This window comes from Hymenobacter gummosus, assembly GCF_003970915.1.
Classification (GTDB): domain Bacteria; phylum Bacteroidota; class Bacteroidia; order Cytophagales; family Hymenobacteraceae; genus Solirubrum; species Solirubrum gummosum.
In genome coordinates this window covers 57,672-168,240 of record NZ_RXOF01000008.1, presented here as the reverse complement: position 1 = coordinate 168,240, position 110,569 = coordinate 57,672, and the positions used below count along the sequence as shown (strand labels likewise).

The 110,569-nt window shown below is 67.3% G+C and carries 104 protein-coding genes (2 of these 104 only partly in view); 45 read left to right on the top strand and 59 right to left on the bottom strand.

Annotation, left to right across the window (positions count from 1 at the left end):
* The 6 genes from EJV47_RS15205 to EJV47_RS15180 all read left to right on the top strand — a co-directional run.
* On the top strand, window positions 1-2,402 hold the 3' portion of the coding sequence (locus EJV47_RS15205; protein ID WP_126694014.1) for a type IA DNA topoisomerase. The gene continues 163 nt to the left of window position 1, outside the view; 2,402 of the gene's 2,565 nt are visible here — the last part of the coding sequence; its start codon lies off the left edge, out of view; its stop codon occupies window positions 2,400-2,402.
* Between the two features lie 17 nt (window positions 2,403-2,419).
* Window positions 2,420-3,307: a hypothetical protein gene (locus EJV47_RS15200; RefSeq protein ID WP_126694013.1), complete on the top strand. Its 888-nt coding sequence runs from the start codon at window positions 2,420-2,422 to the stop codon at window positions 3,305-3,307.
* Between the two features lie 30 nt (window positions 3,308-3,337).
* Window positions 3,338-4,171, top strand: a complete 834-nt coding sequence (locus EJV47_RS15195; RefSeq protein ID WP_126694012.1) for a hypothetical protein — start codon at window positions 3,338-3,340, stop codon at window positions 4,169-4,171.
* A 175-nt stretch (window positions 4,172-4,346) separates the two neighbouring features.
* Entirely contained in the window at window positions 4,347-4,685 is a 339-nt protein-coding gene (locus EJV47_RS15190; protein ID WP_126694011.1) for a hypothetical protein, read from the top strand.
* Between the two features lie 128 nt (window positions 4,686-4,813).
* A complete protein-coding gene (locus tag EJV47_RS15185; RefSeq protein ID WP_126694010.1) occupies window positions 4,814-5,923 on the top strand; it encodes a transglutaminase-like domain-containing protein in 1,110 nt (369 codons plus the stop codon).
* Between the two features lie 85 nt (window positions 5,924-6,008).
* The gene (locus EJV47_RS15180; RefSeq protein WP_126694009.1) at window positions 6,009-6,239 is read left to right on the top strand and encodes a DUF2905 domain-containing protein; all 231 of its coding nucleotides are present in this window, start codon (window positions 6,009-6,011) and stop codon (window positions 6,237-6,239) included.
* On the opposite strand, the gene EJV47_RS15175 is transcribed toward EJV47_RS15180, so the two are convergent.
* Together EJV47_RS15175 and EJV47_RS15170 are read right to left on the bottom strand one after the other, a co-directional pair.
* The gene (locus tag EJV47_RS15175) at window positions 6,236-8,086 is read right to left on the bottom strand and encodes a prolipoprotein diacylglyceryl transferase family protein (protein WP_126694008.1); all 1,851 of its coding nucleotides are present in this window, start codon (window positions 8,084-8,086) and stop codon (window positions 6,236-6,238) included. The genes EJV47_RS15180 and EJV47_RS15175 overlap by 4 nt on opposite strands.
* A 322-nt stretch (window positions 8,087-8,408) precedes the next feature.
* A complete protein-coding gene (locus EJV47_RS15170) occupies window positions 8,409-9,902 on the bottom strand; it encodes an SDR family oxidoreductase (protein WP_126694007.1) in 1,494 nt (497 codons plus the stop codon).
* Window positions 9,903-10,082: 180 nt separating this feature from the next.
* On the opposite strand from EJV47_RS15170, the gene EJV47_RS15165 reads away from it, so the two are divergent.
* The 3 genes from EJV47_RS15165 to EJV47_RS15155 all read left to right on the top strand — a co-directional run bounded on the left by EJV47_RS15165 (window position 10,083) and on the right by EJV47_RS15155 (window position 13,532).
* Window positions 10,083-10,805 (top strand): hypothetical protein, encoded by a 723-nt coding sequence (locus EJV47_RS15165; RefSeq protein ID WP_126694006.1) that lies wholly within the window; start codon window positions 10,083-10,085, stop codon window positions 10,803-10,805.
* Between the two features lie 85 nt (window positions 10,806-10,890).
* Window positions 10,891-12,543 (top strand): ArnT family glycosyltransferase, encoded by a 1,653-nt coding sequence (locus EJV47_RS15160; protein WP_165903778.1) that lies wholly within the window; start codon window positions 10,891-10,893, stop codon window positions 12,541-12,543.
* Between the two features lie 71 nt (window positions 12,544-12,614).
* Complete coding sequence (locus EJV47_RS15155; protein WP_126694004.1) at window positions 12,615-13,532, top strand: T9SS type A sorting domain-containing protein; 918 nt, start codon at window positions 12,615-12,617, stop codon at window positions 13,530-13,532.
* A 96-nt stretch (window positions 13,533-13,628) separates the two neighbouring features.
* Here the strand turns inward: EJV47_RS15155 and lysA are convergent, their stop codons facing one another.
* Window positions 13,629-14,774 (bottom strand): diaminopimelate decarboxylase, encoded by a 1,146-nt coding sequence (gene lysA / locus EJV47_RS15150; RefSeq protein WP_126694003.1) that lies wholly within the window; start codon window positions 14,772-14,774, stop codon window positions 13,629-13,631.
* Between the two features lie 150 nt (window positions 14,775-14,924).
* Complete coding sequence (locus EJV47_RS15145; protein WP_126694002.1) at window positions 14,925-16,265, bottom strand: aspartate kinase; 1,341 nt, start codon at window positions 16,263-16,265, stop codon at window positions 14,925-14,927.
* Between the two features lie 455 nt (window positions 16,266-16,720).
* On the opposite strand from EJV47_RS15145, the gene EJV47_RS15140 reads away from it, so the two are divergent.
* Window positions 16,721-17,674 (top strand): T9SS type A sorting domain-containing protein, encoded by a 954-nt coding sequence (locus EJV47_RS15140; protein WP_165903777.1) that lies wholly within the window; start codon window positions 16,721-16,723, stop codon window positions 17,672-17,674.
* Between the two features lie 109 nt (window positions 17,675-17,783).
* Here the strand turns inward: EJV47_RS15140 and EJV47_RS15135 are convergent, their stop codons facing one another.
* A complete protein-coding gene (locus tag EJV47_RS15135) occupies window positions 17,784-18,584 on the bottom strand; it encodes a TraB/GumN family protein (RefSeq protein WP_126694000.1) in 801 nt (266 codons plus the stop codon).
* A gap of 376 nt (window positions 18,585-18,960) precedes the next feature.
* Here EJV47_RS15135 and EJV47_RS15130 point away from each other — a divergent pair, with 376 nt between their 5' ends.
* Complete coding sequence (locus EJV47_RS15130; protein ID WP_165903776.1) at window positions 18,961-19,827, top strand: DUF2911 domain-containing protein; 867 nt, start codon at window positions 18,961-18,963, stop codon at window positions 19,825-19,827.
* 84 nt (window positions 19,828-19,911) lie between these two features.
* Here EJV47_RS15130 and EJV47_RS15125 read toward each other — a convergent pair whose 3' ends face one another.
* From EJV47_RS15125 to EJV47_RS14980, 29 genes are all read right to left on the bottom strand, one after another.
* Window positions 19,912-21,420: a 2OG-Fe(II) oxygenase gene (locus EJV47_RS15125; RefSeq protein WP_126693998.1), complete on the bottom strand. Its 1,509-nt coding sequence runs from the start codon at window positions 21,418-21,420 to the stop codon at window positions 19,912-19,914.
* Between the two features lie 45 nt (window positions 21,421-21,465).
* A complete protein-coding gene (locus EJV47_RS15120) occupies window positions 21,466-23,007 on the bottom strand; it encodes a hypothetical protein (protein WP_126693997.1) in 1,542 nt (513 codons plus the stop codon).
* Between the two features lie 257 nt (window positions 23,008-23,264).
* Window positions 23,265-23,780, bottom strand: a complete 516-nt coding sequence (locus EJV47_RS15115) for a hypothetical protein (protein WP_126693996.1) — start codon at window positions 23,778-23,780, stop codon at window positions 23,265-23,267.
* Between the two features lie 146 nt (window positions 23,781-23,926).
* Window positions 23,927-26,035: a glycoside hydrolase family 97 protein gene (locus tag EJV47_RS15110; protein ID WP_126693995.1), complete on the bottom strand. Its 2,109-nt coding sequence runs from the start codon at window positions 26,033-26,035 to the stop codon at window positions 23,927-23,929.
* Window positions 26,036-26,132: 97 nt separating this feature from the next.
* On the bottom strand, window positions 26,133-27,200 hold the full coding sequence (locus EJV47_RS15105; RefSeq protein ID WP_126693994.1) for a GNAT family N-acetyltransferase: 1,068 nt from the start codon (window positions 27,198-27,200) through the stop codon (window positions 26,133-26,135).
* 9 nt (window positions 27,201-27,209) lie between these two features.
* Window positions 27,210-28,907: a T9SS type A sorting domain-containing protein gene (locus EJV47_RS28085; RefSeq protein WP_165903775.1), complete on the bottom strand. Its 1,698-nt coding sequence runs from the start codon at window positions 28,905-28,907 to the stop codon at window positions 27,210-27,212.
* A 76-nt stretch (window positions 28,908-28,983) separates the two neighbouring features.
* Window positions 28,984-29,520: a hypothetical protein gene (locus EJV47_RS15090; RefSeq protein ID WP_126693993.1), complete on the bottom strand. Its 537-nt coding sequence runs from the start codon at window positions 29,518-29,520 to the stop codon at window positions 28,984-28,986.
* Window positions 29,521-29,646: 126 nt separating this feature from the next.
* Window positions 29,647-29,835 (bottom strand): hypothetical protein, encoded by a 189-nt coding sequence (locus EJV47_RS15085; protein WP_126693992.1) that lies wholly within the window; start codon window positions 29,833-29,835, stop codon window positions 29,647-29,649.
* 54 nt (window positions 29,836-29,889) lie between these two features.
* On the bottom strand, window positions 29,890-30,660 hold the full coding sequence (locus EJV47_RS15080; RefSeq protein ID WP_126693991.1) for a slipin family protein: 771 nt from the start codon (window positions 30,658-30,660) through the stop codon (window positions 29,890-29,892).
* A 197-nt stretch (window positions 30,661-30,857) separates the two neighbouring features.
* Window positions 30,858-31,394, bottom strand: a complete 537-nt coding sequence (locus EJV47_RS15075; RefSeq protein ID WP_126693990.1) for an HD domain-containing protein — start codon at window positions 31,392-31,394, stop codon at window positions 30,858-30,860.
* A 44-nt stretch (window positions 31,395-31,438) separates the two neighbouring features.
* Window positions 31,439-31,972 (bottom strand): DUF4365 domain-containing protein, encoded by a 534-nt coding sequence (locus EJV47_RS15070; protein WP_126693989.1) that lies wholly within the window; start codon window positions 31,970-31,972, stop codon window positions 31,439-31,441.
* A 52-nt stretch (window positions 31,973-32,024) separates the two neighbouring features.
* Entirely contained in the window at window positions 32,025-33,383 is a 1,359-nt protein-coding gene (locus EJV47_RS15065; protein ID WP_126693988.1) for a M28 family metallopeptidase, read from the bottom strand.
* A 68-nt stretch (window positions 33,384-33,451) separates the two neighbouring features.
* Window positions 33,452-34,651 carry a beta-ketoacyl synthase N-terminal-like domain-containing protein gene (locus EJV47_RS15060; protein WP_126693987.1) on the bottom strand — a complete coding sequence of 400 codons (1,200 nt, stop codon included), beginning with the start codon at window positions 34,649-34,651 and terminating at the stop codon, window positions 33,452-33,454.
* Complete coding sequence (bioA, locus tag EJV47_RS15055; RefSeq protein WP_126693986.1) at window positions 34,644-35,978, bottom strand: adenosylmethionine--8-amino-7-oxononanoate transaminase; 1,335 nt, start codon at window positions 35,976-35,978, stop codon at window positions 34,644-34,646. Before bioA ends, EJV47_RS15060 begins: the two co-directional genes overlap by 8 nt.
* 181 nt (window positions 35,979-36,159) lie before the next feature.
* The gene (gene bioD / locus EJV47_RS15050; protein ID WP_126693985.1) at window positions 36,160-36,810 is read right to left on the bottom strand and encodes a dethiobiotin synthase; all 651 of its coding nucleotides are present in this window, start codon (window positions 36,808-36,810) and stop codon (window positions 36,160-36,162) included.
* Window positions 36,773-37,930, bottom strand: coding sequence for an aminotransferase class I/II-fold pyridoxal phosphate-dependent enzyme (locus tag EJV47_RS15045; RefSeq protein WP_126693984.1), 1,158 nt, complete (start codon window positions 37,928-37,930; stop codon window positions 36,773-36,775). Before EJV47_RS15045 ends, bioD begins: the two co-directional genes overlap by 38 nt.
* Window positions 37,930-38,457 carry a hypothetical protein gene (locus EJV47_RS15040; RefSeq protein WP_126693983.1) on the bottom strand — a complete coding sequence of 176 codons (528 nt, stop codon included), beginning with the start codon at window positions 38,455-38,457 and terminating at the stop codon, window positions 37,930-37,932. The genes EJV47_RS15045 and EJV47_RS15040 overlap by 1 nt, the downstream gene beginning before the upstream one ends.
* A 98-nt stretch (window positions 38,458-38,555) precedes the next feature.
* Window positions 38,556-38,822, bottom strand: a complete 267-nt coding sequence (locus EJV47_RS15035; RefSeq protein WP_126693982.1) for a hypothetical protein — start codon at window positions 38,820-38,822, stop codon at window positions 38,556-38,558.
* A gap of 173 nt (window positions 38,823-38,995) precedes the next feature.
* Window positions 38,996-39,988 carry a biotin synthase BioB gene (gene bioB / locus EJV47_RS15030; RefSeq protein ID WP_126693981.1) on the bottom strand — a complete coding sequence of 331 codons (993 nt, stop codon included), beginning with the start codon at window positions 39,986-39,988 and terminating at the stop codon, window positions 38,996-38,998.
* Between the two features lie 214 nt (window positions 39,989-40,202).
* The gene (locus EJV47_RS15025; protein WP_126693980.1) at window positions 40,203-40,889 is read right to left on the bottom strand and encodes a hypothetical protein; all 687 of its coding nucleotides are present in this window, start codon (window positions 40,887-40,889) and stop codon (window positions 40,203-40,205) included.
* Between the two features lie 26 nt (window positions 40,890-40,915).
* Complete coding sequence (rluF, locus tag EJV47_RS15020) at window positions 40,916-41,905, bottom strand: 23S rRNA pseudouridine(2604) synthase RluF (protein WP_207895905.1); 990 nt, start codon at window positions 41,903-41,905, stop codon at window positions 40,916-40,918.
* 88 nt (window positions 41,906-41,993) lie between these two features.
* Window positions 41,994-42,683, bottom strand: coding sequence for a hypothetical protein (locus EJV47_RS15015; RefSeq protein WP_126693979.1), 690 nt, complete (start codon window positions 42,681-42,683; stop codon window positions 41,994-41,996).
* A 12-nt stretch (window positions 42,684-42,695) separates the two neighbouring features.
* Window positions 42,696-43,718, bottom strand: coding sequence for a proline iminopeptidase-family hydrolase (locus tag EJV47_RS15010; RefSeq protein WP_126693978.1), 1,023 nt, complete (start codon window positions 43,716-43,718; stop codon window positions 42,696-42,698).
* A gap of 166 nt (window positions 43,719-43,884) precedes the next feature.
* Complete coding sequence (locus tag EJV47_RS15005; RefSeq protein ID WP_126693977.1) at window positions 43,885-44,949, bottom strand: serine hydrolase domain-containing protein; 1,065 nt, start codon at window positions 44,947-44,949, stop codon at window positions 43,885-43,887.
* A 240-nt stretch (window positions 44,950-45,189) separates the two neighbouring features.
* Window positions 45,190-46,287, bottom strand: a complete 1,098-nt coding sequence (locus EJV47_RS15000; RefSeq protein WP_165903774.1) for a serine hydrolase domain-containing protein — start codon at window positions 46,285-46,287, stop codon at window positions 45,190-45,192.
* Between the two features lie 73 nt (window positions 46,288-46,360).
* Entirely contained in the window at window positions 46,361-47,095 is a 735-nt protein-coding gene (locus EJV47_RS14995) for a YebC/PmpR family DNA-binding transcriptional regulator (RefSeq protein WP_126693975.1), read from the bottom strand.
* A gap of 172 nt (window positions 47,096-47,267) precedes the next feature.
* Window positions 47,268-48,134 (bottom strand): SDR family NAD(P)-dependent oxidoreductase, encoded by an 867-nt coding sequence (locus EJV47_RS14990; RefSeq protein ID WP_126693974.1) that lies wholly within the window; start codon window positions 48,132-48,134, stop codon window positions 47,268-47,270.
* Window positions 48,135-48,148: 14 nt separating this feature from the next.
* Entirely contained in the window at window positions 48,149-48,943 is a 795-nt protein-coding gene (locus EJV47_RS14985; RefSeq protein ID WP_126693973.1) for a hypothetical protein, read from the bottom strand.
* Between the two features lie 15 nt (window positions 48,944-48,958).
* Entirely contained in the window at window positions 48,959-49,453 is a 495-nt protein-coding gene (locus tag EJV47_RS14980) for a hypothetical protein (RefSeq protein ID WP_126693972.1), read from the bottom strand.
* 180 nt (window positions 49,454-49,633) lie between these two features.
* Between EJV47_RS14980 and EJV47_RS14975 the strand changes: the two genes are divergently transcribed.
* The 3 genes from EJV47_RS14975 to EJV47_RS14965 all read left to right on the top strand — a co-directional run bounded on the left by EJV47_RS14975 (window position 49,634) and on the right by EJV47_RS14965 (window position 53,071).
* Window positions 49,634-50,446: an N-formylglutamate amidohydrolase gene (locus EJV47_RS14975; RefSeq protein ID WP_126693971.1), complete on the top strand. Its 813-nt coding sequence runs from the start codon at window positions 49,634-49,636 to the stop codon at window positions 50,444-50,446.
* Between the two features lie 128 nt (window positions 50,447-50,574).
* Window positions 50,575-51,879, top strand: a complete 1,305-nt coding sequence (gene hutF / locus EJV47_RS14970) for a formimidoylglutamate deiminase (protein ID WP_126693970.1) — start codon at window positions 50,575-50,577, stop codon at window positions 51,877-51,879.
* Between the two features lie 352 nt (window positions 51,880-52,231).
* The gene (locus EJV47_RS14965; protein WP_126693969.1) at window positions 52,232-53,071 is read left to right on the top strand and encodes a DUF4097 family beta strand repeat-containing protein; all 840 of its coding nucleotides are present in this window, start codon (window positions 52,232-52,234) and stop codon (window positions 53,069-53,071) included.
* A 305-nt stretch (window positions 53,072-53,376) separates the two neighbouring features.
* Here EJV47_RS14965 and EJV47_RS14960 read toward each other — a convergent pair whose 3' ends face one another.
* The gene (locus tag EJV47_RS14960) at window positions 53,377-54,435 is read right to left on the bottom strand and encodes an MBL fold metallo-hydrolase (protein WP_126693968.1); all 1,059 of its coding nucleotides are present in this window, start codon (window positions 54,433-54,435) and stop codon (window positions 53,377-53,379) included.
* A 245-nt stretch (window positions 54,436-54,680) separates the two neighbouring features.
* Window positions 54,681-55,085, bottom strand: coding sequence for a hypothetical protein (locus tag EJV47_RS14955; RefSeq protein WP_126693967.1), 405 nt, complete (start codon window positions 55,083-55,085; stop codon window positions 54,681-54,683).
* A gap of 369 nt (window positions 55,086-55,454) precedes the next feature.
* Between EJV47_RS14955 and hutU the strand changes: the two genes are divergently transcribed.
* From hutU to EJV47_RS14910, 10 genes are all read left to right on the top strand, one after another.
* Window positions 55,455-57,218 carry a urocanate hydratase gene (gene hutU, locus EJV47_RS14950; RefSeq protein ID WP_207895903.1) on the top strand — a complete coding sequence of 588 codons (1,764 nt, stop codon included), beginning with the start codon at window positions 55,455-55,457 and terminating at the stop codon, window positions 57,216-57,218.
* A gap of 111 nt (window positions 57,219-57,329) precedes the next feature.
* Complete coding sequence (locus EJV47_RS14945; protein ID WP_126693966.1) at window positions 57,330-57,587, top strand: hypothetical protein; 258 nt, start codon at window positions 57,330-57,332, stop codon at window positions 57,585-57,587.
* Window positions 57,584-57,934: a type II toxin-antitoxin system PemK/MazF family toxin gene (locus EJV47_RS14940; protein ID WP_126693965.1), complete on the top strand. Its 351-nt coding sequence runs from the start codon at window positions 57,584-57,586 to the stop codon at window positions 57,932-57,934. Before EJV47_RS14945 ends, EJV47_RS14940 begins: the two co-directional genes overlap by 4 nt.
* Window positions 57,931-58,113, top strand: coding sequence for a hypothetical protein (locus tag EJV47_RS14935; RefSeq protein ID WP_126693964.1), 183 nt, complete (start codon window positions 57,931-57,933; stop codon window positions 58,111-58,113). Before EJV47_RS14940 ends, EJV47_RS14935 begins: the two co-directional genes overlap by 4 nt.
* A gap of 261 nt (window positions 58,114-58,374) precedes the next feature.
* A complete protein-coding gene (locus tag EJV47_RS14930; RefSeq protein WP_126693963.1) occupies window positions 58,375-58,917 on the top strand; it encodes a hypothetical protein in 543 nt (180 codons plus the stop codon).
* Window positions 58,918-58,925: 8 nt separating this feature from the next.
* On the top strand, window positions 58,926-59,096 hold the full coding sequence (locus tag EJV47_RS28080; RefSeq protein ID WP_165903773.1) for a hypothetical protein: 171 nt from the start codon (window positions 58,926-58,928) through the stop codon (window positions 59,094-59,096).
* A 214-nt stretch (window positions 59,097-59,310) separates the two neighbouring features.
* A complete protein-coding gene (locus tag EJV47_RS14925) occupies window positions 59,311-59,805 on the top strand; it encodes an exodeoxyribonuclease X C-terminal domain-containing protein (RefSeq protein ID WP_126693962.1) in 495 nt (164 codons plus the stop codon).
* 210 nt (window positions 59,806-60,015) lie between these two features.
* Window positions 60,016-60,753: an NADPH-dependent F420 reductase gene (locus tag EJV47_RS14920; RefSeq protein WP_126693961.1), complete on the top strand. Its 738-nt coding sequence runs from the start codon at window positions 60,016-60,018 to the stop codon at window positions 60,751-60,753.
* A gap of 480 nt (window positions 60,754-61,233) precedes the next feature.
* The gene (locus EJV47_RS14915) at window positions 61,234-61,944 is read left to right on the top strand and encodes a hypothetical protein (protein ID WP_126693960.1); all 711 of its coding nucleotides are present in this window, start codon (window positions 61,234-61,236) and stop codon (window positions 61,942-61,944) included.
* A gap of 277 nt (window positions 61,945-62,221) precedes the next feature.
* Window positions 62,222-63,598 carry a S41 family peptidase gene (locus EJV47_RS14910; RefSeq protein WP_165903772.1) on the top strand — a complete coding sequence of 459 codons (1,377 nt, stop codon included), beginning with the start codon at window positions 62,222-62,224 and terminating at the stop codon, window positions 63,596-63,598.
* A gap of 30 nt (window positions 63,599-63,628) precedes the next feature.
* Here EJV47_RS14910 and EJV47_RS14905 read toward each other — a convergent pair whose 3' ends face one another.
* Window positions 63,629-64,459 (bottom strand): ion transporter, encoded by an 831-nt coding sequence (locus tag EJV47_RS14905; protein ID WP_126693958.1) that lies wholly within the window; start codon window positions 64,457-64,459, stop codon window positions 63,629-63,631.
* Window positions 64,460-64,588: 129 nt separating this feature from the next.
* On the opposite strand from EJV47_RS14905, the gene EJV47_RS14900 reads away from it, so the two are divergent.
* Window positions 64,589-65,002 (top strand): hypothetical protein, encoded by a 414-nt coding sequence (locus EJV47_RS14900; RefSeq protein WP_126693957.1) that lies wholly within the window; start codon window positions 64,589-64,591, stop codon window positions 65,000-65,002.
* Between the two features lie 46 nt (window positions 65,003-65,048).
* On the opposite strand, the gene EJV47_RS14895 is transcribed toward EJV47_RS14900, so the two are convergent.
* Window positions 65,049-65,618, bottom strand: a complete 570-nt coding sequence (locus EJV47_RS14895) for a cupin domain-containing protein (protein WP_126693956.1) — start codon at window positions 65,616-65,618, stop codon at window positions 65,049-65,051.
* Between the two features lie 226 nt (window positions 65,619-65,844).
* On the opposite strand from EJV47_RS14895, the gene EJV47_RS14890 reads away from it, so the two are divergent.
* From EJV47_RS14890 to EJV47_RS14875, 4 genes are all read left to right on the top strand, one after another.
* Window positions 65,845-66,174: a GNAT family N-acetyltransferase gene (locus EJV47_RS14890; protein ID WP_126693955.1), complete on the top strand. Its 330-nt coding sequence runs from the start codon at window positions 65,845-65,847 to the stop codon at window positions 66,172-66,174.
* Window positions 66,175-66,358: 184 nt separating this feature from the next.
* On the top strand, window positions 66,359-68,782 hold the full coding sequence (locus EJV47_RS14885) for an RCC1 domain-containing protein (protein WP_126693954.1): 2,424 nt from the start codon (window positions 66,359-66,361) through the stop codon (window positions 68,780-68,782).
* Between the two features lie 337 nt (window positions 68,783-69,119).
* Entirely contained in the window at window positions 69,120-69,311 is a 192-nt protein-coding gene (locus tag EJV47_RS14880; RefSeq protein ID WP_078014057.1) for a cold-shock protein, read from the top strand.
* A 101-nt stretch (window positions 69,312-69,412) separates the two neighbouring features.
* A complete protein-coding gene (locus tag EJV47_RS14875; protein WP_126693953.1) occupies window positions 69,413-70,018 on the top strand; it encodes a GrpB family protein in 606 nt (201 codons plus the stop codon).
* A gap of 38 nt (window positions 70,019-70,056) precedes the next feature.
* On the opposite strand, the gene EJV47_RS14870 is transcribed toward EJV47_RS14875, so the two are convergent.
* Window positions 70,057-70,935 carry an NmrA family NAD(P)-binding protein gene (locus tag EJV47_RS14870; protein WP_341539263.1) on the bottom strand — a complete coding sequence of 293 codons (879 nt, stop codon included), beginning with the start codon at window positions 70,933-70,935 and terminating at the stop codon, window positions 70,057-70,059.
* Window positions 70,936-71,112: 177 nt separating this feature from the next.
* Window positions 71,113-71,649: a pyridoxamine 5'-phosphate oxidase family protein gene (locus EJV47_RS14865; RefSeq protein WP_126693952.1), complete on the bottom strand. Its 537-nt coding sequence runs from the start codon at window positions 71,647-71,649 to the stop codon at window positions 71,113-71,115.
* A gap of 149 nt (window positions 71,650-71,798) precedes the next feature.
* Between EJV47_RS14865 and EJV47_RS14860 the strand changes: the two genes are divergently transcribed.
* Window positions 71,799-72,245, top strand: coding sequence for a hypothetical protein (locus EJV47_RS14860; RefSeq protein WP_126693951.1), 447 nt, complete (start codon window positions 71,799-71,801; stop codon window positions 72,243-72,245).
* Window positions 72,246-72,343: 98 nt separating this feature from the next.
* Here EJV47_RS14860 and EJV47_RS14855 read toward each other — a convergent pair whose 3' ends face one another.
* Window positions 72,344-73,111: a hypothetical protein gene (locus EJV47_RS14855; protein ID WP_126693950.1), complete on the bottom strand. Its 768-nt coding sequence runs from the start codon at window positions 73,109-73,111 to the stop codon at window positions 72,344-72,346.
* Window positions 73,112-73,529: 418 nt separating this feature from the next.
* Here EJV47_RS14855 and EJV47_RS14850 point away from each other — a divergent pair, with 418 nt between their 5' ends.
* Window positions 73,530-76,481 carry an endo-beta-N-acetylglucosaminidase gene (locus tag EJV47_RS14850; RefSeq protein WP_126693949.1) on the top strand — a complete coding sequence of 984 codons (2,952 nt, stop codon included), beginning with the start codon at window positions 73,530-73,532 and terminating at the stop codon, window positions 76,479-76,481.
* 129 nt (window positions 76,482-76,610) lie between these two features.
* Here the strand turns inward: EJV47_RS14850 and EJV47_RS14845 are convergent, their stop codons facing one another.
* Both EJV47_RS14845 and EJV47_RS14840 read right to left on the bottom strand, forming a co-directional pair.
* Window positions 76,611-77,456, bottom strand: coding sequence for a hypothetical protein (locus EJV47_RS14845; protein ID WP_126693948.1), 846 nt, complete (start codon window positions 77,454-77,456; stop codon window positions 76,611-76,613).
* A gap of 112 nt (window positions 77,457-77,568) precedes the next feature.
* A complete protein-coding gene (locus EJV47_RS14840; RefSeq protein WP_126693947.1) occupies window positions 77,569-79,131 on the bottom strand; it encodes a flavin-containing monooxygenase in 1,563 nt (520 codons plus the stop codon).
* A gap of 311 nt (window positions 79,132-79,442) precedes the next feature.
* Here EJV47_RS14840 and EJV47_RS14835 point away from each other — a divergent pair, with 311 nt between their 5' ends.
* From EJV47_RS14835 to EJV47_RS14825, 3 genes are all read left to right on the top strand, one after another.
* Window positions 79,443-80,798, top strand: a complete 1,356-nt coding sequence (locus tag EJV47_RS14835) for a hypothetical protein (protein WP_126693946.1) — start codon at window positions 79,443-79,445, stop codon at window positions 80,796-80,798.
* Window positions 80,799-81,038: 240 nt separating this feature from the next.
* On the top strand, window positions 81,039-81,791 hold the full coding sequence (locus tag EJV47_RS14830) for a hypothetical protein (protein ID WP_126693945.1): 753 nt from the start codon (window positions 81,039-81,041) through the stop codon (window positions 81,789-81,791).
* Between the two features lie 256 nt (window positions 81,792-82,047).
* Window positions 82,048-83,109, top strand: a complete 1,062-nt coding sequence (locus EJV47_RS14825) for a LamG-like jellyroll fold domain-containing protein (RefSeq protein WP_165903771.1) — start codon at window positions 82,048-82,050, stop codon at window positions 83,107-83,109.
* A 314-nt stretch (window positions 83,110-83,423) separates the two neighbouring features.
* Here EJV47_RS14825 and EJV47_RS14820 read toward each other — a convergent pair whose 3' ends face one another.
* The gene (locus EJV47_RS14820) at window positions 83,424-84,002 is read right to left on the bottom strand and encodes a GNAT family N-acetyltransferase (RefSeq protein ID WP_126693943.1); all 579 of its coding nucleotides are present in this window, start codon (window positions 84,000-84,002) and stop codon (window positions 83,424-83,426) included.
* 234 nt (window positions 84,003-84,236) lie between these two features.
* Here EJV47_RS14820 and ctlX point away from each other — a divergent pair, with 234 nt between their 5' ends.
* Window positions 84,237-85,154, top strand: coding sequence for a citrulline utilization hydrolase CtlX (gene ctlX, locus EJV47_RS14815; RefSeq protein ID WP_126693942.1), 918 nt, complete (start codon window positions 84,237-84,239; stop codon window positions 85,152-85,154).
* A 431-nt stretch (window positions 85,155-85,585) separates the two neighbouring features.
* Here ctlX and EJV47_RS14810 read toward each other — a convergent pair whose 3' ends face one another.
* The 3 genes from EJV47_RS14810 to EJV47_RS14800 all read right to left on the bottom strand — a co-directional run bounded on the left by EJV47_RS14810 (window position 85,586) and on the right by EJV47_RS14800 (window position 89,002).
* Complete coding sequence (locus EJV47_RS14810) at window positions 85,586-85,945, bottom strand: CZB domain-containing protein (protein WP_126693941.1); 360 nt, start codon at window positions 85,943-85,945, stop codon at window positions 85,586-85,588.
* A gap of 59 nt (window positions 85,946-86,004) precedes the next feature.
* Window positions 86,005-87,285: a PAS domain-containing protein gene (locus EJV47_RS14805; protein ID WP_126693940.1), complete on the bottom strand. Its 1,281-nt coding sequence runs from the start codon at window positions 87,283-87,285 to the stop codon at window positions 86,005-86,007.
* A gap of 190 nt (window positions 87,286-87,475) precedes the next feature.
* The gene (locus EJV47_RS14800) at window positions 87,476-89,002 is read right to left on the bottom strand and encodes a malate:quinone oxidoreductase (RefSeq protein WP_126693939.1); all 1,527 of its coding nucleotides are present in this window, start codon (window positions 89,000-89,002) and stop codon (window positions 87,476-87,478) included.
* Between the two features lie 318 nt (window positions 89,003-89,320).
* Here EJV47_RS14800 and EJV47_RS14795 point away from each other — a divergent pair, with 318 nt between their 5' ends.
* On the top strand, window positions 89,321-89,821 hold the full coding sequence (locus tag EJV47_RS14795; protein WP_126693938.1) for a DUF1440 domain-containing protein: 501 nt from the start codon (window positions 89,321-89,323) through the stop codon (window positions 89,819-89,821).
* Between the two features lie 131 nt (window positions 89,822-89,952).
* Here EJV47_RS14795 and EJV47_RS14790 read toward each other — a convergent pair whose 3' ends face one another.
* Window positions 89,953-90,519, bottom strand: coding sequence for a hypothetical protein (locus EJV47_RS14790; protein WP_126693937.1), 567 nt, complete (start codon window positions 90,517-90,519; stop codon window positions 89,953-89,955).
* Window positions 90,520-90,731: 212 nt separating this feature from the next.
* Here EJV47_RS14790 and EJV47_RS14785 point away from each other — a divergent pair, with 212 nt between their 5' ends.
* On the top strand, window positions 90,732-91,475 hold the full coding sequence (locus EJV47_RS14785) for an SDR family oxidoreductase (protein ID WP_126693936.1): 744 nt from the start codon (window positions 90,732-90,734) through the stop codon (window positions 91,473-91,475).
* Between the two features lie 233 nt (window positions 91,476-91,708).
* Here the strand turns inward: EJV47_RS14785 and EJV47_RS14780 are convergent, their stop codons facing one another.
* The gene (locus EJV47_RS14780; protein ID WP_126693935.1) at window positions 91,709-92,821 is read right to left on the bottom strand and encodes a mechanosensitive ion channel family protein; all 1,113 of its coding nucleotides are present in this window, start codon (window positions 92,819-92,821) and stop codon (window positions 91,709-91,711) included.
* A 283-nt stretch (window positions 92,822-93,104) separates the two neighbouring features.
* Between EJV47_RS14780 and EJV47_RS14775 the strand changes: the two genes are divergently transcribed.
* Complete coding sequence (locus tag EJV47_RS14775; protein WP_165903770.1) at window positions 93,105-93,674, top strand: cupin domain-containing protein; 570 nt, start codon at window positions 93,105-93,107, stop codon at window positions 93,672-93,674.
* A gap of 208 nt (window positions 93,675-93,882) precedes the next feature.
* Here the strand turns inward: EJV47_RS14775 and pncA are convergent, their stop codons facing one another.
* The 3 genes from pncA to EJV47_RS14760 form a co-directional block, all read right to left on the bottom strand.
* Complete coding sequence (gene pncA, locus EJV47_RS14770) at window positions 93,883-94,494, bottom strand: bifunctional nicotinamidase/pyrazinamidase (RefSeq protein ID WP_126693933.1); 612 nt, start codon at window positions 94,492-94,494, stop codon at window positions 93,883-93,885.
* A 100-nt stretch (window positions 94,495-94,594) separates the two neighbouring features.
* Window positions 94,595-95,125, bottom strand: a complete 531-nt coding sequence (locus EJV47_RS14765; RefSeq protein ID WP_126693932.1) for a 2'-5' RNA ligase family protein — start codon at window positions 95,123-95,125, stop codon at window positions 94,595-94,597.
* Window positions 95,126-95,206: 81 nt separating this feature from the next.
* Window positions 95,207-96,094 (bottom strand): DUF4440 domain-containing protein, encoded by an 888-nt coding sequence (locus tag EJV47_RS14760; RefSeq protein WP_126693931.1) that lies wholly within the window; start codon window positions 96,092-96,094, stop codon window positions 95,207-95,209.
* A 271-nt stretch (window positions 96,095-96,365) separates the two neighbouring features.
* Here EJV47_RS14760 and EJV47_RS14755 point away from each other — a divergent pair, with 271 nt between their 5' ends.
* The 7 genes from EJV47_RS14755 (at window position 96,366) to hutI (ending at window position 102,016) form a co-directional block, all read left to right on the top strand.
* Window positions 96,366-97,388, top strand: coding sequence for a spore photoproduct lyase family protein (locus EJV47_RS14755; RefSeq protein WP_126694088.1), 1,023 nt, complete (start codon window positions 96,366-96,368; stop codon window positions 97,386-97,388).
* A gap of 70 nt (window positions 97,389-97,458) precedes the next feature.
* Window positions 97,459-98,277, top strand: coding sequence for a hypothetical protein (locus EJV47_RS14750; RefSeq protein WP_126693930.1), 819 nt, complete (start codon window positions 97,459-97,461; stop codon window positions 98,275-98,277).
* A 5-nt stretch (window positions 98,278-98,282) separates the two neighbouring features.
* Window positions 98,283-98,750, top strand: coding sequence for an ATP-binding protein (locus EJV47_RS14745; RefSeq protein ID WP_126693929.1), 468 nt, complete (start codon window positions 98,283-98,285; stop codon window positions 98,748-98,750).
* A 97-nt stretch (window positions 98,751-98,847) separates the two neighbouring features.
* Window positions 98,848-99,618 (top strand): tRNA(His) guanylyltransferase Thg1 family protein, encoded by a 771-nt coding sequence (locus tag EJV47_RS14740; RefSeq protein ID WP_126693928.1) that lies wholly within the window; start codon window positions 98,848-98,850, stop codon window positions 99,616-99,618.
* A gap of 27 nt (window positions 99,619-99,645) precedes the next feature.
* Complete coding sequence (locus EJV47_RS28445) at window positions 99,646-100,101, top strand: hypothetical protein (RefSeq protein ID WP_207895901.1); 456 nt, start codon at window positions 99,646-99,648, stop codon at window positions 100,099-100,101.
* Window positions 100,102-100,272: 171 nt separating this feature from the next.
* Window positions 100,273-100,689: a hypothetical protein gene (locus EJV47_RS14730; RefSeq protein ID WP_126693927.1), complete on the top strand. Its 417-nt coding sequence runs from the start codon at window positions 100,273-100,275 to the stop codon at window positions 100,687-100,689.
* A gap of 58 nt (window positions 100,690-100,747) precedes the next feature.
* Window positions 100,748-102,016: an imidazolonepropionase gene (gene hutI, locus EJV47_RS14725; RefSeq protein ID WP_126693926.1), complete on the top strand. Its 1,269-nt coding sequence runs from the start codon at window positions 100,748-100,750 to the stop codon at window positions 102,014-102,016.
* 186 nt (window positions 102,017-102,202) lie between these two features.
* Here the strand turns inward: hutI and EJV47_RS14720 are convergent, their stop codons facing one another.
* From EJV47_RS14720 to EJV47_RS14690, 7 genes are all read right to left on the bottom strand, one after another.
* Window positions 102,203-103,171 carry a hypothetical protein gene (locus EJV47_RS14720; protein WP_126693925.1) on the bottom strand — a complete coding sequence of 323 codons (969 nt, stop codon included), beginning with the start codon at window positions 103,169-103,171 and terminating at the stop codon, window positions 102,203-102,205.
* 30 nt (window positions 103,172-103,201) lie between these two features.
* Window positions 103,202-105,004 carry a hypothetical protein gene (locus tag EJV47_RS14715; protein ID WP_126693924.1) on the bottom strand — a complete coding sequence of 601 codons (1,803 nt, stop codon included), beginning with the start codon at window positions 105,002-105,004 and terminating at the stop codon, window positions 103,202-103,204.
* Window positions 105,001-105,555 (bottom strand): RNA polymerase sigma factor, encoded by a 555-nt coding sequence (locus EJV47_RS14710; RefSeq protein WP_126693923.1) that lies wholly within the window; start codon window positions 105,553-105,555, stop codon window positions 105,001-105,003. The genes EJV47_RS14715 and EJV47_RS14710 overlap by 4 nt, the downstream gene beginning before the upstream one ends.
* A gap of 322 nt (window positions 105,556-105,877) precedes the next feature.
* Window positions 105,878-106,804 (bottom strand): hypothetical protein, encoded by a 927-nt coding sequence (locus tag EJV47_RS14705; protein ID WP_126693922.1) that lies wholly within the window; start codon window positions 106,802-106,804, stop codon window positions 105,878-105,880.
* A gap of 28 nt (window positions 106,805-106,832) precedes the next feature.
* A complete protein-coding gene (locus EJV47_RS14700; RefSeq protein WP_126693921.1) occupies window positions 106,833-108,485 on the bottom strand; it encodes a hypothetical protein in 1,653 nt (550 codons plus the stop codon).
* Complete coding sequence (locus tag EJV47_RS14695) at window positions 108,482-109,171, bottom strand: RNA polymerase sigma factor (RefSeq protein ID WP_207895899.1); 690 nt, start codon at window positions 109,169-109,171, stop codon at window positions 108,482-108,484. Before EJV47_RS14695 ends, EJV47_RS14700 begins: the two co-directional genes overlap by 4 nt.
* A gap of 85 nt (window positions 109,172-109,256) precedes the next feature.
* Window positions 109,257-110,569 carry the 3' portion of a flagellar hook assembly protein FlgD gene (locus tag EJV47_RS14690; RefSeq protein WP_126693919.1) on the bottom strand. Its footprint extends 304 nt past the window's final position, so the window shows 1,313 of its 1,617 coding nt (coding positions 305-1,617); its start codon lies beyond the right edge, outside the window; the stop codon is at window positions 109,257-109,259.

The following is a 110,569-nucleotide window of genomic DNA, read 5'->3' as shown; positions in this document are numbered from 1 at the left end:
AATGGAAGCGCTGGAGCATCCACGACCTGCCCATGCTGCCCGACTCGTTCGGCATCAAGCTGATGGAGGACGACGGAGTGCGCCGGCAGTTCGCCGTCATCAAAAAGCTGCTGGCCGACGCGGAGGAAGTCATCAACTGCGGCGACGCCGGGCAGGAAGGGGAGGTGATTCAGCGCTGGGTGCTGACGGAGGCCAAGTACCGCAAGCCCTTCAAGCGCCTCTGGATTTCGTCCCTGACGGAGGAAGCCATCCGCCAGGGCTTCGCCAACCTGCGCGACGGCAAGGAATTCGACCGGCTCTACATGGCCGGCAAGAGCCGCGCCATCGGCGACTGGCTGCTGGGCCTGAACGCCACGCGCCTGTTCACCCTAAAATACGCCCAGGGCCGGGGGCAGGTGCTCAGCCTCGGCCGGGTGCAGACGCCCACGCTGGCTTTGCTGGTGGACCGCTACCACGAAATCCAGAACTTCCGGCCCGAGCCCTACTGGGTTTTGCGGACGGAATACCGCGGTACCATGTTCAGCCACGTCGCGCCCCCAAAAAAGGGCAAGGCCGAAGACGACGAGCCCGACGAAAAGGCCCGCCTGAAGGCTCGTGGTTATTTCGTGAGCCAGGAAGAGGCCGACAAGGCCATGGCGGCGGTAAAGGATGTGCCGCTGGTCATTACCGGCGTCGAAATCAAAAAGGCGCTGGAGTCGCCGCCCGCCTTGTTCGACCTGACCTCCTTGCAGGTGCAGTGCAACAACCAGCTGGGCCTCTCGGCCGAGGACACGCTCAAAACCGTGCAGGCGCTGTACGAGAAGAAGGTCGTCAGCTACCCGCGCGTCGACACCACCTTCCTGCCCGACGACCAGTACCTCAAAATCAAGGGCATCCTGCAGGGCATCAGCGGGCCCTACCACAGCCTGGTGCAGCCCCTGCTGGGGGCGCCGATTCGCAAGTCCGGCAAGGTCTTCAACAACAACAAAGTCACCGACCACCACGCCATCATCCCCACCGGCAACGCGCCCGGCGGGCTGAGCACCTGGGAATCGAACGTGTACGATATCATCGTGCGCCGCTTCCTGGCCGCGTTTTACCCCGACTGCGAGGTGTCGAATACGACCGTGACGGCCGCGGCGGCCGGCTACCCTTTCCGCGTGCGCGGCCGGCAAATCCTGAACCCCGGCTGGCGCATCGTCTACGGCGACCCGACCCAGCAGCAGGCCCCGAGCACCGCCAAAGCCGGCGAGGGCGACGACGACGTGGTGAATACCGTGCTGCCCTCGTTCGTGAAGGATGAATCGGGGCCGCACAAGCCCAAGCTGGACCAGAAAATGACCCAGCCCCCGCGCGAGTACACCGAGGCCATGCTGCTGCGCGGCATGGAAACCGCCGGCCGCAACGTGGACGACGAGGAGCTGCGCCAGGCCATGAAGGAAAACGGCATTGGCCGGCCTTCGACGCGGGCCGCCATCATTGAGACCTTGTTTAAGCGCGGCTACATTCAGCGCGAGAAAAAGCGCATCGTGCCCACGCCCACCGGCGTCGAGCTGATCGGGCTGATTCGCAACCCCACCTTGAAATCGGCCGAGCTGACCGGGCAGTGGGAGCGGAAGCTGCGTCAGATTGAGGCCGGCAACCTGGAATCCGACCAGTTTCTGGCCGAGCTAAGGGCCCTGGTGCAGGAAATGGTGCAGGAGGTGAAGCAGGACCGCGCCCGCATGACGGCCCTGCCGCCCACCGCCACCGACGCGGCCGCCGCCGCGGCCAAAAACGGCGGCAGCAAGGCCCCGGCCAAAGCGGCCGCCAAGCCCGCCGCGGCCGGCAACGCCGCGCCCGCGCCCGACGGCGCCTTCGGTACCTGTCCGGCCTGCGGCAAAGGCCACATCCTGAAGGGCAAGACGGCCTACGGCTGCTCGGGCTGGAAGGACGGCTGCAAGTTCCGCCTGCCGCTGGTGTTCGAGGGCAAGAAGTTTACCGACAAGCAGCTGCAGGCCCTGCTTAGCAAGGGCCGCACGCCGGTTATCAAGGGCTTCGTCGACGACGTGGGCCAGAAGTTCGACGCGGCCATCAGCCTGAACGCCCGGCACGAGCCGGAGCTGCTGCGCGCCGCCGAAAGCAAGCCCGCCGCCGAGGATAAGCCCCAGCAGATTCCCTGCCCGGTGTGCCGGCTGGGCACCATGCTCAAGGGCAAAACCGCCTGGGGCTGCTCCCGCTTCCGCGAAGACTGCCAGTTCCGGGTGCCGCTGGAGCTGTGCGGCCGCCTCCTCACCGACGCTCAGGTGGCCAAGCTGCTGCGCCGCGGCAAGTCCGACGTCATCCGCGGCTTCACTTCCCAGCGAACGGGCCAGAAGTTCGAGGCCGCGCTGGAAGTCTCGGCCGAGGGCGAGGTGAAGTTTGTGTTCGAGAAGAAGGCGTGAGGCGGCTGAGCTGCCTGTTGCTGGCGCTGGGAGCGGTGGCCCGGAGCGGCTACGCGCAGCAGCCGGCGGGCAACCGCATTGACGGTATTCGCACCGCCTCGGAAGTAGAAGCGCTAATGCACGCCGCCGACACGGCCGGGCATTTTTCCCGCGTGACGATTTCCGATACCCTGTCCATCCGAAATCGAACCTGCAAGTGTCAGGCGCGCAAACGGGGTGTGCAGCCGTGGATAAAGGCCGACATCGACGGCAACGGCTATACCGATATTTTGGCCGTTGGCGACGCCAACCGGCAGGAGGTGCTATTGGTCATGGCACTCGGCAATGACAGGTACGACGTGCAAAGAGTCAACTACGGCAGCAAGTACTGCTTCCTGCCAACGCTGACCATGAAAGGCGGGCAGGCCGTAATAGAAGCCAAATCCTATCAGCGCAAATTCGGCGGCCTGCTCGGGCGGAGCAGGCAGTACCGATTGGTCTACAAATACGCGGGGCTCGTGGAATACAACGCCCGGCCGGATTCCCGGCGGGTCGAAAGCGTGGCTTTGTCTTACTTCATGTCATACTACGGCACCACGAAAGTGGACCTGACCATTACTGAGTCCGGGTTTGCCGTGTGCCGGGAAGAAACGGATGGCGTGGTAAAGAGCAGCGTAGCCCTGCTGGCGAAGCAGGAGTTTGAAGCATTGGCCGGACTGGTCAACTACGCGGGAGTCGCCCGCCGTCGGTCGGAGTACACCCGCAGCGGCAACCACCACCCGCACTATTACCTGACGGTAGTGTACGAAGGCGGCTACAAGCAGATTGATGACGATGGCGGCGAAGGCTCAATGGGGCTGGAGCTGCTTTATCACCGCATATTGGGGCTGCGAAAATCCCTGCGCTGGCAGGAAGTGAAGCAATAAATGGTGCGAGCCAGTGAAATGGACCCACTTATGCGCGTGAGTAAATGGAGCTTCTTGCTGCTGGCGCTGCTGCTCGGCGGCCAGGCGCAGGGCCAGCGCATCACCGATTGGGGCCGGCAAATCGAGGCGGTGCATTCGGTGGCCGGGGCGCAGACGTTGCTGGATAGCGTATACCGAATTAATAAGGACCATAGAGGAAGTACTGAGCTGGATAGCCTACAGCTGGACTTGCGCGAGCGGTGCGCGGGCTGCGGGGTGACGATTCCACCAACCTGGCAGAAGGCTGATATAGACGGTGACGGCAAAACGGACCTGTTGATCTGTACCGGCGACCAAAACGTGGTCATTTTTAATCGGGAAGCCGCCCCGCCACTCGTGCGACAGGTCCCGCTGTCGCGAAGCAGCCGCGGCCTGTGCCGCACGGTAACGCTGGCCCGCCGCCACGGTAAACCAGTGCTGGAAGGCTGGGAAATAGACGAAGTGGATAATCGGGACCCGGAATACGGCCCGCCGATGTACCGCCATTACGTGCTGACTTATCAGTTGGGCTTCCTGATTGATTATGTAGCCCAGCCGCGTTGGTGGCTGCCTCGCGCAATAGAGCTAAGCAGCTACAACGGTTACCCCGGGCACAATTACCGCTCCTATTACAGGATCAAGCTGAAATCGGGGGAGGTAGAGGCCCGGGACGGTTTGCTGGAGGATTCGACGGATGACGAAACGGTGCACTACCAGCTGCGCGCCGGGCAGCTCGACACCCTACGACAGCGGCTGCGGTACCTGCGCGTCAGTGGGTTGCTCCGTCGATACAGTAACGATGGGGTATTCGATGCGAGCAAGCAAAGTATGAAGTTCTGTTACTAATGGCGCCCTCCTAAAAAGATAAGTATGTACGCGGCTCCCTTGCCCCACACGGCGAAGCTTATCCGGCAGGACCTGCTGGCAGCGTATGAACAGGAAAAAAAGCGGCGCCAGAAACAAAAACCGTAACCAGTAGCGCGGACCGCTCCTCATTTTTGTCACCTGATTAGTGCGCATCATGCCCGCCAAGAAACCCCCCAAGCGCCCCGCCACCAAACCCACGCCCGCCCCGCCTCCCTCGATTCAGCCCGCCGCCCTGTTCCGTGCCCGGCTGCTGGGCTACTTGGTGGGCTTGGTGCCGCTGCTGGCGTTGCTGCTGATGTTCCGGCAGCTGCTGCCCAGCCCGGTGGCATTGGGTTTGGTGCTGGTCGGCTTCATGGCTTCGGTGTGGGTGCAGCAGCGCATCCGGCAGCGCTACCCGCACGACTTCAAGCAGCGGGCCGAGTGGCTGGCTCTGGGCGCATACACGCTTCTCGTGGTGCTGGTGGCGGTGGTGTTTCTGTCGCTGGTGAGCTAAAAGCGCGAACGGATGGGCGGCTGCCGGCAGTGGGCGCCGGGGAAGCCAACAATAGCTCGGCTGCTCAGGCAACTACAGCGGCGGTGGCGGCATCTGGCGTTCTAAACGCACTCCTTGCCCGACCCGCTATGAAAACCCTTTTGCTGCCCGCCCTGCTGCTCGTCGGCGCCGGTGTCCGGGCCCAATCCGCCACCTACCAGGGCCTGCCCGTCATCAAAGCCCACGAGCTGCGGGCCGATTACCGCCTCGGCCGCGACTGGATTCGCGGCAGCTGGCGGGTGGCCCCCGAAGCCAGCCCCGACGTGCTGCCCCTGCCCCTGCACGCGGCCCGGGAAACCGTGGTGTTCTGCACCGACCGCGACTCCGTGCGCTACAGCCTGCGCCCCGGCGACGTGCAGCAGTTCTACGTGCTGCTCGACGACGGCCGCTACGCCCTCACCGAGCTGCGCGCCACCGCCTTCAGCACCGCGCCCCTGCGCTTCGACGGCCCGCGTCCGGTCGCGCCCTACACCTTCCGCTACGAAACCGGCCCCGGCAACGCCTACCTCGCCCAGCTGCGCCGGCAGTACCACCTGGATGCCGTGGTGCAGGGCGCCGCCAACGACACCGAGCGGGCCCAGCGCCTGCTGCACTGGGTGCACCAGCAGTGGCGCCACGACGGCAGCAACGAGCCCACCCGGAAGGACGCTATTTCCATCCTGGAAGAAGCCCAACAAGGCAAGCAGTTTCGCTGCGTGGAGTACGGCATCGTGGCCACGGCCTGCCTGAACGCCTACGGGCTGCCGGCGCGGGTGCTAGGCCTGAAAACCAAGGACGTGGAAACCACCGAGAGCGGGGCCGGGCACGTGCTGCTCGAAACCTGGCTGCCCGACCGCCAGAAGTGGGTGCTGCTCGACGGGCAGTGGGACGTAATGCCCGTGCTGCGCGGCCAGCCGCTCAACGCCGTGGAGCTGCAGCGGGCCATTGCCACTGACTACCAGGCGCTGGAAATCCGCAGCCTCTCGGGCGCCAGTAAGCGCGGCTACGTCGACTGGATTTACCCCTATCTGTACTACCTCGACGTGAAGTTCGACAACCGCGAGGGGCTGGGCCTGGAACGCGCCAGGGTAAGCGGCAAGAGCAGCCTGATGCTGGTGCCCGCCGGCGCCAAGGAGCCCCGGGTGTTCCAAATCAAGAACCCCATCGAATACTGCCTCTACACCCGCTCGGTAGAAGCCTTTTACGCCAAGCCGCAGTAAGCGGCAGGCGCCGGTTGGGGCCCGCGTCCGCATGGGCACCCAAACCGGCCGCCGTTGCGTTTACGACGGGTATATCTCACCGCCCATGCCACCTCAAGTCGGTAAGCTGCTCGTTGTCCTCGGCCTGGGCCTGGCCCTGCTCGGGGCCATAATCTGGCTGGGCGGCGGCTCCCTGCTCGGCTGGTTTGGCCGCCTGCCCGGCGACATTCGCATCGAGCGGCCGGGCTTCCGTTTCTACGCCCCGCTGGCCTCCATGCTGCTGGTAAGCCTACTGCTCAGCGCCCTGCTGTGGCTGATTCGGCGGCTGGGCAGCTAGCGGCGCGCGGGCAGCGGAATGCGGTAGCGCAGCTGCCCCTGCAGCTGGAAGTGGCGGCCGAAGTCGGTGGCGGCGTAGGGCTCCAGCAGCAAGCCGCTGCGGCCCACGTGAATCTGTCCGCTCAGAAAGCCCATGACCGGCCCCGGGTAGTGGCTGGACAGCGCCAGGCCGGCCAGCAGGTGGCCCCCGTCGCGGGCGCCCAGGCCCGAGCCCAGCCCCACGCGGGTCACGTAGTTGCCCAGCGCCAGGGGGCCCGTGCCCATGTCAAACTGCGCGTAGAGGGAGCGGCGCACCCCGGTCCAGACCATTACTTCGGGCAGAAACTGAATCGGGCGGGCCAGGCCTCTTTCCTCTTCCCGGCGCAGGGCCCGGGCCGTATAGCTGATTTGGCCCACGTGCACCCCCAGCCGCACGCCGGTTTCCCAGTTGCCGCCCTCACGGGTGCGGAATTCGGCGTAGGGATTCACGTCCCAGATGGTACGGCGGGTGTAGCCGTCTTCGCCCACCGTCACGAAGGGGCCGTTCGGGTCGAGCTGCTGAATGCCGATGCGCTCATAGCCCCGCCACACGCCCAGGCCAATAGCCTGGAAGTTGCGGCTGGGGTTGCGCACGCCGTATTCGGCCGTGCCGCCCACGGCAGCATAGCGGTGGTAATAGGCCGTGCGTGAAGTCGTGCCGCCGCAGCCGTCGGAGTCCACGACGTCCTGGTCGTAAGCGCCGCGCACGCCGCCCACGCCCAGCGTAAGGTAGCGGCGTACTGCGGCCGTATCGGTGGGAGCGGGGGCCTGGTTGGTAAAAAGCAGGACCGCCGAGGCCAGGCCCAGCGGCAAACCCAGGCGGCGCGGGGCGGCGGCGCTGCGTTGCAGCAGGGCCGCCACTTCGGCCAGGAGCACCACCGTCAGGCCGGCTTTTACCACCAGTACCTCGGGCAGGGTAAAGGCCGCCGGCCCCAGCACAGCCGTAAGGGCCAGCATGACGGCCACGCCCGCCAAGTTGCGCACCGAATAATTAGCGGGCACTACCTCGGCCGGCAGGGTGGCCCGGGGGCGGCTGCGGCGCCACCAGCCCCAGCCAAACAGCAGCAGCAGCGGCAGCAGGGCCCATTGCACTTGTTTTAGCGTGAGGCCGGCTACCGAGGTCAGCTCAGCGCCCACCTGCTCGCCGGCCGGGTCGCGCCAGAACTCGATAAGGAAGCGGCCCAGCAGCAGCAGGGCCACCTGCAGCAGGCGCCAGCTGCCGCCCGCCCAGGGCCGGTGGCGCAGCGCCCACAGCAGCCCGCCCACCGCCAGCACCAGCAGCCCCGACAAGGCCTGCGTGGGCACCACCGGCAACGAGTGCGCGGCCGTGGCCGGAATCAGTCCGCGCTGCACCTGCACCAGGAAAGGCAGCGTGTCGGGGGCGTACTGCACGCCCCAGTCGGCCACGTGGCCGAAGCAGCAGCCAGTGAGCAGGCAGCCAACGCACTGCACGGCGTAGGCAGCGGCCATGGGCAGGCAGAACACGTCCAGCGCGTGCCAGCTGTAGCCCAGCCAGCGGCGCAGCGCCAACCCCGCCAGCGCCCCGCCAATGGCCCCGCCCAGCACCGAGCGGGCCGTGCCGGCGGGCCATTGCCCGTGCTGCCACAGCGCCGACCAGTCGGTGCCCGGGGCGGCAATGAGCTTGGTACCCACGATGAAAGCCAGGGTGACGCCGGTGGTCAGCAGCAACCAGGAGCGCAGCGGGTAGCCGCGGCGGTGTCCCAGCCACAGCAGCAGGGCCTGGTTTAGCAGAAAGGCCAACACGTAAAACGTGGTGTAGTAGTGGTGGCCAACCGAGGAAGGAAGAAGAACAGCGGAGAGGTGGGACATAGCGGCGGGAATAGGCGTAGGGCGGCCGACACCCAAGGCGCGGCCGAGCAGGAAAAGGTAGGCGGTCCGGCCCGCGGGCAGGTGCCTAAAAGGTCGGGAAATCAGACGTTAGCAGGGTGGTTGCCCAAAAGGTAATGTGCTAACTATGAGCAGGTAGCGTATAAATCAATCTGACATTTGTACAGTAGGGCAGATGGCTGGAATAAGGACACTGATTGGATAAACGGTTGACGGCCCGCGGCTATTGACTCGCAGTGCCGCCGCTCCAGAGCCTGTGGCCCGGGCCCCGAAGCTAAGCAATACGGCCGCGAAAACCAGCGGCTTAGCGCGGCTGCGGGTGCGCGGCGGCCGTCGGGCGGGCGTGGCCCGGGGCGAAGTGGCCGATGTTGTCGAGCATGCCCTTGAAGATAACGAAGTGGAAGGGCACCAGCGCGTACCAGTACAGGCGCCCGGCCAGCCCGCGGGGCCGGAAGGCGGCCAGCTGCTCCAGCGTGTGCGAGCCGTCGGCGTTCGGGCAGATGCGGAACTGCAGCCAGGCCTCGCCGGGCAGCTTCATTTCGGCGTAGAGCAGCAGGCGGCGCCCGGGACGGTCAGCCACCAGCACCCGCCAGAAGTCCAGCGGGTCGCCGGGGCGCAGGTCGGTGGGGGAGCGGCGGCCGCGGCGCAGCCCCACGCCGCCCACCAGCTTATCGAGCACGCCGCGGACGCGCCAGAGCCAGTCCACCTTGTACCAGCCGCGCTTGCCGCCGATACGCCAGATGTTGTCGAGCACCTCCGCGGGCGGGCGGGTAAAGCGCAGCTGCTGTCGGTCGAAAAACATGCCCTGCTGCGGAATCTGCACGTAATCCATGTAGTTCTGCCGGGCCACGCCGCTGCTGGCCGCGTCCATCCAGCTGCTCACCACCTCGTTCTGCTCAATGCGCTGGAAGGCCAGCTGCAGCGCCTCCTGGTACGTCATGCAGCGGTGGGGCAGCACCCGCGCAATGCTGCGCGCCGGGGCCACCACCGTGTCGTTGCGCAGCGAGTCGACCAGGCTGCGGGCCAGCGAAAACGAGGTACGCGTGACCAGAAACAGCCACCACGACGACAGCCGCGGCGTGAGCACCGGCACCGGGATGATGCGGCGCCGCAGCCCCCGCGCCCGCGCAAAGCCCTCCAGCATCTGCCGGTAGGTCAGCACGTCGGGCCCGCCCACGTCGAAGGTCTGGCCCAGGCAGTCGGCATTGCCCAGCACGTGGGTGAGGTAGTGCATGATGTCGCGCACGCCGATGGGCTGGCAACGCGAGTTCAGCCAGCGCGGCCCAATCATGACAGGCAGTTTCTCCGTCAGGTCGCGGATGATTTCAAACGAGGCTGAGCCCGAGCCGATGATGATGCTGGCCCGCAGCACCGTAAGCCGGGCCCGGGCGGCCCGGCCCAGCTCATCCTCCACGCCGCGGCGGGAACTGAGGTGCTCCGAGAGGTGGGCGTCGTTGGCAATGCCCGAGAGGTAAATCACCTGCTGCACCGCGGTGCCGTCGAGGTACTGGCGGAAGTGGCGGGCCGACTGCTGCTCCACCTGCGCGAAATCCCGGCCGTTGGTGCTCATGGAGTGCACCAGGTAGTAGGCCGCCTCGAAGTCGGTGGGCAGCTCGCGCAGCGTATCGGGCCGGCGCAGATCGGCCTGCGCCACCTGCACCCGCTCGCGCAGTGGGGCCGGCAGCTCGAAGCGGCGCGGGTCGCGCACCAGGCAGGTCACGTCGTGGCCGGCTTCCACCAGCAGGGGCAGCAGGCGCTGGCCGATGTAGCCGTTGGCGCCGGTGAGCAGGATTCGCATGGTCAAGGTAGGTTTGGTGGTATGAATACCGACAGAATTGGGGTTGATTCCGGCGGTTTTAATACTAACTCAGTACGCAGCTGCTCAGGTTTAGGGTTAAATCTGAGCCGGATACAACCATCGTTGCACTTGCCAGCTCATGTATCAGGCTCCCTTCAGCTCATCGATTCTGCCCTGCCTATGCGCCTCACCGCTATTCCGCTTTATTGCTTCGTGGTCCTGGCTGGCCTGCTGCTGACCGGCTGCCGCAAACACGCGCCCGAGCCGCCTTATTTCCGGTTCAGCGCCGAGGACCGCCGCTGGATGCAGCACCGCGAAGGCGACGAATGGCGCTTCAGCAACGGGCAGGGCCAGCAGCGGGTGTACCGGGTGAGCCGGATATATGAGAAGCTGAAACAGGAATATGACTGCTGCCCCGTGTTCGGGCCGACGCTGCCGCTGCCGGGTAGCGGTAGTGGGGTGCGCTATTATTACGATACCTGGGCTTTTCGCTTTGAGCGGACTGACTCGGCGAACGTGGGCAACGGTTCCATCCAGTTTCAGCGGCCTGTGTCGCTGAATACTCCGCTGCCGGAAAAGGCCCCGGCCACCGGCGGCCTGCTAGGCGTATCGGGCTACTTGCTGGAGTACATCGGCAGCCCCGACCAATTCGGCCGGCCCGGCTGCTCCGACCTGGAATGGCAGTCGGATACCACCGATGTGAATCTGCGGCCTCACGCGCCGCTCGTCGTGGGCGGGCAGCGCTACGACTACGTGCTGACGTTTACCGCCGGCGGCAATCCGAGCGCTTGTGCGGCTACCGGCTTGCCCCGTCCGCGCATCCGGCGCGTCTACTACGACCGGCAGTACGGCATCGTGCGCATGGAATCGGTGACGGGCGAAGTCTGGGACCGGGTGCGCTAGGCGGCCCCTGCGCCGGAACGGCCGGTTTTGGGCTATTTTTGCCCTTCGTACCAGCTTTCCGCCTATGCCTGCTGCTTTGCCCCCGATGTCTTCGCGCCTGTGGCTGTGGCTGCTGCTGGCGGTGCTGTTCGGCGCTTTCCTGCTGAATCTGAACGCCTGGGGCGTGCTCGAAAGCAGCGAGGCCCGCTACGCCGAAATCGGGCGCGAAATGCTCACGGGCGGCGACTGGCTGCACCCGCGGCTGCTGGGCATTCAGCACTTCCACAAGCCCCCGCTCACCTACTGGCTCACGGCGGCGGGGCTGGGCTTGTTTGGCGGCACGGCCGGGGCGGTGCGCCTGCTGCCGGTGCTGGCCGTGCTGGCGCAGGTGGGGCTGGTGTACGCCGTGGGCCTGCTCGTCTTCGCCCGCGACCGGCGCCGCGCCCTGGCCGCCGCCGTGGTTTACGGCACGCTGCCGGTGGTGCTGATTTCGGCCCTGAACGTGACCACCGACGCCTACCTGGCCACCCTGGAGCTGCTGGCGGCCTACGCGTTTCTGCGCTACCACTGCACGCCCGCCGGGCGCCCGGCGCTGCGCTGGCTGTACCTGGGCTGGGTGGCGCTGGGCCTGGGCTTCCTCACCAAGGGGCCGGTGGCGGTGGTGCTGCCCGTGATGGTGCTCATCAGCCTGCACCTGACCAAGGACGCCCCGCGCCGCCCCTGGAGCGGGCACCACCTGCTGGCCGGCCTGCTGTTCGCGCTGGTGGGCTTGAGCTGGTACTTGGCGCTGGTGGCCGAAAACCGGGAGTTTATCGACTATTTCTTGTTCAAGCACACGGTGGAGCGCTTCGCCAACGCGGCCACCTTCAACCGCGCGAAGCCCTGGTGGTTTTACCTGGTGCTGGCCCCGCTGGGCGCCCTGCCGTGGTCGGCCGCACTGCTCACCGAGCTGGCACGTACGGGCTGGCGCCGCCTGGGCCGGCGCTGGCAGCAGGTGCTGCTGTGGTGGGTGCTGGTACCGCTGCTGTTCTTCTCGCTCTCCAAATCCAAGCTGCTGCTCTACGTGCTGCCCATCTTCCCCGGCGTAGCCCTGCTCACCGTGGAGCTGCTCGGCCGCCGCACCGACGCGGTGCTGCTGCGCTGGTACGTGGGCTTCATGGCCCTGTTTGGGCTGGTGCTGGGCGGCCTGTGCCTGATGCCGCTGCTGGGCCCCGGCTTCGGGCTGAACGTACGGCCGGCCACGGCCCTGTGGCCGGCGGCGGGCATTCTGCTGCTGCTGTTCACGCACATGTTCTGGGAAGAAGTGCGCATTGCCCCGCGGCTGCTGGTGCTGGCCGTGCTATTCACGGTGGGGCTGCTGGCCGCCGCCAAGCCCCTGTTGGGCCAGATTGAGGTCCAGGCCAACGGCAGCCGCCCGGTGGCCGAGCGACTCAAGGAGCTGGGCCTGCAGCAGCGCCCGGTGCTGGTTTACAACGAGCTGCTGCCCTCCCTGGCCTTTGCCCAGCGCCGCCTGCCCGTCTCGCTCTACGACGGCAACCAGGCCCTGCAGCGCGAAACCCAGTTTGAGCACGACGGCCGCTGGCATGAGCACCTGATCAACCTGCAGGATGCGGCCGACACCACCGCGCTGGGCCCGCTGCTGCGCCGGCAGCCGGTGGTGCTCAGCAAGGGCGAGCTGCCGCAGAGCCGCCGCTACCTGCTGCGGGGGCTGAACCAGCACGAGCACCTCGGTCCCTGGTGGATTTACTACGCCCGCTGATTGCACTACCAGGGTAAGGGCATGGTATTTGAGCCGGAGGGGAGCGTATCAACCTTCTCGTTCAAATACCTATGAAGAAACTCTTACTCGGGCTGTTGGTAGTGGGGCTGGGCGCGGCGCCGGCGTGGGCGCAATCAGGCGGCCGGGGGCTGTGGTGCCCGCCGGGGGCCGTGTGGCAATACATGCACATGTTTGCCGACCTGAGTACCCCCGGGCCGGTATTTACGCCGGTGCGCGTCAGCTATGCGGGCGACACCATCATCGGCGGGCAAAGCTGCCAGGTGCTGCAGATGGTGTACGCCAGCTCCACGCGCATTTGGCGCCTGTACACCCGCGCCGACGCCGACCGGGTGTGGCTCTACGCGGGCGGGCAGTTCTACAAGATGTACGACTTCAGCGCCCGGCCCGGCGACACCTGGCTGTACCAGGGCGGGATGGCCGCGGGCTACTTCTGCCCCGCGCCTACGCGGCTGACCGTCGACAGCGTGGGCCAGCAGCTGATCGGCGGGCAGCAGCGGCGCTGGTTTACGCTGGCCAACCAACCCCGCCTGGGGCGCATCTACGAAGGTGTGGGTTCGTTGCGCCAGGATTTCACGCCGATGCGCGGCGCCTGCGCCCCCGCCGACCCGGTCACGGCCCTGCTGGCGCAGTGCTACGGCACGGCCGCCCAGCCCGGCCTCATCGTGATGGGCACGATGCTCAGCTGCCAGGCCCAGCCCACCGCCACCCACGAGGCCCGGGCCGAAGCCGCCGGCTTTGCGGTGTACCCCACCGTGGGTAGCGGCACGGTGACGGTGAAGCTTCCCGCCGGTTATGCCCGCGCCACGGTGAGCGTGTTCAGCCCGGCCGGGCAGCTGGTGGAACAGGTAGCTGCGGCCGCAGCTACCGAAACGCGGCTGCAGCTGCGTCATCTGCCGCGGGGCCTGTATTTGCTGCGCGTGCAGCAGCCCGGGCAGCCCCCGCTCACGCAGCGCCTCGTGCTGCAGTAACTTCTAGCAAGCCCGCTTTTCCGCCGCCAAAACGCCGAACGGCCCGTGACTCCAGGGGAGGCACGGGCCGTTTTCATATCTGGGCAGAAGCCAAACCTACCCCAGGTACACCGCCGGGGCTTTGTCGCGCAGGTTATAGCCCGAGGACATGACCTCGCCGTAGGCCCCGGCCGTGCGCAGCACCACCACGTCGCCGCGGCGGGTTTCGGGCAGGGCCACGCGCTTGCCGAAAGTGTCCGACGACTCGCAGATGGGCCCTACCACGTCGTAGAGCCGCTCCGGGCCCTGGCCGCTGAGGTTTTCGATGCGGTGGTAGCTTTGGTACAGGGCCGGCCGGATCAGCTCGGTCATGCCCGCGTCGAGGATGGCGAAGCTGGTCTGCTGGCTTTCCTTCACGTACAGCACCCGGCTCACCAGGGTGCCGCACTGGGCCACCAGACTGCGGCCCAGCTCCACGTGCACCTGCTGGCCCGGCCGCCGCTGCAAAAGCCGCCCGAAGATGCCGAAGTAGGCGTCAAAATCGGGCACCAGGTGGGCGTCGGGCTCGTGGTAGTCCACGCCCAGGCCGCCGCCCACGTTCAGGTGCCCGAGCCGGATGCCGCGGTGCTCAAACCACTGCTGCAGCTCGTTCACGCGCCCGGCCAGCGTCTCGTACACCGCCAAGTCGGTAATCTGGGAGCCGATGTGCACGTGCAGGCCCACCAGCTCCACGTTCGGCAGCCGCGCCAGTAGCTCCAGCACCTGCGGCAAATCGGCCAGGTTGATGCCGAACTTATTGGCTTCCAGGCCGGTGGTGATGTAGTGGTGGGTGCGCGCGTCCACGTTTGGGTTCAGGCGCAGGGCCACCCGGGCCCGGCGCCCCTGCGCCCCGGCCAGCTCGTCGATAACGGCCAGCTCGGGCGCCGATTCCACGTTGAAGCACCAGATGTCGGCGGCCAGGGCGCGGTTGATTTCCGCATCGGACTTGCCCACGCCGGCAAACACCACGTGCCCGGGCGCGAAGCCGTTGTCGAGGGCGCACTGCACCTCGTTGCCGCTCACGCAGTCGGCCCCAAAGCCGCGGCGTTGCACCCGCTCCAGAATGGGCGCGTTGGAGTTGGCTTTCAGAGCGTAGTGCACCTGAATGTCGTGCTGCCGGGCCGCGTCGGCGGCGGCCGCTAAGGTCTGCTCGAGCAGGCCGAGGTCGTAGAGGTAAAAAGGAGTAGGCCGGGTCGAAAGGTCGGCCGGAAGTTGCAGGGGCATGGGAGGCAAGTAAGCAAAGAGAGGCGTAGGCGCTGTAGCGCGAAGGTGTACTTCGCGTATCGTTGAACGACAGGCGTCGGGGCGTCCAACGCAGCAACATCAGCAACGATGGGCGAAGTACAACTTCGCGCTACGGCGCACGCGACGCGGTTACGGAGTCACGACGGCGCGGCGGAACAGGCCTTCGTTCAGGGCCAGCAGGGCGCGCTTCTTGTCGTGGGTGTTGATGAGGATGCTGATGTTGTTCGAGGAGCCGCCGTAGCTGATCATGCGCAGCGGCACGTCGCGCAGCGTATCGAACACCTGCCCGGCGGCGCCGTGCTGCTCCTGCACCAGGTTGCCCACCAGGCAGATAATAGTCAGGTCTTCATCTACTTCCACCGCGGCGAAGCGGCGCAGCTCGTCCAGGATTTCGGGCAGGCGGCCGGCGTCGTCGATGGTCAAAGACACGGCCACCTCGGAGGTGGTAATCATGTCGATGGGCGTGCGGTACCGCTCGAACACGTCGAAGACGCTGCGCAAAAAGCCGTAGGCCAGCAGCATGCGGCTGCTCTTGATGCGAATGGCCGTCAGCCCGTCCTTGGCGGCCACGGCCTTGATGGCCTCTGCGCCGGTGCGGGCCGAAATCAGCGTGCCGGGCGCCTCGGGCTGCATGGTGTTCAGCAGGCGTACCGGAATGCCGTGCTCCCGCGCCGGCAGCACCGAGCTGGGGTGCAGAATCTTGGCCCCGAAGTACGCCAGCTCGGCCGCCTCGTCGAACGACAGCTCGCGGATGGGGTAGGTGCCCTCCACCACGCGCGGGTCGTTGTTGTGCAGCCCGTCGATGTCGGTCCAGATCTGAATTTCCGTGGCCCCGGCGGCCGCCCCGATCAGCGAAGCGGAGTAGTCGGAGCCGCCGCGCTTGAGGTTGTCGATGCTGCCGTGGGCATTGCGGCAGATGTAGCCCTGGGTGATAAACAGCTCCGTATCCGGGTACTGGGCCAGCTGCTGGGCCAGGTGCTCCCGGATGTAGGCCGCGTCGGGTTCCTCATCCTGGTCGATGCGCATAAACTCCAGCGCCGGCAGCAGCACGGCCCGCTCGCCGCGGATGCGCGTCAGGTAAAGGTGAAACAGCCGGGTGCTCAGCAGCTCGCCCTGGGCCAGAATCACCTTTTCGCCGGCTGCGGCCAGGGGCTGCTGGCGGGTGAGGCTGAAGATGCTCTTGAACGACTCGTCGACCAGCTTCAGGCCTTCGGCGGCTACCTCGTCCTCGGGCAGCAGCTCCTTGGCCACGATGTGGTAGTGCTGGCGCAGCACCTCGATTTGCAGGGAGCCGGCCGTCAGGTCGCCCTCGACCAGCAGCTTGGCAATGTTGACCAGCGCGTTGGTGGTGCCCGACATGGCCGACAGCACCACGATGCGCGGTCCGGTGAGGGCCTGAATCAGCCCGGCTACGGCCCGCATCCGCTCGGCCGTCCCGACGGACGTACCGCCGAACTTGAGAACTTTCATGGAATCAGCGAAAGTGAGAGGTCAGAAAGCGCAGCCGCGGCAAGGCGGGCTGCTTGGTGAAACGCAACAAAAAAGCGCCGGTTCTGTGCAGGACCGGCGCGGGGGAGGTTGAAGTCGGGGTAGGACGGGCAACGAGGCGGCGACGGTCAGCAGCGGGCGTGTTTCACCCGTTTCATGCCCTTGCATTTCTTGCCCATCGTGCACACGCCCGCCTTGGCCGCGGAGGCGGCCAGCAGAGCAGCGGTGAACGGGGAAAAACGCGGAGCCTGAAGCATCGTAGCAGTTGGCAACACCCGGCATGGATTAAAAAGCCGCCTGGGTTTGCGGCCGCAAGTACGGACATATTTCGGCAAATGCCAGTCAGGGCGGGCGGCTTTTTTGGGAGTGAGTGGCTTTGGTTGCCCCATTCGGTTAGATTAGCCGCCACTAATAGTTCTTTACTCCAATTCCGCAACATGATGAAATGCTTACTGTTACTGCTGGCCGGCGCCGCGCTGGCCACCTCCGCTTCCGCCCAGAGCCTGTGGGCCGCGCCCGGCGCCACCTGGACCTACTCCTACGCCCTGTTCTGGGAGTACGGCGACCTGACCATGAGCTACGCCGGCCCCACCACCGTGGCGGGCCAGCCGGCCATGCGCTACGACCGGACGCTGCTGACCAAGATGCGCATGTCGAGCCAGCCCGCGCAGCAGACTACCTTGCCCGGCCTGGTGCTGCGCGCCGACGCCGACCGCCTCTACGTGCTGGCCAACGACCAGCAGTTTTACACCTTGTTCAACTTCGCCGCCCAGGTGGGCGACTCCTGGCTGACGCCCGCCTCGCAGCCCCAGGCCGTGTGCGCCAGCACCCTGGTACGCCTGCGCGTCGACAGCGTGGGCACCGCCGTGGTGGGTGGCGTGAGCCGGCGCTGGCTACGGCTGCGCCTGCAAACCCAGGCCGGCCAGCAGCCCACCTTCGACCGGCCCTGGGGCGGCCGCATCTACGAAGGCCTCGGCCCCACGCAGGCGTACCTGTTGCCCCAGGGAGTGGTTGATTGCGGCGGCACCGACCCCGGCTACCTGGGCGGCATGATGTGCTTCCGGGCCACCGGCCAGCCCACGGTGTACGGCGGCAGCGCCCAGCAGTGCAGCAGCATCGTCACGGCCGCCACCGAGCAGCAGGCCCAGCGCCTGGGCTTCGAAGTGTACCCCAACCCCAGCCAGGGCGAGCTGACTTTGCGCCTGCCCGTGGCCGTGGGCCCGCAGGCCACCGTGGAGCTGCGCGACCTGACCGGCCGCTGCCTGCTGCGCGCGGCCCTGCCCGCTACCGGCAAGCTCGACGTGCGCCAGCTGCCCAAGGGCCTGTACGCCCTGAGCCTGCACCTGCCCGACCAGGCTACCCCGGCCACCCGGCGCGTGGTGCTGGAGTAGATTGTGGATGAGTGGATTGTGGATGAGTAGATGGGGGAGGCCGGCGTGTGGCGCCGCATCCAGGGAGAAAGAGTCCGGCCCGGTTGCGCTCTGCGGCCGGGCCGGGCTGTTATTGGGCCGGCGGGGGGCTGAGGTGGTAGTACTCGCGCAGGCGGAAGCCCTCGGCGGCGGCGTGCGGAGCCAACTCGCGCAGCAGGTAGTACTTGTGCGCGTGGCCCACCAGCACCACGATGCGGCGCGCCTGGCCCAGCCCGGCAAACTGCCGGATGTGGCGGGCCATGGTGCGGTTGCGCTGGTCCCAGAAATCGGCGTAGAGGCGGCAGAAGGCGCGGTACTCGGTTAGCTCGGGGCGCTGCTCCACCACCCGGCGTAGCTCCTGAAAGTGGTAGTGCTGCCGCCGCGCCGCCAGCGCGTACACCCCGGGCCGGTTGATAATGCCCGGCCGCTGCCGGTTGTAGCGGTTGAGCGAGTCGGTAAGGGCGTAGTACCGGTCGAGGACGCTGCCCTGCGCGGGCGTGAGCTGCCGGGCCTGGTAGAGCGCGTCGAGCTGGGCCAGCACTTCGCCGGGGCGGGTGAGCAGCTCGTGGCGGCGGTGAAACTCGTTGCGGCCCTCGATGTCGAACGGGCGCAGGGGCACCCGCGGGTGCAGGCGGCGGTAGCGGGCCACGCCCAGGTCCTCGTTTTCGCGGGCGGGCTGCTTCAGCTCGAAGGCCGGGGTGAAAAAGCTGCTGTCCAGCTCCACCAGAATGAGGTCGGGGCGCACCCGCTCCAGAATGCCGGCCACCGAGTCGGGGTTGAACAGGCGGGTAGGCCGATGCACCGTGCCCACAATAACCAGCTCGACGGGCGCCGGGGCCGGGACGCTGCCGCCCGTGAGCAGCGCGGCGGCCGTTAGCAGGCAAGTAACCAAAAATTTGCGGCGGAAAATCAAGCGAGCGGCAGGTAGCAAATGATAGGGAAATATAGCGCATACGATCCGGGCGGCGCAGGGGAGAAAGGTGCCCGATTATTGCCGCCGGCAAACCCGGCGCGGCCGGCTGCCAAAGCGGCTGATTATAAGCCTGATTCGGTGAATAATGCAACCTAACGAGTGTAAGCCGCGACTCTGGATGCAATACGGAATCAGGCTCGGCGTTAGCAGTAACGGCCAACCCTGTCCGCTCGTCAAGCCCCGGCCCCGACCGGGCTGCCGCCGTAGTGCAATTTGCCCGTAGCCGCCGCTTTTGGCCCCAACTGGGCCGATGTTTGCGGTAAGCCTCCCGACTTCTCTCTACTCTCCCTCCCTTATGAAACCACTCCTGACTCTTTGCCTGGCCGGCAGCCTTTGTTGGCTGGGCGCAGCCGAGCTGCAGGCCCAGCAACTGCGCCTGCCCGCCATGAGCCCCACCGTGCGCACGCGGCAGGATTTTTCCACCTCCTTTATCGAGCTGACCTACGCCCGGCCCTCCAAGCGCGGGCGGGAGGTATTCGGCAAGCTGGTGCCCAACGGCGAGGTGTGGCGCACCGGGGCCAACTCCTCCACCCGCATCCGCTTCGGCGAGGAAGTGAAATTCGGCGGGCAGGTGGTGCCGGCCGGTACCTATGCCCTGTTCACCATTCCGGACCCCAAGGAGTGGACCTTCATCCTAAACAAGGATACCTCGCAGTGGGGCGCCTACGACTACCGCCCCGAGCTGGATTTGCTGCGCGTGAAGGCCAAGCCGCGCGCCTCCAACACGGCCATGGAGTCGTTTAGCCTCGGGCTGGAAAACCTGCAGCCCGAAGCCGCCGAGCTGACCCTGCGCTGGGACAAAGTGCGGGTGAGCGTGCCCATCGTGGCCGACCCCGACGCGCGCATCATGGCCCAGATTCAGGAGGCCATGCAGGGCGACAAAAAGCCGTATTTCGCCGCCGCGCAGTATTACTACAGCACCGGCAAGGACATTAACCAGGCCATCAGCTGGCTCGACGAGTCCATTAAGAAGCAGCCGAGCTACTACGCTTACTACTGGAAGGGCAAGATGCTGCAGAAGGCCGAGCGCAAAACCGAAGCCGCCGAAGCCGCCCGGCAGTCCTTGGCCCTGGTGAAAAACGAGAAAAACGCCCCGACCCGCGAGGAGTACACCCGCCTCAACGAGCAGCTGCTCAAGGAAGTGGGCGGGAAAAAGAAATAACAACGGCCCGTCGTTGTACCCGCGCCCCGGTTGCTCCCAGCAGCCGGGGCGCTGTGCTTGTGGCCAGGCGAGTAACAGCGGAAATCAGCAGCCGGGCGGCGGGGCGGCGGGGGCCGCTTCGGGTAGAGGCCAGCGGCGGATGCTGCCGTCGTACGAGGCGCTGAGCAGCTGGCCGGCGGCGTCCAGGGCCAGGGCTTGCACGAAGTTCTGGTGCGGATGCTCGGCCGGGGCGCGGCCCGTTGCCGGGTCCCACACGCGGACGCAGCTGTCCTCGCCGCCGCTGGCCAACCGGCCGCCCGGCAGGGGAAGCAGGGTGCGGACGAGGCCCCGGTGCGCCGCCCAGCAGGCCCGCAAGGTGGCGGTGGTAAAGTCCGCGCCCAGCTCGTACACGCGTATTTCTCCGTGCAGATTGCCACTGACCAGCTGCCGCCGGGGCGCATCGTACGCCAGGCTGAGCACGGATACCAACCCGGGCAGCCGCAGCAGCTCCCGGCCGCTGGGCCAGTGCCAGCAGCGGATGCTGCCGTCTTCGGAGCTGGTGGCCAGCACGTCCGCGCTCAGCACCACGACTTGCCAAACCCAATCGGTGTGGCCGCGCAGGGTGCGGCGCACCTGCCCCTGAGTATCGACGATGTGCACCAGGGCATCGGCGCCGGCGCTGGCGAAGGTGTCGTCGGCAAGGCGGGCCAGGGCCAGCACGGCGCCCTGGTGCAGGGGCAGCGGGGCCGACCTGCCAAAAGCGCCGGCGGCCCCGCGCTGCCAGATGCGTACCTGCTGGTCGCGGCTGCCGGAGACGAAGGTGTCGGCAGTGAGGCGGGCCAGGGCCAGCACGGAGCCCTGGTGGCCGCGCAGCTCCTGCCGGCAGCACCCGGCAGCATCCCAGACCCGGATGACCTGGTCGCGGCCGGCGCTGAGCAGCAGCGGGCCGAGCGGGCACAGCTGCCAGATGTAGCCCAGGTGCACGGCAGCAAAGCCGGGCGCGGCGGCGGGCGCCGGCTGCTGGTACAGCAAGTCGCTGCGCAGCACAAATTTCTCGCCCGCGCTCAACTCCTCGCCTTCGTGCCAGATTTGGTGGTCGAACACAATCAGGTCGCCCTGCTGCGGGTGGTACGCGGCCCAGATTTCGGGCGTGTACTGGTCGCGGAAAAACAAGGTGCGGCCGCCGCCGAAGGTGCGGGCATCGTTCAGGTACACCATAAACGTGAGCCGGGACTGCACCGTGGGCGACACGTGGTGGACGCCGTCGAGGTGGCGGTGAAAGTACTGGCCCGCGGCGTAGCGGCAGAACCGGATGCGGCTGTTGACGCCGAGCAGCTCCCAATCGGCGGTGGCCGGCGCATCGGTGGCGGGCAGCGTAGCGGGCAAGTACGGTGCGGCCCGGGCCAGCAGGCGGGCCGCCAGGGCCGCGTCGTCCACCACGCACCGCTCGTTGTTGCGGTAGTAGGTGGGGTAGTTGGCCGCCGACGAGGCGAAGGCGCGGCGCTGGGGCTCGGCCAGCAGGGCGGCGCACTCAGCCGGGGAAAACAGGCGCGGAATCACGCGGCACAGCAGCGCGCTATCGGGCAGTAAGTCGTAGGCAGATTCGGTGGACATGGCGGGCGAAATGGCCGCTAAAGCTACTGCCAGCGGCGCAGCTGCCTACTCGTCCAGCCGGATGCGGCGGGCCAGGTAGGGCGGCAGCGTCTGGGCGGCGGCCAGCAGCTGGGGCCGGGCCTGCTGCTGCCGGGCCGAATCGGCGAGGCTGCCCACGTAGTTGCGGTAGAGGTAGAACAGCAGCAGGCGGTTGTAGTCGTCGAGCTGGGCGTCGGCCACCATGGTGCGCAGCTTGGCTTCGAGGGCCGGGGCGTGCTCGGTTTCGGCCAGGGCGCGGCCCAGCCGCCCGATGCTGCCGTAGTAGTGGTTGGGGCTCGGGTTCTGCACGCGCAGGCTGATGCCCAGCAGCAAGTCCAGCACGTTGATGTCGAGCACCTCCAGCTCGCGGATGTAGGTCTGGCGCCGCCGCCAGGCGTAGCTGCCGTCCGACACGCGCTCAAACCGGTCGTTCATGATGTCGAGGTGGGCGCGCAGAAACACCTCCCAGCTCACCGACTCAGCAGCCAGCTTGGCAATGCTCAGCGCGTGCAGGCGCGGGCTGTTGTCCATGCTGCAGTCGCCCACCACGATGCGGTTGCGCTTGAGCTGCAGGGCCGTGCGCGGCGAGTCGTAGCGGCTCACGTACTCCTCGAACTCGTCGTCGGCGCCCTGGCCGGCCTGGGCTTCGGCCAGCGCGGCCCGAAACAGCTGCCGGAACTGCGGCGTGGCCGCCAGCGGGTCGAGGACGGCGAAGCGGCGGGTTTCCCAGGCTTGCAGGGCCTGGCTGTGGGCCTCGTAATCTTCGCCCTGCAGCTCGGGTTTCTGCGTCTCGGCCGCCGTGTAGGCCAGAAACTTCGCTATGTCCTTGCCCGCGTCGTCACCGTAGAAGCGGCCGGCGCGACGGGCTTCGGCGGTAAAAACCTGGGCGGTGGTGTCCACCATGCAGTCGGTGTATTGCACCAGCCGGGCGTAGGCCTCGGGCAGCACCGGCTGCCGGAATTCCTCCACGAAGTAAAAGGCCTCGATGGATTCGTCGGAATATTCGGTTTTTTCCTGGTAATCAATAACCCAGCGCTGCCGCAGCGAACCGGAATAAGCGGCAATATTTTCCTTTAGATTAATGTAATGCCCGTCGTGGTAATTCAGCGGCACGCTACTGAATTCCAATTGCGCTTTTTCCTCGCCTTCAGCCGGGCTGAAATGCCGGGTAACCAGCAATTCTTTTTCCGTGGTAGCCCGCGGATATTTGCGCAGAAATTCCTCGTAGCTGATGCCGCTTGCCAGCTCTTTTCGGGCCTGCCGGATGTTGCCTTTCGCCAGCTGTACGTAGTGGGCGCGGGCCTGGGACTGGGCCCGGTAGCGGCGCGTCAGGTCGCAGGTGGTGAAGCGGTAATTAAGCGAGTCGACGATGCGGCGCAGCTGCCGGATGGTGGCAGGCGGGTAAATCAGGCCGTTGTCGGTGGGGCCAAACTCGCCGCCGGGCGTGGCGGCTACGGCCTTTTCTTCGGCGGCGGCCGTGGCTAGTTCGGGGCTGGCCTGCTGGGCAGCGCGCGGGGCGCAGGCCGCGACAAGCAGGGCCGCCAGCGGGACCAATAGCAGCATTTTCATCACGGTAACTATGGTAAGGTGAGCAACGAAACCTGACCGGAAATAGCCGCCGATAAACTAGCGTAGTGGCGGGCCGGCAATTCGCCACCGGCCCGCCTCATTAGCAATACAAACGCGAAAAATAAAAACAATGAACCGGCGGGCTCAATGCAAAAAAAGCAACCGGAGCGCCGTAATTGCTCCGGTTGCTTTCTTGAACGTGACCAGCCGCGCCAGTATTGCGCCGGCTGGATATATTATTTCTGCGTTTGGCCTTTTTAGCTGCGCTTGATTTGCTTGGCTACCCAGGCTTCGAGCTGCCCTTTGTTTTGCAGGGCCAGCAGGTTATCGAGGTTTTTGTCCTTCTCCCAGCCGCCTTTCTGGTAGGCGTTCAGCATGGTTTGCACAGCGGCCAGGTTGGGGGCCAGCTGGGTCTTGTCCTCCGGGTGCTGCAGCGAATAGCGCGCCCAGCCGCCCAGAAACAGGCCCAGCAGCGTAGGATTGGACTTGCAAAGCTCCGTCACGTACTGCTGCAGCCCCACCGACACGTTCGGGGCGCCCTGAATCCACATCAGCAGGAACTGGTTGGTCTGCTGGCGCTTTACGGCTTCGGCATTGCCCGGGACGGTTTCCAGCCAGTTGACGGCCGCAATGACCTGCGGCTCCAGCGGCTTGTAGTCGGCCTCCGTTTTGTACTCGACGTTGGTGGGCACCTCAAAGGTTTGGGCGCGGGCGGCCAGCGGGGCCATCAGCAGCAGGCCCAGGCCCAGCAGCAGGGTAGAAGTAAGCTTCATTGGTGGAAAGGAGAATAAGTGGAGGCAGTAAGATAAGGATTCGTTCCGGTGCGCGTCGGCGGCGCCCGAATTGGCCTTGGTTGCCTTTTCAGCGGGCTGGCGGCCACCGTCGTGCGAAGCCCCGCGCAAGCCTTGGCCGCTTATGCCTACTTCCCGATAGGCTTCAAACTCACCGCCGCCCCGCCGCCGGGCGCCAGTTGCAGCTTCAGGGTGGTATTACGGTCCACCGTCTGCTGCCGAATCTGGTAGGCTTCCGGGTTTTTGTCCCAGGAAGCGTCCTTGGCGTCGGCGTAGATGAGGGCCTGGTACTTGCGGCCGGCGGGCAGAAAATCCAGCTTCACGGTCTGCTGGCGGGCGTTTTCATCGGTAATGGCGCCTAGGTACCACTCCTGGGTGCCCTTGGCCTGGCGGGCAATGGTGAGGTAGTCGCCGGGCTCGGCCTGCAGAATGCGGGTGTCGTCCCAGTCCACGGCCACGTCCTTGATGAACTGAAAGGCGTCGGGGTGCTGCTCGTAGGCTTCGGGCAAATCGGCGGCCATCTGCAGGGGCGAATACATGGTCACGTACAGGGCCAGCTGCTTGGCCAGCGTGGTGTGCACCTGCCGGCCCTGGTTGCGCTGCGGGTTCCAGCTTTCCAGCTTGATGCGGAAGATGCCGGGGGTGTAGTCCATGGGGCCGCCCATAAGGCGGGTGAAGGGCAGGATGGTTTCGTGCTCGGGCGGGTTGCCTTCGCTCCAGGCGTTGAACTCGTTGCCGCGGGACGCTTCCGAGGCCAGCCAGTTGGGGTAGGTGCGGTGCAGCCCCGTCGGCCGCACCGACTCGTGCATGTCGACCATGATGCCGCGCCGGGCCATCTGCTCGGCCGTGCGCACGTAGTGGTTGACCATCCACTGCCCGTCGTGGTGCTCCCCGCGCGGAATGATGCGGCCCACGTAGCCGGTTTTTACCGCCGCGTAGCCGTGCTGCTGCATGAAGGTGAGGGCGCGGTCCTGGCGCCGCTCGTAGTTGGTGACGGAGCCCGAAGTTTCGTGGTGCATGATGAGCTTGACGCCCTTGGCGGCGGCGTACTGTTGCAGCTCGGCCACGCTGAAGTCGGGGTAGGGCGTCACGAAGTCAAACACGTCCTCCTTCCAGTTGCCGTGCCAGTCTTCCCAACCCACGTTCCAGCCCTCCACCAGCACGCCCGGCAGGCCGTGCTGGGCCGCGAAGTCGATGTAGCGCTTCACGTTCTGGGTGTTGGCCCCGTGGCGGCCGTTGGGTTTAAGCCTGCTCCAGTCGGTGCCGGCCAGCTTGAGGTTGCTCGTGTCGGCGTAGTTCCAGCTGCTGCGGTTCACGTGCATTTCCCACCACACGCCCACGTATTTCTGCGGCCGAATCCAGCCCGTGTCCTGAAGCTTGCTCGGCTCGTTCAGGTTCAGAATCAGCTTCGAAGCCAGCACGTGGGGAGCTTGGTCGCTGACCACCACGGTGCGCCAGGGCGTGTGCTCGGGCGCCTGCAGGTAAGCCGCCGCGCCGGTGGCCGCGGGCACCAGGTGGGCCGCCAGGCTATAGCTCTGCGGGTCCACGTCCAGCATCATGGCCGGGTAGTTCACCAGCGCCGCCTCGTGGATATTCACGTACAGCCCGTCAGCCGATTTGAGCATCAAGGGCGTCTGCACCCGCCGCGGGTCTGATTTCAGCTGAATCGGGGTGATGTTCGAGCTGTTGACCTGGCTCAGGCGCGAGGTAGTGTAGGCGTACTCGTTGGAGTCGTAGTCGCCCGGTATCCAGAAGGCTTTGTGGTCGGCGGGCAGGTTGAACTCGGTCTGCTCGCCCAGCACGGTGAAGTACTGCAGCTGGGGTTGCCGCGGCCACTCGTAGCGAAAACCGAGGCCGTCGTCGAACAGGCGGAAGCGCACTTGCATTTGCCGCCGCTCGGGGCCGGGCTGCTGCAGCGTCACCAGCAGCTCCTGGTAGTGGTTGCGGATGTGCTTGACTTCGCCCCATACCGGCGTCCAGGTGTCGTCGTGCCGCGCCGAGTCGATGCGCACCACCGTCAGGCCGCGCTCGAAGCCGGGCTGGTTCTGCAGCCGCACGCCCAGGCGGCTGGGCTGCAGCACGGTTTTGGCCCCGAAGCGGAGCTGGTAGGTCGGCTCCCCGGCCGAATTCAGGCCGAAGCGTAGGCTCAGCTTGCGGGAGGGCGAATGCAGCGTTTGGGCCGGGGCGGCGGCCACCGTCAGCAGAGTAGCGGCCAGGGCCAGGATAAGGCGGGTCATAGCCCCGAAAATACGCCGCGCCGAACGGACTTGCCGCTGTCAGATATGCTTGTAACTCAGATGACGCTGATAATTAATGGCTGAAATAATAGCGCAACTAAAACTCCTCCAGGATTTGCCAGCTGTCCAGCGGCACGCCGAGTACCTGCTGGGCCCGTTCCTGCGCCTGGTCCACGGTGTCACCGGACCAAGCAGCCAGAATTACCTCGCCGCGCCGGGCGTAAAACTGCACGTAGCTGCGGGTCGGCAGCACTTCTTCGATGGTTAGCGTGGTAGGCAGGGGCTTGCGCCGCTTGTTCCGGTGCCTGTAGAAGTGGTAGTAAGGGGCAGAGGCAGCCCAAGCAGGATCATATGCAACTTGGGCCAGCGTGCGGGGCCGGAGTCCCCGAAACTCATCGAGCAGCTGATAAAAGAGCAGCAATGCTTCTTCGGGGTCTTTGCGCTGCTCTTCAATCATGTATACCCAACCGCTGACCGAATCCCCGAAGCCCAGACGCCACGCTGTCCAATCCCAAAAGGTATTAAAATCAGGCTCGTTGGGAGCCGCAGAGTAGATATCGACCGGGCCAGGTCTACTGAGCCGCACCCCGTGGATGCAGGCATTCAAATGGGAGCAGGAAGCCCGCCCTGTGTACATAGCCGGGCGTCTGCGCACGAAATCCAGCAACTCGTAGATGCTATTGGTGGGGAGAGGCCACGTATGTGTTTTTATAACCTCTAGGTAATGGTGTTGCCACTGCTCCGCCGTCATTTCAAACCGTACCTCCCCGCTGCTGGTGCGCCCCGCGTCCTGCCAGCCCTGCCGGCGGTAAAACTCCTCGGCCCGGGTGCCCGGCGCCGTGCTGAGCCACACGGTTTCTGTGGTCTGGCCGAAGTACCAGTCCAGCATCCGCCGGTGCAGCTGCTTGCCGATGCCCTGCCGGTCGTAGGCCGGGTCGACGAACAGGGCCCAGATGCTGTGGCCCTGCAGGTCGGCAATGGCGAAGCCGGTGACGGTGTGCCCATCGGGCAGCGTGGCCACCCAGCCCCGCCCGCGGCGCGTGAGGTAGTCCTCGTAGTGGGCGGGCGTGACCAGGTCGGGCGTACGCAGCACGTTTTCGCGCACGGCAAAGCGCACCCGTTCCAGCTCGGGAAGGTCGCTCAGTTGGGCTTCGCGGTAGAGCATAACAGTGGCTTACTGCTTGGCCCAAGTAGCGCGCAGCGGCTGCCCGGCCACTTCGGTCTGCACCAGGTACAGGCCGGGGGCCAGCTCATCGGCCCGCAGTGGTACTTCCTGCACGCCGGCCGGCAGCGGCACGCTGCGCAGCTGCACCAGGCGGCCGGTCATATCGGTCAGGCGCAGCGTAACTTGCTGGGGCAGGGGTAGCTGCAGGCGCAGGGTGGCGGCGGGGCCGGGGTTGGGGTAGAGGGCCAGCGGTAGCGCCGCCCGCGGCCCGCGGGTAGCCGTGACCGGGCCCAGCAGGCCGGCGGCGCTCAGGTTCTGGGCGTAGATGCCGCGGTCCTGGCGGGCGTCTTCCCACACCGTCACCAACTGGCCCGCGGCGAAGGCGCCGGTGCTGTAGTTGAGCTTTTCGCTGGTCGTGCCCGCCAGCGTTACGGCGCCGGCGGTCCAGGCGGGCTGCTGGGTGGCGTAGGCCAGCTTGGTGGCCTTGAGGATGCGGTTGAGGGCGGAGGTATTTTCGGTGTACACCAGCACCAGCCCGTCGCCCACGTCGCGCAGGCCGGTGGCGCTGTAGTAGGTGCTGCTCACGGGCTGCACGGTGGCGCCGGTAGCGCCCAACTGGGCCGTGCCGGTGCTCAGGTCGAAGCGCTGCAGGGCCATGCCGGAGCTGCCCTGGCTCAGGTCGCGCACGTTGATGGCCGCCCACAGCTCGTTGCGGGCCGCCACCAGCTCCAGCTTGCCGGCGAAGCGCGTGGTGGCGGTGCCCGTCAGCGCCTCGGTGCCGGTGGCGTTCCACAGGGCGCCGCTGCTGCTCACGCGCTGCACGTAGGCGTCGCCGAGGTTGGCGTTGGCGGGGTTGCCGGAGTTGAACAGCGAGTAAAAGCCGCCGCTGCCGTCGGCCAGGATTTCGGGGAAGAAGGCGAAGCCGATGGTTTTGTCGCTGACGCGCACCGGGCTAGTCCACACGGCGTCGCCGTTGGCGGCCAGGCGCTGGGCAAACATGGTCGACACGCCTAGGCCCGAGCCGGTTTCCTCCACGTAGCTCATCAGCACGTCGTCGGTGCCCGTGGCCACGAAGCCGGGGCGGCTGTAGCGCTTCACCGCGTCTTCCACGCGCCGCACCGCCGTCCACGCCGCCACCCCGGCCGGGGTGAATTTCTGGCAGGCTACCCACTTCGGAATGCCCGTGCCGCTGGCGTTCCAGCCCACCACCACGTTGCCGGCCGCCGTCACGCCGATAACCGGCGAGAGGCCGCTGGTGGCCCGGGCATCGGTCAGCGCAATGCCGTTGGCCCCCCACAGCTGCTGGCCCGTGGGGCTGATTTTGTAGATGACCGGCTGCATGGCGCCGCTGCGCATGTCCTGAAAAGCCAGTAAAGCGTTGCCCTGCGGGTCGGCCTTCAGATCGTAGCGGTACAGGGAGCTGGCCTGGGGCTGGTTGCTGACCAGCAGCCCGGCCGCCCCAAACTGCGCATTGCCCGCGGCGTCGAGCAGCTGCAGGCGCATGTCGTAGCCCGCGCCGCGCTGCTCAAACCACGAGACGTAGGTGCCGCCCGCCGGGGCTGGGGCCGTCAGCGGGGTTACTTCGCTGGCCCCCGCCGCGTCGCGCACGGCCAGGTTCTGCTGGGCATTGGCCGACCACTGGGCGGTGGCGGGCTGGGCCAGGAACAATGCGGCGGCCAAGCCGCTCAGGAGTAGAGTTGTTTTCATGCAGCGACCAATGAGGTGCCGCAAGGTAATTGTTCTCAACTAAGAGCAAATTGTTTATATGTGACTCAGCGGGCGGCTACAGCAGCACTTCCAGCGTGAGGGCGGGCAGTACCAGCAGGCGGCGGCCGGTTTTGCGCATGGTGCCGGCTGCTTCGTCGTACCCGGCCCGGAAGCCGTTGGCCCCGAACACCAGCAGGCCGGTGCGCAGGCGGCGGTGAAAGCGCACGTTGGCCCCGAAGGAGCCGCCCACGTTCAAATCCTGCAGGGTGCCGTGGCCGCCGCGCTGCTGCCAGTGGTAGGCCGAGTAGATGCCGCCCAGGCCCACCGTGGGCTCCAGCCAGGGCAGGCGGGAGGGCAGAAAGTAGGTCAGCTGCCCGATGCCGGCCGCGCTGTACTCGCCCGCTACAGTGCCATCGGACTGGCGCACGGCGGCCAGCTTCAGCCCCAGACGACGGGTGGCCCGCACTTCGCCCAGCAGCCCCGCGGTGCGGTACGAGCCAAGCACGCCCACGGCGGCGCGGTATGAATCAGGGGCTGGCGCGGTAGTCGTGGGCGCCTGGGCGTGAGTCAGATAAGGCAACAGGGCCAGGGCCGGCAGCAAATAGGGTTTCATGGGAATAAGCAGGGCATGAATAAGACAAGGCGAAGATAACAGCGCCCGGCAGGCAACCTAGCGGGGCGGCCTGCCGGGCAAATGAATAAACCGGCTAACGGAATCGGGAACGGGCAATAAGCGGGGTTAGAACGACCGGTCGTAGCGCGTGGGGCGGCGCGAGGCTAGCAGGAGCAGCAGCGTGGCCAGCGGGCCCAGCAGCAGGCTCAGCAGAAACCAGCCGAAGGCGCTGCGGCCTTTGCTCTGGGCCAGCAGGGCGGTCAGCAGGGCCAGCGTGCCCCAGCCCAGGGAGTGTTCGTGGTGAAAGCAGTGCATGGGGTGAGTGGTTGATGAGCGTTGGAAAAGCGGTTTTGGAGCAGGGGCCGGCGCTTAAGCGCCGGCCGCCGGCTGGCCGGCCATCTGCGAGAAGGCGCGGGCGGCGTTGGTGAAGTCGGAGGGCACCAGCACCACGGTGGTGGTATTGTTGTCGATGCCGATTTCGGAGAGCATCTGCATGCGGCGCAGCTCCAGGGCCATGGGGCTGGTTTCCATCTGCCGGGCACCCTGGGTGAGCTTTTCGGAAGCTTCCAGCTCGGCTTCGGCCTTGATGAGGCGGGCGCGCTTCTCGCGGATGGCCTCGGCCTCCCGGGCCATGGCGCGCTGCATGGAGCCGGGTATCTCCACATCCTTGATTTCCACCATCTCAATCTTCACGCCCCAGGGCTCGGTGGCCTGGTCCACAATCTGCTGCAGCGTCCGGTTGATCTGCTCCCGCGACTTGAGCACCTCATCCAGCTGGTGCTGGCCGATGATGTTGCGCAGGGCCGTGACGGACAGCTTGTACACCGCCTGGTGAAAGTTGGCCACCTTGATAACTGCGTTGGCGGGCTGCACCACCCGAAACCACAGCACCGCGTTGACCTTGATGGTGACCGAGTCCTTGGTAATGGTTTCCTGCTGCTCCAGATCCACCGTTTTGGTACGGATGTCGATGGTCTGCTGCCGCTCGATGATGGGGATAATCCAGTACAGTCCCGGGCCGCGCACGCCGGCAAAGCGGCCGAGGCGGAAGACAATGGCCCGCTCGTGCTCCTGCGCAATGCGCAGGCCGGCGAGCAGGAAGACGACAATAATGAGGACGATGATAAGGGTAGTGCTCATGGCTGAGGCAGAAAAGGCACGAACAACGCTGTTCGTGCTTCATGCTGCTCATGCCGCGTGCCAACTGATGCTGCTATTTGCTAAGTGCTTATTAGAGGCGTGGTTAATCGTAGAATGCCGGTTCGGAGCCGGTGCACCCCTTTCATTTTGGTAGGGTTTGTTTTCCCAATGCGAAATGCTGGACCGGAAAAGAGGCGCTACTCCGGCAGGTAAGCTCCGTAATCCGCAATCTTGCCCCTCAGCCGCGCTTCGAGGTACGCGTGCCCCCCGGCCAGCGCCGCCCGAATAGCCTCCGCTTCCTGCTGATAAGCTCTGATCTTGGCCGCATCCCAGTGCGCGGGCGGCTCCTGCAGGTTGGTAATGCGGTCGGCCAGCTTCACGGCCCACACTTCCCGGGGCTGCTGCCGGATGCGCGTGAGGCTATCGGCCATTTTCTCGGCCTTGGGCAGGGCGTCGTTCTTGGTCAGGGCTTGCACGCCGGCGGCCACGGCCGGGCCGAATTCGGTGGCCAGCTGCTCCGGGGTGGCCGCGGTGTCTTCCAGCGTGTCGTGCAGCAGGGCCAACTGCACGGCCAGGGCCACGTCGAAGCCAGCCGGGTGCTCAGCGGCCAGGATTTCCATGGCTACGTTGCTCAGGTGCACCACGTAGGGCAGCGCGGAGCTCGGAATCAGCTGGCCCTGGTGCTGGCGGGCGGCAAAGCGGATGGCGCGTTGGTAGGCGGTCTGGAAGATCATCGACGGAGTCTTGGCGGCATGGGCTTCTTTTGTACGAAGTGCGGTTAGCTGCCTTTCATGCTTTGGATAAAATGCTCTACGCTGTACGCTTCGAGCAAGGGCATATTGCGCTGCGAAACGTTGACGCCCCATTCCGGCTTGCTGGTCTGGCCGAGTTCTTTGCGGTATTCCCGGTCACGCAGTAACTCGTTGGGCGCAAGCCAGGCAGTTGATGGAATCAGATACAGCGACGGAGATTGGTTGTTTCGCAGAATAACCAGAGCCAAATAGAGGTTTGCGCGTAGCGTATTACCCCAAGTATGTTTCGATACGAAAACATAGCCGGTTCCTGCGCGAATAGTCTTGACTTGCACATCAATGTGCTTGGAATCATCAAGTCGCACTACAAAGTCGATTCCCCGGTCATCTACATCATTGTAATAGGTTTCAAGGCCAGCTAGTGTAAGCCAGAGCTTGGTCCAATATTCACCGATTCTCCCAACTGAGAGGTGCGAAAGATGCTCATATGAGAAGTTAGCGAAATCAGAGGCCATACCCTTCAGTTCGTTGAACGAGAAAATGCTATCTGGAGTCAGCACGCGAGATTCCTCGACAAGCTCGGAATGACGTTCTGAAATCCTGGCTAAAGCACTACCGCACCGGCTTGGGAATCACCGGCAGGCTCTCGTGGCCCTGGGCATCCACGGCGGCCACGCCGAAGATGTAGTTGTCTTTGCTGTGGGGTAAGTCGGCAGTGAGGCCCTGGGCCGGGAAGCGCTGCTGCCACACCGGGGAGGACGTTTCGCGCATGAGCACCACGTAGCCGGCGGGCTGGCGGCCGGTGGCGGGGGCTTCCCACTTCAGCTGGGTGCGGTTGGTGAGGACGGCGGTGAGCACGCCCACGTTTTGCGGGGCGGCCGGGGCCAGGGCTAGGCCGGCCAGGGTGGCCAGGTTCACGCCGGTGTTCTTGCGCAGGTACTCGTAGTCCACAAATTCGGGCAAGTCGCCGTACTGCCGGCCGTTTTCGGTGCGCAAATCCTGGTGCTGGTGGGTGAAGTCCTCGTTCATCTCCGAGAAGCGCACCGCCGCGTAGCCCTGCTGGTTGAAGGGCGTATGGTCGCCGCCGCGCAGAAACCGGTCGGGGCGGTATTCCAGCTCCACTTTGTGGCCGGCCACGTACTGCTCGCCGGCCTGCTTGGCGTAGCGGGCCAGCTGGCGGGAGGGCGAGTCGTTTTCCGACGAGAGCTGCCGGCGCAGCTGGGCCTGCTCGGGCGTCTCGCCGGCCGGCACGCCTTCGCTGAACACCCGCACCCGGCCCGCGTCCTTGATTTCGGGGTCGTGGCCGGTGGAGTTGCCCACGATGTCGTTGTTGAGCATGCCCACCACGTTCCAGTTCAGCTGCTTGGCCTTGCGCGCCAGGTAGCCCGAGCCAATGAGGCTCTGCTCTTCGCCCTGCACGGCCACGAACACGATGGTGCAGGGAAACCGGCGCGTCGACATCACCCGGGCCAGCTCCATGACGATAGCCACGCCCGAGCCGTCGTCGTTGGCGCCGGGCGCGTCGGCCGTGCGGTTCATCACGTCCGTCACCCGCGAGTCGAGGTGGCCGCTGACGATGAACACGCGGTTGTCGGCCGGGTCGGTGCCGGGCAGCGTGGCCATGACGTTGGCCATAACGGTTTTCACGTCGACGCGGCGGCCGTCGGGCTTCACCGTGAAGGTGTCCTGCACCACCTGCAGCCGCCCGCCGCTGGCCTTGGCGTACCGGCGAAACTCGTCCTCCACCCAGCGCCGGGCCGCCCCGATGCCGCGCTTCTTGTCTTTGGTGTCGGAAAGCGTGTGGCGGGTGCCGAACGACACCATTTTGTAGATGTCATCCTTGAGCCGCTGGCTGGAAATTTCGCCCACCATCTTCTGAATTTCCGCGTCGGCGGGCGGTGGGGGTAGGGTTTGGGCCGCGGCGGCCAGGGGCAGAGCAAGAACGGCGGTGAGAAGCGCGAATGGTTTCATGAAGGCAGCAAGTGGGAAAAGCGCGGCACGGCGAACATACGGCATTTTGCCCGGCCGGGTGCGTAGCGTTAGTCCACCCGCCGCACCACGGCACAGGCCGCGTTGCCCCCGAAACCGGCCGCGTTGACCAGCACCCGGCGCAGCGGGCGGCGTAGCGGGTGCTGGTGGAGCCAGCTGGCGAAGGGCAGCGGCGGCAGCGGCGCCCCGCGCAGCAGCGCCAGGGCCCAGGCCAGGCTCAGGGCCCCCGAGGCCCCCAGCGTGTGGCCCAGCAGCCACTTATTCGACGCGCAGGCCGGTAGCTCGGCCCCGAACACCGCTGCCAGGGCCGCCCGCTCGGCCGCATCGCCGGCGCGGGTGCCGGGGCTGTGCAGCACGGCCAGGTCGATATCGGCGGGGCCCAGGCCGGCCAGCTGCAGCGCCTGCCGCATGGCCTGCTGAAAGTGCTGCCCGTCGGGCGTGAGGCCGGTTTTGGTGCCGGTGGCCTCGAAGCCGAAGCCCACGCTTTCCAGCACCAGGTCCCCGGATTGCACTTGCCCGGCCGGCACGGCTTCGAGGGCAAATACGGCCGCGCCTTCGCCCAGCACGAAGGTGGAGGGGCCGCCCGCCCCGGGCCGGCAGGGCCAGTCGGCCGCCGGCAGCTCGGAATAAATGCCCACGGCCCGCATCTGGGCCAGCGTGAAGGGCGTGAGCGGGGCCTCGGTGCCGCCGGCCAGAAAGCGCCCGGCCAGGCCGGCGCGCAGCCAGGCCAGGGCGTTGCCCAGGGCTTGCAGGGCGGTGCTGCAGGTGCTGCTGTGGCTGATAGCCGCCCGCGCTCGGCCCAAGTCATCGGCCACCCAGCTGGCCACGTTGCCCAGGGTGGTCAGGGGCGAGGCGGCGGGGGCGGCGGCACCGGTGCGCAGGTACTCGGCGTGGAAGGCTTCGAGCCGCTCGGTGGCCCCGCGCGAGGAGCCGATGCTCAGGGCCAGCGCCGCCGGGGCGGCGTGCTCAGTGGTACCGGGGGACGACCAACCCGCGGCGGCCGTGGCCCGGCGGGCCGTCAGCAAGGCCAGCAGCACGCTGCGGTCGAGGGTGCGGTAGGCGGGGCGGCTGCGGCGCAGCGCGTCCAGGGCCGCTTCGGCCGCGGCGGGCAGGGCGGCTACGGGCAGCCCCGCGCCGTGGGCGTCGGGGCGGAAGGGGGATGCGGCCGGCGCGGCCCCGAAGCCTAGCCCCAGGGCCGAGGCGCTGCCCCAGCCGCGGATAACGACGGTCGGCAGGGCAGCGTTAGTCATTGAGCGGAAATTCGGGCAGGTGAGTGGCGGCGGGCGCGTCGGCGGGGCGCAGCACCAGCGCCCGCATGGCGCGCAGCACCTCGTACACCAGGGCCAGCTCGTCGTCCTGCATGCAGTAGGGCGGCAGCACGTACACGATGTTGCCCAGGGGGCGCAGCACCACGCCGCGCGCCAGGCCCAGGGCGTAAAACTCGTCGCGCAGGCGGCTGAAGTACGAGGACGTATCGGCCGCGCCAAACTCCACGGCCAGGATGGTGCCCCGCTGCCGCACGGCCCGGATGCCGGGCTGCCCGCGCAGCTCCCCGGCAAAGGCGGCGTGGCGGGCCTCGATGCGCGCCCGGTCGGCGGCCGACTCAGGGGTGAGCAGCAGCTCCAGGCTGGCCAGGCCGGCGGCGCAGGCCACGGGGTTGGCGGTGTAGGAATGGCCGTGGAAGAAGGTGCGGGCCCGGTCTTCGCTGAGGAAGGCTTCGTAAATGGCGGCCGTGCAGGTGGTGGCGCCCAGGGCCATGGTGCCGCCGGTCAGCCCCTTCGAGAGGCAGAACAAGTCGGGCTGCTCGGTGAGAAAATCGGCGGCAAACAGGCGGCCGGTGCGCCCGAAGCCGGTCATCACCTCGTCGGCAATGCAGAGGGCGCCCGCGGCGTGGCAGCGGCGGATGAGCGCGTCGAGGGCTGCGGGCTCGTACATGACCATGCCGGCCGTGCCCAGCACCAGCGGCTCGAAGATGAAGGCCGCCACGGCGTGCTGCTGCAAAATGGCGTCGAGCTGGGCCAGGGCGGCGGCTTCGCGGCCGGGCACCGGCACGTCGATGTACTGCACGTCGAAGAGCAGCTCGGCGAAGGGCGCGGTGAAGGCCGAACGGGCGCTGACCGCCATGGCCCCGAACGTGTCGCCGTGGTAGGAGTCGCGGAAGGCTACCAGGGTGCGCCGCTCGGGCTGACCCCGGTGGTAGAAGTACTGCACGGCCATTTTCAGGGCCACCTCGATGGCTGTGGCGCCGTTGTCGGAGTAGAACACGCGGCGCTGATTCGGGGGCAGCACCCCGAGCAGCCCTTCGGCCAGCTCCACGGCCGGGGCGTGGGTGAAGCCGGCAAACATCACGTGGGCCAGCTGCTGCAGCTGCTCGCCCACGCGGCGGGCAATGACGGGGTGGGCGTGTCCGTGCAGGTTGACCCACCACGAGGCCACGGCGTCGAGGTAGCGGCGGCCGTCGTCGGCAATCAGCCAGGCGCCTTCGCCGCCCACCACGGCAATGGGCAGCGGGGCGGTCTGCATCTGGGTGTAGGGGTGCCAGAGCACGGCGGCGTCGCGTTCGGCCAGGTTGGGCATAGATGGTTCGGCGTGTAGCGCTGACTGCGACTTCGTTGACCTTCGGTGGTAGTCGGCGCTGGCGGCGCAGCCGCCAATGCGGGGCCGCGCCGTTTGGGAAATATGACGATTGGGCTACCGCTGCCTCCGTAGACGTGGCCCATTGGGGCGGTTTCACCGAGCCGGCGGCGGCTACGCAGCGCTACAGCTGCACCTGCCGGGCGTAAGCTGCCACCACCGGCGGCGTCAGCTCCGCCTCGGGCCGCAGGCGCAGCAGCAAGGGGGCGGGCGTGTGCTGCAGAATAGCGGCTTCCGTCGGCTCGTCGGGCGGGCCGTTGAATACCAGGCCGCGCAGCGCGATGCCGCGCTGCCGCAGCACTTCCAGCGTAAGAAGGGTGTGGTTGATAGAGCCCAGGTAGTGCCGGCTCACCACCACCACTGCCAGGCCCAGCTGCTGCACCAGATCGGCCACCAGGAAGCCCGGGGCCAGGGGCACCAGCAGGCCGCCCGCGCCTTCTACCACCAGATGATTGGGCGTATCGGGCAGGCGGAAGTCGGCGGGCTGAATCTGCACCTGCTCGGCGGCGGCGGCGCGGTGCGGGGAGGCCGCCAGCTGCAGGCGGTGCCGCTCGGGGTGAAACGAGCTGCCGGGGTGCGTCACGAGGCGGCGCACTTCGTCGAGGTCGGTGTGCTCCAGGCCGCCGGCCTGCACGGGCTTCCAGTAGTCGGCGCCGAGGGCCTGGGTGAGGATGGCGGCGGCCACGGTCTTGCCCACGTCGGTGCCGATGCCGGTAACGAACAGGCGCTCGGGCTGCTCAGGCCAGCGCCGTACGGAGGGCGGAAACGAGGTCATGGATTTCGGATTCGGTGTTGAAGCTGTGCACGATAACGCGCAGGCACTGCTGGCCCGCCGGCACCGTGGGCGGCACGATGGCGCGCACGTCGAAGCCGGCCCGCTGCACGGCGGCCGCCGCGGCCCGGACCTGGGCCGCGGCGTAGCCCGGCAGCTGCACCGGCACGATAACGCGGCTACCAGCCGGCACCCGGGCGCCGGGCACTTCGGCCAGCTGCCGGTGCAGGTAGGCCGAAAGCTGCTGCAGCCGCTGCCGCTCGGCGTCGAGAGTTGGTAGCACCTCGTAGCCGGCGCGCAGGGCGGCCAGGGCGTAATCGGGGGCGGCGGTGGTGTAGATAAAGGGCCGGCTGAAGTTCAGCAGGTAGTCGCGCAGCAGCTGCGGCCCGATGACGGCCGCGCCCTGGCTGCCCAGCGCCTTGCCGAAGGTGACAACCCGCGCCAGCACCGCGGCTTCGAGGCCCAGCTCGGCCACCAGCCCGGCCCCGCCGGGGCCGTACACGCCCAGGCTGTGCGCCTCGTCCACGATGAGCTGCGCGCCCGATTCCCGGCACACGTCGGCCAGTTCCGGCAGTGGGGCCGCGTCGCCGCTCATGGAATACACCGCTTCCACGGCCACGAATACGGCCGCGCCTTCGGGCAAGGCCAGCCGCCCGAGCCGCTGGCGCAGGTGCCCGGCGTCGTTGTGGCGGAAGCTGTAGGCCGTGGCGAAGGAGCCGCGCAGGCCTTCCTTCACCGAGGCGTGGGAGGCTTCGTCGTAGAGAATTACGTCGCCGCGCTGGGGCAGGGCGCTGAGCAGGCCGTGGTTGGCGGCGTAGCCCGAGGTAAAGAGCAGGGCCGCTTCGGCCGCGTGGAAAGCGGCCAACTGGGCTTCCAGGGCCTCGGCGGCGGCCGAGTTGCCGGTGAGCAGGCGGGCGCCGGTGCTGCCCAGCGTGGCCGCTTGGGCGGCGGCCCGCTGCACGGCGGCGCGCAGGGCCGGGTGCCGGCTCAGGCCGAGGTAGTCGTTGGAGGCAAAATCGACCAGCGGGGCGGCCGGCGGCGCGGGCAGCCGGCGGCGGGTGCCGGCCTGCTCGCGCTGCTGCAGCTGCCGACTCAGGCGGTCGAGCAGGGGAGAAGCGGGCATTACTTTTTCTTATCCGCGGGAGAGTCGAACTGGCGCGGCATTCCTAGGGAGTCGGGCTGCCAGCCCAGCGCGGCGCGGGCCTCGCGGCGCACGGTGGTTTCGAAGACCTGCTCGTTGAGCATATCGAGGCTGGCCACGTGGACGATGGTGCCCGGACCGGAACTAGCGTCTTCGTACAGGATGTAGGTACTCCGGCCCAGCCAGTACCAGGTATTAGGCTCCTGCCCGGTACGCGGGGCGCCGTAGCGGCGCGTCAGCTGCTCGCGCACGGCACGGCTTTTCTGCTCCTTGGCCAGCATGTAGACGGCCCCGATGTAGCGCCCACCCCGAAACCAAAACGTCACGTCGCGCACCCGCTGCCGGGCCAGCGTGAGCGTGTCGGCCTGGGCGGTGTACAGATGCGTGGTGCGCCAGCGTTTGCCGATACCGTTGGTAGTGGGCCGCAGCCAGGGCACGCTACCCTCGGCCGCGCCCAGCCGGATGCCCTGTACCGCGTAGGCCGAGTCGAGCAGCTGCAGGCCGGGCATGGGGCCGGCCGTGGTCTGCGCCCGCGCGGTCAGGCCAAGCCCAGCGGCCGCGGTCAGCAGCCCCGCAGCCGCAGCACGACGCAGGCAGGCGCCCCGGCTCACAGCGCAAACTGTCCGGCCGACAGCCACACCGAGCCGTCCTGCCCGAAGGTACGGGCCGTAATGACCACCCAATCGGAGTCCACTTCCACCCGGTCGCCGACGGCGGGCAGCACGCCGTGCCGCTCGTGCACCAGGTTCACCGCCGCCCCGATTTTGTCTTCCAGCTCGGTAATCAGCTCCTGGGCCTGGAGGGCATCGGGGTGCTGGCGGCGCAGCTCTTCGGCGTAGGTATGGTCGAGGTTGAGGTCGAAGGAAATGGTCATCTAGTTTCAGGGTATGAGGGTAGGAGGGTATGAGGGCAGGAGTTGGCGGGGTACGCGTTCGGGCGGGTAGGAGTTCGAGTGAAAAGGGCCGGGCGTGTTTGGCCTCATGCCCTAAAACCCTCTCTCTCCCTCAAACTCCTGCCCTCACACACCCTTACCCTCATACCCTATAATTACAGCGCTGCCAGCACCGTGGCACCCTCGGGCACGTGGTTTTTAAACGACTGGCGCGGCTTCAGGCCGAGCAGGGCAAACATCTGCTGGTCGGCGTCGAAGTCGGGGTTGGGGGTGGTCAGCAGCTTTTCGCCCGAGAAGATGGAGTTGGCGCCGGCCAGGAAGCAGAGGGCCTGCTCCGTGACGGGCATTTCCTGGCGGCCGGCCGAGAGGCGCACCATCGTGCCGGGCATCAGAATGCGGGCCGTGGCAATCATGCGCAGCATTTCCCACACGCTCACGCGGGGCTGCTCGGCCAGCGGGGTGCCCTGCACCGGCACCAGCGCATTCACCGGCACCGACTCGGGGTGGGCCGGCAGCGTGGCCAGCGTGTGCAGCATCTTCACGCGGTCCTCGTCCGTCTCGCCCAGCCCGATGATGCCGCCCGAGCACACCGACAAACCCGCCTTGCGCACGTTTTCCAGCGTATCGAGCCGGTCGTTGTAGGTGCGGGTGGTGATGATGTTGGAGTAGTTTTCCTCGCTGGTGTCGAGGTTGTGGTTGTAGGCGTAGAGGCCGGCTTCCTTGAGGCGCTCGGCCTGGTACTCGTTCACCATGCCCAGGGTGGCGCACACCTCCAGGCCCAGGTCGTTTACCTGCGTCACCATGTTGAGCACGCGGTCGAAGTCGCGGTTGTCGCGCACCTCGCGCCAGGCGGCGCCCATGCAGAAGCGGGTGGAGCCGGCCTCCTTGGCGCGCTGGGCGGCGGCCAGCACCTCGGCGTCGGGCAGCAGCTTGTGGGCCTGCACGCCGGTGTGGTAGCGGGCGGCCTGGGGGCAGTAGGCGCAGTCCTCGGGGCAGCCGCCGGTCTTCACCGACAGCAGGGTGCACACCTGCACTTCGCCGGTGGCCTGGTGCTGGCGGTGCACCTCGGCGGCCTGGGCTACCAGTTCCAGCACGGGTTGATGATAGATGGCGTGTACTTCGTCGAGCGTCCAGTCGGTGCGGAGCATGGGAGACGGTGGGGAGTGGTTGTGGGAAATCCGGAGCCGTTTGCGGCGACGAAAACGGCCCGCCGCAGTCGTAGCAGGCGACTTTGGCGGGCCGAAGGTAGGCGGTCGGCGGGATTTGGCAGATGAAGCACCTGGCTGGTGCATATCAGGTTGGTTGTACTCCGCACAAAGTCAGAACCATACCCCAGCCCGATCTACTCTGAAAAGCATGCGGCTACTTGGGGTCCGGAAAGCACTGGGGGCCGATGGCCCCACCACCGTATTCCAGCACCACCGTCCGGTTTAGCGGTTCCAGGCTACAGTTGTTGCTCCAGCGGTTTTGCATCAGGCTATCCGAAGGCGGCTGGCTGAACAGGTTGTAACTGTACTTGCCCATGTCGCTGCGGGCAAAGCCAATCTGGGTGGGCTCACCGCTTTTAACCGAAATACAGTTGGCGGCGTCAAGCTGCTGCTGGATTTCCCGGAACGTCGCGTCGGTCCAGCCAAGCTGCTGCTTGACTTCTGCCAGATCGAGGGTTTCCAGCGGTGCGTCGGCTGGGTTGAAGCTCTTGGTGGCCGGACGTTCGTAATCATACGGATCGATGGCCCACTGCTGAAAAACCACAGTCCGGTCATGCTCGCCCGGACCTGTTTTCTTGTACACCCACAAGTCAATTTCCTCCTCCTCCCGGTACTCGATATACACTTGGAAGGAGCTCGGTACAACGCTATTGAAATAGGTTTTGACCTGCTGTAGCTGTGTCTCGTGGGTGCGGTAGTTTTGAATCAGTTCCGCCTTGCTGGAAGCTCCAGCGTCGCTGGTTAAGGCCCAAAGAAATGCCAGCCCCGGAGCAATCATTATGAAGCCGACGACAATGATTGTCACTGCTAAACCAAGAACGATTTTAATCCAGGTGCTCATCTGATATGTGGTTGATAAGTAGTTGATCAACGAGTGCGGCTGCCAGTGCTGCCGCGCCCGGTACGTCCGGCCGGCTTTCCGTTAGTGCTACGCGGAGGTTTGCCGGCCGCTTTACCTGTGCCGCCCGGCCCGGCCGCCTTCGGCTTGCCCGTGCCCGGCCGGTGCCGGCCCTTGGCCTGAGCCTCGGCGCCGTAGGTTTTGGGCCGGGGCTTGGCTTCTTTGGGGCGCGGGGCCTCGCTGAGCCACTCCTCGCTGGCTATCTGCTGGGGCGTCTTTTCGCCCCGGGCGCGGCGCTTGCTGCTGGTGCCCTTGGAGTGCTCGATCTTCTCAAACAGCACGGCCAGCTCCTTGTCGGTCAGCTCGCGCCAGTCGCCCACGCCCAGGCCTTTCAGGGTGATGTGCATGATGCGGATGCGCTCCAGCTGCACCACCTCGTAGCCGAAAAACTCGCACATGCGGCGAATCTGCCGGTTCAGGCCCTGCACCAGCGTGATGCGGAAGATGTAGTCGGTTTCGCGCTGCACCGGGCAGGGCTTGGTGATGGTGCCCAGCATGGGCACGCCCTGGCGCATGCTTTCCAGCACGGCGTCGGTGAGGGGCTTGTCTACCATCACGATGTACTCCTTCTCGTGCTCGTTGCCGGCCCGCAGGATCTTGTTGACGATGTCGCCGTTGGAAGTCAGCAGAATGAGCCCCTGCGACTCCTTATCGAGGCGGCCGATGGGGAAGATGCGCTCCGAGTGCTTGATGTAGCGGATGATGTTGTCCTTCACGCCCCGCTCGGTGGTGGTGGTGATGCCCGGGGGCTTGTTGAAGGCAATGTAGATGGCGTCCTCGGCCGCCCGCGGCTCGATACGGTTGCCGTTGACGACCACCTTATCGGTGGGTTCCACCTGGGTGCCCACTTCGGCGCGCTTGCCGTTCACGAACACCACGCCCTGCTCGATAAACCGGTCGGCTTCGCGGCGGGAGCAAAGGCCGCTTTCGCTGATGTACTTGTTGAGGCGGGTAGGCATGGGGGAGCGGGATAAGGGGCAAAAAATGATTGCAGTGCCGGGTGCGGATGCAGGCCCAAAGGTACGCCGCTGGAAAATGGCAGGGTGGCTAGCCGCCCGCTTGGGCCCGCGGCAGCGAGGTGAGGAAGTCGATGAATCTCCTCTCCAGTCCCCGCCGACGGAGAAAATTGGGGTGGTAGGTGCGAAATGCGTACGCGGGCAGCTGCGGGTGCACCAGTTCGCACAACTGACGCGTCGACCAGCCGGGAATGGGTGCGTAGGCAACGCCCGGAAAGGTGCGTCGCAGCCGCTGGTCGAATGCCGGCCCGGTGAAGAACAAGCACACGGCCGGGCGCAGGATGCTGATTTCCTCGACGAGCATTCCGTCCAGGGTTGATACGGCTTTTGCATATTGGCCGTAGGAGCGCCCGGACTTGAAATCGAATTTGCTCAGGTTGGTCCAGGCGCAGGAATAGGCGGCGTTGCCCAGTGCTTTTTCCGCTTTGCGGGTAATGTTCCAGAACGGGGAAGAACGGTAGGTTCGTCCCACGCCAAAGACCTCGTAGTGCTGCATCTGCGCCGCTACATCCAGCACATACTCCCAGCCGTTGGTTTCCTGCCCGATGATGAGCAGCGGCGCGGGTTGCCAGAAATAATCGTTGCTGGGCGACATCAACAACGGCCCCGCCATTTCCGACCCCTCGTGCCGGTCTTTTACCCAGCTAAACGCCTCCTGTTTGCTCTGGTAGAATCGTTGCAGTGCGGCCCGGGCCGCATAAGGCTCAGGGAGTTGATCCATAGATGCCAGCCGCTACAGCGCCACTTTCGTTTCGCCCCGGTCTACGGCCAGAATCCACTTCGTCAGGCCGCGCATGTAGGTCGGCTGGTCGTCGTAGAAGCTCATGTGGGAGCCGTTCGGGCAAATCAGGGCCGAGCCGTGCTGCACCTGGCGGGCCACCATGCGCATGTGCTCGGGGGCCATCGTGTCGTACTTGCCGCCGATGCTGAGCACGGGCACCGCGAGCTTGGGCAAATCGGCCGTCCGGTCCCAGTTCACGAGCTTGCCCGAGGCGCCAAACTCGCTGGGCCCCTGCATGGTCACGTACAGCGACTGGTTGGTTTTGCCCAGGGAGCGGGCCGCCGGCTCGGGCAGGGGCACGCGGCACAGGTGCTCGGCGTAGAAGTTGGGCTCCAGCAGCTCCATGTAGCGCGGGTTCTGGAAGTCCTTGCGGGCCTCCAACTGCCGGATTTCGCGCAGCACTTCGGGCTTCATCTGCGGGGCCAGCACCTCGGCGGCGTACTTGTTGTAGGCCGGGATGCTCATCATCATGTTCGAGATGATGAGGCCTTTCAGGTGCTGCTGGTACTTCAGTGCGTACTCGGCCGCCAGAATGCTGCCCCACGAGTGGCCCAGCAGGTAGAAGTTGTCCTTGTCGAGCTTCAGCGCCTGGCGTACCTGCTCCACTTCCTCCACGTAGCGCGGCAGGCTCCACATGCTGGTGTCCTTGGGGTTGTCGGAGTTGCCGCAGCCGAGCTGGCCGTAGTAGATAAATTCGATGCCCTCCCGCGGCAGGAAGCTTTCCATGCACTCGAAGTACTCGTGCGTGGCGCCGGGCCCGCCGTTGAGCAGCAGCAGCCTGATGCGCGGGTTATGGCCGAAGCGCTTGGTCCAGACGTTGAACTTGCCCTTGGGCGTCGTGATGGGAACGACCTGCACGCCCCCGGTCAGCACTTGCGCGGTATCAGGGGCGGGGAAGTAGCTGGTGAGCGGAGCAGCGGCCGGAGCGGCCGAGTCGGGGGGGCTGCGGCGAGGAGCAGGCCGCCACCAGGCCAATCAGCAGCAGGCTGGCCCGGTGCAGGGGCCGAAACGAGGACGGGGAGAGCAGGCGCGGGAGCATAAGGAACGAGGGCCAAGCGGAAACGGCTAAACCTACGCATTATCGGCCGGTGACTCAAGCGGGCAAGCGCAGCGGCCCAAATTCCGGAGTGGCGCCCGCTGCCTACTTCTCGGCGGCCAGCCATTGCGTGGTCCAGTACTCGCCCGGGCCGAAGAATAGCCGCAGCACTTCGTCGGTGAGCTGCAGGCCGCCGGCGCCGTTGGCCAGGAACACCAGGCTTTCCCGCCGCCCCGGAAATGCCAGGAAGAAGCCCTTGGCGTCGCCGTTGTCGCCCCAGTGCCACAGGGCCGGCCCCCGGCTGGTTTCGACGAGCCCCACCCCGCAGGCCCAGGCCACGCGGGCGTCGGCGGGGCTGGGCGGCACGCCGCAGCGGTTGGCGGCGTTGGCGGGCGTGCGCAGCAGCCGGGCCGTGGCGGGCCGCAGGCCCCGGCCCCGCAGCAGGGCCTGCACGAAGCGGCTGTAGTCGGCGGCGGTGGTGACGAGGCTGAAGCCCGCGTTGGGGGCCGCAAACTGCTTGACGTCGGTGGGCTGACCGGCCGCGTCGTGCCCGAAGCTGGCGTTGGCGGCAAAGGCGGGCTGCCACACGTAGCTGCTGCGCGTCAGGCCCAGCGGCCCAAGCACCTCCTGCTGGGCTAGCGCCTGCCACGACTGCCCGCTAATCTGCTCCAGCGTGTGCTGCAGCAGCACGAACCCCTCGCCGGAGTAGCTCCAGCAGCTGTCGGGCGCGTATTTCAGGCGCAGCTCGGAGGTGGCCCAGTCGGGCCCCAGCGGGTAAGCGGCCCAGTTGGGCAGGCCGGTGGTGTGCGTCAGCACCATGCGGGCGGTGAGGCGGGCGGCGCGGGGCTCGGCGGCAAGGCGGGGGTTGGGGGCGTAGGCCAGCAGCGGGCGGTCCAGGTCGAGCAGGCCCCGGTCGAGCAGGCGCAGGGCGGCGTAGGCCAGCACCACCTTGCTCAGCGAAGCGGCCTGAAACACGGTATTGGCGTCCACGGCCTGCCCGGTGCCGGCCTGGCGCAGGCCCAGGGCGTAGGTTTTGGTGCTGCGGCCCTTGCTGTACGTGACTTGCAGACCCGGCACTTTGTGCTGCTGCATCAGGGCCATTAGCTCGGGCTGTTGGGCCTGGGTGAGTAGGACTTGGAGCAGGAATAAGACGGTCAGGATTCGGCGCATTGGATAAGGGGTACTGGAAAAAGGAAGTGGCGTCAGCGTGTAGCGCGAACCGCAGGTCGACGCAGTCAAGCTCTGCTTCGCGTACTCCGGACGATTGTCGCAGAACGATATCGGTGCCGCTGTTCAACGACAGACGTGCTGGGTACGCGAAGTACAACTTGACTACGTCGACCTACGGTTCGCGCTACGACGCGGACGGCGCGGTTTGGCGGGCATTTTGCCGCTCAGGAAGCCCGGCGCCTACTGCTCCTGCAGCCAGTCCAGGGCCCAGTAATGCTCGTTGGGGTCCAGCAGCAGGGGCAGCAGCTGCCGGGCGGCGCGCAGGCCGTTGGCGCCGTTGCTGAGCAGCACCAGGCTTTCGCCCGTGTCGGGGAAGACCAGGAAGAAGTTCTGGAAGTCCACGTTGTCGCCCCAGTGCCAGAGGGCGGGGCCGCGGCGGCCCTGCTGCAGCCCCACGCCCAGGCCCCAGCTGATGTGCTGCTCGGCCGCCGAGCCGCGCCGGCCGCAGCGCACGGCCGGGCCGCTGGCGGTGAGCAGCAGCTGGTGGGTGGCGGGCAGCAGGCCGGTGCCCCGGGCCAGGGCCTGCACGAAGCGGCTGTAATCGGCGGCGGTACTGATGAGGCTGAAGGCGGCGCTGGGCTCCCGGAACTTGCGCCGCAGCGTGGGCGCGCCGGTGCTGTCGTGGCCCGAGCACAGGCGGCCGGCAAACCGCTCGTCCCAGCCGAAGGAGCTGTCCACCATGCCCAGCGGGCCGAACACCTCGGCCTCGGCCAGCTGCTGCAGGCCCCGGCCCGTGACGTGCTCCACCACCTGCTGCAGGTAGGCGTAGGCCTCGCCGGAGTAGTGCCAGAGGCTGTCGGGCGGGTACTTGAGCTGCAGCACGCCCTGGTTCCAGCGGGTAATCTTCGAGCCCCCGAACTCGGCCCAGTGCGCCAGGCCGCTGGTGTGGCGCAGCACCATGCGCGCCGTAATGCGGGCGGCCACCTGCTGGTTGCGCGGGTGGCGGTGGGGCAGCCCGTAGCGGCTCAGCGGCGCGTCCAGGTCCAGCACGCCCCGGTCGACGAGGCGCAGCACCAGGTAGGCAAACACCGGCTTGCTCAGGGAGGCAACCTGAAACACCGAGTGCTCGTCGACCAGGGCGGGTTCGTCGGCGGCCAAACGGCCCAGCTGCAGCAGGGTGGTGCGGCCCGCGCTATCGGTGCGGGCCAGCTGCAGGCCGGGCAGGTGGCAGCGGGCGGCCACGGCCGCGAGGTAGCGCTGCGGGGCGGATTCGGCCGGAATTAAACGCAACTGGGCTACCGCGGCCGGACCAGCCAGCCACAGTAGCCCCAGGAGCAAAGAAGCCCGGTGCAAGCGGACGCCAATCGTCCACGAAATCCGTGCAATCCGAAAAATCCGCAACAATCCGTGATTAGCCGAGCGTGTGGTAAACCGCCTGCACGTCGTCGTCCTCCTCGAATTTCTCAATCAGGTTCATCACCTCGTCCAGCTGCTCGCCTTCCAGGTGCACGGTGGCGTTCGGAATGCGCTGCAGCTGGGCGCTGATGACGTTCAGCCCCTTCTGCTCCAGCGCCTTTTGCATCTGCCCGAACTCGGTGAAGGGCGTTTCCACCACGATGTAGTGCTTTTCCTGGCCGTGCTCGTCCTCCTCGGAGTCGGCGTACACCTCGTCGGCGCCGAAGTCAATCAGCTCTAGCTCCAGCTCCTCGGCGTCGAGGCCCTCGGCGGCCAGCTTGAACACGCCCTTGCGGGTGAAGGTGAAGTCCGACGAGCCGGCGGTGCCCAGGGCGCCGTTGCCGCGGTTGAAGTACATGCGCACGTTGGCCACGGTGCGGGTGGGGTTGTCGGTGGCCGTTTCCACCACGATGGCCACCCCGTGCGGGGCGTAGCCTTCGTATACCACCTCGGTGTAGTTGCCTTCTTCCTTCGACGAAGCGCGCTTGATGGCGGCCTCCACGCGGTCCTTGGGCATGTTCACGCCCTTGGCGTTCTGCATGGCCGTGCGCAGGCGGGAGTTGGTATCCGGGTTGGAGCCGCCCTCTTTCACGGCAATGACGATTTCGCGGCCGATCCGGGTAAAGTCTTTCGACATCCGGTCCCAGCGCTTCATTTTGCGGCCTTTGCGGAATTCAAACGCGCGTCCCATCTATCAGTGAAATGGTGAAATGGTGATTTAGTGAGTTAACGTTCGGGCCGCCGAGGGGCCGGCGGGCCGAAGGGGCCGCAAGTTAGCCGAAACGGCGGCCAAGGGCAACCCCCGGTCCGGCTTCGGCTGTGAGGAGGACGGGCTGCGGCAGCCCGGCAGCCCCGCGGCGGTGCTAGGCGCCCGGGCGCGGCCGGGTCAGGCCCACGCCGCGGGCCAGCAGCCAGTCGAGCCAGCGGGCGGGCAGCAGGCCGGGCAGCACGGTGTCGAGCAGGCGGTTGGGCACGATGGTGTAGCGCAGCCGGGGCCGCCGGGCTTCCAGAATCTGCACCAGCCGTGCGGCCACGTACTCGGGGCTGAGGCCCTGGCGGCGCTTGGCGTCTACGAACTGCACGAAGCGCCGGGCCGGCTCGAAGTAGGGCGTGTCGTGGTAGGCGCTGATATCAATGCCTTTGTCCCAGATGGGCGTCTGCGTCACGCCCAGCCCGATGAGCACCACCGGCACGCCGAACAGCCGCAGCTCCCGCCGCCAGGAAGCCGACAGGCCTTCCAGCGCGTGCTTGGTGCCCACGTAGGCGCCCACAAACGGGGCCGCCACCCGCCCGCTCACCGAGCCGATATTGATGACGCGCCCCGGCTGGCCCTGGAAGCCGGGCCGGGCGCCCAGCAGGGGCAGAAAGGCCTGCGTGACCTGCACCAGCCCGAGCACGTTTACCTCGAAGTGCCGGCGCACCACCTCGATGGGCTGGTAGAGCAGCGGCCCGCCGAAGGCCACGCCGGCGTTGTTGATGAGCCCGGCCAGCGGCGCCCCGTCCAAGGCCGCCGCCACCTGGGCCGCGGCAGTGGCAATGGCTTCGGCATCGGTCACGTCGAAGAGCAGGGGCTGAAACTGCGGCCCCAGCGCCTGCTGCAGCGCCTGGGCGTCCTCGGGGCGGCGCAGGCTGCCGAAGACGCGGTAGCCGCGGCGCACGAAGGCTTCGGCGGCGGCCCGGCCCAGGCCGCTCGAAACGCCGGTAATGACGATGGTGGGGGAGGTACTCATTACGGAAATCAGGGCTAAGGCGCTTGGCGGGCCGGTTTGCTCAGGTACTGCACCCGGCGGCCGGGCACGTCTTTGGTCCACTGCTCGAGGCTGGCCGGCAGCCGTCTGGCCGCGGCCGGTACGGTGGTGTAGTAGCGCAGCAGCTGCGGATTCCGGGCATCCACCACGGCCGCCCACAGCTGCCCGCCGGGGCCGTAGGCCACAATGGCCGCCCGCCGCCGCTCCTGCCCGCGCACGAAGCCCGAGCTGACGCGGCTAATGCCCTTGTCGTAAGCATCTTCCACGAACACGCGCTCAAACGCCCGCTCGAAGGCCGCGTAATCCGGCCCGACCAGGGCCTTGAAGCGGGCCAGCACCGCCGCCGAGGGCAGCACCTCGAAGCGGAGCAGCGGGGGCAGCGCCCGGCGCAAGGAGTCGGCGCCCGGGCGGCGGTAGCGCCCACTCACCGACAGGCCCCCGGGCAGGCCGCAGGTGCCGTCGGACTGCCGCAGCTGCAGCAAATCGGGCCGCACCAGGCAGAAGTGCACCTGGCACTGCTTCACCGGGTCGATGTTGGTATAGCCCTGGTTGCAGCCCAGCGGGGCGTGCAGGGCACCCCGGAAACCGCCCCGGCTGCTGTCGGCGGCGGCTTCGATGGCAAACAAGTAAATGCCCGGCGCCGGCTCCCAGATGCGCACGTTGACTACCGCGGCGGTATCGGGCGAGTCGAGGCGCCACCGGCCCACGGGCGCGGCGGCCGGGCGCTGCTGGGCCCGCAGACCAGTTGCGAGCAGCAGTAGCAGCGCGGCTCCTGACAAACGACGTAGCATGGGGCGCACGGCGGCTTACCGGGGCGGCAGCGCCAGCTGGTACACGCCGCGGTTGCCGGCCGGAAAGCCCTTGATGGTCAGCTCCACGGTGCGCTTTTTGGCGTCGAGGCGGTAGCGGCCCCGGTCGGTTTTGGGCTGGCCCTGCCCGTTGGTGTACTCAAAGCGGATGCTGTCGGGGCCCGAGAGGGTGAAGCGGCCGCGCTGGTCGAACTGCATGGGCCCCTGGTTGTTGCGCAGCTGCAGGTGCTTTTCGTAGCTGCCGTCGGGGTGCAGGGTGAGGGTGCCGCCCACGCCCTGGGCCGGCACGGGCTTGGGGCCGGCGCTGATATCGTAGATGACGAAGCTGCGGTAGGTGTAGGTGGTCAGCGGCAGCTGGTCGGCGCCGGGGCGGGTGGGGCGGCTGGCCGGGGCGGTTTGGGCCGCGGCCGGCGGGGTAGTCTGGGCCGAAACCGCCGGGGCGGCCCCGGTCAGGCCCAGCAGCAGGGCAAATCGAAGCGAAGAACGCAGCATAAGCGGAAAAAGCGGGAAACCGGGCCCTGATACGCAGCGCCCACCCGAAAGTACGGCCCCGGCGCGGGATTTGGCCGCGCCGTGGACTGGGACATGCAGGGGAGGCGGCGCTGGAAAACCGCCTTATCTTGCCGGCTCTCCCACCTTACGGCCGCCCTCCGGCCCGCCCTAGCTTCCGGCATGCAGCTTTTCGACCTCACCCTTCCCGCCGGGCCGCCGCAGCTGCCCATCGTCATCAGCGTGCCCCACGCGGGCACCGAGTTTCCGGCCGATATCCAAGCCGAGCTGAAGCCCGCCCTGCTGCCGCCCGACGACACCGACTGGTTTGTGCACCAGCTCTACGACTTCGCCACCGCGCTGGGCCTGCCCATCCTGCGGGCCCGCTACAGCCGCTGGGTTATCGATTTGAACCGCAACCCCGACAGCGCCCCGCTCTACTCCGACGGCCGCGTCATCACGGGCCTGTGCACCGCCACCACCTTTCTGGGCGAGCCGATTTACCGGGATGAGCGCCCGGAAGTGGCCCTGGAAGAAGTAGCCCGCCGCCGCACCCTGTACTTCGAGCCCTACCACGCCCAGCTCCAGCAGCTGCTCGACGACACGCGGCAGCGCTTCGGCCGGGTGCTCCTCTGGGACTGCCACAGCATCCGCCGCCGCGTGCCCGCCATCCACCAGGGCCCCTTCCCCGACCTCATCCTGGGCTCGGCCGACGAAACCTCCGCCGCCCCGGAGCTGATCCGGCTGGCCCTGCAGCAGCTGGGCAGCGGCGGGTATTCGCTGCAGCACAATCACCCGTTCAAGGGCGGCTACATCACCCGCCACTTCGGCCGCCCCGCCGAGCAGCAGCACGCATTGCAGCTGGAAATGGCCAAAGACGTGTACATGGACGACGCCGAGCAGCACTACGCCCCGGAGCGCGCCGAGCAGATGCGGGCCGTGCTCCGCCAGACCCTGCAGACGCTGGGCCAGTCCTTGCTTTCGGCAAAGCAATAAGCCCAGCGCGATACAGTAGGAAGGGCAATCCAAACCAAGCTGAAACCTTCGTCAGGCTCCCCCTTTCCTTTTCGGAGAGGGGGCCGGGGGGTGAGGCGCAACGTCTGCACGATATCTCCCACCCCCAAATGCACTACTTCCACTTCTCCGCCCTGCTGCTCCAGTCCGGCTGGCTCCGCCCGGCCTACGTCGGCGTCGATGAGCAGGGGCTGATTCAATACCTGTCGGCGGAAGCACCGACCGAACCCGGCGCGATTATCGAAACCGTAGCCGGCGCGGCCCTGCCGGGCTTTCAGAACGCCCATTCGCACGCCTTTCAGTACGGCATGGCGGGCCACGCCGAGCAGCACGAGCCCGGCACCCGCGACGATTTCTGGAGCTGGCGCGAGGCCATGTACGCCTGCGCCGAAACCTTCTCGCCCGAGCAGAACGAGCAGGTCGCCACCACGCTCTACCGCCATTTGCTGCGCAACGGCTACACCTCGGTGGTGGAGTTCCACTACCTGCACCACGATGCCACCGGCCGGCCCTACGCCAACCTGGCCGAAATGGGCGAGCGGCTGGTGGCCGCCGCCCGCGCGGCCGGCATCAAAATCACCCTGGTGCCGGTGTTCTACCAGAAGGGCGACTTCGGCCGCGAGCCGGCGCCCCGGCAGCGCCGCTTCATCTCGCCCGATGCCGACGCCTATTTCCGGCTGCTCGACGCCAGCCGCCAAGCCGTAACTTACTACGAGCGGGCCCGCCTCGGCTTCGGGGTGCACAGCCTGCGGGCCGTAGAAGCCGCCGACGTGCTGGCCACCCACGCCCAGGGACCCAAAGACCTGCCCTTCCACCTGCACGCCGCCGAGCAGACCCTGGAAGTGGAGCGCAGCCTGGCCCACCTCGGCGCCCGCCCCGTGGAGTGGCTGCTCGATAATCTGCCCCTCGACGAGCGGTTTCACCTCGTGCACTGCACCCACATGACGCCAGAGGAAACCCGCCGCCTGGCCCAATCCGGCGCGCAGGTGGTGCTCTGCCCCGGCACCGAGGGCAACCTGGGCGACGGAATCTTCCCGCTGGTCGACTACGCCCAGGCCGGGGGGCGCTGGTCCATCGGCACCGACAGCCACATCAGCCTGAACCCGCTGGAAGACCTGCGCTGGCTCGACTACGGGCAGCGCCTCATCCACCGCCGCCGCAACACCTTCGCCGACGGGGCCACCACGCTGGTTGATACCACGTTCTTCGCCGGGCAACGCGCCGCCGGCCGCCACCTGTCCGACTACTTCGCCCCCGGCCAGCCCCTCGATGCGGCCGTGTACGACCTGCGGCAGCCCCTGCTGGCCCAGGCCGGCCCCCAGCACCTGCTGCCCGCCCTGGTGTACACCACCGACCCCACGGCCGTGCTCGGTACGCTGGTGGACGGCTGCTGGGCCTACCGGGCCGGGGAGTAGGAGGGAGGACAGCGCAACATCAGAACGTCATCCTGAGCAGAGCGAAGGACCTTCCTCTAACCCCGCACCGCCGCTGAAGTCCGAGCACAAACGCCCTCTATCGGAAAAACATAAAAGCGCAACCTCAACGCCTAGAAGTTGAGGCGGCACTTTTCTCATCCTGGTCGACTGGTATCTACACGTTGGTATCAGCGGCGGTGCAGGGTGGGAGGAAGGTCCTTCGCTCTGCTTAGGATGACGTTCTATTTTGTATTCAAAAAAATATCTACGAAAATATTCGTTGTATCTGCAACCGGGGATATTTACCTGCTGTCAGTAGGCAAGATTCCAAACCAACCGCCCTTCTGACGCTATGAAAACCCTGTTTACCGCCCTGCTGCTCAGCACCGCCACCTTCGCCGCCCAGGCCCAGTCGGCCCCGGCCTTTACCTCCAGCTGCGACGACAGCAAGTGGGGCAGCTCCGAGCAGAAGCGCTACTGCGAAACCCGCGACCTGACCCTGCCGGCCCTCAAAAGCGGCACGCTCACCGTCGACGGCAACCGCAACGGCGGCATCACCGTGAAGGGCTACAGCGGCTCCGACATCCGGGTGCGGGCCCGCGTGCAGGCCTGGGCCAAGGACGAAGCCACGGCCAAGGCCCTGGTCGACGGCGTCAAAGTCAGCACCGAGGGCAACACCCTGCGCGGCGCCGGCCCCGACGGCTCGGGCTCGAACAGCGGCTACGCCGTCAGCGGGGGCGGGGGCTACTCGGTGAGCTACGAAATCTTCGTGCCCGAGAAAACCGCCCTGGCCCTGAAAACCCACAACGGCGGCATTCACCTCGAAAACCTGCGCGGCCCGGTCAGCTTCGAAGCCCAGAACGGCGGCGTGAGCATCGTGGCGGCCGGCGGCGACGTGAAGGGCCGCACCCAGAACGGCGGCCTCAGCATCACCCTCACCGGCACGAAGTGGGACGGCCCCGGCCTCGACGTGGCCACCACCAACGGCGGCATCACCTGGAAAGTGCCGGCCGACTACTCGGCGCAGTTTACCACCAGCACCCAGCACGGCCCCGTGCGTACCGACTTCTCTTCCAGCGTGAAAGGCAACATCAGCCGCTCCGAGGTAGCCGTGGCCCTGGGCAAGGGCGGCGCCCCCGTCAAAGCTGTGACGGTCAACGGCGGCGTATCGGTCAGCCGGACGGGCAATTAAAAATTCGTATCTTCCAACGCTGCTCACATACACAAGCTCGGGCCGTCCTTGTACCAGCAGGGGCGGCCCGATGTGTAGCCTACGCTGAGTCAGCCATCGAAAAGCCCGGCCTCCTTCACCGAAGGGGCCGGGCTTTTCTACGTTTTCGGGACGCTGAGCAGGGCCAAGAAGAGCGTCATGCAGAGCGTAGCGAAGTATCTCGCGTGCTGACGCTCGATAGTAACCTAAAAGGGGAATTACTATCGAGCGAGATGCCTCTGCCCTTGCTTGATGCGCAACAGGCTCGACATGACGTTTGGGGTTATCTAAAACCGTACTTCCTTGTAGGGGTAGGCGTCCGAATTCAGCTCGGCGCCGGGGGCGCCCTGCTGGGCCTTGCGGGCACGGCGGGCGGCCAAATCGTACACCTTGCGGTTGACTTTGGCCTCCTTGCCGGGGCCGTTGGAGGAGCCGGATTTGCGAACCAGCAGGGCCACGCCCGCGGCGGCCAGGGCCAGGCCGGCGCCCACCAGGGCGGCCTTGGCCGGCAGCGTGTCCTTGGGCGCGGGCGGCAGGTACTGCACCCCGTCGGCGTCGATGCGGGCCGGCTCGGCGACGTAGCGGCCGTGGGCGGGCATGGGGAAGTTATCGGCCAGCTGCTGCAGGCCCGTGGCGGCTTCGGCGCCGTGAATCACCGGGCCGTGCCCGCAGCCGATGGCCTGGGGCTGCAGGGCCGCCAGCTGCTGCACCGATTCGCGCACCTGCTGCCAGTCGTAGTTGAAAGGCGCCCCGGCCACGCTGATTTTGGGCAGCTGCAGCAGCAGGGAAGGCACCGATTCGTGGTTGGCGGTGGCAAAGGCGTCGGCGCCGAGCAGGGTGCGGTCTTCCTCCCGGAACAAGGCAATCTGCCCGGGCGCGTGACCGGGCACGTGCAGCCAGCGCCAGCCGGGCAGGTAGGGCGTCTCGTCGTCGTCGGTGGCCAGGGGCTGCACCAGGTCGGAGAGCTGGAACGACTGCGGCGGGAAGAAGCGGGCCACGAAGGCCAGGGTGCCGCCCTGGTCCACGGTGGGGTCGGCGGCGGGGTACACGGCCTTGCCCTGCAGGAAGGGCAGCTCCAGCGGGTGGGCCAGCACCGGCACGTTCCAGTGCTCGGCCAGGGCCCGGGCCGAGCCGGAGTGGTCCATGTGCCCGTGGGTGAGGATGATGGCCGTGGGGTGGGTGCCGGGGTAGAAAATATGGTCAGCGGCTTCGATAATGGCCTTTTCGGAGCCGGGCAGGCCGGTGTCGACCAGCACCCACTCGCCGGGGTTGCTGCTCTCCACGAAGTACACGTTGACGAAGCGTTGAATCTGAAGCTGGGTTACGCCAGCGGCTACCTGGTTCATCGGGGTCGGGGTGTTTTGGTGTAGCTGGGCGTACGTACGTTGGCCGGGCAGGGGTGCGTTTGAGCCGCCGCATCAGCTGGTTATTGCGCCGCGGCCCCGTCGGCGGCCCCGGTCTTACGGCTTCGGTAGCCCGATGCGCCGCCGGCTCCAGCGCCGCAGCACCCAGGCCCAAGACCACAAAAAAAGCCCCCCGCTGCCGGGAGGCCTTTTGTTTGCACGTTGTCCGCGCGCAGTCGACGGCGAGCCTAGCGGCCGCCGGTGGTGCCGCCGCCCGTCGAGCCGGTGCCGCCGGCCGTGCTGCCGCCGGTGGTCGAGCCGCCGGCCGTGGAGCCACCCGTGGTGCTGCCGCCGGCCGTCGAGCCGCCGGTGCTGGCATCGGTGGTGCCGCCCATGGTGGTGCTGCCGGTGGTGCCGCTGCCGGTCATGGTGCCGCCGGTGGTGCTACCGCCCGTGCCGCTCGTGTCGGCGCCCATGCTGGCGTCGCCGCCGCCCGACTCCATACCGCCGCCGTCGGCCTCGCCGCTGCTGGCGTCGGTGCCCGAGCCGCTTTCAGTGCCAGTGCCGCCGGCGCCGCCTTCCTGCTGGTTGCCCCCGCAGGAGGCGAACGTGAACGAGGCGGCGGCCAGGGCCATAAACAGAATCTTTCTCATGTGGGGTAAGGTGTTTGGTGAAGATGGTTGAAACCCGACCCTGGCCGCATGACCAGCGCCGTGCCCCTTGATACAGTGCCCGGGGAGAGGTAACCCTGTTTTATGAAAAAAAAATGTTTTGGTTGCATTAAGCTCGTCTATAAGCAGGTTAGATTAGATTATTTTAATGTCGAGCTTAGCGGGTAATTGCCATCTGCCAAGCTCCCGGCTTCTTGAGGCTCCCCCGCAATCAAAGTCGGCCAACAACCCTGAAACGGGCTTTTGCTGGCCGCCCGGCCCAACCTCGGCCGGGCAAAAAGCGCCGGGGCCAGCCGCCGAAAACGCTATATTCGCCGCTCTACCCAATCCCCTGATTCTCCCCACCCCGCCATGTCGCACTCCGCCCTCGAAACGCCCGAGCTGAACCTCGAAGCCACCAGCAAATCCTCGGCTACCGGCCAGCAGGCCACCCGGCCCATGTACTACGAGTACAAGCCCGCCGAAACCGTGAAGGCCAAGCACGGCTCCGAGCTGCGCTGCAAAACCTGGGAAGCCGAAGCGGCCCTGCGCATGCTCGAAAACAACCTGGACCCGGCCGTGTCGCTGGTGTACGACGAGCTGATTGTGTACGGCGGCGCCGGCCGCGCGGCCCGCAACTGGAAGGAGTTTCAGACCATCGTGAGTACCCTCAAGAACCTGGAGGCCGACGAAACCATGCTGGTGCAGTCGGGCAAGGCCGTGGGCGTGATTCGCACCTGGGCCCACGCCCCGCGGGTGCTCATTGCCAACTCCAACATCGTGCCCGCCTGGAGCACCCAGGAGTACTTCGACGAGCTGGACAAGCTCGGCCTGATGATGTACGGGCAGATGACGGCCGGCTCCTGGATTTACATTGCCACCCAGGGCATCCTGCAGGGCACCTACGAAACCTTCGCCGCCGTGGCCGACAAGCACTTCGGCGGCACGCTGGCCGGCACCGTCACCATCACCGCCGGCCTGGGCGGCATGTCGGGCGCCCAGCCGCTGGCCGTGACCATGAACGACGGCGTGTGCCTGGTCATCGAGCCCATCGACGCCCGCGTGAAGCAGAAGGTGCGCGAAGGCTACGTGGACGAGCAGGCCCGCGACCTGGACCACGCCCTGGAGCTGATGCAGCAGTACAAGCAGGAGCGCAAAGGCTGGAGCATCGGCCTGACCGGCAACGCCGCCACCGTGCTGCCCGAGCTGCTGGCGCGCGGCTATAAGGCCGACATCGTAACCGACCAGACCTCGGCCCACGACCTGATGGACTACATTCCCGAGGGCGACATCGACCAAGTATTGCAGCTGCGCAAGGACAACCCCGAGGAGTTCAAGCGCCAGGCCCTGGCCTCCATCGTGAAGCACTGCCAGGCCATTATCGACATGCAGGCCGGCGGGGCCGTGGCCCTCGACTACGGCAACAACCTGCGCGGCCAAGCCGAAAAAGGCGGCCTGCGGGTGCGCGACGAAAACGGACAGTTCCTGTACCCCGGCTTCGTGCCCGGCTACATCCGCCCGCTGTTCTGCGAGGGCAAAGGCCCCTTCCGCTGGGCGGCCCTCAGCGGCGACCCGCAGGACATCCTGCGCATCGACCGCGCCCTGCTCGAAACCTTCCCCGACAACAAGATGCTGGCCCGCTGGATTGAGAAGGCCCAGGCCAAGGTGCCCTTCATCGGCCTGCCCGCCCGCGTGTGCTGGCTGGGCTACGGCGAGCGGGAAAAGTTCGGCCTGGTCATCAACGACCTGGTGGCCCGCGGTGAAGTCTCGGCCCCCATCGTCATCGGCCGGGACCACCTCGACTGCGGCTCCGTGGCCTCGCCCAACCGCGAAACCGAGGGCATGAAGGACGGCTCTGACGCCGTGGCCGACTGGCCCCTGCTCAACGCCCTGGCCAACACCGCCTCCGGCGCCGATTGGGTGAGCCTGCACAACGGCGGCGGCGTGGGCATCGGCAACAGCACGCACTCCGGCATGGTGATAGTGGCCACCGGCACCCCCGAAAAAGCCGAGCGCCTGCGCCGCGTACTCACCACCGACCCCGGCATGGGCGTCTTCCGCCACGCCGACGCCGGCTACGAACTGGCCCAGCAGGTAGCCCAAGAGCGCGGGGCGAAGATTCCGGGGCTAGCATAATAAACTACCGCCGCGCCGGTGTTAGGCAATGGTCCGTAACACCGGCGTCGTGGTAGCACCGCGTTGCCCGTCGTTTGCGTAACTTCTGGCGTACTGTTGTTTCACGTTTTTATGAGCACCCGCACCTCCTCCTACGACTCCCTGGTGAATGCCCTGGCCGCTTTGGCTGGGGTAGCCGCCGCCGCCGTGGTCAAATGGGCCTTGTCGGACCATGAGGCGCTGACGCCCGAGGCCCGCCCCGCGCCGGTAGTTGCGCGCAGGGATGAGCAGCTGGCCCTGATGCGGCAGGCCGCGCACGACCCGCAGTATCTGGCGGATATGCGCGAGGTCAACGACGATTTTGCGTTTGCCGACGCCGAGCAGCTATGAGCATCCGGCGCTGGGAAATCTACCGGGCCGATCTGGACCCGGTGCTAGGCTCGGAGCAGGGCAAAACCCGCCCGGTACTCGTCATCAGCGACGACGCGCTGAATGACTTGCTGCGCGTGGTGAACGTGCTGCCCTTGACCTCGCGCAAACCCGGCCGGCGCGTTTACCCGAATGAAGCATTGCTGCCCGCTGGCAGCGGCGGGCTCCCGAACGAGTCGATAGCCCTGGCCTACCAGATTCGCACCTTGGACAAGCAACGGCTCACGCTACGCTACGGCGCCGTTCGGACGGCCGACGTGCGGGAAGCGGTGGAAGCTGCCCTGAAGTTTCAGCTGAATTTATCATGAGCAAGAAACTAGGCATCGAACCCCGCGAGGTAGATTTAAGCGTGGGGCCTGCCGAGCCGCTGACGCCGCAGGCCGCTCAGGAAATAGCCCGCTTCATGGCGGCCAGCAAACAGAAGCAGAAACGCCGCGCATTAGAAGCAGCTTCTACTCAACAACCAGTGCCAGCCACCACCAAATAATAGCCCACGCCCTGTCGCTGCTCATCAGCGACTTTGGAGCCGTGCCCGGTCTGCCCGTGCTGAACCCGCACGACGCGGGGCAACTGGGGCCGCGGTGAGGTAAAATGAAGCTTGCAGCTATAGCGGGAATCTGCTTAGCTTCACTACCGACCCCGGTATGGGCGTCTTCCGCCACGCCGGCACCGGCTATGAGCTGGCCCGGCAGGTAGCCCAGGAGCGCGGGGCGAAGATTCCGGGCCGGGCGTAAGTAGCTTCGTCTGTATGAAAAACCCAGGTAGCCAGGCTTCCAAAGGCATTGCAGTCCGCATCGACAAGCTGACCAATTCGATTGAAAATGTCATTTCCAAGGAAGTATTTGCTACCGTCGTTACCCCAGTCACCAGCAAAAGCCTAATCCGCAAACCGGATTGGGCTTTTGACTGGCAAAAGGAGCTGCGCACGGCTGGCCGGCAGGTGTTTCAGTTGACCACGGAGGATAACCCGACCATCATTCAAGGCCTGATTAGCCTGGAGGAAATGCAGGGCTTTCTGTATATGCACTTGCTGGAAAGCGCCACATTCAACAAGGGCAAACAAAAGCTTTACCTCGGCGTGCCCGGCAACTTGGTGGCGTTTGCCTGCAAACTGGCGTTCGAGCGTGGGCACGATGGGTACGTAGCCTTTGTTTCCAAAACAGCGTTGCTACACCATTACGCCGACACCCTGGGCGCGACGCCCATCGGCGGCCAACGCATGGCCATTGAGTACCCGGCGGCTCGTAAATTGGCAGCACGCTATTTCAACGATTTCCCTTTTCCCAGCTGACCCGACCAATGACCAAGAAACTAGGTATCGAGCCCCGCGAGGTGGATTTGGTTATAGCGCCGGCTGAGCCGCTGACGCCGCAGGACGCCCAGGAAATAGCCCGCTTCGTGGCGGCTAGCAAACAGAAGCAGAAACGCCGCGCTACTGGGAACGGGCCTGCGCCGGCCGCCCGAAAATGATACGGAGTGCAGACCGCCCTGGCCCACGGTCTGCCGCTGCGGTGGGGCTGAAGAAGCTTGGGCTGGTACAGGAATCTGATTAGCTTCGCTATAGCCCCCGGCATGAGCGTCTTTTGCCACCCTGACTCGGGCTACGAGTTAAACTAACAGGTGGCCCAAGAGTCCATAGCAAAAACCTTAGAGCAGTGAAACGATTGTTTAAAACCCAGAACACATGGAATATATAATCAAAGCGTACGGTGATTTGAGTCAAATGGAGTTTGGCAAGTACTCTGATTTAATGATATTTGAGGTAGCTGAAAAAGATCCAACTTACTTAGAATGGTGTATTGTTAATCTTGACCATTTCTACATAAATACGGATTATCATCTAAGAGGCGTAAGCTTAAGCGATAAAGCAAAGGAGGTTCTTCGACTTAAGGCGAAAAAATATGATGAGCAAATTGCTGTTGAACATAACTTGACATGCGCAGATGGCTATGGTAAGCACGATATTGATGAAGATGGGATTTGCATCGTCTGCGGACGTGACACTTGTGTTCCTGATTCCTATTATGATGATAAGAATGCAAATGATTATGAGAATGAATCTGATGAGATAGATAAATGGAATTTTGAGGTTTTGTCTGGCGGTCAATTTGGAGATTATGATTCATTTAAAGAGAATGGTGGGGATACAGATGACTTATTAGAATATCTTGGTCGTTAGAGAGATTTGCTTTCTCATGGCTGCGACGACTAGACCATCGAAAAAACCTCGTCTCACAAAAGAACGCCGCCCGAGCCCCCGCTCCGGCGGCGTTGCGCATTCCAGCGGTTTCCAACGCCCCACCGCCCCCCACCAAACAAACGCCCGGCTCCGCTGTCTACCTGCCTGAACCTGCGCCGGCCCCGGCCGGCGCCCAACCTCAGACACCCCATGAACATCGGAATCATCGGCGCGGGCCACATCGGCAGCGCGTTGGCCGTGCGGCTGACGGGCCTCGGCCACCAGGTATACATTGCCAACTCCCGCGGGCCCGAAACGCTCCGGGACGTGGAGCAGAAAACGGGCGCCCAGGCCGTGACGGCCGAGGAAGCCGCCCGGCGCGGCACCGACCTCCTCGTGGTGACCATCCCGCTCAAGAACATTCCCGACCTGCCCCAGGACCTGCTCAAAGACGTGCCGGCCAACGTGCCCATCATCGATACCAGCAACTACTACCCGGTGCTGCGCGACGGCCGCATTGAGGAGCTGGAGCACGGGCCGCTGACCGAGAGCGAGTGGGTGCAGCAGCAGCTGGGCCGCCCGGTGGTGAAGGTCTTCAACAACATCTACGCCCACCACATCGTGGAGAAAGGGCAGCCCCAGGGCACGCCGGGGCGCATTGCGCTGCCGGTGGCCTCGGATGAGGCCGCCGCCAAGCAGCAGGTAATGGCCGTGGTGGACGAGCTGGGCTTCGACGCGGTGGACGCGGGCAAGCTGCACGAGTCGTGGCGGCAGCAGCCGGGCACGCCCTCCTACGGGCAGGACTGGCCGGCCGACAAGCTGCGCGCGCATCTGCAGGGCCTGGGCTCCGGGCGTAGCGAGCAGCAGCACGCCGAGTACCGGGCCAACCACACCCGCGCCGAGCAGCAGATTCTGAAGCAGTTTCAGCAGGGGCAGGGCGCGGAGTAGGCGAGGGGGCTAGGCAAGCAACGCCCGCACCCCAACGTCGGCCCCGGCGGATAGGCCGGGGCTGGGGCAGTTTCCCCGGTGGCCCCTCGGAAGATTCAGCGGGGCGATGTGAAAACGCCCGTAAACCCGCCGAACCTTCAGCGAGCCAACAGGAAAACGCCGGTGGCCCCGCTGAACCTTCAGCGGGCCGACGTGAAAACGCCGGTGGCTCCACCGAACCTTCAGCGGAGCCACGTGAAAAGCCAGGTTGCTCCGCTGAACCTTCCGAGGGGCAACGTGAAAACTCCAGTAGCCCTGCTGAACCTTCGGCGGGGCGACGTGAAAACGCCGGTGGCTCCGCTGAACCTTCAGTAGGCTGACGTAAAAAGGCCGGTGGCCCCGCTGAAGATTTGGCGGGGCCACCGGCCTTTTCGTAGTTGGATAACTCAACTATTCCTGGTAGATAGGAGCGAGTTTATTTCTCACTCTAACTACCTTTTTATGTTGTCGTTCGACAAAATTTTCGCTGACTGGTTTGCGGACGAAGCCATCAGCAACCCGGAGTTGGAAGCCGGGGTGCGGGACCACCTGGAACGCCTGCGCAAAGGCAACGAGGGCGGCCGCTTCGATGCCCTGATCGGGAGTACGGAAGCCCGCTTCACGGCCTACTTCGGCTACCGCAGTGACGCCAGCACGGGGCTCAGCGCCGGCAAGGGGCAAACTCTCACGCTGGATGCCGCCCGGGAGGCGGTCCGCAAATGGATTACGGGCCCGGGCCGCGAGTATGTCCACTACAAGCTCAAGGACGAAGCCCAGCGCCTGCGCTTCTACCCGAAGGGCGCCACGGAGTACCACAACGCCAACTACCCCGAGTGGCCTGGCCTGCTGGAACGCTTCGACAAAGCCCTGGCCGAGCTGGGTGCGGGCTTCGAAGCCGACTTCAAGACCACCTACGCCGGCCACCGCGACGCGCTGCTGGCAGCCCTGACGGCGCAGAGCGGGCAGAAAAAGGCGCAGGCCGACGCCCGCGTGGGCACCAAGCAGGAGCGCGCCCTGCTCACCCGCCAACTCTCGCGCAACGCCCGGCAGCTGGGCCTGGATTTCGACGAGCAGCCCGGCATGGCCCTCACGTTCTTCGACCGGCGGTACTTCAACCAGCACCAGCCGGAGCCGGCCCCGAAGCCCGCCGGCCCGCCTGTGCCGGCCGGCTAACCCCGGCCCCGCCATTGCCTCCTTTTGTCGCCCGACCTATCCTGATTTCGCCTATTGCAACGTAGCCGGCGCCCGGCTTCCCTGCGGAAGCCGGGCGCTTGGTTTTGGGGCTGGCACGTCAGCACGGGGCAGTTGGGCGCGGCCGGGACCGAAACCACCCGGCTGCCCACCACGACCCCACGGCTGCTGCTTATATTTACCCGGTATGGGCCCGCCGCAATCTGGTCGGCAAGGCGCCCGTTATGCCAAGGCCGGAGCCGCCCGGCCGGTTACTGCTATGCTCACGAAAACTTTACTGCTGCTCGGGGCGCTGGGGCTGCCCCTGCTGGGCTGGGGGCAGAAAATTGCCACCCGGGACGCGCTGACCGATTTGACCTTCCTCGACCGGGCCGTGCGCGAGGCCCACCCCGCCAATTACGCCCCCGAGGCCTACCGCGTCGACCTGGGACCGGTGCTGGCCAGGGTGCAGGCCTTGACGGCCGACAGCCTGAGCGCGGTGGAGTTCCGGCTGCTGCTGGCCGAGGCCCTGTACCGGGTGGGCTGCGTGCACACCGGCATCCGCAAGAACCCGCTGGCGCCCAAGGCTGCTCCGCGCTACTTCCCGCTGCAGCTGCTCACGCTCAACGGCCGCCTGTACGTGGGCGCCGACAGCGTCCATCAGCTAGCCGGGGCCGAAGTGCAAACCCTCAACGGGGTGCCGGCCGCTACCCTCGTGGCCACGCTGCACCAGTACTGGGCCAGCGACGGGGGCGGCCCGGCCCGGGGCGAAGCGGCCTTCAACCGGCTGTCGGCTTCGGTAATTTCGCTCTACTTCGGCTACCCGGCCACCTACGCCCTGACCACGAACAAGCAATCCGTGCGCGTGCCCGCCGCCCCGCAGCTGCCCCCGCCGCTGGCCCCGCCGCCGCTGGCCGGGGTGGTGCTGCGGGCCCGCGACAACAGCCTGCGGCTGCAGGAAGGGGCGGCGGTGCTGCGCGTGCGCTCCTTTGCCCGGGCCGACGCGGCCTTTTTCGACCAGGCCCTGCGCTACGTGCGCGAGCAGCAGGTGCCGGCCCTAGTTATCGACCTGCGGGGCAACGGAGGCGGCAACCGCGCCGCCGCCGTGGCCCTGGCCCGGCACCTGGTCGATACCGCGTTTTCGTACGCCTTCGTGCAGCCCCGGCAACTGCACCCCTTCCGCTACGCCAACGCCACCGGTAAGCTGTACCTGGGCCTGGCCGCGCTGCGCTACACCGTGGGCGACGCCTGGCGCGGGCGGCGCAGCCCGCTGGGGCGCACGTACACCTACCGCTACCGGCCCCACGCCCAGCCCTACCGGGGCCGGCTGTTTGTGCTGACCGACGGCTTTACCGCCTCATCGTCCACCATGCTCACCGCTTGGCTGCGCCGGCACAGCCGGGCCACCTTCGTGGGCACGGCGGCCGGGGGCGGCTACAACGGCAACAACGGCGGCACCTTCCCCGTGCTGACGCTGCCCAGGTCCCGCGTCGAAATTACCTTTCCGGCCTACCGGCTGGTGCTCGATGCGGCCTCCGCGCAGCGCACCGGCCTGGTGCCCGACGTGGTGCCGCCGCGCAGCATCAACGACGTATTGCAGCAGCGCGACGTGGACCTGGATGCCGTGCTGGCCCTGCTGCGGACACCGGCCCGGTAGGAGCGGGGTCTTTGGGCGGACGGGCGGTGTCTACAGCTTCTCGCCGCAGCGCCAGCAGTACTCCGCGTCGGGGCGGTGGTCCGGGGCCTGGCACACGTGGCAGACGACCTGCTTGTAGGCCGGGCGGCTGGTGCCGGGCAGCACCATCTGGGCCGACACGATGCCGGTGGGCACGGCAATGATGGCGTAGCCCATAATCATGAGCACCGAGGCCAGCGTCTGGCCCAGCACCGTGGCGGGCGAAATGTCGCCGTAGCCCACGGTGGTCATCGTCACGATGGCCCAGTAGATGCTTTTGGGGATGCTGGTGAAGCCGTTCCGGCCGCCTTCCACCACGTACATGAGCGTGCCCACCACCACGGCCAGGGTAATGACGGAGCTGAGAAACACCAGAATCTTGAAGCGGCTGGCCCGCAGGGCATTCAGGATAAACTCGCCCTCGCCGATAAACTGCCCCAGCTTGAAGATGCGGAACACCCGCAGCAGCCGCAACGTGCGGATGACGAGCAGGTAGCGGCTGCCGGCCAGCACCAGGGCCGCCAGCGTGGGCACAATGGCCAGAAAGTCGATGATGCCCAGCCAGCTCAGCGCGTAGGCCAGCGGCCGGCGCACCACCAGCAGGCGCATCAGGTACTCGAGCAGAAACAGGCCCGTAAACACCCACTCCACCGCCCGCAGCTGCGGCCCGTAGCGGGCACTGATGCTGCTGACGCTTTCCAGCATCACGGTCACTACGCTCAGCACAATGGCTACGAGCAAGGCAATGTCGAAGAGCTGGCCGGCCCGGGTGTCCGACTCGAAGATGACGCGGTAAGCCTTTTGCTGCCAGGAAGCAGCGTTGTCGCGGGGACGAGTATCCATAGAAAACGGCTGGCGGCCGGGCCGGGGCGCGGCCGGTTCGGTAGCCCGGGCTTACGCAAATCAGCCCTGGCAGGACGAAGCGGGCCCGGCGGCCTATCATTGCAGCCTCATTCACTCCTGCCTGCTGCTATGAAAACCCTGCTATCGGCCCGCGCCGCCGCCGGCGCCCTGCTCGTCATCATCACGCTCACGCTGCTGTTTCACGGGCTGGTTATCAGCGGCGTCATTCCCTTCCAGATCGTGTGGGGCGGGCGCATCAGCAGCCGGGAGCAGCTGCTGGTCTTCGAGGCCGTGTCGGTGGGCCTGAACCTGCTGATGCTGGCGGCGGTGGCCGCCCGGGCGGGCCTGCTGCGGGTGCGCGTGCCGGCCGGGCTGCTCACGGCGGCGCTCTGGCTGATGGCGGCCCTGTTCGCGCTGAACACGGTGGGCAACCTGCTGTCGAACAACGAGCTGGAAAAGCTGGTGTTTACGCCCCTGACGCTGCTGCTGGCCCTGCTGAGCCTGCGCCTGGCCCTGGCCCCGCCGGCAGCAGCGCGGGCCTAAGCGCCGGGGCCGCCAGCGCGGTGCAGCCGACTGCAAGCCCCGGCGGCTAGTCGGGCTTCAGCGCCGGGCCGACGATGTGAATATCGTGCTGGGCGGCCAGGGCCCGACGGCCTTCCAGGCTTTGGTCGGCCAGCTGACTGGCGGTGCGGAAGTACTCCTCCATCGTGCCGGCGGGCTGGTGCATTACCAGCAGCCGGGCCACGCCTTCGCTGGTTTTGATGAAGGTATGCGCCACGCCGCGGGGCACCAGCAGGGTGTCGCCGGCCTGCAGGCGCATGGTTTCCGGGCCGGCCTGAAACTTAAACTCGCCTTCCTCCACGCAAAACCACTCGTCGCAGTCCTTGTGGTAGTGCAGGGCGGGGCCCACTTTGGCGGGCCTTAGCGTGTCGAAAATCACGTAGCGCCCGCCCGTATCCCGCCCCGATACCTTGACGGTGAAAGAGGCGTCCAGGAATTTGAACGGCTGGTTGTTGCGGTCCTGCTGGCGGCGCACCAGCACGGCCTTGGCGGGGGCGTCGTCGGGCGGGGTGGGGCAGAGAGCACCCGCCCACAGCGGCCGGACCGAGGCAGCGGCGGGGGCAAGCAGGGAGAATTGCAGAAAGGTGCGTCGGTGCATGGCGTTGGAGCGTGGTGACAGACAGAGCCTGATATCAAGGTCGTTAGAAAGCAGCGCGTTACCAAGCAGTAGACCGGCCTGCTGCCTCGCATTGGCCAGGGGCGCCAGCAGACCAGCCGGCAGCCGCCCGGCGCCAGTCGACGCGCTGGCAAGCAGCCGGGGCGCCCGGCTGCCCGGGCCGCCCCGGCCGGGCCGGCATTGGAGCCCGTTGGCTACCTTACCGCCTATGAAACCCGAATTTGAAACCCTGCCGCTGGTCGACAACGCCGGCGGCCACCGCTTCGAGCTGAGCGTAAACCACGCCACTGCCTACATGGAGTACGGGGAGCGGGACGGGGCCGTGGCCCTGTTTCACACCGAAGTGCCGGCCCAGCTGGAAGGCCGGGGCGTCGGCACGGCCCTGGTGGAAAAAGTGCTGGCCGAGGTGGAGCGCCGCGGGCAGCCGCTGATTCCGCTGTGCCCCTTCGTGACCAGCTACCTGAAGCGGCACCCCGAATGGCAGCGCCTGGTGGCCCCGGCCTACCAGCGCTGGTTTCAGCCCAGCCCGCAGGCCTAGCGGCGCGGGGTGAGGCACTCATTGCTCAGCGCTAAGGCCTGGGAGTAAGGCGCACAGCACCGAAAAAAACGGCTGCCGGATTGTGCCTTGGCGCGCCTTGCCGTTACTTGGGCCGCTGATGCTGGCGGGCCGGCCCCGCCGCCGGTGTGACCGTCTTTACCCGCCCTTCGCCTGATTTTGGTGCATGAAACAACCGCTACTCTTCTCGTTTAGATTCGTGCGCCGGGGCTGCTGGGCCCTGGGGCTACTGCTGGCCGCGGGCCGCACCCAGGCCCAGACGCACTCGGCCGTAGTGTTCGGCGACGGCACGCTCTGGACCTGGGGCAACAACCAGTACGGCCAGCTCGGCGACGGCAGCACCCGCCACCGCGAAGCCCCGGTGGCGGTGGGCGCGGGGGCCAGCTGGCAAAGCACGGCCGCGGGCGAGCAGCACACGGTGGCCGTGCGCCAGGACGGCACCCTCTGGGCCTGGGGCGACAACCAGTTCGGGCAGCTCGGCGACGGCACGTGCAGTCCGCGCCCGACGCCGGTGCAGATCGGGGCGGCTGCCACCTGGCAGAGCGTGGCGGCCGGCGCCAACTACACCGTGGCCCTGCGCACCGACGGCACGCTGTGGGTATGGGGCGAAAACGCCAACTTCCAGCTGGGCAACGGCACGGGCATCGACGCGCTGGTACCCACTCAGTTGGGCACGACGACCACCTGGCAGAGCATTTCGGTGGGCACCGAGCACGCCTGCGCCATCCGGCAGGACGGCACCCTCTGGGCCTGGGGCTTCGGCACCCTCGGCAACGGCCAGCGAACCTACTTTGTGAACCCCACGCAGGTGGGCACGGCCAGCAACTGGCAGAGCGTGGCCGCCGGCCACGACCACACCGTGGCCGTGCGGCGCGACGGCACCCTCTGGGCCTGGGGCGAAAACTACCACGGGCAGCTCGGCGTGGGCACGCCCACCTGGTGCCCCACGCCCGTGCAGGTGGGCACTGCTGCCAACTGGCTGCTGGCCGCCGCGGGCCGCTACTACACCGCGGCCCTGCGCCAGGACGGCACCCTCTGGAGCTGGGGCCTGAACGAGCGGGGCCAGCTGGGCGACAGTACCACCAGCGCCCGGCGCACCCCGGTGCAGGTGGGGCGGGCCACCACCTGGCAGACGCTGACGGCCCACGAGGCGCACACCGTGGGTACTCACCGCAATGGGGAAGTATGGGCCTGGGGCAGCAGCACGCGGGGACAGGTGGGCAGCCCGGCGCGGGTAGCCATGAACCTGGTGGAATACCCCCGGCCGGTGGGCGCGGCCACCACTTGGCAGAGCGCCGCCGCGGGCGGAGAACATAGCCTGGCCGTGCGCCAGGACGGCACCCTGTGGTCCTGGGGCCGCAACTACTACGGGCAGCTCGGCAATGGCACCTCTTCCGGCATTCATCGCGCCGCGCCGGAGCAGGTGGGCACGGCCACCGGCTGGCGCAGCGTGGCCGCCGGCGCCGATTTCAGCCTGGCCCTGCGCCAGGACGGCACGCTTTGGGCCTGGGGCCGCAACAACTACCGGCAGCTGGGCGGCAGCACCCCCTTCTCCCGCGACGTGCCGGAGCAGGTGGGCACGGCCACCAGCTGGCGCAGCGTGGTGGCCGGCGAAGCATTTGCCCTGGGCCTGCAGCAGGACGGCTCCCTTTGGGGCTGGGGCGACAACGGCTACGGGCAGCTGGGCACCGGCTCCCGGTTTATTCCTCCCACCCCCGAGCGCGTCGATACCACTACCACCTGGCGCAGCGTGGCGGCCGGCGGGCAGCACGCCCTGGCCCTGCGCCGCGACAGTACCCTGTGGGTGTGGGGCGACAACGCCAGCGGGCAGCTGGGCCACGGCACCACCGCGCTGCTGCGTCCCACCCACATCAGTCAGGCCCACCGCTGGCTGAGCGTGGCGGCCGGCGCCGATTTCAGCCTCGCCGTGCGCGCCGACGGCACCCTCTGGGCCTGGGGCAACAACGCCGAGGGCCAGCTGGGCGACGGTACTACCACCCGCCGGGCGGTGCCGGTGCAAATCGGGACGGCCACGGACTGGCGGCAGGTGGCCGCCGGGCGCGGCTACGGGCAGGGTGTGCGGCAGGACGGCAGCGTGTGGGTGTGGGGCAGCGGTGCCCCTACGAGCAGCGGTGCTCCGCTCTTGGTGCCCACCCTCATGGGCACCGCCGCCGACTGGGCGCAGCTCTACCCGAGCAGCGGCAGCCAGCACGTACTGGCCCGGCGCCCCGACGGCACCCTCTGGGGCTGGGGCAACAACACCTCCTACCAGCTCGGGTGGCTGACTTACGCCCCGCTGCCCGTGCTCGTTAGGAGCGGGGTGCTGGCCAGTCGGGCGGGGGCGCCTGCCACCTCCGACCTGCTGCTTTTCCCGACGGTGGCCGAGGCCGGGCAGGTGCAGTACCGGGGGCCGGCGGGCGCGGCCTCAGCGCTGCTCGAAGTGCTGGACATGACCGGGCGGGTGGTGCTGCGGCAGTCGAGGGCTGCCGGCCAGGGGGTGCTGCCCGTTGCCGCGCTGCCCGCGGGCTGGTACGTGGCGCGCCTCACCACGAGCGGGGGCTGCCACACTGCCCGCTTCTACCGCCCCTGATACCGCTGCGCTAGCCTGCCGTTTTGCTGCTTACCCGTATTCGGCGCCCGGGCAGCAGCCGCTTTGGGGCCCGTTAGTGGCAGGGCCCTTCCGATAAGGGCGTGCCGTAGCGGCTTGGTTTTAGCGGGTTCGCAGCTGAACTTTATCGGGGCAGAGCCGGTTTGCAGCCCGTAACGCGACTGAAATGACCGGGCCGAATACTGCCGACCGGAAATAAAGCCGTATGTTTACGCTGTTTAAGGCAAGTTGCCTCGTGTCACCTACCTCAATTCGCTTGCAGAATCAGAGTAGCGTTCCGTTGTCAGTTGCTCGTTTTTCACCTTTTTCCTAAAGCATCATGGCAACGGGAACCGTAAAATTCTTCAATGAGACCAAAGGCTTTGGTTTCATCAATGACTCCACCACCGGCCAGGACGTATTCGTCCACGTAACCGGCCTCATCGACGAAATCCGCGACAACGACAAAGTCGAGTTTGAAGTGGAGCAGGGCCGCAAAGGTCTGAACGCCGTAAAAGTCCGTCGCGCCTAGTTTTCGGCCGACTACTTCGCAAGCAGCACCCCTGACCGGGGTGCTGCTTTTTTTGTGCCCGGCGGGCGGCTAGCTTAGCCGGCTCAACCGCCGCCGTGCCCATGCCCGACCTCCCCGCTTTTGCCCCGTCCCGGCCGGTGGTGCTGGTGCCTTACCGACCCGCCTGGCCGGATGAGTTTGCTGCCTTGGCCCGCCGCCTGCGGGTCCTGGCCGGCCCCCTGCTGCTGCGCATCGACCACATCGGCTCCACGGCCGTGCCGGGGCTCAGCGCCAAGGACGTGCTGGATGTGCAGCTGACCGTGACCAGCCTGCCCGCTGCGGCGGCGCTGACGGCGGCACTGCGGCATGCCGGCTTTCGGCAGGGCGAGGCCACGCAGTACGACGAGTTTCACGGCCTGCCCCCAGACTCGGCAGAGCTGCGCAAGCTCTACATGCGCGAGCCGGCGGGGGAGCGGCGCACCCACCTGCACATTCGCGAGGCGGGCCGCTTCAACGCCCGCTACGCCCTGCTCTTTCGCGACTATCTGCGGGCCAGCCCCCGGGCCCGCGCCGAGTACGAGCTGCTGAAAAGCCGGGCGGCCGCCCTGTTTCCCCGCAGCATCGAGGGCTACCTGTACCTGAAGGAGCCGGTGTTTCACCTGGTGTTTGAGGCCGCCTCGCTCTGGGCCGCGCAGGTAGGCTGGCAGCTACCGCCCGCCGCCGCCTAGCGGTGCCACCCAGCGGCGGGCCGCCGGCCGGGCGCGGCCTAGCGCCGGGTGAGCAACTGCTGTACCGAAGTCCAGCGGATATCGGGGTACCGGTCGTTGTCGAGCGGGGCGAGCTTGGCCTGGCCGCTGAACATGTCGCGCAGGTACTGCATGCCTTGCCAGGCCGGGAATACCTCGTCCGGGGCGGGGCTCAGGGTCTGGGTGAGGCGGATGAGCACATTGAAGGCGCCCAGGCCGCCGGGCCGCAGCCGCCGGAACTCGCGGCCAAAGGCGGCCTCGGCGGCGGCCTGCAGGCCGCGCGGGCTCTGCACGTCGCCGGCAATGCGCAGGTAGCGCGGGGCCGCATCGTCGAGGGCGGCGGCGGCGGTGTAGTCGGCGGTGTCCACCATGGTGGTGAAGTCCAGGGGCTGCTCGGCCGAGCCCCAGTGCAGCACCAGGCCGGGGCCGGGCAGCACCACCGGGGCCGTGCCCTTGAGCAAATCCGTGAACATGCCATTGAGCACCGAGGTGGCCTGGATGGGCGCCCGGTCGAGGCGGCGGCTGAACTCCCGGCGCAGGTCGAGGTTGCGGTTGGAGCCCTCGGGTAGCCGGTCGTAGGCAATGCAGAAATCGGACGGGATGAAGCGGGGCACGCCGGCTTTCACGGCGGCCTGCAGCAGCTGCGTCTGGGCGCCGACAATGACCTCGCGCAGCCCCGACAAAGCCGACACCACGCAGCTGGCGCCGGTGCAGGCCTGGGTGAGGCTGGTCTGGTAAGCGTAATCGACTACCTCCACCTCCACGCCCTGGCGGCGCAAGGATTCGGCCTCGGCGCCGGCCTGGGCCTCGGGGCGCACCAGGGCGCGCACGGCCGCGCCGCGGCGGCGCAGGTGGTGGGCAATGAGCAGGCCCAGCTGCCCCGTGGCGCCGGCCAGCACGATGAGGGGGGCCGTGGGCTGGGAGTCGGCGGGGTGGGAGGGCTAGGCGGTGGGGCGGAGCGCGGTGGCGTCGGGCATGGCGAAGTAGCGGATGATGGCCGAAGGAAAGCTCGGCCGGGCGGCAAACCTGCCTGTACCGGCATCCGGGCCCAAAGGTTGCCCGCGCGGCGGCCCGGCTCAGATGCCGGTGGGCTTGCCGTCGAGGCTGCGGGTGTTTTTCTGCTGCCAGTACTCCTGCACTTTCTCCGGGCCGCGCTTCTGCATGGAGTGGTTCAGCTCCTGGCGCTCGGCCCGGAAATCGAGCAGGGGCACGGCCATGCCGCAGGACGTCAGCACCAGGTCCACCTCCACGGCCACAATCTGCCGGGCGCCGGGTAGGGGCGGAAACAGGGGCAGCAGCTCGGCCCACTGCGCGTCGCGAGGGTGGTACACGGCGGCCGTGCCGTAGAGGCGCAGGATGTTGGGCCGGCCCTCGAAGGCGCACCACATCAGCGTGATGCGGTTCAGCTCGCGCAGGTGGGCGGCGGTTTCGTTGCCGCTGCCGGTCAGGTTCAGCCAGGCCACGCGGTGGGGGCCGAGCACGCGCAGGGAGTCCTGGCCCTTGGGCGACACGTTGACGCGGCCGTCGGCGGCGGCCGTACCCACGAAGAAGACGTGCTGCTGCTCGATGAAAGCCTGGATATCGGGGCTGATGTCGGGGTGATGCTTGGCCATGAGGCGGAAAGGCTGGTGGGGTGACGGGGGCAAGGTAAAACCGCCGGCGGGCGGCGCCCCGGTTCGGCCAGCTGACAAAAGCGGTGCATCTTTCGCGGCAGCGGCCCGCTCGGCCTTGCTGCCAACCTTTCATTTATTGATTTAGCCGCATGAGTCCCTGGCACCTACTGTGGATTGGCCCTTTATTTATCGGTGGCTTCGCGGCGCTGTGGGCCTTTGTGAGCAAGGTATTGTCGTGGTTGGGCTGGCAGCGGCTGGCCGACGAGTACGCGGTGGCCGCAGCTCCGCCCTCGGAGGTGCGGCTGCGGCTAAGCTGGGCCAAGCTCGGCTTGGTCGATTACAAAAACGTCATCGAAGCCGGCCTGGGCCCCGAAGGATTGTCGCTGACGGTACCTGCCATTTTCCGCATTGGGCATCCGGCCTTGCTGATTCCGTGGGCGGCCCTCGGCCCGGTGCATCAGCGGCGGCAGCTCTGGAACACGCACTACCAGCTCTCGATTAGTACCGCGGGCCGCTCCGTTCCGCTAGCCTTTCGCAGCGAAGCGCTGGCCCAAGCGCTGCGGCCCTGGCTGGTAGAGGCAGCAACTGCCGAATAAAGGCCAGTGGCCCAGCCGAACCGTTCGACGGTGGCCCGAAGTTGTGGTACTTCCGGCCCGCCGACTGGCAACCCGGGCTTCTCCAGGCTGCAGGCGGCTCAGGCGCTTTTCACGAAGCGAATCAGCTCGCGTACCTGGTTGAGGAACTGCGCGTCTTCCGAGAGGCGGGCAATGTCGGCGGCGGCTTGCCGGGCCAGGGCTTCGTGGTCCCGGCTGTTCTGGCGGGTCAGCTCCTCCAGGCGGGCGTCGAGGCGGTCGAGTTGCTGGCGCAGGTGGGCTTGAGCCTGCACCTGCTCGTAGGCCCAGGAGCCGGGCTCGGCCTGGTCGAGGGAGGCGGTGGCCAGCTGGAGGTCGGTTTCCAGCGCCAGCACCCGCTCGCGCAGCTCCACCACGTCTTCGCGGGGGTAGCGAATCTGGTGGGAGAGGGTTTGCAGGCGCCGGGTGAGGTGGGCGTAGGCGCGCTGCCCGGGCCGCACGAAGGTGAGCAGCAGCGCCGCCGCCGAGGCTGCGTAGCCCACGGCCGTGAGCTGGTAATAGGCCAGCAGGTAGAGCACCACGGCCGTGAAAACGTGCAGCCCGATGGCCAGCCACAGAAACCGCCGGGCCAGGCGCCGGGCAAACGTCACCGTCTCCTCGTTGACGGCTATGCCCTTGGCGCGCGACTCGCGGGCGTCTTCCAGCACGTCCTTGGCCGCAAAGTGCGTGTCCCAGGGCAGCACCACCACGCCCGCCAGCCACCAGAACACCCCGATGCCCGTGACCCAGTCGATGAGCGTGCCCACGGGCAGCTGCAGCAGCCGCAGGCCGGTGAACAGTAACAAGACCAGAATCGTCAGCACCGTCAGAATACCCAGGAAGCCGCGCATAGCAGAGAGGGAAGCGTTAGGGCCGCGCCGGCGGTGGGCGGCGCGGGTAAAGGTAGCGGCCGGGGCGGTTTGCCAAAGCGTGAAGAAAGGATTCGGCGGGCTGTTGCGGCGGCCCAGCTGCCGGTTGACCTTGAACGGCCAGAATAGCTGGTCCTGTCGAGCCGGGCGCGGCACCTTGCCGGGCGTTAATCGGCTGGTGGAACAGCCGGTACTAGCGGAACAAACACGCGGGATGCCTCTACCTCGCTGGACAGGATGGGCTAGCCGGAGGGTTGATGAGCCAAGCACATTGTTTCAGGGGTTGTTGAACACTTCCCTCTGAATATTTCCACCGAGGGTAGGAAAACGAAAGGCCCCGGCTCTACATTGAGCCCGCAATTGCTTATCACCCCTTCAATCTTCCACCCCTTCGAGTTTGATGAAGCATTTTTACCCCTTGGCGCAATCCGTGCGCAACCTGGGCCGCCGGGCCCGGCGCGGCGGCCGCGTACTGGCCGCCGCGGCGCTGCTGGCTGCCCTCAGCCCCAGCCTGCCCGCCCAGGCCCAGCTGGAGCCCGACGCCCAGTACACCAAGCTGTCGATGGCCCAGTTTATGGCCTGGACGCCCACCGGCCCCACGGCCGTGCCGGCCAACGTGAGCCGGGTGCCGCTGGTCCCGCGCCAGAACTCCCTGGCCAGCCAGCTCAACCCGGCCATGAGCTTCAGCCACAAGGTGAACTACATCCCGGACGGCATGGCCAACTTCGCCGGCTACCTCAACGAGCAGAACCACTTCAACCTCTACAACTTCACCCACTGGCAGTACATCGACGTGCTGACCTGGTTCGACGGCACGGTGGGCATTCCCACGCGGCCCTGGGTGGAAACGGCCCACCGCAACGGGGTGAAGGTCATCGGCACGGTGTTTACCAACGCCGCCGACGTGGCCCTGCTCATCCAGAAAGACGCCAACAACAACTACGTGGCCGCCCAGAAGCTGGTGGACATGGCCAACTACTACGGCTTCGATGGCTGGTTTTTCAACCAGGAGTCGTCGGTGAGCAGCGCCACGGCCCTGGAGCTGCGCAACCTGCTCAAGCAGCTGCAGACCCTGCGGCCCGCCGGCATGGAAATTCACTGGTACGACGCCATGCTGCCCGGCGGCACCGTGTCGTACCAGAACGCGCTGAACGCCAGCAACGCGCCCCTGCTGCAGGACGGCACGACCCGCGTGAGCGACGCCATGTTTACGAACTACTTCTGGTCGGGCCCCACGCTGCTGAACACCTCCGTGACGACGGCCAACAACATCGGCCGCAGCCCTTTCGACGTGTACATGGGCGGCGACCTGTGGCCCGGGCGCAGCAACCAGTCGCTGTTTGCGCGCACCACCTGGATGGATAATTACTTCACCAACAACGACCTGACCCAGCCCAAGCTGTCGGTGGGCTTGTTTGCGGCCAACCTGACCTACAACGCCGGGCTCAACAACTTCAATAGCAACCCGGCCGATTACCAGAACTTCTACCGCACCGAGCAGCGCATCTTCGCCGGCGACGACTACGACGTGACCACGGCCGATGCCTCGGGCTGGAAGGGCTTCGGCCACTACGTGCCGGTGCGCTCGGTTATCAACTCCCTGCCCTTCGAAACCACCTTCACGGTGGGCCAGGGCAAGATTTTCGCCAACAACGGGGCTGTTACGCCGCGCGAGTGGACCGACATGGGCAAGCAGACGCTGCTGCCCTCCTGGCAGTGGGCCAAGACCGGCGCGGCCTCGGTCAGCGTCGGCTACGACTTCGACGACGCCTACTACGGGGGCACCTCGGTGAAGCTCAGCGGCAGTCTGGCCGCCGGCGCCGCGGCCACCGTGAAGCTGTTCCAGACCAAGATTCCCGTCACGGCCACCACTGCGCTGGAGGCCGTGTACAAGGCCGCCGCGGCCGGCCCCAGCAGCACCCAGCTGCTGCTCTACTTCGCCGACAACCTCACCACGCCCGAGGTGCTGGACCTGGGCACGGCCCCCGATGCGCAGTGGAACACCCGCAGCTTCCCGCTGGCCGCCTACGCCGGCCGCGAGCTGGCCATTATTGGGGTGCGGGCTTCCTCGGCTACGGCCGTGGGGGCCTACGGGCTGAACCTGGGCAAGCTGCGCCTCTACAACGGCACGGCGCCCGTGCCGGCGCCGGTGCCGGGCTTTGCCACCGGCAGCACCACCGTGGTGACGGGCCAGCCGGTGACTTTCGCCAACTCCTCCACCAACGCCAGCTCCTTCGTGTGGACGCTGCCGGGCGCTACGCCGGCCAGCAGCACGGCCGTGCACCCCACCGTGAGCTACGCCACGCCCGGCACCTACTCGGTGAAGCTGCGCGCCCAGAACGCCACCGGCCGCGACTCGCTCACGCGCACCAACTACATTACGGTGGTGCGCGCGGCCACGCCCGGCGGCAACGCGGCCCTGCTCTACGACGGGGTGGGCAAGTACGTGGACGCGGGCACCATCAACCTGAGCGGGCCCGCCCTGAGCATGGAAGCCTGGGTGAAGCTGAACTCCTTCAAAACCGGCTCCCCGTTCATTTCCAGCATCATGGGCATTGAAGACGGGGGCAGCAACACGGCCATCCTGCGCCTGGGCGACGCGGGCCTCGCGGCCGACCGGCTGCAGTTCGTGCTCAACACCGGCAACACCACCCGCCGGGTGGCGGCCCTCACCCCGCTGGCCCTGAACACCTGGTACCACGTGGCCGCCGTGTACGACGGCTCGGCGCTGCGCCTCTACATCAACGGCGTGCTCGACAACTCCGCCGTGGGCGTCAACTCCGTCATTGCCAACGCCACCTTCACCATCGGCCGCAACTACGCCAACTCCCGCTGCATCGACGGCTCCATCGACGAGGCGCGGGTGTGGAAGCGGGCCCTCACCGCAGCCGAAATTCAGGCCAACGCCTGCCAGGTCAGCCCCAGCAGCGCCGGGCTGGAAGGCTACTGGAAGTTCGACGAGGCCACCGGCACCACCACCGCCGACGCCACCGGCAATGGCCACACCGGCCGCCTCATCAGCATGGTGCCCAGCGACTGGACCAACAACGTGCCCACGCAGTGCATCACCACCGCCACCACCGGCGCCCGCCGCACCAGCGGCCTGCAGGTGAGCGTGCTGGGCAACCCCGCGCTGGGCCGCCAGGCCACGCTGGAAATCCGCGGGGCCCAGGGCCAGCCCACCGAAGTGGAGCTGGTCAACGCCCTGGGCGCCGTGGTGAGCCGCCGCAGCCTGCGGCCCACTACCGACGCCCAGCAGACGCAGCTGCCGCTGCCGGCCGCGGCGGGCGTGTACGTGGTGCGCGTGCGTACGGCCGGCGGCTCGGCTACTACCAAGCTGCTGAAGCAGTAGCAGTTCGGGCTGCAGACAGTAGCCGCGAAACGGATTTTCGCCGCGGCCACCTGCGCGCGTCCCCACCAACACACCGGCGCCCGTCGACAACTGTCGGCGGGCGCCGATGCTTTTGGCAAAACCGGTGGGCTACTTCGGCTGGCTCATGTACACCACCGTGCGCGGCTCCTCCTGCGCGTAGCTCTGCCACTTGTCGATGGCGCCGGGCAGGCGGGTGAGGTAGTCGGGCCGGTTGGTGTAGTAGAGCACCGAGTCGCCGGCCAGCACGGCGGCCCAGATGTGCTTGTCCTTGTCGATGATGACCATGTTGCCCTCGACGCTGCCGAGCCCGCGCACGGAGGACTCGTACACCGTAGCGCCCAGAAACTCGCTGTCGGTATCCTCGCTCACTAGCTGCGCCGACTCGGTGAAGCGTCGGTAGTCGGCCCCGACCAGCTGGCGGAAAGCCGCATCCTCCGACGGCGTGCGGAAAATGCCCCGGCTCAGCATGGTGGTTTCCTTGGGCTTGGCCGCGGCCGCGCCCCGGCCGGTTTCGCGCCGGTACTCCCCGGCAAAGCTCACGCCGGCCCCGGCCCCGCAGGTGCCCTTGGGCTGCTCCACGGTGAGGGTCGAGTCCTCGGTCAGGCGAAAAATCAGCTGGCAGGGGCCTTCTTCGGGGTTGTCGGCGGAGTAGCGGGAGACGTTTTTCTTCAGCCGGGCCCGGCCGCTCAGTTCCCCGGTGTGCGCCCCGCTCAGGCCCTGTAGCTCGAAGTCGAAGCCCTCGGTGTCGCCCGGGCGGCTGCGGATGGTGAGCGTGCCGGAATCGAATTCGTCGTGGTAGGCCCAGGTGCCCGTCCAGGCCCGCAGGCTGGGGGCGGGTGGCACCGGGGCCGCGGGAGCCGGCGGCGCGGCGGGGGCAGTTTCGGGGGCGCTGCCGCCGGAGCAGGCGGCCAGCTTCAGGCCAAGAAAGGAGCAGGCGGCCAGGAGCCGGAGCATAACGCGGAGCGAAATGGATGAAGAAAGAGCCGCCAAGGTAACAGCAAAGGCCATAACGCCGACGGGCCTGCCGGCTATGGTCGGCAGGCCCGTCGGCGTGAGCAGCAAACGCTTACGCCAGCACCTCGGCCGGCACGAGTTGCTGCACCAGCTGCTGCAGCTGCTCGTGCTGGGGCAGGCGGGCGGCCAGCATCTGCAGCTGCCCGAGCTGCTCGGGGCTGAGCAGCAAGGGGGCGCCGCCGGTGAAGTGGCGCACGTTGCGCTCAAACCGGGCGCGGGCGCCGGCCTGGCGGCCGTGGCCCTCCATGCGGTACTGAGCCGGGGCCAGCAGGCCGAAGAACAGCTCGGCCGCCAGCTCGGGGTAGCGCGGCAGGGTGGGGGCCACGCCCAGCGCGGCGGCAATGGTTTCGGATACGCCCTGGCAGGTGGCCATGCCGCCCTGCTGCCGCAGCTGCCGGCTCTGGGCCAGGCCGGCCTCCATGTCGGCGGCAGTGGGCAGGGTGCGGGCCCCGCTCCAGCAGGCCGCAATCCAGCGCGCCTGCAGCTCGGCCGTCACGAAGTAGGAGCCAATCTGCTGGTACAGGCCCATAAAGGCGAAGCCGGGCAGGGCAGGGTGGAAGGTGAAGTGGTGCAGGTCGAGGTGGTTTTCGTCGGCGTCGACGGTGCGGCGCAGCTCCTCGTGCAGGAAGGGCAGGTGCAAATCGTAGCCGGTGGCCAGGATAACGGCGTCGATGGGCAGCTCCTCGCCGTCGGTGAGGATGGCCCGGCCGGGGGCGTAGGCCCGCACGCCCGGAACGGCCCGGATGCGGCCGGCCTGCACGTAATCAAGGTAGTCCTGGCACTGCGAGAGGCCAGCTTCGAGCACGTTGTCGGCGGGGCGCAGGCCCCCGAAATCGGCGGGGTTGCCCACGGCGCTTAGCACCAGCTGCTTCAGGCCTTCCATGGCCTCGGCCGGTGGCAGAGCCTGGCTCACGTAGGCCCCGAAGCGGCTGAAGGCCAGCTGGTCGGTGGGCAGGCCGTGCATGATTTTGCGGGCAATGTAGCGCGGCTTGCGGGCCGAGGAAATGACCGTGGTATCAGCGTTACGAGCCAGGTCGCTGGCAATTTCCAGCCCGCTGATGCTGTTGCCGACCACCAGCACCCGCTGCCCCCGAAACTGCTCCCGCCCGCGGTACTCCATGGAGTGCAGCACCCGGCCGTGGAAGTGGTCGAGGCCCGGGGTGCGGGGCAGGCGCGGCTTGTTGTAGCGCCCCGAGGCCACGATGACGCGCGCAAATGTCTCCGTCTGCCGCTCCCCGGCCTGGTTCACGGTCCACACCACGTACTGGCCCTCGGCGCCGCGGCTGATCAGCTCCACGCGGGTGTGCAGGCGCACGTGGCGGTCCACGCCGAAGTGGTGGGCGTAGTCGTGCAGGTAGGCCAGCACCTCGGCGTTGGTCGGAAACATCTGGGTGCCGGTGGGGTAGTCGTAGTCGGAAAACGACATCTTGATGTGGCAGGAGTTGGCGTGCATGCCCGGCCACTGCCCGCTGTGCGCCGTGCCAAAGTTCCACTGGCCGCCCAGGGCGCCGCTTTGTTCGATGATGACCGGCGTCAGGCCGTCTTCGAGCAGGGATTTGGCGGCGGCAATACCGGCCGGGCCGCCACCGATGATGGCTACTTTGTCTGTTTTCATAGCAGTTGGGTAGGTTGGGAGCAGGGTGAGGTCGTAGGCCAGCCGGAAGTCAGCCCGGCAGCCCTTCGACGCTGCAAGTTTAATAGTGTTTTGCCGCTGCTGCCTATCACATTTTCATGCGGGTTGCTGCCGGTTGTGGTAGTTATTGCGCTGATAATTAATAATTTGATTGCATTGATGGGTTCGGCTTCTCACATCATCTACCGGCAGGGAAGAACCGTTTCTATGGCTGCCGCGGCCGGCTAGCCCACCGCGGCCGGCTAGGTTTCCTGCCCCGGGCCGCCTTACCTTGGCCGGCATACGCTACCACGATGGGACTTTTCGATTTTTTTAAGCGGCAGCCCGCCCCGGCGGCCGGGGCCGCTCCTTCGCCCGCTCAGGCGGCTTACGAAACCGCGCAGCAGCACTACCAGGCCGAAGATTACCCGGCCGCCCTCAAGGCCCTGGCCGAAGGCTTTCAGCAGGACGTAGATTTCCGTCCACTCTACCCCCTGACCATTGAGGTGCTGGGGCAGCTGGGGGCCGAGGAGGAGCAGCAGCTGTTTCGGACCGTCCAACAGGATTTTCAGCGGCCCGAGCCCTTTGCCGAACTGGGCAGCTACTTCGTGAGCCAGCTGGAGCAGCATTATTACGCCCTGGCCGAGCCCTTTCTGCGCAAAGCCCAGCGCCTGGCTCCCGGCAGCGTCGACGTGGCCCACGACCTGGCTTTGTGCTACGCCCGGCAGTTTCAGGTGCAGCGCGCCTATGAGGAGCTGAGCCGCGTGGCCTACCAGCAGGATTTCTGGGCCTGGTATTTCTACCAGAAGCTGAGCATTCTGCTGGGCCGCACCGCCGAGGTGCCGGCCGCCCTGGCCGCCATCCGGGCCGATATTCCAGCCGATGCCGACCCCATCGTCCCGCTCAAGCTGACCGAGTTGCGCGAAATGGTTGCCCGCTACCAAGCTGTGGGCCAGCCCCGGCCGCACATCCGCGACTGGCAGTTTATCCAGTACGGCAGCGCGGTGCTCGACTGCTTCGAGCCCGATGCGGACGATGAGTACGTGGCCGGCGGCCGCTACGTGGCGCTTTGGCTGTCGATGGAGAACATCCGGGGCATTCTGGGGGCGCTGGCGCAGCTGCTCGCGGGCTTGGGTGCCCGCGTGGAAGCTGTGGCCGCCCTGCCCGACCGCGACTCGCAGATTGTGGCCGAAGCCGCGGCGCGGGTGCTGAGCCTGCCGCTGCTGGATTACGAGCCGGCCCTGACCGAACGGCCCCTGCTCGTCGTGGCGGCTGACTCCGCCTCCTTTGGCGAGTACGAGGAGCTGGCTACCGCCCAGCCCGGTCAGGTGCTGTTTGCCCTCAATCACCACTGGCTGCAGCCGGCCCGTTTCAGCCCCGACGTTATCGGCCTGATGAGCCAGCTGGGCGGCCTGCCCTGGGACGGCTCGGGCATGCGCCTGGTGGAGGCGGAAGGGGAGGAGCCCCGCGTGGAGCACATTCCCGCCGACGAGCGGCCCGCCGCCGACATCGGGCGGGAGCTGGCCGAAGCCGCGCCGGCCGACGTGAGCTTCGACCTGGAGTTTTACCGCCGCCACCGCGCCTACCTGAAAGGCTTCGGCACCGACGCCGGCCCGCACCGGTTTCACTTCATGACCGAAAGCCCCGTGCCCGGCTCGTATTTCAACTAGCCGGGCTGCTGCGGTGCGGGCCAGCTCCGGCCAGCCGGTCCCAAGACAACCAGTTGCTGAGCGGCCGCGCATCCTGCCGCGCTTAGGGCGCAAAATGCCGGCGCCGTGCAAGCGCTGCCCTGCCGAGCCTGCAATGAATTTATACTAAAAGTACCATTCCGGCAGTTGAGCTAGGCGCTGGCCGCTTGGTCAGGACAGCCGGCTGATCCTTGCTCCTTACGCCCATTCTTATTCCTAACGATGCGCAACCTGCTGCTTTTGCTGGCGCTGCTGCCGAGCCTGCGTAGCTGCCTGGCCCAACTGCCCGGCGGGCCCGCCGCGGCCGAGGCCCCCGCCGCCGTTTTTTCCGCTCCGGCCTACCGCGCCACCCTGCACCGCTTCGCGGCGCGGCGGCAGCGGCTGGCGGCCCGCTACCGGCAGGCGGGCACGGCGGCCGGGCGGCGGGCCTGCCTGGCCGAGGCCCGCACCCTGCTGCTCACCGCGCTGGACAGCACCATCTTCCCGGCCTGGGAGGGCACGCCCTGGGCTTTTTACGGGCAGAGCTGGGAGCCCCGCCGCGGCACCATTGCCTGCGGCTACTTCGTGACGACCACCCTGCACGACGCGGGCCTGAAGCTGCAGCGCAGCCTGCTGGCCAAACAGGCCTCCGAAGTCATCATCAAGAACCTCACCGCCGAAGCCAACATTCACCGCTACCGCGACCTGAGTCAGGCCGATTTCGTGCGGGCGGTGCAGCAGCTCGGCCCCGGCCTCTACGTGCTCGGGCTCGACTACCACGCGGGCTTTCTGCGGGTGCGCGAGGGTGGGGCCGTGCAGATGATTCACTCCAGCTACCTGGGCACCGCCGCCGTCACGCTGGAAGCCGCCGACTCCGCCGAGGCGCTGGACTCGAAATACCGCGTGGTGGGCAAAGTATCGGCCGACGATGCGCTGCTGCGGGCCTGGCTGCTGGGCCAGCCGCTGGCCGTGCGCGGCGCCTCGGTGCGCAAGTAGGGCGTGAGGGCAGGAGGGAAAGCGGGTAGGCGTTATCGTCCGGGCTACGCGTAACCGTTACCCCCCTAACTCCCAAACTCCTGCCCGCATACCCGCTTACTCTCCTGCCCTGACACTGCGGCCTGCGTTCAGAAAGGGGTGTAGAAACGGAATAGTTAATTTTTTTAATTAACTGGGGTAGGATAAACGGGGGCAGCCAGTACATTAAGGGCAAAATTCAATGCCACCCCTTTCTTTCATCAACCTTATTTCATTAATGGAGCAAATCTACTCTCCGAAGCAGCCGGCCACACCCACCGGCCCCACCCTGCGCCGCCTCGCCGGCGGTGCCTTGCTGACCGCCCTGCTGGGCTCGGGCCTGACCGCCTCGGCCCAATCGGCCCTGAATTTCAACGGCACTACTAGCTACGTGCAGGCCAATAACGTGACCATCAACGGTCCGGCGACGCTCGAAGGCTGGATTAAGGTGAATGCCTTCAAGACGGCTTTCCCCTACATTACCAGCGTGATGGGCGTGGAAACCACCGGCAACGCCGCCATGATTCGCATCGGCGACGCGAACATCCCGGCTGGCAACAAGGTGCAGTTCATCATGCAGATCGGCGGCACGGAGCGTAAGATCGTGTCCACCGCTACGCTGAGTACCAACACCTGGTACCACCTGGCCGGCACCTACGACGGTACCACCATGCGCCTGTTCATCAACGGCGTAGCCGATGGTACGCTGGCCGCCACGGGCACCGTGACGGGCACCGGGCCTTTCTCCATCGGCCGCAACTACGAGGCGGTGCGCACCACCAACGGCACCATCGACGAGGTACGCGTGTGGACGGTGGCCCGCACCGCCGCCGAAATCAGCGGCAACTCTTGTTCCGTCAGCGCCACGGCTACCGGGCTGGAGGGCTACTGGAAATTCGATGAAGGCACCGGCACCGCCACCACCGCCGACGCCACCGGCCGTGGCCACACCGGCACGCTCAACGGCATGACGGCCACCAGCTGGACGACGGCCATTCCGACGGCCTGCATCACCACTGCCATCAACCCGCGCCGCAACGTGGCTGGCCTGGCCGTGGAAGTGCTCGGCAACCCCGCCCAAGGCAGCGAGGCGGACCTCGAAATCCGCGGCATTCAGAACCAGACCGCCACGGTGCAGCTCGTCAACCAGCTGGGCGCCGTGGTTTCGGAGAAGGTGCTGACGCCCTCGGCTCTGACGACCATGCGCAGCACCCTGCGCCTGCCCGGCGCGGCCGGCCTGTACGTGGTTCGCGTGAGCACCGCCGCCGGCTCGGCTACCACCAAGCTGCTGAAGCAATAGTCAGCCTTACGGCTGATTGGCCAAGGTCCCGTCCCGGTTTCCGGGGCGGGGCCTTGTGCATTCGGGGCCAGGGCGGGCCGGAGCACCGCGTAGAACTCGATAGCATGGGCTTTGCCAGCCGTGCCGCGCAACATTGGGTGCTGACTCTGGTCTTGCTCTGGCTTCGGGACGCCGCTGAAAAAAGTACCCGCAGAGCTTGACTCGCTCCTTACTGCCAGGGTCTGCCTTTGCCTTTGTCGAGCCTCGAAGTCATGTCTGACCTGAAAAAAAGACCGCCCGGGTACCGGGCGGCCTGGGTACGGCTGGTAAGTCTGCTATGCCGAAGGCTGATTATCCGTCGCCGGGGCGCTTTCGGGGGCCGGGTGCAAGGCGCGCCACTCGTCTTCCAGAATGGCCATTTCCACCAGCGTCCAGTACGTGTCGCCGTGGCGCACCACGTCGCGCATCACGCCTTCCCGCTTGAAACCGGCCTTGAGGTAGCACTTGATGGCGGCCTCGTTGAAGTCGTACACGCCCAGGCTGATGCGGTGCAGCCCCAGCTCCTCGAAGCCGATGCGCAGCAGCCCTTGCACCATGCGGCGGCACACGCCCTTGCCGCGGGCGCACTCGTTGCCCACCAGCACCCGCGTCACCCGGCCCGATTTGTCGCGCTGGCTGATGCTGCCCAGGGAAATATGGCCCACCGTTTCGTCGGTTTTGGTGTCGACGGCTTTGTAGACGAACACGTCCGGGTCCCTCAAGTCGTTGGCCCCTTCGATGTACCAGGCCAGGCTTTCCTCGGTGAGCGGAAACGAAAACAACGAGCCCGACCACTCCTTCATCAGCCGCTCGCTGTTAATCCATTCGATGAGCTGGTTGAAGTCGGCCGGGGTAAAACGTTCAAGGCGAATCATAGGCGGGCAAGGTACGGGTTTTTGGAGGGGAGAAGGGGGCGGGTCGGCAGGTAGAAGTTGGGGCGTTGGCGGGTGGGGGAGGGGCAGTCTTCGCTAATTTGAGTTACGGCACAGCGGGCCGTACGTTGGTGGCAACGGCCGCATGGCCATCCTAACGGCGCTGACGGCGCCCCTCGTACCTTTCCTGCCCCAACTCCTGCCCCCATACCCGCCGACCCTCATACCCTAGTGCCCATGCCCGCCCGCACCGTCCTGCTCGTCCGCCCCGCGCGCTTCGGCTACAACGCCGAAACGGCCCCGTCCAACCACTTCCAGCAGCCGCTGGCCGGGCTCGATGCCGCGAGCGTGCAGCAGCGGGCCTTTGCCGAGTTCGACGGGGTGGTGGCCCGGCTGCGCGGCCGGGGCGTACGCGTGCTGGTGTTCGACGACACGGCCGAGCCGGCCAAGCCCGACGCGGTATTTCCCAACAACTGGCTCACCCTGCACGCCGACGGCCGGGCCGTGCTCTACCCCATGTGCGCCCCCAACCGCCGCGCCGAGCGCCGCCCCGACATCCTGGCCGCCCTGGCGCGGGAGTTCAGCCTGCGCGAAATCAGTGATTTGTCGGGCCATGAGGCCGAGGACCGCTTTCTGGAAGGCACCGGCAGCATCATCTTCGACCACACGCACCACGTGGCCTACGCCGCCCTCTCGCCCCGCACCGACGCCGCCCTGTTTGCCGAGGTGGCCGCCCAGCTCGGCTACCGCCCCGTCGCCTTCCGTGCCCACGACACCCAGGGCCAGGCCATTTACCACACCAACGTGATGATGTGCCTCGGCCCCGGGTTTGCCGTAGTGTGCCTGGCCAGCATTACCGATAGAGCCGGGCGCGCCGCCGTGGCCACATCGCTCCAGGCCACTGGCCACGAACTCATCGACATCAGCCCGGAGCAGGTGACGCGCTTTGCCGGCAACATGCTCGCGCTGCAGCCGGCCACCGGCCCCGTGGTGCTGGCCCTTTCGCAGAGCGCCTACGACGCCCTGACGCCGGCGCAGCGCCGCACCCTAGGGCAGTACTGCGAGTTGCTGCCCCTGCCCATTCCCACCATCGAAACCATCGGGGGCGGCAGTGCGCGCTGCATGCTGGCCGAGGTATTTCTGCCCGCAGCCTGAGCCCGTAGGGCCAAAAATGCCGCGGCCGCCCGGACTATTTCGTCCGGGCGGCCGCGGCGCTTGGAGAGAGGCTCGGCGCGGCCAGCCCGACGCGGTTACAGAGAGTAAACCAGGGCCGTGGCGCTGGCCAGCAGCATGAGTAGGTACACCACGGTGTCGTCGCGGCGTACGGCGCGCTGGTGACGGGCGGAAAAGTGCATGGCGTGGAATGCTAAGTGGGGCCGTCAGGAAAAAAGCTGGCCGAGGCGGGCGGCAATAAGCCTTGATGGCCAGCTGGTTAGTATGATACGCAGCGCAGCTGGGGCAGCGGCGTCCAACCGAGATTAACAAATTGTTAACAATGCCGACGAAGGGTACTTAGGCGCGCCTGCAGCACAAAAAAAGCCCTTCCCGGCGGCGGAAAGGGCTGATTGACGAACTGACGCCGCGGTTCAGGCGGTGCCCATCTGGCCGGCCATGCTCTGCAGCAGGGCGTCGATTTGCTCGGTGCGGCTTTCTACCTGCTCCAGGCCCTTGCGGGCTTCCTCAATCTGGCCGCGCTGGTACTGGCGCACCAAAGCCTGCCCGGTGTTGAGCGTGTCTTGGAGCAGGCGCTCAATCTCGCGCACCTGCGGCATGGTGCCGTAGCGCGGCTTGACAATGGTTTCGAGCCACTGGCCCAGGGGATTGTCGCGGACGGAAAACAGAGTCGGGTCGGCTTCGCGCACGCCGTAGAGCACGGAGCGCAGCCGGGACTTGAAGAGCACCTGCTTAATCCTGGCTTGCTGAAAATCCAGGCTGGTGAGGTCCATGAGAAGCGGGGAGGTCCCCGATAAAATGCGAATACTAAGTTAGGGCGTGGGCGGCGGACTTACTCGGCGCTGGGCTGCTGGGCCTGCCGCGCCCGCACCAGGTCGGTCACGTCGTAGGCAAAGGCCGTCACGCCGGCCACCTGCCCGTGTTCCCGGAACGGCTGGTAGGAGAAGTTCAGGTAAATCTGGCGCTGCTCGCCCGTCTGCGGGTCGGGCAGCACCAGCGGAACTTCGGTGCCGCCGCTGGGCTGGCCGGTCTGGTACACCCGGTCGAGCAACGCCACGAAGCCTTGCTCCACGGCCTCCGGTACAGCTTCGGCCACCGATTTGCCCTCAGCGTAGCGGCCCTGAAACAGCTCCAGGTAGCGCTGGTTGCCATACTCGAAGCGGTGCTCGGGGCCGCGGAAAATGGCGAACATGGCCGGCACCTCGGCAAACAGGCTGCGCAGGGCGTCGCGCTGGCCCTCGGCCTGCTGGTAGGCCTGGTACGCCTGGTCCGACAGGGCCGCCTGCTGCTCGTTGGCCTCCAGCAGCTCCTGCACCATCTGCTTCTGCTCGTGGATGTCGGTGCCGCCGCCCACCCACATGGTCACCTCGCCGGCCTCGTTGCGGCGGGGCACGGCGCGCATCAGCACCCAGCGGTACTGGCCGTCGTGGCGGCGCAGGCGGTACTCCACCTGGTAGGTGTCGCCGCTGGCCACCGAGGCGTCCCAGATCTGGCGGATGCGCGCCTGGTCGTCGGGGTGCAGAAACTGCAGCCAGCCACGGTCGAGCTGCTCGGCGGCGGGGCGGCCCGTGAAGTCCAGCCAGCGGGCGTTGAAATAGTCGCGGCCGCCGGCGGGCGTGGCCGTCCACACCATGGCCGGCACCGATTCGAGGATAAACTGCTGCCGCTCGTAGCTGTCGGCCAGCTCGCGCTGCATCTGCCGGGCGCGCAGCTCGGCGCGGTGCAGCTCGGTCACGTCCTCGGTGCGCTGCAGGATAAAGCGCAGCTCCCCGCCCGGGCCGAGCACCGGAAAGTGCGTGGCCTGCCAGAACCGCTCCTCGTAGCCGCCGTCGGCGGTGGGCAGGTCGTAGCGGATCAGCGGCATGATATCGGCGGCGTGCTGGGCGCGCACGTGCTCGTGGGAGCGGCGCACTACCTCGCCTTCGGTGTCGGAGTTGGGCGGCCACACCTCGAAGAAGTCCAGCCCGGCCACGTCTTCGCGGCGGCGGCCCGGCAGCGACGACGCGGCGTGGGCGTCGTTGAGGTCGAGCACGCGGCCTTCGGGCGAAAGCAGCAAATACTTATCGGGCAGGGCCCGGAACAAATCGAAATAGTCGGTTGACGCGGCAGTCATGCGGCAAATTCGAGATGAGTCGGCGGATAGGGGAAACGGTTCAGCCTCCAAAGGTACCGCTTCGGGAGCGGATTGGACTTAGCCAGTCCGAGAAAGATAGGCGAAAGGTACGGCCGAATACAACGCGGCGCCTTCCCTGGCCGGGGAAGGCGCCGCGTGGGGGGCGTTCAGTTCGTCGGGCCGGGACGGTTTACGCCGGGTTGCCGACCTGCGCATTCAGGCCCAGCACCTCGCCGGTGTAGGCGCGCAGCTGCTCGGTCAGGGCCGGGTTGTCGTGCAGGGACTGGCCGAAGGAGGGAATCATTTCCTTGAATTTGGCCTGCCACGCGGGCGTGGTGGCCTGCTGCGGGAAGCAGCGCTGAATCAGGCCCAGCATGATGCTCACGGCCGTGGAAGCGCCCGGCGAAGCGCCCAGCAGGGCGGCAATGGAGCCGTCGGCGGCGCTGACCACCTCGGTGCCGAACTCCAGTACGCCGCCTTCCTTCTTGTCCTTCTTGATGACCTGCACGCGCTGGCCGGCCACTTCCAGCTCCCAGTCCTCGGCGCGGGCCTCGGGCAGGTACTCGCGCAGGGCCGCCAGCCTATCCTCCGGCGACTGGCGCACCTGGTTGATGAGGTAGCGGGTGAGCGGAATGTTCTTGAGGCCGGCAATAATCATGGGCCGCATGTTGCTGAGCTTGATGCTCAGGGGCAGATCCAGGAAGGAGCCTTTCTTGAGGAATTTGGTGCTGAAGCCGGCGTAGGGCCCGAACAGCAGCTCCTTCTTGCCGTTGATGACGCGCGAATCGAGGTGGGGCACCGACATGGGCGGGGAGCCCACGGAGGCCTTGCCGTACACCTTCGCGTCGTGGCGGGCAATGACGTCGGGGTTCAGGCACTTCAGCCACTGCCCGCTCACCGGGAAGCCGCCGAAGCCCTGGCCCTCGGGGATGCCCGAGGCAATGAGCAGGGGCAACGAGCCGCCGCCCGCGCCGATGAACACAAACGGGGCTTTGAGCTTAAGCTTCTGGCCGGTGGTGCGGTTTTCGGCCCGTACCAGCCAGCGGTTGTCGTCCTTGCGCTTGATCTTCTCGACTTCGTGGTGGAAGTAGAACGACACGCCCGGCTTTTCCTGGAGCAGGTAGAACATGCCGCGGGTGAGGGAGCCGAAGTTCACGTCGGTGCCGATGTCCATGCGGGTGGCGGCCACGGGCTGCGCCGGGTCGCGGCCTTCCATCACCAGGGGCATCCACTGCTGCAGCTCGGCCTTGTCGGTGCTGAACTGCATGCCCTGGAACAAGGGCGACTGGGTAAGGGCCGCGTGGCGCTTGCGCAGGTACTCCACGTTGCCTTCGCCCCACACGAAGCTCAGGTGGGGCACGTGGTTGATAAAGCGGCTGAGCTCCTTGACGGCGTAGGTCTGGGCCAGGTAGGTCCAGAACTGCTTGCTCTGCTCAAACTGCTCGGCAATCTTGATGGCTTTCGAGGTGTCGATGCTGCCGTCGGCGCGCTCGGGGGTGTAGTTCAGCTCGCAGAAGGCCGAGTGGCCGGTGCCGGCGTTGTTCCAGGCGTCGGAGCTTTCGGCGGCGGCCACGTCGAGACGCTCCACCACGGCAATGCGCAGATCGGGCTGCAACTCTTTGAGCATCATGCCCAGGGTGGCGCTCATGATGCCGGCCCCAATGAGGATGACGTCGGGCGTGAGTTCGGTGTCGGCAGCGGAAGAAGGAGTATTCATACGGTCGGGAAAGAGACTTAGGCAGTACGCGGAACGGCGGAAAAAGTGCCTACGGTCGGGCTACGGATAGCCCGCGGCGGGTCGGGCCGTTTCGCCATAGGAGGGCAAAACAGCCGGCGCGCGGCCTGAGTTTCAAGAAACAGGAACCCAAATGCACTTCACCGGAGCTGAGCACGGATGAGAAGGTACAGTGGGACGCGAGGGTGGGAGGGAGCTGACGTCGGGGGCGCGGAAGGGGTGGCTCAGCCGGGCAAAGATACCGGGGGCGCCGAATTTCCCAGGCGGCTATATTTACCCGAACCCGCCCGCCCCGCCCGCATGAGCCACTTCGCCGCTGCCAATTCGCCTTCAGCCCCGGTTTCCACTACCCGCGCCGCCCTGCGCGCCGGCCTGCTGGCCGGCACCCTCGACATCTCGGCCGCGCTGCTGGTGTTCAGCGGCCTGCTGCAGAAGCTCGGGCCCCAGACGCTGCTGCAGTCGGTAGCCAGCGGGGCGCTGGGCAAAGCGGCCTACGCGGGCGGCTGGGCCACGGCGCTGCTGGGCCTGGGCCTGCACTACCTCATTGCCCTGCTCTGGGCCGCGCTGTACGTGGCGGCCGCCCGCGCCTGGCCGGCGTTGCGGCGGCAGTGGGTGCTCGGCGGCGTGCTCTACGGGGTTGTGGTGTGGGCCGTGATGAACCTCGTAGTGCTGCCGCTGAGCCGGGCCGGCCGCGGCCCGCTCACCTTGCAGGGCATCGTCATCAACCTCGTCATTCTCATCCTGATGGTGGGCCTGCCCATTGCCTGGACGACGCGCCGCGCCTACGCTGGCCGGGAGTAGCTGTTCCGAGAACCGCCAAGGCGTTTAGGAGCCCATTCCGCAATGCAGAACGGGCGTCGGCGGCACCTAGATGAAAAACCCGGCCGCTAAGCCGGGTTTTGCGCGTTAATCGGGTCTATAAGCAGGCCGCTTCAGAAGCCCACGCCCAGGCCGGGGGCGCCGTAGCCGGGGTAGCCGCCCTGCGTCATGCGCAGCCCGCCCGACACGGAGAAGTTCTCGGTCACGTGGTAGTCGGCGCGCAGGTTCAGGCCCTGCTGCCCGAAGCCGGCGTAGGGGTTGACGCGGTAGCCGGTGGTGGTCATCGGGGTGAGGTCTTTCCAAGCGCTGCCCGTCAGCGAGAGGCGCGGGCTGATGGCGTAGGTGCCGCCGCCCTGGATGAAGTAGCGGTTGAAGCCCTGGTAAGCCAGGGGCAGGCTGCCTTTGTCGTCGCGGGCGGGCAGGGCGCCGGGGAAGGTGCGCAGGTAGGTGCCGCCGGCAAACACCCGGAAGCGCGGCGTGAGCTGGTAGCTCAGGGCCGGGCTCAGGTAGCTGGCCGCCCCGTAGCGCCCCGCGAATACGGTGCCCGCACTCACGTAGCCCGACAGCGGGGCCGCGCCCAGCCCCGGCAGCACCGCCGGGTCGGCGGAAAACGACTGCGCGGCGGCCGGGCCGGCCAGCAGCAGCCCCAGGGCCGCAGGGAGAAGGAAACGGTAGGACATAAGACGGGCAGATAAGGGTGGAAACGCAGCGGGCCGCGCCGGCTTGCTCAAGGTACGCAGCGCCGGGCAGAAAGTACGCCCGCGCCGGGCAGCGGGCCGTCGGCTGATAACCGGCCGGGCGCCGCAGTGGTTCGAAAACCGGCGGCGGGGCCAACAAAACCGCCGCGCCGGTGGTATTACCGCCGTTTCCACGTCTTGCTGATTTTGCTCTTATGAACCTGGCTGGCAATACCATTCTCATCACCGGCGGAGCCACGGGCATCGGCCTGGCCCTGGCGCAGCGCTTTGTCGCGGCGGGCAGCACCGTCATTGCCGTAGGGCGCCGCCCGGAAGTGCTGCAGGCGGCCCAGCGGCAGCTACCCGGCCTGCACGTGTACGCCGGCGACGTAGCCCAGCCCGAGCAGCGCGCCGCCCTGCGCGACTGGGTCACGCGCGAATTCCCCACCCTGAACGTGCTCATCAACAACGCGGGCGTGCAGCGTCGCCTGCAGCTGGCTGATAATGAGGATTGGGCCGCGCGCCAGCAGGAAATTGCCATCAACCTGGAGGCGCCCATTCACCTGAGCACCCTGCTGCTGCCGCACCTGCAGCAGCAGCCCGGCGCGGCCATCATCAACGTTACCTCCGGCCTGGCCTTCACGCCCGCCGCCTTCGCCCCGATTTACAGCGCCACCAAGGCCGCGCTGCACTCCTTTACTATTTCGCTGCGCGAACAGCTGCGCAATACCGGCATCAGGGTGCTGGAAATTGTGCCGCCGGCCGTCAATACCGACCTGGGCGGGGCGGGCCTGCACACCTTCGGCGTGCCGGTCAATGACTTCGCCGATTCCATCGTGGAGCGCCTGGCCGCCGGGGAGCAGGAAGTGGGCTACGGCACCTCGGAGGAGCGCCGCCTGGCCTCCCGCGCCGAGCTGGACGCCGCCACCGAAGCCATGAACAGCCGGTTCCGGCAGTAGAACCGGTAGAACGGCGGTAAATCAGAACGTCATCCTGACGAAGGAAGGACCTTCCTCGAACCCTGTACCAACTCAAAAGCGCAGCCGCCAACGTTCTACTGTTGGTGGCTGCGCTTGTTTTGTGACTACTATGTACTGCATGCACTTCGTCGGTGGTGACGGTGCGGGGTGGGAGGAAGGTTCTTCCTTCGTCAGGATGACGGTCTGATTTACTGCTGTGCTGCTTTACTGGCCTAGCCGGCCAGCCCGGCGTCGGGCAAGATGGCTGTAGCGGCGGGTCGGCTGGGCTCGTCGGTGACGGCGCGGGTTTTGGGCAGGCACTGCGGGTACTCGCGCTGAATGAAGCCGACCAGCCGCTCGCGCACCTCGCAGCGCAAATCGAAGGCCTGGCTGGAGTTGGCGGCGCTGACCAGGATGCGCAGCTCCAGGGTGCGCTCCTTGGAATCGGTAACCTGCAGCACGCACACGCGCCGGTCCCAGAGCGGGTGCGGCTCCACCACGCGGCGCAGCTCCGCGCGCAGGGCATCGACGGGGATGGTGTAATCGGTGTAAATGAACACCGTGCCCAGCAGCTGCGAGGTGGTGCGCGTCCAGTTCTGGAAGGGCTTCTCGATGAAGTAGTTCAGGGGCAAGACCAGCCGCCGCTCGTCCCAGATGCGCAGCACCACGTAGGTGAAGGTAATTTCCTCCACCCGGCCCCACTCGCCCTCCACCACCAGCACGTCGTCGAGGCGGATGGGCTGGGTGAAGGCAATCTGGAAGCCGGCCAGCAGGTTGCTGATGCTGCGCTGGGCGGCAAAGCCCACAATGACCGAGGCAATGCCCGCCGAGGTCAGCAGCCCGGTGCCTATTTTGCGCACCGTGGCGAAGCTCATCAGAATCAGCGCGACGGCCAGAAAGACGATGAGCGACACCACCAGCTTGCGCACGAACTGCAGCTGGGTGAACAGCTTGCGCACCCGCAGGTTGTCGGCTTCGCCCAGGCGGTAGTGCTGCTGCACCAGGTCTTCCACCACGTTCACGGTGCGCACCAGCCCCCAGGCAAAGGTGCTGATGAGGGCCGCCTCTACCACCCGGCGCAGCACCTCGAAGGGCTTGGGCCCGAGCGGGGCCAGCGGCAGCATAAACGACAAGGTGAGCACCGGCAGAAAGTAGGTGCTGGGCCGGCTCAGCCAGCGCGCCACCGACCGGGGCAGCAGGGCGTCGTCGCGGCGGCTGTAGATGCGCAGCAGCCAAAATATCAGCCACTTGATGAGCAGGCCCAGGGCCAGCCCGCCGAGCACGACGCCGGTGGTACTGAGGGCAATGGAGAGTTGGTAGGGTAGGTCCAGGCCGAGGTCGGACATAGGCAGCGGAAAGGCTTGGGGCGCGGCTGTTCTGTACCCCCGGCTGGCGGCAAAGGTTATGTTCGGCGAGAATCCGGGCCGGTTCGGCGGCTGCGCGGTGGCGTTGGCGGTGCACTCACATCATCATGTGAATCAGCCTGCTAGCGGGCGGCGGTACCTTTGTGCAGCCCGCCCGTGGAGGCTGCTGCGCTGCGCCGGCGCCCGGCCGGCCCGGGTCGGGCTTTACGGTTTTCAGTTTACCCAGCGGCTATCCACCAGGCTACTGTCAGCGTCCTCTTTACCCATGGCATACCAAGGCCAAAGTGTTGAAAACCCCATCACGGGGCAGAGTTTGTACTTCCTGAGCACCGCCCGCCAGACCAACGGGCGGGAGCTGGTGCTCGAAGCCAGCTACCGGGGCCGCGGCCCCGAGCCGCGCCCGCACTACCACCCGCAGCAGGAGGAGCTGTTCGAGGTGCTGCAGGGCGAGCTGCAGGTGCGCCTCGACGGGCAGCTGCGCACCCTGCGCCGCGGTGAGCGGCTGCGCATTGCGCCCGGGCAGGTGCACGCGATGTGGAACGGGCAGGACGAGCGGACGATAGTGCGCTGGACTACCCGCCCGGCCCTGCGCACCGAGGAGCTGCTCGAAACCACCTTCACCCTGGCCCAGGCCGGCCTGGTTACGCCCGAGGGCGCCCCCGGCCTGCTGCAGTCTTCCTTGTTGCTGAGCGAGTTCGGCCGGGAATACCGTCTGGCCAACCCGCCCCGGCTGCTGCAGCGCGTGGTGTTCGGGCTGCTGCGCCCGTTGGCCCGGCTTATCGGGCTGCGGGCCAGCTACGGCGCCGCCACCTCGCCCCGCCCCGCCGTCCGCTAAAGCCGGCTATCATGTCGAGCAGTGCGAGACATCCGGGGCCGCCCTCAGAACGACGAGCCCCGCGTCATGCAGAGCGCAGCGAAGCATTTCGCGTGCTGATGGTGCATAGAAATTCTAGCCAGCGAGATGCTTCGCTGCGCTCTGCATGACGGTCTGACGACGCGGGCTGAATGCTCGCGCTGCTCCACAAAACAGGCGCTTCGAGTCGTTACTGCAGCAGCTCGGCGCTCTGAATGACGTGGCCGCCGAGCTGGTGCAGCTCAACTTTGGCGCGCCCGAAGCCCTCGGCCGAAATGGCGCGGGTGGCGTCCTCGATGAGGTAGGTGGTGAACCCCTGACCGCGGGCGTCCTTGGCGGAGAAGAACACGCAGTAGTCGGCGGCCAGGCCGGCCAGGTACACTTCGGTCACGCCGCGGCCGCGCAGGTAATCGGCCAGGCCGGTAGCCTTGCGGTGGCCGTTGTCGAAGAAGCCGCTGTAGCTGTCGATTTCGGGGGCCATGCCCTTGCGGAAGATGGCCTCGATGCGGTGCTGGTCCAGGGCCGGGTGCAGCTCGGCGCCCTCGGTGCCCTGCACGCAGTGGTCGGGCCAGAGCGTCTGGGCCAGGCCGTACAGCTCCACCTGGTCGAACACCTGGTGGCCGGGGTGGCTGCTGGCGAAGCTCAGGTGGCCCGGTGGGTGCCAGTCCTGGGTGGCCACCACCAGTCCGAACTGCTCCTGCAGGCGGTTGACGAGCGGAATAATTTCGTCGCCGCCGGCCACGGCCAGCGCGCCGCCGGGCACAAAGTCGTTCTGGATATCAATCAGCAGCAGGGCTTTCATGGCGAGGAAGTCGGTAGCAAGTGAGAAGTACAGTCGGCGCGGGCCCGTAGGGGCGCGGCCGGGCAAAAATAGCGGCTGCGGGCCGAGCGGGGCCGCGGGTTCAGGCGTTTTCGCCGAAGGCAAACGTGCGCAGCAGCTCCCAGGGCCCGCCGCGGTAGGCCCAGAGCTGCAGGCCGGTGCCGGTGGCTTCGAAGGGCTCAAAATCGGCCTGCAGCTCGGCCAGCAGCTGCCGGGCCTGCTCGGGCTTGACCTTGTTCTGCACCGTCACGTGCGGGTGGCGGCGCTGCTGGTCCTGGGGCGTGAGGTGGGCCTGCCAGTGGGCCTGCAGCTCGCGGTGCAGGGCCTCGGTGGCGGGGCTGAACAGGCTGTAGGCCACGCCCTGCCCCAACGACTGCAACCCCGCCACCCGCAGCTCGATGGGGGCCTGCGGGCGGCAGCGCACCGCCAGGTAGGCTTCGATGCTGCTCAGCTCGGCGCCCGGCAGGTGGTGAAACAGGGTGAGGTGGGCGGCCAGGTAGTTGCGCTCCGGTGGGAAGTGCTTTTGGCGCAGCGCGTCGAAAAACGCCTGAGTGGCCTCGTCGAGCTGCAGGGTCAGAATCAGGGGCGCGTCGGCGGCGGACGGGCTGGGCATAAGCAGCGGCGGATAAAGAAGCCCCGGCGGTGGGCCGGGGCTACCTTGCTACTTCGGGCGGGGCCCTAAGGTTGCGGCCGGCTACTGCGGGGCGGCGTTGAACACCTCGGCCAGCAGCTGCCAGCCCTGGGGGCCGTGCTGCCACAGGTGCACGTAGCTGCCGCGCCCGGGCTGCCCGCCCGCGCTGTGCTGGTAGGTGCCGTAGGTGTAGGCCAATTCGCCGGAGCGGGCCACCCGGCCGCCCGTGGGCCGCAACTGCCGCGGCGCTTCCCCTTCGAGCTGCCGGCGGATGGCCGCGGGCGTCAGCAGCGGCAGGGTTTCCTCGCGCAGCAGGCGGGCCTGCGGGTGCAGCCGGGCCGCGTAGGCCGCCGCCAGCCCCTGCGCCGCCCCGGCCGCCGACAGCTGCTCGTCCAGCGCCGTGGCCGTGCGCAGCACCGCGGTGCTGCCGCGCCGGGGCGGCTGGCCGGGCGCAGGGAAGCTGAGCGTGGCGGGCGGCTCGGGGCTGCCGGCGGGCTGCGGGTGACTGATACCGTTGTCGAGCAGCCAGCGGAAGCGGCCGTCGGGCTGACGCGCCCAGATGGTGAAAAACTGCCCGTAGGCCACGCGCTGCCCGTCGGGGCGCTGGATGTACCAGGGGCCGGTGCTGTAGCCCAGCTCACCCGAGGCCGCGGCGCCCACGGCGGCTGGGCCCCAGTGCAGGCTGGGGTCGGTGGGCGTGGCGGCGGGGCGGCCGCTCCACACGCTGCGGGCCAGGGCGGGCTCGGCCCGGCTGAATACCACCGCCGAATCGGCCATGGTGGCCAGGAAGGCGGCCTTGGTGCCTTCCTGCAGGGCTTGGGCGGCAAAGGCCCGCTCGGCGGCCGCAATGGCCTGGACCGGGGTACGAGTGGTGGGTTTGGCCGATTGGGCGGCCGCGGCCAGGGGCAGCAGCCAGGCGGCGGGGCCGAGAAGACGGGGCAGAAACGACATAGGCGCGGAAAGCTAGCGGAAAGCGAAGCTGCTGCCTGGCCCGGCCCGGGGCAATAGCACAATGATGTGATAAGCCGGCTCCTGGGTTGTTTTAAGTGGGTTTATATATTTGATTATCAATTCGAAATAATGCCCGACTGGTGGCCTGAAAAGGAGCTTAAACGGCCCGCCGGGTGTTGTGCTGCTGATGATGGATTCACTGCTGTTACCCGTGCTCAATGCCCCGGCCCGCCCGGCCGAAGCGCCCCGCACCCACGCCGCCAAGCTCTGGCTGCCCAAGCGCGTGGTGTTTACCCCCGATGCCCTCGACGAGCCCTTCGGCCAGCAGATTCTGGCGCGCGTGACGGCCCTGGACCTGGAAGTGGAGCTGCTCAAAAGCAACCGCCTCAGCGGCCTGCGCGGCCCCGACGCCCGCGACACGTACCGCCGCGCCAAGAGCACCCTGGCCGTGGTGAAGGCCCCGCCCGGTGCCCTGCGGCTGCAGCCCACCCCGCCCTCGGCCGACTGGCAGATGAACCTGGCCGAAGGCTGCCCGGCCCACTGCCAGTACTGCTACCTGGCCGGCTCGCTCAGCGGCCCGCCGGTGGTGCGGGCCTTTGCCAACCTGCCCGCGCTGCTCCAAAACACCGCGGGCTACGAGCAGCCCGGCCGCCGCACGTCCTTCGAGGTGAGTTGCTACACCGACGTGCTGGGCATCGAGCACCTGACGGGCAGCCTGGCCGAGTGCATCCGCTACTTCGGGGAGCGGGAGGGTGCCCACCTGCGCTTCGTGTCGAAGTACGACCACGTGGACTCGCTGCTGGCCTTGCCCCACCACGGCCGTACCCGGGCCCGCATCAGCCTGAACGCCGAGCCGGTGGCCCGCAAGCTGGAGGCCGGCACGGCTTCCATCGAGGCCCGGCTGCGGGCCCTGCGGCAGCTGGCCTTGCCGCGGGAGCAGGGCGGGGGCGGCTACCCGGTGGGCGTGGTGCTGGCCCCCATCATGCCCATTCCCGACTGGCGCCAGGAGTACGGCCGGCTGCTCGACCGCCTGCAGGCCGCCCTAGACTTTCCCTGCGACCTGACCGTGGAGTTTATCAGCCACCGCTTCACGCCCGGCTCCAAGGACGTGCTGCTGCAGTGGTACCCGGGCACCTCCCTGGATCTGGACGAGGCCACCCGCGCCGTGAAGCGCAACAAGTTCGGGGGGCTGAAGTACGTGTACCAGCCCGCCGACATGCGCGAGCTGAAGGAGTTCTTCTACCAGGAGTGGCAGCGGCGCTTCCCGCAGGCGCCGGTGCTGTACTGGACGTGAAGCCAAAGCCGCCCCGCTCGGGCGGCTTTTTCGTTATTTAGACGCCTATCAACCGGTTAACGGAAGTATTATGAAGCGCACAATAGTTCTACTGAGCACCGGGCTGCTGGCCGTGGCCTGCGAGCAGCCGACCCGTCAGCAACCCGCCGCCGACCCCGCGGCGGCGGCGGTAGCAACCGCTGCTACGGCGGCCGCGTTGCCGGCGCTGGTGCCCGACACCATCCAGCTGCCCGACGGCGCGCACGGGCAGTGGAGCGTGTTGCAGACGGGGACTTTTCACCACGAGGAGGTGCCGGAGGATGCTGAAAAGCAGGCTTGGTTGGGGCTGTTTCGGGGTCCGCAGGGGTATTACGTGGCCCCGGCGCCGCTGCGCGTCAAGCGGGCCTACGATGCTATAGTGGACGAGGATGGTGAGCAAACGGGCTGGGAAGTGGCCGTTCCGGGCAATGCCGACCACTGCGTGCTGTTGCTGGCGACGCAGGGCGCGGTGCCAGCAGGCCGCACCGATACGGCGGCGGTGAAGCCTCAGCTGCTGCTGCCGGGTAAGCTGCTGCGGTTTGCATTCCGCGGCGCGTCGTACACCCTGGCGGCTACGGGCGCGTGGGCCGCCGGCGACACCAGCGCGTACGCCGTGCAGAACTACAAGCTATACCTGGCCGCCGACGCGGCGCCCGGCAAACGGCAGCTGCTCGCCGCAACGCCACATTTCGATGACGCGATGATGCAGCTCGTGTGGATTGGCGACCTGGACCACGACCAGCGGCCGGATTTTATCCTGGATACCGCTTCGCACTACAACTCGAGCAGCCCGAGCGTGTACCTTTCCTCGCGAGCCGAGGGGCAGGAACTGGTTAAGTTCGTGGGCCAGCACGTCATCACCGGCTGCTGATTCCTATGCAAGCCATCATCTTCTGCGGCATTCAGGCCACCGGCAAGTCGACGTTTTACAAGGAGCGGTTTTTCAACTCCCACATCCGCCTGAGCCTGGATTTGCTGCGCACCCGCTACCGCGAGGCCCGGCTGCTGCAGCTCTGCCTCGATACCCAGGCCCGCTTCGTGGTCGACAACACCAACCCCACGGCCGCCGAGCGGGCCCGCTACATCGAACCGGCCAAAGCGGCCGGCTACCGGGTGGTGGGCTACTATTTTCAGTCGGTGCCGCGGGAGGCGGTGGCGCGCAACCGGCAGCGGCCCGCGGCCGAACAGGTTCCCGACGTGGGCATTTTCGGGGCCGTGGGCCGGCTGCAGCTGCCCGCCTGGGCCGAGGGCTTCGACGAGCTGTACTACGTGCGCATCGGGGAGGGCGGCTTCGTGGTGGAGCCCTGGCAAACCGAACGGCCCGCGCCGCCCGCCGAATCGTAGCCTCGCCGTTCCCCTGTACCGGCTGCAGCCTGGGCTTGCCGGCCCGCGCCGCCTGCATCAGCGTTATCCATTCCTCATCCTAGCCCGCCCCGGCCCGATGAAATTCAACGACCTCGACGCCCGTTTGCGCGTCTTCGAAACTGCCCACGACCACTGCGCCCTGCCCGGCCTGTTCCTGGTGGCCCGCCTCGACGGGCGTGGCTTCACCCGCCTCACCAAGGAAGTGCACGCTTTCGAGGCGCCTTTCGACGAGCGGGTGCGCGCCCTGATGGTGGGCACCACGGAGCACCTGATGCAGTGCGGCTTCCGCGTGAGCTACGGCTACACCCAGAGCGACGAAATTTCCCTGCTGCTCGACCCGGCCGACCACACCTTCGGCCGGAAGCTGCGCAAGCTGACCTCGGTGCTGGCCGGGGAGGCCTCGGCCAAGTTCACCCACCTGCTCGGCGATGTGGCCTGCTTCGACTGCCGCATCAGCCAGCTGCCCCGCCCCTCCGACGTAATCGACTACTTCCGCTGGCGGCAGGAAGACGCCCACCGCAACTCCTTGAACGCCCACTGCTACTGGCTGCTGCGCCGCCTGGGCCACGACGCCGCGGCCGCCCACGCCCGCGTCAAAGGCCTGGGCGTGGGAGCCAAGCACGAGCTGCTGTTTGAGCACGGCACCAACTACCACGCGCTGCCCGCCTGGCAGAAGCGCGGCGTGGGCGTGTACTGGGCCACGCGTCTCAAGGACGCCTTCGACCCCATCCGGCAGCAGCCCGTGCAGGTGCTGCGCCGGGCCCTGCACGTCGACTACGAGCTGCCCCTGGGCGCCGACTACGCCGCCTTCGTGCAGCAGTGGGTCGGCCCCGCCGAGCCGGCCTGAATTGCGCGAACTTGCTAAGTTGCCGCCATGAAATCCGCCGTCGACAAACTCCAGATCAAGCCCGGGGCCGTGGTGGGCCTGCTGGGGATGCCCGCCGAGCTGCAGCCCGCCCTGGCCGAGCTCTGGGAGCGGGCCACCGTGGAAGCGGTGCTGGCGCCCACCGTGCCCGTCACCGCCGTGCTGGCCTTCGCCACCAAGCTGGAGGAAGTGGAGGCACTGGCCGCCCAGCTCCCGCACGCCCCCGGCGACGTGGCCCTGTGGGTGGCCTACCCCAAAGCCTCTTCCAAAAAATACCGCTGCGAGTTCAACCGCGACACCGGCTGGGCAGCCCTGGGGGCGGCCGGCTTCGAGCCCGTCAGCCAGGTGGCCCTTGATGAGGACTGGTCGGCCCTGCGCTTCCGGCGGGTGGAGTACATCAAGAAAATGACCCGCGGCGGCGCTATTTCGGCCGTGGGCAAGGAGCGGATTGGGCAGAAGGAGTAGGCGTTTGAGGCTATGAACCGAGTGCTTCTTTGCGGCTCACTGCTGGCCTTGTGGGCCTGCTCCTCGCCGGAGCCGGCCGCCCCGCCCGCCCAGCCGACTGCAGCCCCACCACCGGAGCCGCCCGCCCCAACCACTCGGGCTGTAACGGCCAGACCAGCCGCCGCCGACAGTGTGGTGCTGGTACGCCTGGCCGACGGCATTACCCTGCATTGGAACAACCGGCGTTCCGGGTTCGTGGACGACAAGCTGCTGCGGGCCGCGAAGGCCAACTTTCCCGCCAACCAGCACCGCCTCGTGGCCCTGATACTGGATACCACCGCTACGGCGGCCGTGGCCTGCGCCGGGTCGCGGGACAGCCATAGCCTGGCGACTGGAGACGTGGCCTTTTTGCTCGTGCTCCGGGTCAAGCGGCTACCCTGGTACGAGGTCTACGGAATCCAGTGGGACTCTTTTGATTACGATTGTCCTTATGCCGAAGGGATGCTGAGCTACGTGGCGGCGAACCGCGCTACCGTCTGGCAGAAAACGGCAAACTACCTGGCCAGTACGGCGCGGGCCACCCGCCCAGCGAACCAGCCGGCCCGGTAGTCAGCACGGGTTTTTAGGCCGGCCGCGTACTTTTGGCCCCTCACCAGCCCGCCCCGCCATGCCCCAGCCGTACTCCCTGCTTTTCTGCCACGCCGCCCAGGTACTCACCTTGGCCGGCGGCCCCCCCGATAAGCCCCTGGCCGGCACCGACCTCGCGGACTGGCGCATCATCGAGCACGGCTACGTGGCCTGCCAGGGCGAGGCCATTGCCGCCGTGGGGCCCATGAGCGAGCTGGACGCCGGCCGCATCGGGCCCGACACGCGCATCGTGGACGTCTCGGGCCGGGTGTTGATGCCGGGGCTGGTGGAGTGCCACACCCACCTGGTGTTCGGCGGCAACCGCGCCGACGAGTTTCAGCGCAAGCTGCAGGGCGAGTCCTACCTCGACATCCTGGCCGCGGGCGGGGGCATCCTGAGCACCGTGCGCAAAACCCGCGCCGCCTCCGACGAGGAGCTGCTGCAGAGCGCCCTGCACCACCTCGAAGGCTTCCGCCGCTACGGCGTGACGACCCTAGAAGCCAAGAGCGGCTACGGCCTCGATGCCGCCACCGAGCTGCGCCTGCTGCAGGTAGCCCAGGAGGCCGGCCGCCGCCAGCCGGTGCGCGTGGTGTCCACCTTCCTCGGCGCCCACGTGCCCGGGCCTGAGTACAAAGGCCGCCCCGCCGACTACCTCGACATGCTGCTGGCCGAGGTGCTGCCCGAGCTGAACCCCACCGAGGTGCCCTTCGTGGATATTTTCTGCGAGGAAGGCGCCTTTTCCGTCGACGACTCGCGGCGCTATCTGCAGCGGGCCCGGGAGCTGGGCTTCGGGCTGAAAATCCACGCCGAGCAGCTGCACGAGCTGGGCGGCTGCCAGATGGCCGCCGAGTTGGGCGCCATCAGCGTCGACCACTGCGACTACCTCAGCGCCGAAGGGGCTGCCCAGGTGGCCGCCGCCGGGCAGGGCCGCACCGTGGCCGTGCTGCTGCCGCTGGTGCCGCTGTACCTGCGCCAGGAAAAGTACGCCCCCGGCCGGCAGTTCATCGAGGCGGGCCTGCCCGTGGCTTTGAGCACCGACTTCAACCCTGGCTCCTGTCCGAGCAAAAACCTCTGGCTGGCCCTGCAGGTGGCCTGCCTCAAGATGGGGCTGACCCCGCGCGAAGCCCTGGCCGCCGTCACCCTCAACGCCGCCTGGGCCATCGGGCAGCAGGCCAACTGCGGCTCCCTGGAGCCCGGCAAGCGCGCCGATTTGCTGGTGCTCAGCGTGCCCGACTACCGCGAGCTGCCCTACTGGCTGGGCGAAAACCCCGTGGCCCAGGTCGTCATCGGCGGGCAGCTGGAGGAGTAGCCGCGCCGGCTGCACCCGCCCGGCTGGGCCGGAAAACAAAAAACCGCCCCAGCCGGGGCGGTTTTTGCGGGCACGCGTTAGGGAAAAAGACAGGTGTGTCGGAAGCAGGAGCCGCAACGCCCGGCAATGGTTGCAAGCCGCGGCGGAAAGCACGTCATCCTTAGCAGCCGACCGGGGCCGGCGGGCCTACAGCTGCTGCACTTCGGCCAGCAAATCGGCTTCGCTCAGGGCGCGCAGCGTGGGCGTGTACTGCTGGCCCGCCGCCACCGTGGCCGTCTGCTTGCCGAAGTAGTACTGCCCGTTGACGAGGCGAATCACCACCGCCGTAACGGACTGGCCCACCGGAATATTGGCGGTGGCCACGGTGTTCTGGCCGGCCGCCACGTAGCCGCGGGCCACCGTGTTGAAGCTGTTGAACACGTAGAACACCATGGTGTTGGCCGGCTCCACGTCGTTGCCCGGCACCGCCACGCTGACCGTGGTCTTGGGGTTCAGGTTCATGTACCGGTCGATGTTGACCCAGCCCAGGGAATCGTTGTTGAGCGTGATGTTGTAGAAGTTGCCCTGCCCGGTGCTGTCCAGCACCACGCCCAGCGCGGAGGGGCCCTGCTGCGGGGCCGGCACCCAGTTGACGTTGCCGCCCGAATTAACCCCGAAAAACAGGCGCATAGCCACGTCGGGGCGCGGAATATTGGCCGTGCGGATGTTGATGCGGGCCGAGGACTTCAGGCGCAGGCGCTGGTTGTTCTGCGTGGCCCGCAGGAAATACTGCCCCCCCGACACGAGCATTTCGCCGCTGGCGGTGGTGGGCATGGCACTCAGCACCATTTCCGACTTCGTGCGGATTTCGCGCACCGCCAGCTGCACGGCCCCCGTCACGGGCGTCGTACCGTTGGCCTGCACAAAGGCCCCGGCCGGAATGGTAATGCGCGTGCCCTTGGTGGTGACGACGGTGGCCGAGGTGCCCAGCGCGGGGTCGACGGTGAAGGTCTGCGTCGGGGCCTCGTGGGCTCGTACAAAGGTGTTGAGCAGGCTCGGGTTTACCTGCACTCCGCCATTGTCGATGGGTTGAGGCGGGCAGTCGACTTCTTCTTTTTCGCAGGCAGCAACGAGCAGGCCACCCGCTAGCAGCGAGAGGAGAAACTTGATTTTCATAGGGTTGTTGGGGGTAAGGAGTGAGAGAAACTAGGGCAGATCGAACCGCAGGCCGGTCTGGAAAAACAAGGCAACGGGGCGGCGCGCGGGCCGCGGCACCTGGGTAATGGAGCTGGCCGAGTACTGCAGCACCGGCTGCAGCTGCAGGTGCCAGCCGGGCCGCCATTGGTACTCGGCGGCGGCGCCCAGGGTGAGCAGCAGGCTGGCTACCCGGAACCCGCCCGGCCCGGTGCGGCCGGCCACCTGCTCGCAGGCGCAGGCCGAGCCGCTGCTGGTGCGCCCCCCGGCGTACAGGCCCAGGGCGGCGCCGCCCAGCACGTCGTAGCGCAGGCGGCCGGTGGTGCCCAGGTGGTACTGCGCCAGCAAGGGCACCGTCACGAAGCGGTAAGTGTCGCGCTGGCGCAGGGCCACCCGGTCGGTGCCCATAAGGCTGTCCCGGTGCAGGGCGTAGATGAGCGTGTCGCGGCGGGTGCCGTTGTCGTACACCAGCACCCGGATGCTGCTGGTAGAGACGATGCGCGGCTTGTTGAGCACGGCGTTGAGGCGGGTGGCGTACTCGGTGTAGCCCAGGCCGGTGCTCAGACACAGCCGCGGCGTCAGGGCGTAGCCCACCTGCAGCTGGGCGGCGTAGCTGATGGCGGGCCGCTCCAGCCGGCCCAGCCCGCGGCTGGCAGAATCCCGGGCTGGCCCGAGCTGCCGGTAGGCCACGCCCGCGCCGCCCAGCAGCGCCAGGCTCCAGCGCCCCGCGGGCCGGGGCCGGCGGCGGGTGGTATCGGCGGCAACTCCGTTCAGCGGCGCGGGTAGCCCGGGCACCGGCGTCAGCAGCGCGGTGGAGCGGCTGTTGAGCTTATCGGTGGCCAGCACCGGGGGCGTGGTGGGCAGTGCGGCCGGGCGGCCGGCCGCGGCCAGCGGCAAGTCTTCGGAAGCAGTGCTACCCGCCGAGGTAGTAGGTGCCGCCGTACTGGCGGCCGCAGCAGCGGAATTATCGGGGCTGCCAGCCGCATGAGTCGGGGCTGCCGTCGTGGGCGCGGCCGTGGCAGCGGAGCTGTTTGAGCCACCGCCCGGCGTAGCGGCCGAGGTAGTCGGCTGGGGCCGGCCAGTTGCGGTCCGCGTCAGCCCCGAAGCCGCCTGGTTGGGTTCAGCCGGGCCAGGCGTAGTGGCGGATACAGACGGGTGCGGCCCCTGGCCGGCGCGGCCCAGTGCGCCGCCGGCTACTGCCGTGGTCAGGCGGCGCGCCTGTTTGCGGCCCGGCCGACCAGCAGCTACCAGGCCGGTGGTTTCAGCATCGGTTGGCCGGTCAGGCTTGGTACTGCCAGCTGCTGTGGCCACGGAACGGCCGGCGCGGGTTTGGGCGGCCGGCGAAGCGGCGGAAGTGCCAGCATTGGCCGCCGGAGCCGATGGAGCGGGCGGCGCAGTATCCGTAGCGCGCTGCGCCGATGTTGGGTTGGGGGAAAGGGTAGAGGCAGGTTGCGGCAGCTGAGCGGCCGAAGTCTGGGCTGCCGTAGCTAGGTGGGCACGGCTGGGGGCGCCAGTCGCCGGAACGGGCTGGGAACGGGCCGCCGCGGTGCCAGTGGCCGGGCCGGCGGTTTCAGTGGTAGCAACGGTGGGCGCGGCGGGGCGCAGCCACAGCAGCGCGGGGATGCTGAGCAGCAGCAGCAGACAGGCGGCGGCCAGCCACAGCGCCACGCGGCGCCACTGGCGCTGCGGGGCCGCCGGCTGGGCGGCCAGGTGCTGTTCCAGGCCCGCCCACAAGTCGGCGGAAGGGTGGCTGCCGTAGTCCTCTAACTTGCGGCGCAGCTCGTCGAAAAGATGATCTGGTTCGCGTTCAGTCATTTGGCGGCAATCTTGGCGGGCGTGGGAAAGGAAAGTTTGGATTCGAGCAGGCGGCGGGCCCGGGCCAGCTGCGACTTGCTGGTGCCCTCCGAAATGCCCAGCATCTCGCCGATTTCGGCGTGGGAGTAGCCCTCCACGGCGTACAGGTTCAGCACGGTGCGGTAGCCCAGCGGCAGCGTCTGCAGCACTCGCAGCAGGTCGTCGGCCGAGAGCTGCTCCAGCGGCGTGCCGTCGGGGTGGGCCAGGTCGATGGCCTCGTCGTACTCCACGTGCGGGCCGCGCTGCTGGCGCTGGTGGTAAGCGTTGATGGCGGTGTTGACGGTGATGCGGCGGGCCCAGGCTTCGAAGGGGCCCTGGCCGGTGTACTGGTGCAGGTTGCTGAAAATCTTGATGAAGGCGTTTTGCAGCGCATCCTCGGCCTCGGCCCGCGAGGGGCAGTAGCGCAGGCACACCCCCATGAGCGGGTAGGCCAGGTGCTGATACAGCGCCCGTTGTGCCCCTGGCTGCCCGCGCCGGCAGCCGGCCAGGATGTCATCAAGTGGTGCGGCCATAGGGTGGCAAAAGGGGCGGCAAGGGGAGGATACGGCGGGTAATAAGGGTTTCTGCAGCCATGACCGGGCACCCCCGGGTCGGGTTGCGCGGAGGAATTTAAAATTGATAAGTAACTGAATAATAATGTAATAATTTAATGCAGCGGTGCCGAGCCAGTTCACGAAGCCGCCTGCTTATCGAGCCGGTTTTGCTGAAGAGCTTCAAATAAAAAAGCCACCCGAACCTCGGGTGGCTTTTTCGTGTGCACACGGTAACGCTAACATTACTGATCGAACACGAATAGGCTAGCAGGTGGCACGCCGGGCAGCTTCCCGGGCGGCCTTAAAACTGCCGGATAAAATCGGCGGCGGGCTGGGCATTCATAGCCTGCAGCGCGGGGCGGTAGATGGTGCCGCTTCGCAGCGTGACGCGCTCGGCGCCCACCAGCACCTGGCCCGCCTGGGCGCGCAGTACGATGATTTTCAGTTCGGTGCCGGCCGGCACGCCGTACAGCTCCATCAGGCGGGTCTGGCTGTTCCAGCGCATCAGGAACACGCCGCTGCGCTGGGTAGGCAGCAGGTACACCCGCGCCGCGGCGTCGCCGCCCACGTCCACGCGCAGCAGGGTAGTATCGGCGGGCGCCGAGGTCCAGTAGCGGCCGAGGTTGAACCAGCCCAGGCTATCGGTATACACCCGGGTGCGGAAGCGGCTGCTCGTCGCGTCGAAGTGCACCCGGACCGTATCCTCGGTGAAGGTTAGGGTGCTGCTCGTCACCGGAACGCCCTTCCACTGCATCAGGTTGGAGGCCGGAGCCGTGGGCGCCTGGGGCATGTCGACGGCAATGGAGTGACCCGGGCGCAGGCGCAGCGGCACCGCGCTGCCGGGCAGCCAGGCCGACAGGTGCAGCTGCCCCGCCGTTTCGAGGGGGCGGGCGTTGGTCATTGAGGGCAGCCCGCCCAGCAGCATATCGACGGGCCGGGTGAGGGCCTGCACCCGCAGCTCCACCGACCCGCTCACCGGCGTGCCGTCGAGGCGGGCAAAGGCGCCGGCCGGCACGGTGAGGCGGCTGCCGTCGGTGAGCTGCACGGCGGTGCTGCGGCTGCTGCTGGCCTCGAATACCTGGGTGGGCGGGGCAAATACGCGGTGAAACTCGGTGACGGAGCTGACCGGCGCCTCGGTTTCGCAGACGATGAGGCCCTCCTCGGGCTGGTCGCAGGCGGCGAGCAGCCCAGCGGCCAGCAGCAGGGAATACCAGGAAGTGCGTTTCATAGCAGCAAACGGAAAATCGGATTAGACATCAGGGGCGGTGGGCGTCGAACAGCACGCCCACCTGCAGGCCCAGGCCGAGGGGACGGGCCCCGCCGGCGCGGGCGGTGGGCGTGAGCCAATAGTGGGCCGAGGGGCGCAGCAGCAGGGTGGTGCGCAGGCCGAGGGCGTAATCGAGGCCCAGGCCGGCGGAGAGGCCCACGCTGGCCGGCCGCAGCGGTCCGGCCCCGCTGCCGCGCTGGGTTTGCTCCTGGCAGTGGCAGCCCTGGTCGGTGGCGGCGAGGTAGCGGCCCTGCAGCAGCCAGTGCAGGGTGGCGCCCAGGCTCAGCACGGGCTGCCAGCGCGGGTGCAGCTGGGGGCGCCACTCGGCGTACAAGGGCAGGGTGAGGTAGTGCTGGCGCAGGCGAAACTCCTGGTGCCGGCGGCTGAGCACGGAGTCGCGCTCGGCGTAGCTGACCACCTGCAGGGTATCGGGCCCGCCGGGGTTGTTGCTCACGACGAGCTGGCTGGTGCGGGCCCAGTATTTCTGGCGCTGCTCCAGCGTGAAGGCCACCCGCTGCTGCTGCCTGGCGTAACCCACGCCCGAGCGCAGCAGCACGCCGGGGGCCACTTGGTAGCGCGCCGCCAGTTCCGCCGAGCGGCTCAGCCCGGGGTGCTCCAGCTGGCGCAGCTGGGGCGGCATCGTGCCCGCGCCGCGCCGCGCCGGGGCCAGGCCCAGCAGCAGCCCCAGGCTCAGCCGGGCCGGCCGGGGCCGCCGCAACGAATCGGCCGGCGACACCGGGGCCAGGGGCGCCGGCAGGGCTTCGGCCGGCGGCAGCATCAGGGCCGCCGACTGGCCATTCAGCCCCGCCACGGAGCCGGGTTGGGCGGCCGTTTCGGGCGCCGCGGTTACGGCGGCCAAGTCAGGCGCACCCGTCGAAAGCGGCTGGGCGGCCACGCCGACAGCTCCTGGATAATCAGCGGCCGAGGCGGCCTGCCTGGTTCTCGTTTCGGGGCCGGCAGGCGGCTGGGCGGCCCGGGCCGATGGCTGGCTAAAGGTAGTTGCAGAGCCGGAGGCGGCCCGTTCGGTGGCAAAGCTGGTGGAACGGCGGCGCGTGGAATTATCGGCCAGCAGGAGCAGGGCCGCGCCGCGCCGCGGCCGCCGTTTGGAAGGCGTAGCCGAGCTAATCAGGGCAGCAGCTTCGGAGTCATTGATTGGGCGGCCAGCTACCGATTGCGGCCGAGCGGCTTGGCGCGCCAAGTGCTTGGGGGCAGTGGGTTCCTCGGCCGGCGTACGCCCGGCCTCGGCCGCGACCGGAGCGGGGCGGCTGGGTGCCGGGACGCCCACAGTCCGGGTATCCGCCTGGGCCACGGGTGCCGCGGCCCCTGTGCGGCGCCGGGCGGCGGGGGCGTTTTCCGGTGCGGGGGCCGGGCCGTTGGCTTGGTGCCGGGCCGTAGCGGGCCGCTCGGCTTGGGGGGCTTGCTGCTGGTACCAGAGCAGGGCCGTAATGGGCAGCAGCAACACGAGCACGGCGGCCACGGCCGCCAGCCGGCGGCTGGCCGGGCGGCGCCACCAGGGCTGGGGGCGGGCCGGGGGCAGCTGGGGCGAAATACCCGCCCACCCCCCGGCCGGCAGCGGCTCCTCGTAGTCGTGGAGCCGCCCGCGCAGGGCGTCGTAAAACGGGTCGGTTTCGGGCGGATTCATCGGGACGAAATGCGTTGACGGGCGGCCAGGCGGACTTCCAGCAGCTTGCGGGCCCGCGACAATTGGGATTTGGAAGTGCCCTCCGAAATGCCCAGCATCTCGGCTATTTCGGCGTGGGCGTAGCCTTCCACGGCGTACAGGTTCAGCACCATGCGGCAGCCTTCGGGCAGGGTGCCCACCAGCTCCAGCAGCTCGGCCATTGAGAGTTGGTCGAGGGCGTCGCCGTTGGTTTCGGCCACCGGCGGGGCATCGTCCCACGACACGTGCAGGCCCGGGGCCTGGCGCTGCCGCCAGGCGTGCAGGGCGGTATTGACGGCAATGCGGCGGGCCCAGGCTTCGAAGGGGCCCTGGCCGGTGAACTGGTGCAGGCGGGTGAAGATTTTGACAAAGGTGTTCTGCAGGGTTTCCTCGGCTTCTTCGCGGGAGGCGCTGTAGCGCAGGCACACCCCGAACAGCCGCCGGCCCAGCCGCTCGTACAGCTGCTGCTGGGCGGCAGCCCGGCCCTCGCGGCACGCCGCCACAAGCTCATCGATGGAAGACGGCGGCATGACTTGGGGCGCGGACGCGGCGCGCTCGGGCACGTCGGAAGCCGGCCGGCTGGCCGCGGGGGCAGCCGGAGGCGGGGCAACGTAGCCGGAAGCAGCGGCCACCGACGGGGGCGGAATGCGCGCGAGAAAATTCCGCATAAGGCCGGCGAGGCGCGGCTAATCCTGAAAAGCCGGAATCGGTATCAGGCGGTGGAACAAGGAGTTGAGGGCAAGGAAGCGGAAGCTAGGGGTGCAGGCGCAGCAGGCGCACCGTCTGGCCGCCGGCCGGGAAGCGGGCCAGGTACACGCCGGCCGGCACGCCGGGCGCCGGCCGCCACACGAAGCGGGCCTCGGGCGCCGCGCCGGCCGGCACGGGCAGCCGGTCGACCACCTGGCCCAGCTGGTTCACGATGTCCACCGGCGTCGGAGTGGCGGGGCGGGCCAGCGTGAAGCTGACCTGGTCGGTAAACGGGTTGGGGTAGGCCGTGCTGACCAGCTCGGCCCGGCTGCGGCTGTTCAGCGGCGAGCTGTGCACCCGGAAGGTGAGCGTCTGCTCCTCGAAGCCCTTCACCGGGCAGCCGTCGTCCTCCACCTTCACGGTGATGGAGTAGAGCCCGTCGGGCAGGGTGGCGGGCGGCGTAAACTCCATCCGGTAGGTGTTGGGGCTGGTTTGCTGGGTGCGCACGCCCGGCACGCCCAGGCTGTTGGCCGAAAACGTGAGGTTTTGGCCGGCGTTGGCGTCGGAGGCGGTGAGGGCGAGGCTGACGGCCGTGCCCGAGCGCACCGGAATTTCCTGGCTCAGCGGCACGGGGCCGCTCACGTTGAGCACCCGCACGGCCGGGGCGAAGTGCGGGTTCACGTTGCCGCGGCAGTGGACCACCGTGAAGAGCATTTCGCGGCGGGTGCTGCCGATGTTGCGGTACGCGCCGCCCACGCGGCGCCACTCCTCCACCTTCACGGCCAGCACGTAGCGGTTGCGGCCCATGGCCCAGGTCGATACCGAGTCGTAGGCGCCGGCGCTGAAGCTCATGCTGCCGTTGGCCGGGTTGAAGTAGAAGGGCCGGGCCGCCACCTGCCGGCTGGGGCAGGTGCCGCTGGTATCGAGGCGGGTGGGCAGCGGGTAAGTGGCCGAAAAGTGCGGCGGGACCGAGGCGGTGGGCAGCAGCTGGCAGCCGGGGTTGTGGGCCAGGGGGCCGGGAGTGGCGGCGGGGTTGCTCAGGTAGGTAATCGGCTGGCCGCAGCCCTGTAGCGGTGTCACCAGCGAAAAAGCCAGCGAGTCGCCGTCGATGTCGAAGGCGCCCATGCTCAGCACGGTGTTCAGCTGCCAGCCCACGTAGGCCACCGGCCGCGAGCCGAAGTTGGGCGAGTTGTTGAGCAGGCCGCCGCGGTTGTCGAGCGTGGCCTCGTAGCGGATGCCCACGTTGCCGGGGGCGTTGGCCAGGTTGGGCCGGGCCGTTTCCTCCACGCTCAGCGTCCAGAGGCCGGGGGGGAGCGTCACGGTGCCGGCGTAGTTGTTTTCCTCGTAGTTGCTGGGGCCCGCGCCCACGCCGCCGGTGC

Bases quoted from the DNA above. Each gene is read 5' to 3' on its own strand.
- EJV47_RS15180 (WP_126694009.1), top strand. From the start codon at position 6,009: ATGCCACCTCAAGTCGGTAAGCTGCTCGTTGTCCTCGGCCTGGGCCTG.
- EJV47_RS15105 (WP_126693994.1), bottom strand. From the start codon at position 27,200: ATGCTCTACCGCGAAGCCCAACTGAGCGACCTTCCCGAGCTGGAACGG.
- EJV47_RS15035 (WP_126693982.1), bottom strand. From the start codon at position 38,822: ATGACCATTTCCTTCGACCTCAACCTCGACCATACCTACGCCGAAGAG.
- lysA (WP_126694003.1), bottom strand. From the start codon at position 14,774: ATGCCCCTGCAACTTCCGGCCGACCTTTCGACCCGGCCTACTCCTTTT.
- EJV47_RS14745 (WP_126693929.1), top strand. From the start codon at position 98,283: ATGCAAGCCATCATCTTCTGCGGCATTCAGGCCACCGGCAAGTCGACG.
- EJV47_RS14880 (WP_078014057.1), top strand. From the start codon at position 69,120: ATGGCAACGGGAACCGTAAAATTCTTCAATGAGACCAAAGGCTTTGGT.
- EJV47_RS14785 (WP_126693936.1), top strand. From the start codon at position 90,732: ATGAACCTGGCTGGCAATACCATTCTCATCACCGGCGGAGCCACGGGC.
- EJV47_RS14990 (WP_126693974.1), bottom strand. From the start codon at position 48,134: ATGAGTACCTCCCCCACCATCGTCATTACCGGCGTTTCGAGCGGCCTG.
- EJV47_RS14940 (WP_126693965.1), top strand. From the start codon at position 57,584: ATGAGCATCCGGCGCTGGGAAATCTACCGGGCCGATCTGGACCCGGTG.
- EJV47_RS14895 (WP_126693956.1), bottom strand. From the start codon at position 65,618: ATGCACCGACGCACCTTTCTGCAATTCTCCCTGCTTGCCCCCGCCGCT.
- EJV47_RS15025 (WP_126693980.1), bottom strand. From the start codon at position 40,889: ATGAGCACCTGGATTAAAATCGTTCTTGGTTTAGCAGTGACAATCATT.
- EJV47_RS15060 (WP_126693987.1), bottom strand. From the start codon at position 34,651: ATGACTAACGCTGCCCTGCCGACCGTCGTTATCCGCGGCTGGGGCAGC.
- EJV47_RS14830 (WP_126693945.1), top strand. From the start codon at position 81,039: ATGCGCAACCTGCTGCTTTTGCTGGCGCTGCTGCCGAGCCTGCGTAGC.
- EJV47_RS14925 (WP_126693962.1), top strand. From the start codon at position 59,311: ATGGAATATATAATCAAAGCGTACGGTGATTTGAGTCAAATGGAGTTT.
- ctlX (WP_126693942.1), top strand. From the start codon at position 84,237: ATGCCCGCCCGCACCGTCCTGCTCGTCCGCCCCGCGCGCTTCGGCTAC.
- EJV47_RS14865 (WP_126693952.1), bottom strand. From the start codon at position 71,649: ATGGCCAAGCATCACCCCGACATCAGCCCCGATATCCAGGCTTTCATC.
- EJV47_RS14800 (WP_126693939.1), bottom strand. From the start codon at position 89,002: ATGAATACTCCTTCTTCCGCTGCCGACACCGAACTCACGCCCGACGTC.
- EJV47_RS14805 (WP_126693940.1), bottom strand. From the start codon at position 87,285: ATGACTGCCGCGTCAACCGACTATTTCGATTTGTTCCGGGCCCTGCCC.
- EJV47_RS14795 (WP_126693938.1), top strand. From the start codon at position 89,321: ATGAGCCACTTCGCCGCTGCCAATTCGCCTTCAGCCCCGGTTTCCACT.
- EJV47_RS15185 (WP_126694010.1), top strand. From the start codon at position 4,814: ATGAAAACCCTTTTGCTGCCCGCCCTGCTGCTCGTCGGCGCCGGTGTC.
- EJV47_RS15125 (WP_126693998.1), bottom strand. From the start codon at position 21,420: ATGTCCACCGAATCTGCCTACGACTTACTGCCCGATAGCGCGCTGCTG.
- EJV47_RS14955 (WP_126693967.1), bottom strand. From the start codon at position 55,085: ATGAGAAAGATTCTGTTTATGGCCCTGGCCGCCGCCTCGTTCACGTTC.
- EJV47_RS14740 (WP_126693928.1), top strand. From the start codon at position 98,848: ATGAAATTCAACGACCTCGACGCCCGTTTGCGCGTCTTCGAAACTGCC.
- hutU (WP_207895903.1), top strand. From the start codon at position 55,455: ATGTCGCACTCCGCCCTCGAAACGCCCGAGCTGAACCTCGAAGCCACC.
- EJV47_RS15155 (WP_126694004.1), top strand. From the start codon at position 12,615: ATGAAGAAACTCTTACTCGGGCTGTTGGTAGTGGGGCTGGGCGCGGCG.
- EJV47_RS14720 (WP_126693925.1), bottom strand. From the start codon at position 103,171: ATGAAAATCAAGTTTCTCCTCTCGCTGCTAGCGGGTGGCCTGCTCGTT.
- EJV47_RS15110 (WP_126693995.1), bottom strand. From the start codon at position 26,035: ATGACCCGCCTTATCCTGGCCCTGGCCGCTACTCTGCTGACGGTGGCC.
- pncA (WP_126693933.1), bottom strand. From the start codon at position 94,494: ATGAAAGCCCTGCTGCTGATTGATATCCAGAACGACTTTGTGCCCGGC.
- EJV47_RS14980 (WP_126693972.1), bottom strand. From the start codon at position 49,453: ATGCTGCGTTCTTCGCTTCGATTTGCCCTGCTGCTGGGCCTGACCGGG.
- EJV47_RS14850 (WP_126693949.1), top strand. From the start codon at position 73,530: ATGAAGCATTTTTACCCCTTGGCGCAATCCGTGCGCAACCTGGGCCGC.
- EJV47_RS15090 (WP_126693993.1), bottom strand. From the start codon at position 29,520: ATGAAACCCTATTTGCTGCCGGCCCTGGCCCTGTTGCCTTATCTGACT.
- EJV47_RS14715 (WP_126693924.1), bottom strand. From the start codon at position 105,004: ATGACTGAACGCGAACCAGATCATCTTTTCGACGAGCTGCGCCGCAAG.
- hutI (WP_126693926.1), top strand. From the start codon at position 100,748: ATGCCCCAGCCGTACTCCCTGCTTTTCTGCCACGCCGCCCAGGTACTC.
- EJV47_RS14775 (WP_165903770.1), top strand. From the start codon at position 93,105: ATGGCATACCAAGGCCAAAGTGTTGAAAACCCCATCACGGGGCAGAGT.
- EJV47_RS14875 (WP_126693953.1), top strand. From the start codon at position 69,413: ATGCCCGACCTCCCCGCTTTTGCCCCGTCCCGGCCGGTGGTGCTGGTG.
- EJV47_RS15160 (WP_165903778.1), top strand. From the start codon at position 10,891: ATGTCTTCGCGCCTGTGGCTGTGGCTGCTGCTGGCGGTGCTGTTCGGC.
- EJV47_RS15045 (WP_126693984.1), bottom strand. From the start codon at position 37,930: ATGCCCGCTTCTCCCCTGCTCGACCGCCTGAGTCGGCAGCTGCAGCAG.
- EJV47_RS14985 (WP_126693973.1), bottom strand. From the start codon at position 48,943: ATGCTACGTCGTTTGTCAGGAGCCGCGCTGCTACTGCTGCTCGCAACT.
- EJV47_RS15190 (WP_126694011.1), top strand. From the start codon at position 4,347: ATGCCCGCCAAGAAACCCCCCAAGCGCCCCGCCACCAAACCCACGCCC.
- EJV47_RS14810 (WP_126693941.1), bottom strand. From the start codon at position 85,945: ATGGACCTCACCAGCCTGGATTTTCAGCAAGCCAGGATTAAGCAGGTG.
- EJV47_RS14760 (WP_126693931.1), bottom strand. From the start codon at position 96,094: ATGTCGTTTCTGCCCCGTCTTCTCGGCCCCGCCGCCTGGCTGCTGCCC.
- EJV47_RS28085 (WP_165903775.1), bottom strand. From the start codon at position 28,907: ATGAAAACAACTCTACTCCTGAGCGGCTTGGCCGCCGCATTGTTCCTG.
- EJV47_RS15065 (WP_126693988.1), bottom strand. From the start codon at position 33,383: ATGAAACCATTCGCGCTTCTCACCGCCGTTCTTGCTCTGCCCCTGGCC.
- EJV47_RS15145 (WP_126694002.1), bottom strand. From the start codon at position 16,265: ATGAAAGTTCTCAAGTTCGGCGGTACGTCCGTCGGGACGGCCGAGCGG.
- EJV47_RS14945 (WP_126693966.1), top strand. From the start codon at position 57,330: ATGAGCACCCGCACCTCCTCCTACGACTCCCTGGTGAATGCCCTGGCC.
- EJV47_RS15040 (WP_126693983.1), bottom strand. From the start codon at position 38,457: ATGCCCGGCCTGCAGCTGCTCGACTCGGCCTACGCGGTACAGGGCATC.
- EJV47_RS15165 (WP_126694006.1), top strand. From the start codon at position 10,083: ATGCGCCTCACCGCTATTCCGCTTTATTGCTTCGTGGTCCTGGCTGGC.
- EJV47_RS14890 (WP_126693955.1), top strand. From the start codon at position 65,845: ATGAAACCCGAATTTGAAACCCTGCCGCTGGTCGACAACGCCGGCGGC.
- EJV47_RS14750 (WP_126693930.1), top strand. From the start codon at position 97,459: ATGAAGCGCACAATAGTTCTACTGAGCACCGGGCTGCTGGCCGTGGCC.
- EJV47_RS14840 (WP_126693947.1), bottom strand. From the start codon at position 79,131: ATGAAAACAGACAAAGTAGCCATCATCGGTGGCGGCCCGGCCGGTATT.
- EJV47_RS14965 (WP_126693969.1), top strand. From the start codon at position 52,232: ATGAAAACCCTGTTTACCGCCCTGCTGCTCAGCACCGCCACCTTCGCC.
- EJV47_RS15140 (WP_165903777.1), top strand. From the start codon at position 16,721: ATGATGAAATGCTTACTGTTACTGCTGGCCGGCGCCGCGCTGGCCACC.
- rluF (WP_207895905.1), bottom strand. From the start codon at position 41,905: ATGCCTACCCGCCTCAACAAGTACATCAGCGAAAGCGGCCTTTGCTCC.
- EJV47_RS14825 (WP_165903771.1), top strand. From the start codon at position 82,048: ATGGAGCAAATCTACTCTCCGAAGCAGCCGGCCACACCCACCGGCCCC.
- EJV47_RS14960 (WP_126693968.1), bottom strand. From the start codon at position 54,435: ATGAACCAGGTAGCCGCTGGCGTAACCCAGCTTCAGATTCAACGCTTC.
- EJV47_RS14905 (WP_126693958.1), bottom strand. From the start codon at position 64,459: ATGGATACTCGTCCCCGCGACAACGCTGCTTCCTGGCAGCAAAAGGCT.
- EJV47_RS15170 (WP_126694007.1), bottom strand. From the start codon at position 9,902: ATGCGAATCCTGCTCACCGGCGCCAACGGCTACATCGGCCAGCGCCTG.
- EJV47_RS15120 (WP_126693997.1), bottom strand. From the start codon at position 23,007: ATGAAAATGCTGCTATTGGTCCCGCTGGCGGCCCTGCTTGTCGCGGCC.
- EJV47_RS15175 (WP_126694008.1), bottom strand. From the start codon at position 8,086: ATGTCCCACCTCTCCGCTGTTCTTCTTCCTTCCTCGGTTGGCCACCAC.
- EJV47_RS14835 (WP_126693946.1), top strand. From the start codon at position 79,443: ATGGGACTTTTCGATTTTTTTAAGCGGCAGCCCGCCCCGGCGGCCGGG.
- EJV47_RS14790 (WP_126693937.1), bottom strand. From the start codon at position 90,519: ATGTCCTACCGTTTCCTTCTCCCTGCGGCCCTGGGGCTGCTGCTGGCC.
- EJV47_RS14995 (WP_126693975.1), bottom strand. From the start codon at position 47,095: ATGGGACGCGCGTTTGAATTCCGCAAAGGCCGCAAAATGAAGCGCTGG.
- EJV47_RS15130 (WP_165903776.1), top strand. From the start codon at position 18,961: ATGAAACCACTCCTGACTCTTTGCCTGGCCGGCAGCCTTTGTTGGCTG.
- EJV47_RS14930 (WP_126693963.1), top strand. From the start codon at position 58,375: ATGAAAAACCCAGGTAGCCAGGCTTCCAAAGGCATTGCAGTCCGCATC.
- EJV47_RS14975 (WP_126693971.1), top strand. From the start codon at position 49,634: ATGCAGCTTTTCGACCTCACCCTTCCCGCCGGGCCGCCGCAGCTGCCC.
- EJV47_RS15005 (WP_126693977.1), bottom strand. From the start codon at position 44,949: ATGCGCCGAATCCTGACCGTCTTATTCCTGCTCCAAGTCCTACTCACC.
- EJV47_RS14910 (WP_165903772.1), top strand. From the start codon at position 62,222: ATGCTCACGAAAACTTTACTGCTGCTCGGGGCGCTGGGGCTGCCCCTG.
- bioD (WP_126693985.1), bottom strand. From the start codon at position 36,810: ATGACCTCGTTTCCGCCCTCCGTACGGCGCTGGCCTGAGCAGCCCGAG.
- EJV47_RS14695 (WP_207895899.1), bottom strand. From the start codon at position 109,171: ATGCGGAATTTTCTCGCGCGCATTCCGCCCCCGTCGGTGGCCGCTGCT.
- EJV47_RS15085 (WP_126693992.1), bottom strand. From the start codon at position 29,835: ATGCACTGCTTTCACCACGAACACTCCCTGGGCTGGGGCACGCTGGCC.
- EJV47_RS14920 (WP_126693961.1), top strand. From the start codon at position 60,016: ATGAACATCGGAATCATCGGCGCGGGCCACATCGGCAGCGCGTTGGCC.
- EJV47_RS14935 (WP_126693964.1), top strand. From the start codon at position 57,931: ATGAGCAAGAAACTAGGCATCGAACCCCGCGAGGTAGATTTAAGCGTG.
- EJV47_RS14700 (WP_126693921.1), bottom strand. From the start codon at position 108,485: ATGAATCCGCCCGAAACCGACCCGTTTTACGACGCCCTGCGCGGGCGG.
- EJV47_RS15015 (WP_126693979.1), bottom strand. From the start codon at position 42,683: ATGGATCAACTCCCTGAGCCTTATGCGGCCCGGGCCGCACTGCAACGA.
- EJV47_RS14845 (WP_126693948.1), bottom strand. From the start codon at position 77,456: ATGCTCCGGCTCCTGGCCGCCTGCTCCTTTCTTGGCCTGAAGCTGGCC.
- EJV47_RS15080 (WP_126693991.1), bottom strand. From the start codon at position 30,660: ATGAGCACTACCCTTATCATCGTCCTCATTATTGTCGTCTTCCTGCTC.
- EJV47_RS14765 (WP_126693932.1), bottom strand. From the start codon at position 95,125: ATGCCCAGCCCGTCCGCCGCCGACGCGCCCCTGATTCTGACCCTGCAG.
- bioA (WP_126693986.1), bottom strand. From the start codon at position 35,978: ATGCCCAACCTGGCCGAACGCGACGCCGCCGTGCTCTGGCACCCCTAC.
- EJV47_RS14705 (WP_126693922.1), bottom strand. From the start codon at position 106,804: ATGAAACGCACTTCCTGGTATTCCCTGCTGCTGGCCGCTGGGCTGCTC.
- EJV47_RS14710 (WP_126693923.1), bottom strand. From the start codon at position 105,555: ATGGCCGCACCACTTGATGACATCCTGGCCGGCTGCCGGCGCGGGCAG.
- EJV47_RS14860 (WP_126693951.1), top strand. From the start codon at position 71,799: ATGAGTCCCTGGCACCTACTGTGGATTGGCCCTTTATTTATCGGTGGC.
- EJV47_RS14780 (WP_126693935.1), bottom strand. From the start codon at position 92,821: ATGTCCGACCTCGGCCTGGACCTACCCTACCAACTCTCCATTGCCCTC.
- bioB (WP_126693981.1), bottom strand. From the start codon at position 39,988: ATGCTCCGCACCGACTGGACGCTCGACGAAGTACACGCCATCTATCAT.
- EJV47_RS14855 (WP_126693950.1), bottom strand. From the start codon at position 73,111: ATGCGCGGCTTCCTGGGTATTCTGACGGTGCTGACGATTCTGGTCTTG.
- EJV47_RS14820 (WP_126693943.1), bottom strand. From the start codon at position 84,002: ATGATTCGCCTTGAACGTTTTACCCCGGCCGACTTCAACCAGCTCATC.
- EJV47_RS14915 (WP_126693960.1), top strand. From the start codon at position 61,234: ATGTTGTCGTTCGACAAAATTTTCGCTGACTGGTTTGCGGACGAAGCC.
- EJV47_RS15115 (WP_126693996.1), bottom strand. From the start codon at position 23,780: ATGAAGCTTACTTCTACCCTGCTGCTGGGCCTGGGCCTGCTGCTGATG.
- EJV47_RS15195 (WP_126694012.1), top strand. From the start codon at position 3,338: ATGCGCGTGAGTAAATGGAGCTTCTTGCTGCTGGCGCTGCTGCTCGGC.
- EJV47_RS28445 (WP_207895901.1), top strand. From the start codon at position 99,646: ATGAAATCCGCCGTCGACAAACTCCAGATCAAGCCCGGGGCCGTGGTG.
- EJV47_RS15075 (WP_126693990.1), bottom strand. From the start codon at position 31,394: ATGATCTTCCAGACCGCCTACCAACGCGCCATCCGCTTTGCCGCCCGC.
- EJV47_RS14900 (WP_126693957.1), top strand. From the start codon at position 64,589: ATGAAAACCCTGCTATCGGCCCGCGCCGCCGCCGGCGCCCTGCTCGTC.
- EJV47_RS28080 (WP_165903773.1), top strand. From the start codon at position 58,926: ATGACCAAGAAACTAGGTATCGAGCCCCGCGAGGTGGATTTGGTTATA.
- EJV47_RS14885 (WP_126693954.1), top strand. From the start codon at position 66,359: ATGAAACAACCGCTACTCTTCTCGTTTAGATTCGTGCGCCGGGGCTGC.
- hutF (WP_126693970.1), top strand. From the start codon at position 50,575: ATGCACTACTTCCACTTCTCCGCCCTGCTGCTCCAGTCCGGCTGGCTC.